This window comes from Mangrovibacter yixingensis, assembly GCF_020523985.1.
In the GTDB taxonomy this organism is placed as follows: Bacteria; Pseudomonadota; Gammaproteobacteria; order Enterobacterales; family Enterobacteriaceae; genus Mangrovibacter; species Mangrovibacter yixingensis.
Genome location: NZ_JAIVKM010000009.1, coordinates 1 through 115,343, shown reverse-complemented (window position 1 = coordinate 115,343; position 115,343 = coordinate 1). Strand labels below are relative to the sequence as shown.

107 protein-coding genes and 1 riboswitch (1 of these 108 running past the window's edge) are annotated in these 115,343 nt (G+C 48.9%); of the genes, 47 read left to right on the top strand and 60 right to left on the bottom strand.

Features of this window, described 5'->3' with window-relative positions; all coding sequences use genetic code 11:
• Nucleotides 1-466: the 5' end (the start) of a glutamate--ammonia ligase gene (gene glnA / locus LC084_RS20905; protein ID WP_226573691.1), read on the bottom strand. It extends 944 nt beyond the left edge of the window; the window shows 466 of its 1,410 coding nt (coding positions 1-466); the start codon lies at nucleotides 464-466; its stop codon lies beyond the left edge, outside the window.
• Between the two features lie 377 nt (nucleotides 467-843).
• Here glnA and typA point away from each other — a divergent pair, with 377 nt between their 5' ends.
• The 4 genes from typA to fabY all read left to right on the top strand — a co-directional run bounded on the left by typA (nucleotide 844) and on the right by fabY (nucleotide 4,878).
• On the top strand, nucleotides 844-2,664 hold the full coding sequence (gene typA, locus LC084_RS20900) for a ribosome-dependent GTPase TypA (protein WP_226573689.1): 1,821 nt from the start codon (nucleotides 844-846) through the stop codon (nucleotides 2,662-2,664).
• A 146-nt stretch (nucleotides 2,665-2,810) separates the two neighbouring features.
• Complete coding sequence (gene yihX, locus LC084_RS20895; RefSeq protein WP_226573687.1) at nucleotides 2,811-3,416, top strand: glucose-1-phosphatase; 606 nt, start codon at nucleotides 2,811-2,813, stop codon at nucleotides 3,414-3,416.
• Between the two features lie 35 nt (nucleotides 3,417-3,451).
• Nucleotides 3,452-3,889 carry a D-aminoacyl-tRNA deacylase gene (gene dtd / locus LC084_RS20890; RefSeq protein ID WP_226573684.1) on the top strand — a complete coding sequence of 146 codons (438 nt, stop codon included), beginning with the start codon at nucleotides 3,452-3,454 and terminating at the stop codon, nucleotides 3,887-3,889.
• A 47-nt stretch (nucleotides 3,890-3,936) separates the two neighbouring features.
• Entirely contained in the window at nucleotides 3,937-4,878 is a 942-nt protein-coding gene (gene fabY / locus LC084_RS20885; protein ID WP_226573681.1) for a fatty acid biosynthesis protein FabY, read from the top strand.
• 2 nt (nucleotides 4,879-4,880) lie between these two features.
• Here fabY and LC084_RS20880 read toward each other — a convergent pair whose 3' ends face one another.
• Nucleotides 4,881-6,563, bottom strand: a complete 1,683-nt coding sequence (locus LC084_RS20880; RefSeq protein WP_226573679.1) for an AsmA family protein — start codon at nucleotides 6,561-6,563, stop codon at nucleotides 4,881-4,883.
• A 202-nt stretch (nucleotides 6,564-6,765) separates the two neighbouring features.
• Nucleotides 6,766-8,166, bottom strand: a complete 1,401-nt coding sequence (locus tag LC084_RS20875; protein ID WP_226573677.1) for a nucleobase:cation symporter-2 family protein — start codon at nucleotides 8,164-8,166, stop codon at nucleotides 6,766-6,768.
• 224 nt (nucleotides 8,167-8,390) lie between these two features.
• On the opposite strand from LC084_RS20875, the gene gltS reads away from it, so the two are divergent.
• A complete protein-coding gene (gene gltS, locus LC084_RS20870; protein WP_226573676.1) occupies nucleotides 8,391-9,596 on the top strand; it encodes a sodium/glutamate symporter in 1,206 nt (401 codons plus the stop codon).
• A 49-nt stretch (nucleotides 9,597-9,645) separates the two neighbouring features.
• On the opposite strand, the gene recG is transcribed toward gltS, so the two are convergent.
• Genes recG through gmk form a run of 5 tightly spaced genes read right to left on the bottom strand, consistent with a single transcriptional unit; the run spans nucleotide 9,646 to nucleotide 15,517 of the window.
• Nucleotides 9,646-11,727, bottom strand: a complete 2,082-nt coding sequence (gene recG / locus LC084_RS20865; RefSeq protein WP_226573674.1) for an ATP-dependent DNA helicase RecG — start codon at nucleotides 11,725-11,727, stop codon at nucleotides 9,646-9,648.
• A 4-nt stretch (nucleotides 11,728-11,731) separates the two neighbouring features.
• Nucleotides 11,732-12,421, bottom strand: a complete 690-nt coding sequence (gene trmH / locus LC084_RS20860) for a tRNA (guanosine(18)-2'-O)-methyltransferase TrmH (protein WP_226573672.1) — start codon at nucleotides 12,419-12,421, stop codon at nucleotides 11,732-11,734.
• Nucleotides 12,422-12,427: 6 nt separating this feature from the next.
• Nucleotides 12,428-14,545, bottom strand: coding sequence for a bifunctional GTP diphosphokinase/guanosine-3',5'-bis pyrophosphate 3'-pyrophosphohydrolase (spoT, locus tag LC084_RS20855; RefSeq protein ID WP_226573670.1), 2,118 nt, complete (start codon nucleotides 14,543-14,545; stop codon nucleotides 12,428-12,430).
• An 18-nt stretch (nucleotides 14,546-14,563) separates the two neighbouring features.
• The gene (rpoZ, locus tag LC084_RS20850) at nucleotides 14,564-14,839 is read right to left on the bottom strand and encodes a DNA-directed RNA polymerase subunit omega (RefSeq protein ID WP_036115651.1); all 276 of its coding nucleotides are present in this window, start codon (nucleotides 14,837-14,839) and stop codon (nucleotides 14,564-14,566) included.
• 54 nt (nucleotides 14,840-14,893) lie between these two features.
• Complete coding sequence (gene gmk / locus LC084_RS20845) at nucleotides 14,894-15,517, bottom strand: guanylate kinase (protein ID WP_226573668.1); 624 nt, start codon at nucleotides 15,515-15,517, stop codon at nucleotides 14,894-14,896.
• A gap of 241 nt (nucleotides 15,518-15,758) precedes the next feature.
• Here gmk and ligB point away from each other — a divergent pair, with 241 nt between their 5' ends.
• The 4 genes from ligB (at nucleotide 15,759) to LC084_RS20825 (ending at nucleotide 20,572) form a co-directional block, all read left to right on the top strand.
• Nucleotides 15,759-17,372, top strand: coding sequence for an ATP-dependent DNA ligase (gene ligB / locus LC084_RS20840; protein ID WP_226573664.1), 1,614 nt, complete (start codon nucleotides 15,759-15,761; stop codon nucleotides 17,370-17,372).
• Nucleotides 17,373-17,503: 131 nt separating this feature from the next.
• Nucleotides 17,504-17,944 carry a GlcG/HbpS family heme-binding protein gene (locus LC084_RS20835; RefSeq protein ID WP_226573661.1) on the top strand — a complete coding sequence of 147 codons (441 nt, stop codon included), beginning with the start codon at nucleotides 17,504-17,506 and terminating at the stop codon, nucleotides 17,942-17,944.
• Complete coding sequence (locus LC084_RS20830; RefSeq protein WP_226573658.1) at nucleotides 17,941-18,663, top strand: SDR family NAD(P)-dependent oxidoreductase; 723 nt, start codon at nucleotides 17,941-17,943, stop codon at nucleotides 18,661-18,663. Before LC084_RS20835 ends, LC084_RS20830 begins: the two co-directional genes overlap by 4 nt.
• A 163-nt stretch (nucleotides 18,664-18,826) precedes the next feature.
• Nucleotides 18,827-20,572, top strand: a complete 1,746-nt coding sequence (locus LC084_RS20825) for a tannase/feruloyl esterase family alpha/beta hydrolase (protein WP_226573656.1) — start codon at nucleotides 18,827-18,829, stop codon at nucleotides 20,570-20,572.
• 85 nt (nucleotides 20,573-20,657) lie between these two features.
• On the opposite strand, the gene idi is transcribed toward LC084_RS20825, so the two are convergent.
• From idi to LC084_RS20805, 4 genes are all read right to left on the bottom strand, one after another.
• Nucleotides 20,658-21,221 carry an isopentenyl-diphosphate Delta-isomerase gene (gene idi, locus LC084_RS20820; protein WP_226573723.1) on the bottom strand — a complete coding sequence of 188 codons (564 nt, stop codon included), beginning with the start codon at nucleotides 21,219-21,221 and terminating at the stop codon, nucleotides 20,658-20,660.
• Between the two features lie 130 nt (nucleotides 21,222-21,351).
• Entirely contained in the window at nucleotides 21,352-22,068 is a 717-nt protein-coding gene (locus LC084_RS20815) for a DUF554 domain-containing protein (protein WP_226573654.1), read from the bottom strand.
• 49 nt (nucleotides 22,069-22,117) lie between these two features.
• Nucleotides 22,118-22,702 carry a UbiX family flavin prenyltransferase gene (locus LC084_RS20810; RefSeq protein ID WP_036115663.1) on the bottom strand — a complete coding sequence of 195 codons (585 nt, stop codon included), beginning with the start codon at nucleotides 22,700-22,702 and terminating at the stop codon, nucleotides 22,118-22,120.
• An 11-nt stretch (nucleotides 22,703-22,713) separates the two neighbouring features.
• On the bottom strand, nucleotides 22,714-24,210 hold the full coding sequence (locus LC084_RS20805) for a UbiD family decarboxylase (RefSeq protein ID WP_036115665.1): 1,497 nt from the start codon (nucleotides 24,208-24,210) through the stop codon (nucleotides 22,714-22,716).
• Nucleotides 24,211-24,493: 283 nt separating this feature from the next.
• On the opposite strand from LC084_RS20805, the gene LC084_RS20800 reads away from it, so the two are divergent.
• Entirely contained in the window at nucleotides 24,494-25,393 is a 900-nt protein-coding gene (locus LC084_RS20800) for a LysR family transcriptional regulator (RefSeq protein WP_226573651.1), read from the top strand.
• On the opposite strand, the gene LC084_RS20795 is transcribed toward LC084_RS20800, so the two are convergent.
• From LC084_RS20795 to LC084_RS20780, 4 genes are all read right to left on the bottom strand, one after another.
• Nucleotides 25,386-26,222, bottom strand: coding sequence for a helix-turn-helix transcriptional regulator (locus LC084_RS20795; RefSeq protein ID WP_226573649.1), 837 nt, complete (start codon nucleotides 26,220-26,222; stop codon nucleotides 25,386-25,388). The genes LC084_RS20800 and LC084_RS20795 overlap by 8 nt on opposite strands.
• A gap of 109 nt (nucleotides 26,223-26,331) precedes the next feature.
• Nucleotides 26,332-27,288: an AEC family transporter gene (locus LC084_RS20790; RefSeq protein WP_226573645.1), complete on the bottom strand. Its 957-nt coding sequence runs from the start codon at nucleotides 27,286-27,288 to the stop codon at nucleotides 26,332-26,334.
• Between the two features lie 277 nt (nucleotides 27,289-27,565).
• Nucleotides 27,566-28,498: a LysR family transcriptional regulator gene (locus tag LC084_RS20785; RefSeq protein ID WP_226573642.1), complete on the bottom strand. Its 933-nt coding sequence runs from the start codon at nucleotides 28,496-28,498 to the stop codon at nucleotides 27,566-27,568.
• A gap of 581 nt (nucleotides 28,499-29,079) precedes the next feature.
• On the bottom strand, nucleotides 29,080-29,739 hold the full coding sequence (locus tag LC084_RS20780; protein ID WP_226573639.1) for an NAD(P)H-dependent oxidoreductase: 660 nt from the start codon (nucleotides 29,737-29,739) through the stop codon (nucleotides 29,080-29,082).
• A 572-nt stretch (nucleotides 29,740-30,311) separates the two neighbouring features.
• Here LC084_RS20780 and dmsA point away from each other — a divergent pair.
• From dmsA to LC084_RS20765, 3 genes are read left to right on the top strand one after another with little or no spacing between them, the layout of a single operon-like run.
• Nucleotides 30,312-32,756, top strand: coding sequence for a dimethylsulfoxide reductase subunit A (gene dmsA, locus LC084_RS20775; RefSeq protein ID WP_226573636.1), 2,445 nt, complete (start codon nucleotides 30,312-30,314; stop codon nucleotides 32,754-32,756).
• Nucleotides 32,757-32,766: 10 nt separating this feature from the next.
• Nucleotides 32,767-33,384 (top strand): DMSO/selenate family reductase complex B subunit, encoded by a 618-nt coding sequence (locus LC084_RS20770; RefSeq protein ID WP_226573634.1) that lies wholly within the window; start codon nucleotides 32,767-32,769, stop codon nucleotides 33,382-33,384.
• Nucleotide 33,385: 1 nt separating this feature from the next.
• Complete coding sequence (locus LC084_RS20765) at nucleotides 33,386-34,249, top strand: dimethyl sulfoxide reductase anchor subunit family protein (RefSeq protein WP_226573631.1); 864 nt, start codon at nucleotides 33,386-33,388, stop codon at nucleotides 34,247-34,249.
• A 68-nt stretch (nucleotides 34,250-34,317) separates the two neighbouring features.
• On the opposite strand, the gene LC084_RS20760 is transcribed toward LC084_RS20765, so the two are convergent.
• Nucleotides 34,318-35,181, bottom strand: a complete 864-nt coding sequence (locus LC084_RS20760) for a YicC/YloC family endoribonuclease (RefSeq protein ID WP_226573628.1) — start codon at nucleotides 35,179-35,181, stop codon at nucleotides 34,318-34,320.
• 123 nt (nucleotides 35,182-35,304) lie between these two features.
• On the opposite strand from LC084_RS20760, the gene rph reads away from it, so the two are divergent.
• Both rph and pyrE read left to right on the top strand, forming a co-directional pair.
• Nucleotides 35,305-36,021, top strand: coding sequence for a ribonuclease PH (gene rph, locus LC084_RS20755; protein WP_226573626.1), 717 nt, complete (start codon nucleotides 35,305-35,307; stop codon nucleotides 36,019-36,021).
• A 113-nt stretch (nucleotides 36,022-36,134) separates the two neighbouring features.
• Complete coding sequence (gene pyrE, locus LC084_RS20750) at nucleotides 36,135-36,776, top strand: orotate phosphoribosyltransferase (protein ID WP_226573624.1); 642 nt, start codon at nucleotides 36,135-36,137, stop codon at nucleotides 36,774-36,776.
• A gap of 196 nt (nucleotides 36,777-36,972) precedes the next feature.
• Here pyrE and slmA read toward each other — a convergent pair whose 3' ends face one another.
• The 3 genes from slmA to coaBC all read right to left on the bottom strand — a co-directional run bounded on the left by slmA (nucleotide 36,973) and on the right by coaBC (nucleotide 39,350).
• Nucleotides 36,973-37,569, bottom strand: a complete 597-nt coding sequence (gene slmA / locus LC084_RS20745) for a nucleoid occlusion factor SlmA (protein ID WP_036115693.1) — start codon at nucleotides 37,567-37,569, stop codon at nucleotides 36,973-36,975.
• Nucleotides 37,570-37,696: 127 nt separating this feature from the next.
• Nucleotides 37,697-38,155 carry a dUTP diphosphatase gene (gene dut / locus LC084_RS20740; protein ID WP_226573622.1) on the bottom strand — a complete coding sequence of 153 codons (459 nt, stop codon included), beginning with the start codon at nucleotides 38,153-38,155 and terminating at the stop codon, nucleotides 37,697-37,699.
• Nucleotides 38,133-39,350, bottom strand: a complete 1,218-nt coding sequence (gene coaBC / locus LC084_RS20735) for a bifunctional phosphopantothenoylcysteine decarboxylase/phosphopantothenate--cysteine ligase CoaBC (protein WP_226573620.1) — start codon at nucleotides 39,348-39,350, stop codon at nucleotides 38,133-38,135. Before coaBC ends, dut begins: the two co-directional genes overlap by 23 nt.
• Before the next feature lie 184 nt (nucleotides 39,351-39,534).
• On the opposite strand from coaBC, the gene radC reads away from it, so the two are divergent.
• From radC to mutM, 4 genes are all read left to right on the top strand, one after another.
• Complete coding sequence (gene radC, locus LC084_RS20730; RefSeq protein WP_226573618.1) at nucleotides 39,535-40,200, top strand: RadC family protein; 666 nt, start codon at nucleotides 39,535-39,537, stop codon at nucleotides 40,198-40,200.
• A gap of 217 nt (nucleotides 40,201-40,417) precedes the next feature.
• Nucleotides 40,418-40,654 carry a 50S ribosomal protein L28 gene (gene rpmB / locus LC084_RS20725; RefSeq protein ID WP_036115703.1) on the top strand — a complete coding sequence of 79 codons (237 nt, stop codon included), beginning with the start codon at nucleotides 40,418-40,420 and terminating at the stop codon, nucleotides 40,652-40,654.
• 13 nt (nucleotides 40,655-40,667) lie between these two features.
• Nucleotides 40,668-40,835 carry a 50S ribosomal protein L33 gene (rpmG, locus tag LC084_RS20720; RefSeq protein ID WP_036115707.1) on the top strand — a complete coding sequence of 56 codons (168 nt, stop codon included), beginning with the start codon at nucleotides 40,668-40,670 and terminating at the stop codon, nucleotides 40,833-40,835.
• 176 nt (nucleotides 40,836-41,011) lie between these two features.
• Complete coding sequence (gene mutM, locus LC084_RS20715) at nucleotides 41,012-41,821, top strand: bifunctional DNA-formamidopyrimidine glycosylase/DNA-(apurinic or apyrimidinic site) lyase (protein ID WP_226573616.1); 810 nt, start codon at nucleotides 41,012-41,014, stop codon at nucleotides 41,819-41,821.
• A 4-nt stretch (nucleotides 41,822-41,825) separates the two neighbouring features.
• Here the strand turns inward: mutM and coaD are convergent, their stop codons facing one another.
• The 7 genes from coaD to rfaQ all read right to left on the bottom strand — a co-directional run bounded on the left by coaD (nucleotide 41,826) and on the right by rfaQ (nucleotide 48,831).
• Nucleotides 41,826-42,323, bottom strand: coding sequence for a pantetheine-phosphate adenylyltransferase (coaD, locus tag LC084_RS20710; protein WP_226573613.1), 498 nt, complete (start codon nucleotides 42,321-42,323; stop codon nucleotides 41,826-41,828).
• Nucleotides 42,320-43,093, bottom strand: a complete 774-nt coding sequence (locus LC084_RS20705; RefSeq protein WP_226573611.1) for a glycosyltransferase family 2 protein — start codon at nucleotides 43,091-43,093, stop codon at nucleotides 42,320-42,322. The genes coaD and LC084_RS20705 overlap by 4 nt, the downstream gene beginning before the upstream one ends.
• Nucleotides 43,093-44,367: a lipid IV(A) 3-deoxy-D-manno-octulosonic acid transferase gene (gene waaA, locus LC084_RS20700; protein WP_226573610.1), complete on the bottom strand. Its 1,275-nt coding sequence runs from the start codon at nucleotides 44,365-44,367 to the stop codon at nucleotides 43,093-43,095. Before waaA ends, LC084_RS20705 begins: the two co-directional genes overlap by 1 nt.
• Nucleotides 44,368-44,516: 149 nt before the next feature.
• The gene (locus tag LC084_RS20695; RefSeq protein ID WP_226573608.1) at nucleotides 44,517-45,518 is read right to left on the bottom strand and encodes a glycosyltransferase; all 1,002 of its coding nucleotides are present in this window, start codon (nucleotides 45,516-45,518) and stop codon (nucleotides 44,517-44,519) included.
• 12 nt (nucleotides 45,519-45,530) lie between these two features.
• Nucleotides 45,531-46,628, bottom strand: a complete 1,098-nt coding sequence (locus LC084_RS20690) for a glycosyltransferase (protein ID WP_226573720.1) — start codon at nucleotides 46,626-46,628, stop codon at nucleotides 45,531-45,533.
• A 2-nt stretch (nucleotides 46,629-46,630) separates the two neighbouring features.
• Nucleotides 46,631-47,758: a glycosyltransferase family 4 protein gene (locus LC084_RS20685; protein ID WP_226573606.1), complete on the bottom strand. Its 1,128-nt coding sequence runs from the start codon at nucleotides 47,756-47,758 to the stop codon at nucleotides 46,631-46,633.
• Nucleotides 47,755-48,831, bottom strand: a complete 1,077-nt coding sequence (gene rfaQ / locus LC084_RS20680; protein WP_226573603.1) for a putative lipopolysaccharide heptosyltransferase III — start codon at nucleotides 48,829-48,831, stop codon at nucleotides 47,755-47,757. Before rfaQ ends, LC084_RS20685 begins: the two co-directional genes overlap by 4 nt.
• 147 nt (nucleotides 48,832-48,978) lie before the next feature.
• On the opposite strand from rfaQ, the gene LC084_RS20675 reads away from it, so the two are divergent.
• Complete coding sequence (locus tag LC084_RS20675; RefSeq protein WP_226573601.1) at nucleotides 48,979-49,941, top strand: polysaccharide deacetylase family protein; 963 nt, start codon at nucleotides 48,979-48,981, stop codon at nucleotides 49,939-49,941.
• Nucleotides 49,942-50,027: 86 nt separating this feature from the next.
• On the opposite strand, the gene LC084_RS20670 is transcribed toward LC084_RS20675, so the two are convergent.
• The 6 genes from LC084_RS20670 to rfaD are packed head-to-tail and all read right to left on the bottom strand — an operon-like array spanning nucleotide 50,028 to nucleotide 56,263.
• A complete protein-coding gene (locus LC084_RS20670; RefSeq protein WP_226573599.1) occupies nucleotides 50,028-51,275 on the bottom strand; it encodes an O-antigen ligase family protein in 1,248 nt (415 codons plus the stop codon).
• The gene (locus tag LC084_RS20665) at nucleotides 51,263-52,186 is read right to left on the bottom strand and encodes a glycosyltransferase family 2 protein (protein ID WP_226573597.1); all 924 of its coding nucleotides are present in this window, start codon (nucleotides 52,184-52,186) and stop codon (nucleotides 51,263-51,265) included. Before LC084_RS20665 ends, LC084_RS20670 begins: the two co-directional genes overlap by 13 nt.
• The gene (locus tag LC084_RS20660) at nucleotides 52,183-53,283 is read right to left on the bottom strand and encodes a glycosyltransferase family 9 protein (RefSeq protein WP_226573595.1); all 1,101 of its coding nucleotides are present in this window, start codon (nucleotides 53,281-53,283) and stop codon (nucleotides 52,183-52,185) included. Before LC084_RS20660 ends, LC084_RS20665 begins: the two co-directional genes overlap by 4 nt.
• A 3-nt stretch (nucleotides 53,284-53,286) precedes the next feature.
• Nucleotides 53,287-54,270, bottom strand: a complete 984-nt coding sequence (gene rfaC / locus LC084_RS20655; RefSeq protein ID WP_226573593.1) for a lipopolysaccharide heptosyltransferase RfaC — start codon at nucleotides 54,268-54,270, stop codon at nucleotides 53,287-53,289.
• Entirely contained in the window at nucleotides 54,271-55,317 is a 1,047-nt protein-coding gene (gene rfaF, locus LC084_RS20650) for an ADP-heptose--LPS heptosyltransferase RfaF (protein ID WP_226573592.1), read from the bottom strand. It lies immediately after the preceding gene.
• Nucleotides 55,318-55,330: 13 nt separating this feature from the next.
• Entirely contained in the window at nucleotides 55,331-56,263 is a 933-nt protein-coding gene (gene rfaD / locus LC084_RS20645; protein WP_226573590.1) for an ADP-glyceromanno-heptose 6-epimerase, read from the bottom strand.
• Between the two features lie 280 nt (nucleotides 56,264-56,543).
• On the opposite strand from rfaD, the gene kbl reads away from it, so the two are divergent.
• The gene (gene kbl / locus LC084_RS20640) at nucleotides 56,544-57,740 is read left to right on the top strand and encodes a glycine C-acetyltransferase (protein ID WP_226573588.1); all 1,197 of its coding nucleotides are present in this window, start codon (nucleotides 56,544-56,546) and stop codon (nucleotides 57,738-57,740) included.
• 10 nt (nucleotides 57,741-57,750) lie between these two features.
• Complete coding sequence (tdh, locus tag LC084_RS20635) at nucleotides 57,751-58,773, top strand: L-threonine 3-dehydrogenase (RefSeq protein ID WP_226573585.1); 1,023 nt, start codon at nucleotides 57,751-57,753, stop codon at nucleotides 58,771-58,773.
• A 91-nt stretch (nucleotides 58,774-58,864) separates the two neighbouring features.
• Here tdh and LC084_RS20630 read toward each other — a convergent pair whose 3' ends face one another.
• The 5 genes from LC084_RS20630 to gpmM form a co-directional block, all read right to left on the bottom strand.
• Complete coding sequence (locus LC084_RS20630; RefSeq protein ID WP_226573582.1) at nucleotides 58,865-59,794, bottom strand: hypothetical protein; 930 nt, start codon at nucleotides 59,792-59,794, stop codon at nucleotides 58,865-58,867.
• Nucleotides 59,787-61,019, bottom strand: coding sequence for a glycosyltransferase (locus LC084_RS20625; RefSeq protein WP_226573580.1), 1,233 nt, complete (start codon nucleotides 61,017-61,019; stop codon nucleotides 59,787-59,789). The genes LC084_RS20630 and LC084_RS20625 overlap by 8 nt, the downstream gene beginning before the upstream one ends.
• Nucleotides 61,020-61,202: 183 nt before the next feature.
• Entirely contained in the window at nucleotides 61,203-62,153 is a 951-nt protein-coding gene (locus tag LC084_RS20620) for a divergent polysaccharide deacetylase family protein (RefSeq protein ID WP_226573578.1), read from the bottom strand.
• A gap of 3 nt (nucleotides 62,154-62,156) precedes the next feature.
• Nucleotides 62,157-63,443, bottom strand: a complete 1,287-nt coding sequence (gene envC / locus LC084_RS20615; RefSeq protein WP_226573575.1) for a murein hydrolase activator EnvC — start codon at nucleotides 63,441-63,443, stop codon at nucleotides 62,157-62,159.
• 9 nt (nucleotides 63,444-63,452) lie between these two features.
• Complete coding sequence (gene gpmM, locus LC084_RS20610) at nucleotides 63,453-65,000, bottom strand: 2,3-bisphosphoglycerate-independent phosphoglycerate mutase (protein WP_226573571.1); 1,548 nt, start codon at nucleotides 64,998-65,000, stop codon at nucleotides 63,453-63,455.
• Nucleotides 65,001-65,246: 246 nt separating this feature from the next.
• Here gpmM and LC084_RS20605 point away from each other — a divergent pair, with 246 nt between their 5' ends.
• The 5 genes from LC084_RS20605 (at nucleotide 65,247) to cysE (ending at nucleotide 68,380) form a co-directional block, all read left to right on the top strand.
• Nucleotides 65,247-65,678, top strand: a complete 432-nt coding sequence (locus tag LC084_RS20605; protein ID WP_226573569.1) for a rhodanese-like domain-containing protein — start codon at nucleotides 65,247-65,249, stop codon at nucleotides 65,676-65,678.
• Between the two features lie 20 nt (nucleotides 65,679-65,698).
• The gene (gene grxC / locus LC084_RS20600) at nucleotides 65,699-65,950 is read left to right on the top strand and encodes a glutaredoxin 3 (protein WP_226573566.1); all 252 of its coding nucleotides are present in this window, start codon (nucleotides 65,699-65,701) and stop codon (nucleotides 65,948-65,950) included.
• A gap of 51 nt (nucleotides 65,951-66,001) precedes the next feature.
• Nucleotides 66,002-66,469 (top strand): protein-export chaperone SecB, encoded by a 468-nt coding sequence (secB, locus tag LC084_RS20595; RefSeq protein WP_226573564.1) that lies wholly within the window; start codon nucleotides 66,002-66,004, stop codon nucleotides 66,467-66,469.
• Nucleotides 66,466-67,482: an NAD(P)H-dependent glycerol-3-phosphate dehydrogenase gene (gene gpsA / locus LC084_RS20590; RefSeq protein ID WP_226573718.1), complete on the top strand. Its 1,017-nt coding sequence runs from the start codon at nucleotides 66,466-66,468 to the stop codon at nucleotides 67,480-67,482. Before secB ends, gpsA begins: the two co-directional genes overlap by 4 nt.
• Nucleotides 67,483-67,558: 76 nt before the next feature.
• Nucleotides 67,559-68,380, top strand: a complete 822-nt coding sequence (cysE, locus tag LC084_RS20585) for a serine O-acetyltransferase (RefSeq protein ID WP_226573562.1) — start codon at nucleotides 67,559-67,561, stop codon at nucleotides 68,378-68,380.
• On the opposite strand, the gene trmL is transcribed toward cysE, so the two are convergent.
• The 3 genes from trmL to cpxR form a co-directional block, all read right to left on the bottom strand.
• Nucleotides 68,377-68,850, bottom strand: coding sequence for a tRNA (uridine(34)/cytosine(34)/5-carboxymethylaminomethyluridine(34)-2'-O)-methyltransferase TrmL (gene trmL, locus LC084_RS20580; RefSeq protein ID WP_226573560.1), 474 nt, complete (start codon nucleotides 68,848-68,850; stop codon nucleotides 68,377-68,379). The genes cysE and trmL overlap by 4 nt on opposite strands.
• A gap of 73 nt (nucleotides 68,851-68,923) precedes the next feature.
• Nucleotides 68,924-70,300: an envelope stress sensor histidine kinase CpxA gene (gene cpxA / locus LC084_RS20575; RefSeq protein WP_226573558.1), complete on the bottom strand. Its 1,377-nt coding sequence runs from the start codon at nucleotides 70,298-70,300 to the stop codon at nucleotides 68,924-68,926.
• A complete protein-coding gene (cpxR, locus tag LC084_RS20570; protein WP_226573556.1) occupies nucleotides 70,297-70,995 on the bottom strand; it encodes an envelope stress response regulator transcription factor CpxR in 699 nt (232 codons plus the stop codon). Before cpxR ends, cpxA begins: the two co-directional genes overlap by 4 nt.
• Before the next feature lie 150 nt (nucleotides 70,996-71,145).
• Between cpxR and cpxP the strand changes: the two genes are divergently transcribed.
• The 5 genes from cpxP to LC084_RS20545 all read left to right on the top strand — a co-directional run bounded on the left by cpxP (nucleotide 71,146) and on the right by LC084_RS20545 (nucleotide 75,821).
• Nucleotides 71,146-71,649, top strand: coding sequence for a cell-envelope stress modulator CpxP (gene cpxP, locus LC084_RS20565; RefSeq protein ID WP_226573554.1), 504 nt, complete (start codon nucleotides 71,146-71,148; stop codon nucleotides 71,647-71,649).
• A gap of 123 nt (nucleotides 71,650-71,772) precedes the next feature.
• Nucleotides 71,773-72,675, top strand: a complete 903-nt coding sequence (gene fieF / locus LC084_RS20560; protein ID WP_226573551.1) for a CDF family cation-efflux transporter FieF — start codon at nucleotides 71,773-71,775, stop codon at nucleotides 72,673-72,675.
• Nucleotides 72,676-72,860: 185 nt separating this feature from the next.
• Nucleotides 72,861-73,823: a 6-phosphofructokinase gene (gene pfkA, locus LC084_RS20555; protein WP_226573548.1), complete on the top strand. Its 963-nt coding sequence runs from the start codon at nucleotides 72,861-72,863 to the stop codon at nucleotides 73,821-73,823.
• Nucleotides 73,824-73,973: 150 nt separating this feature from the next.
• Nucleotides 73,974-74,963 (top strand): sulfate ABC transporter substrate-binding protein, encoded by a 990-nt coding sequence (locus LC084_RS20550; protein ID WP_226573545.1) that lies wholly within the window; start codon nucleotides 73,974-73,976, stop codon nucleotides 74,961-74,963.
• 87 nt (nucleotides 74,964-75,050) lie between these two features.
• The gene (locus LC084_RS20545; RefSeq protein WP_404808847.1) at nucleotides 75,051-75,821 is read left to right on the top strand and encodes a CDP-diacylglycerol diphosphatase; all 771 of its coding nucleotides are present in this window, start codon (nucleotides 75,051-75,053) and stop codon (nucleotides 75,819-75,821) included.
• 76 nt (nucleotides 75,822-75,897) lie between these two features.
• Here the strand turns inward: LC084_RS20545 and tpiA are convergent, their stop codons facing one another.
• Entirely contained in the window at nucleotides 75,898-76,665 is a 768-nt protein-coding gene (gene tpiA, locus LC084_RS20540; protein WP_226573540.1) for a triose-phosphate isomerase, read from the bottom strand.
• A 102-nt stretch (nucleotides 76,666-76,767) separates the two neighbouring features.
• On the bottom strand, nucleotides 76,768-77,367 hold the full coding sequence (locus LC084_RS20535; protein WP_226573537.1) for a DUF1454 family protein: 600 nt from the start codon (nucleotides 77,365-77,367) through the stop codon (nucleotides 76,768-76,770).
• Between the two features lie 113 nt (nucleotides 77,368-77,480).
• Here LC084_RS20535 and LC084_RS20530 point away from each other — a divergent pair, with 113 nt between their 5' ends.
• Nucleotides 77,481-77,900, top strand: a complete 420-nt coding sequence (locus tag LC084_RS20530) for a DUF805 domain-containing protein (protein ID WP_226573534.1) — start codon at nucleotides 77,481-77,483, stop codon at nucleotides 77,898-77,900.
• Here LC084_RS20530 and fpr read toward each other — a convergent pair whose 3' ends face one another.
• The 4 genes from fpr to LC084_RS20510 form a co-directional block, all read right to left on the bottom strand.
• Nucleotides 77,901-78,647: a ferredoxin--NADP(+) reductase gene (fpr, locus tag LC084_RS20525; RefSeq protein WP_226573532.1), complete on the bottom strand. Its 747-nt coding sequence runs from the start codon at nucleotides 78,645-78,647 to the stop codon at nucleotides 77,901-77,903.
• A gap of 93 nt (nucleotides 78,648-78,740) precedes the next feature.
• Nucleotides 78,741-79,751: a class II fructose-bisphosphatase gene (gene glpX, locus LC084_RS20520; RefSeq protein ID WP_226573530.1), complete on the bottom strand. Its 1,011-nt coding sequence runs from the start codon at nucleotides 79,749-79,751 to the stop codon at nucleotides 78,741-78,743.
• Between the two features lie 126 nt (nucleotides 79,752-79,877).
• Complete coding sequence (gene glpK, locus LC084_RS20515) at nucleotides 79,878-81,392, bottom strand: glycerol kinase GlpK (protein ID WP_226573527.1); 1,515 nt, start codon at nucleotides 81,390-81,392, stop codon at nucleotides 79,878-79,880.
• 22 nt (nucleotides 81,393-81,414) lie between these two features.
• Nucleotides 81,415-82,266, bottom strand: coding sequence for an MIP/aquaporin family protein (locus LC084_RS20510; RefSeq protein WP_226573525.1), 852 nt, complete (start codon nucleotides 82,264-82,266; stop codon nucleotides 81,415-81,417).
• 440 nt (nucleotides 82,267-82,706) lie between these two features.
• Between LC084_RS20510 and zapB the strand changes: the two genes are divergently transcribed.
• Nucleotides 82,707-82,952 carry a septal ring assembly protein ZapB gene (gene zapB / locus LC084_RS20505; RefSeq protein ID WP_110027361.1) on the top strand — a complete coding sequence of 82 codons (246 nt, stop codon included), beginning with the start codon at nucleotides 82,707-82,709 and terminating at the stop codon, nucleotides 82,950-82,952.
• A 52-nt stretch (nucleotides 82,953-83,004) separates the two neighbouring features.
• On the opposite strand, the gene rraA is transcribed toward zapB, so the two are convergent.
• The 7 genes from rraA to priA form a co-directional block, all read right to left on the bottom strand.
• Nucleotides 83,005-83,490: a ribonuclease E activity regulator RraA gene (gene rraA, locus LC084_RS20500; RefSeq protein WP_226573523.1), complete on the bottom strand. Its 486-nt coding sequence runs from the start codon at nucleotides 83,488-83,490 to the stop codon at nucleotides 83,005-83,007.
• Between the two features lie 136 nt (nucleotides 83,491-83,626).
• On the bottom strand, nucleotides 83,627-84,556 hold the full coding sequence (gene menA / locus LC084_RS20495) for a 1,4-dihydroxy-2-naphthoate polyprenyltransferase (protein ID WP_226573521.1): 930 nt from the start codon (nucleotides 84,554-84,556) through the stop codon (nucleotides 83,627-83,629).
• A gap of 146 nt (nucleotides 84,557-84,702) precedes the next feature.
• Nucleotides 84,703-86,034 (bottom strand): HslU--HslV peptidase ATPase subunit, encoded by a 1,332-nt coding sequence (gene hslU, locus LC084_RS20490; protein ID WP_226573520.1) that lies wholly within the window; start codon nucleotides 86,032-86,034, stop codon nucleotides 84,703-84,705.
• Between the two features lie 9 nt (nucleotides 86,035-86,043).
• Nucleotides 86,044-86,574, bottom strand: a complete 531-nt coding sequence (hslV, locus tag LC084_RS20485; RefSeq protein ID WP_036115842.1) for an ATP-dependent protease subunit HslV — start codon at nucleotides 86,572-86,574, stop codon at nucleotides 86,044-86,046.
• 137 nt (nucleotides 86,575-86,711) lie between these two features.
• The gene (ftsN, locus tag LC084_RS20480; RefSeq protein ID WP_226573518.1) at nucleotides 86,712-87,686 is read right to left on the bottom strand and encodes a cell division protein FtsN; all 975 of its coding nucleotides are present in this window, start codon (nucleotides 87,684-87,686) and stop codon (nucleotides 86,712-86,714) included.
• Between the two features lie 87 nt (nucleotides 87,687-87,773).
• Nucleotides 87,774-88,808 carry a DNA-binding transcriptional regulator CytR gene (gene cytR, locus LC084_RS20475; RefSeq protein WP_226573516.1) on the bottom strand — a complete coding sequence of 345 codons (1,035 nt, stop codon included), beginning with the start codon at nucleotides 88,806-88,808 and terminating at the stop codon, nucleotides 87,774-87,776.
• Nucleotides 88,809-88,958: 150 nt separating this feature from the next.
• Nucleotides 88,959-91,154 carry a primosomal protein N' gene (gene priA / locus LC084_RS20470; protein ID WP_226573514.1) on the bottom strand — a complete coding sequence of 732 codons (2,196 nt, stop codon included), beginning with the start codon at nucleotides 91,152-91,154 and terminating at the stop codon, nucleotides 88,959-88,961.
• Nucleotides 91,155-91,358: 204 nt separating this feature from the next.
• Here priA and rpmE point away from each other — a divergent pair, with 204 nt between their 5' ends.
• Nucleotides 91,359-91,571 (top strand): 50S ribosomal protein L31, encoded by a 213-nt coding sequence (gene rpmE / locus LC084_RS20465; protein ID WP_226573510.1) that lies wholly within the window; start codon nucleotides 91,359-91,361, stop codon nucleotides 91,569-91,571.
• A 76-nt stretch (nucleotides 91,572-91,647) separates the two neighbouring features.
• Here rpmE and metJ read toward each other — a convergent pair whose 3' ends face one another.
• Nucleotides 91,648-91,965: a met regulon transcriptional regulator MetJ gene (gene metJ / locus LC084_RS20460; protein ID WP_226573507.1), complete on the bottom strand. Its 318-nt coding sequence runs from the start codon at nucleotides 91,963-91,965 to the stop codon at nucleotides 91,648-91,650.
• A 294-nt stretch (nucleotides 91,966-92,259) separates the two neighbouring features.
• Here metJ and metB point away from each other — a divergent pair, with 294 nt between their 5' ends.
• The 3 genes from metB to metF all read left to right on the top strand — a co-directional run bounded on the left by metB (nucleotide 92,260) and on the right by metF (nucleotide 96,986).
• Nucleotides 92,260-93,420 carry a cystathionine gamma-synthase gene (gene metB, locus LC084_RS20455; protein WP_226573505.1) on the top strand — a complete coding sequence of 387 codons (1,161 nt, stop codon included), beginning with the start codon at nucleotides 92,260-92,262 and terminating at the stop codon, nucleotides 93,418-93,420.
• A gap of 2 nt (nucleotides 93,421-93,422) precedes the next feature.
• Nucleotides 93,423-95,855 (top strand): bifunctional aspartate kinase/homoserine dehydrogenase II, encoded by a 2,433-nt coding sequence (locus LC084_RS20450; RefSeq protein ID WP_226573503.1) that lies wholly within the window; start codon nucleotides 93,423-93,425, stop codon nucleotides 95,853-95,855.
• Between the two features lie 240 nt (nucleotides 95,856-96,095).
• Nucleotides 96,096-96,986 (top strand): methylenetetrahydrofolate reductase, encoded by an 891-nt coding sequence (gene metF, locus LC084_RS20445; RefSeq protein ID WP_226573500.1) that lies wholly within the window; start codon nucleotides 96,096-96,098, stop codon nucleotides 96,984-96,986.
• Between the two features lie 60 nt (nucleotides 96,987-97,046).
• On the opposite strand, the gene LC084_RS20440 is transcribed toward metF, so the two are convergent.
• The 3 genes from LC084_RS20440 to argE form a co-directional block, all read right to left on the bottom strand.
• On the bottom strand, nucleotides 97,047-98,147 hold the full coding sequence (locus LC084_RS20440) for a glycerol dehydrogenase (protein WP_226573497.1): 1,101 nt from the start codon (nucleotides 98,145-98,147) through the stop codon (nucleotides 97,047-97,049).
• 176 nt (nucleotides 98,148-98,323) lie between these two features.
• On the bottom strand, nucleotides 98,324-100,975 hold the full coding sequence (gene ppc / locus LC084_RS20435; RefSeq protein WP_226573495.1) for a phosphoenolpyruvate carboxylase: 2,652 nt from the start codon (nucleotides 100,973-100,975) through the stop codon (nucleotides 98,324-98,326).
• A gap of 302 nt (nucleotides 100,976-101,277) precedes the next feature.
• Complete coding sequence (argE, locus tag LC084_RS20430; RefSeq protein ID WP_226573493.1) at nucleotides 101,278-102,429, bottom strand: acetylornithine deacetylase; 1,152 nt, start codon at nucleotides 102,427-102,429, stop codon at nucleotides 101,278-101,280.
• 191 nt (nucleotides 102,430-102,620) lie between these two features.
• On the opposite strand from argE, the gene argC reads away from it, so the two are divergent.
• The 5 genes from argC to oxyR all read left to right on the top strand — a co-directional run bounded on the left by argC (nucleotide 102,621) and on the right by oxyR (nucleotide 108,372).
• Nucleotides 102,621-103,625 (top strand): N-acetyl-gamma-glutamyl-phosphate reductase, encoded by a 1,005-nt coding sequence (gene argC / locus LC084_RS20425; protein WP_226573491.1) that lies wholly within the window; start codon nucleotides 102,621-102,623, stop codon nucleotides 103,623-103,625.
• A gap of 14 nt (nucleotides 103,626-103,639) precedes the next feature.
• The gene (gene argB, locus LC084_RS20420; RefSeq protein ID WP_226573488.1) at nucleotides 103,640-104,416 is read left to right on the top strand and encodes an acetylglutamate kinase; all 777 of its coding nucleotides are present in this window, start codon (nucleotides 103,640-103,642) and stop codon (nucleotides 104,414-104,416) included.
• A 70-nt stretch (nucleotides 104,417-104,486) separates the two neighbouring features.
• Complete coding sequence (locus LC084_RS20415; protein WP_226573485.1) at nucleotides 104,487-105,704, top strand: argininosuccinate synthase; 1,218 nt, start codon at nucleotides 104,487-104,489, stop codon at nucleotides 105,702-105,704.
• Between the two features lie 86 nt (nucleotides 105,705-105,790).
• A complete protein-coding gene (argH, locus tag LC084_RS20410; RefSeq protein ID WP_226573483.1) occupies nucleotides 105,791-107,164 on the top strand; it encodes an argininosuccinate lyase in 1,374 nt (457 codons plus the stop codon).
• A gap of 290 nt (nucleotides 107,165-107,454) precedes the next feature.
• Nucleotides 107,455-108,372: a DNA-binding transcriptional regulator OxyR gene (gene oxyR / locus LC084_RS20405; RefSeq protein ID WP_036115876.1), complete on the top strand. Its 918-nt coding sequence runs from the start codon at nucleotides 107,455-107,457 to the stop codon at nucleotides 108,370-108,372.
• Here oxyR and sthA read toward each other — a convergent pair.
• A complete protein-coding gene (gene sthA, locus LC084_RS20400; RefSeq protein ID WP_226573481.1) occupies nucleotides 108,355-109,755 on the bottom strand; it encodes a Si-specific NAD(P)(+) transhydrogenase in 1,401 nt (466 codons plus the stop codon). The genes oxyR and sthA overlap by 18 nt on opposite strands.
• A 194-nt stretch (nucleotides 109,756-109,949) precedes the next feature.
• On the opposite strand from sthA, the gene fabR reads away from it, so the two are divergent.
• Complete coding sequence (gene fabR / locus LC084_RS20395) at nucleotides 109,950-110,588, top strand: HTH-type transcriptional repressor FabR (RefSeq protein WP_064596107.1); 639 nt, start codon at nucleotides 109,950-109,952, stop codon at nucleotides 110,586-110,588.
• A 10-nt stretch (nucleotides 110,589-110,598) separates the two neighbouring features.
• Nucleotides 110,599-110,952 (top strand): YijD family membrane protein, encoded by a 354-nt coding sequence (locus LC084_RS20390; RefSeq protein ID WP_226573479.1) that lies wholly within the window; start codon nucleotides 110,599-110,601, stop codon nucleotides 110,950-110,952.
• Between the two features lie 62 nt (nucleotides 110,953-111,014).
• Here LC084_RS20390 and trmA read toward each other — a convergent pair whose 3' ends face one another.
• Nucleotides 111,015-112,115 carry a tRNA (uridine(54)-C5)-methyltransferase TrmA gene (trmA, locus tag LC084_RS20385; RefSeq protein ID WP_226573478.1) on the bottom strand — a complete coding sequence of 367 codons (1,101 nt, stop codon included), beginning with the start codon at nucleotides 112,113-112,115 and terminating at the stop codon, nucleotides 111,015-111,017.
• Nucleotides 112,116-112,230: 115 nt separating this feature from the next.
• A riboswitch (cobalamin riboswitch) is annotated at nucleotides 112,231-112,434 on the top strand.
• A 69-nt stretch (nucleotides 112,435-112,503) separates the two neighbouring features.
• Here trmA and btuB point away from each other — a divergent pair.
• Both btuB and murI read left to right on the top strand, forming a co-directional pair.
• Nucleotides 112,504-114,342: a TonB-dependent vitamin B12 receptor BtuB gene (btuB, locus tag LC084_RS20380; RefSeq protein ID WP_226573717.1), complete on the top strand. Its 1,839-nt coding sequence runs from the start codon at nucleotides 112,504-112,506 to the stop codon at nucleotides 114,340-114,342.
• Nucleotides 114,287-115,153 carry a glutamate racemase gene (gene murI / locus LC084_RS20375; RefSeq protein WP_226573476.1) on the top strand — a complete coding sequence of 289 codons (867 nt, stop codon included), beginning with the start codon at nucleotides 114,287-114,289 and terminating at the stop codon, nucleotides 115,151-115,153. Before btuB ends, murI begins: the two co-directional genes overlap by 56 nt.
• Nucleotides 115,154-115,343: the final 190 nt, after the last annotated feature.

Here is a 115,343-nt window from a genome sequence, read left to right as displayed (position 1 = left end):
CGAGATCGTCGATAGCAACGTGTGAACCAGAGATGTCACTTTTGAAGCGAACATCATCGAACAGGAAGAATTCAGGCTCTGGCCCAAACAGAACGGTATCAGCAATACCGGTAGAACGCAGGTATTCTTCAGCGCGTTTTGCAATAGAGCGCGGGTCGCGGTCATAGCCCTGCATGGTAGCAGGTTCCAGAATGTCGCAACGGATGATCAGAGTTGGTTCTTCATAGAACGGATCCAGAACGGCTGTAGAGGCATCTGGCATCAGTACCATGTCGGATTCGTTGATACCTTTCCAGCCGCCGATGGAAGAACCATCAAACATTTTGCCTTCTTCGAAGAAGTCAGCGTTTACCTGGTGGGCTGGGATAGTGACGTGCTGTTCTTTGCCTTTAGTATCGGTGAAGCGTAAATCTACAAACTTCACATCATGTTCATTCAGCATCGTCAAAACATGTTCTGCGGACATACTTAAATCTCCTGGAATTGTCATTGTCGTCGTGGTAACGAGTACTTCAAACACTTCAAAAAAATGCGTTTGCCGTAATTTTGATTAAGCGAAAACTGTGCCAACTTTTAAAAATAGCGTAAAAGGCGTTATGATGCGCACCACCGTGAAAACACGCTGCACCACAATGGGAAGTATGCACTATTATGGTGCATTATGGCTAATCTAGTGCGCTGTTGTGGTGCGAAAAGTGTGCAGCGGTGCAAATCTGTGCTTCGTGAAAATGATCACAAACCCTGAAATGTAAGCTTGTTAGCAATAGATGTTTGTGATCCTGTTCAGTCCTTCGATTAATACGTGTACAATAGCGCGCTATTCCTAATGCCTGAGGCAAAGTTGTGATCGAAAATCTGCGTAACATCGCCATTATTGCGCACGTTGACCATGGTAAAACCACCCTGGTCGACAAGCTGCTGCAACAATCTGGCACGTTTGGTGAGCGTAATGAGCTGACCGAGCGCGTCATGGACTCCAACGACCTGGAGAAAGAGCGTGGGATTACCATCCTCGCGAAAAATACCGCCATTAACTGGCGCGACTACCGCATCAACATCGTGGACACCCCAGGGCACGCCGACTTTGGTGGTGAAGTAGAACGTGTTATGTCCATGGTTGACTCTGTGCTGCTGCTGGTAGACGCAATGGATGGCCCGATGCCGCAGACTCGTTTTGTAACGCAAAAAGCGTTTGCCTACGGTCTGAAACCTATTGTGGTTATCAACAAAGTTGACCGTCCTGGCGCACGCCCTGACTGGGTTGTAGATCAGGTGTTCGACCTGTTCGTTAACCTGGGTGCAACTGACGAACAGCTGGACTTCCCTATTGTTTACGCTTCTGCGTTAAACGGTATTGCGGGTCTGGATCACGAAGACATGGCTGAAGACATGACTCCGCTGTTCGAAGCCATTGTGAAACATGTGGCACCGCCAAGTGTTGACCTGAATGGCCCGTTCCAGATGCAAATCTCCCAGCTGGATTACAACAACTATGTTGGCGTTATCGGCATTGGCCGTATCAAACGCGGTGTAGTTAAACCAAACCAGCAAGTGACCATCATTGACAGCGAAGGCAAACGCCGTAACGGTAAAGTTGGCCAGGTTCTGGGTCACATGGGCCTGCAACGTATCGAATCTGCTTCTGCTGAAGCAGGTGACATCATTGCAATCACTGGTCTGGGTGATCTGAATATCTCCGATACCATCTGTGAGCCGAACAATGTAGAAGCACTGCCAGCGCTGACTGTCGATGAACCGACCGTTACCATGTTCTTCTGTGTAAACACCTCTCCATTCTGCGGTAAAGAAGGTAAGTTCGTTACTTCTCGTCAGATTCTTGACCGCCTGAAAAAAGAACTGGTGCACAACGTTGCTCTGCGTGTAGAAGAAACGCCAGACCCGGATGCTTTCCGTGTTTCTGGTCGTGGTGAACTGCACCTGTCTGTTCTGATTGAAAACATGCGTCGTGAAGGTTTCGAACTGGCTGTATCTCGTCCGAAAGTTATCTTCCGTGAAATTGATGGCCGTACTCAGGAACCGTTTGAGCAGGTTACGCTGGATATCGAAGAACAGCATCAGGGTTCCGTTATGGAAGCACTGGGTCTGCGTAAAGGTGAAATGCGTGACATGATGCCAGATGGCAAAGGCCGCGTTCGTCTTGATTACATCATTCCAAGCCGTGGCTTGATTGGCTTCCGTACTGAATTCATGACCATGACTTCCGGTACCGGTCTGCTTTATGCATCATTCAGCCACTACGATGACCTGCGTCCGGGTGAAATCGGCCAGCGTCAGAACGGTGTGTTGATTTCTAACGGCCAGGGTAAAGCAGTTGCTTATGCGCTGTACAGCCTGCAGGACCGCGGTAAGTTGTTCCTCGGCCATGGTGCTGAAGTGTATGAAGGCCAGATCATCGGTATTCACAGCCGTTCTAATGACCTGACTGTGAACTGCCTGACAGGTAAAAAACTGACCAACATGCGTGCATCAGGTACTGATGAAGCTACCACACTGTCTCCGCCGGTTAAAATGACCCTGGAACAGGCTCTGGAGTTTATCGATGATGACGAACTGGTAGAAGTAACGCCGACTTCTGTACGTCTGCGTAAACGTCACCTGACAGAAAACGATCGCCGTCGCGCCAGCCGCGGTCCGAAAGAGTAATCATATTTGTTCTTTCGTTGGTACTGATACAAAACCCCGCCTTCTTATGGTGGGGTTTTTTTATGCCTTCTTGTCATCTGCCGGATAGTCAAATCAAGCGATTACCGCTACAGTTAATTCTCCATGGCCTCACTGGAGAAGATGCAATGCTTTATATCTTTGACCTTGGGAATGTGATTATCGATATCGATTTTAACCGTGTGCTTGGTACCTGGAGCCACTATACCCATGTTCCACTGGCAAGAGTGCAAGAGCGTTTTCACATGGGTGAGATTTTTCAGTGCCATGAGCGGGGGGAAATCAGTGATGATGCCTTTATTCAGGATATGTCGCATGAACTGTGCTTGCCCTTGAGCCCGGCTCAATTCACTGAAGGTTGGCAGGCTATCTTTGTAGGGCTTCGTAGTGAAGTCATTGATGTCATGCGTTCATTACGTGCGCAACAACAGCGTGTCGTCGTGTTGTCTAACACCAACCTGTTACATACATTATTCTGGCGTGAGCGCTGGCCAGAGGTGGATGATGCCGCTTCGCATGTCTACCTTTCTCATGAAATAGGAATGCGTAAACCTGAACCTGAGATTTACCAATATGTCCTGAATCAGGAAGGTGTGGCAGCCAGTGATGCCATATTTTTTGATGATAACAATGATAATATCAATGCAGCTCAGCAATTGGGAATAACCAGCATTTTAGTTGATGGCCGTAAACGTATTCCCGCCTGGTTTGCTGAACATATCCCGGCTACCTAATTTAATGGCCTCCATTCATCCAATAAGAATTCATCATGATTGCTTTAATACAACGCGTGTCTGAAGCCTGCGTAAAGGTGGATGGCATGATTACTGGCCAGATTGGTTCAGGACTTTTAGTGTTATTAGGTGTCGAAAAAGAAGACACCCACCAGAAAGCGGATCGTCTGTGTGAGCGAGTGCTTGGTTACCGTATCTTTCAGGATGAAAATGACAAAATGAACCTGAACGTTCAACAGGCTGGTGGTAGCGTTTTGGTGGTTTCTCAGTTCACATTACCTGCAGACACCAGCCGTGGCATGCGTCCGGGTTTTTCTCGCGGTGCTCCACCAGAAATGGCGAATGCATTTTATGAATATTTTGTTGAACGTTGCCGTATGCAGGGAGTTGCAACGGAGACTGGGCGCTTTGCTGCAGACATGAAGGTGTCTTTAGTGAATGACGGCCCGGTAACGTTCTGGTTGCAAACATGAACCATTTGGCCCAGCAATGCACTCGGTCAACAAGAGAGAATACTCATATGTATCACCTGCGCGTACCACAAACAGAAGAAGAGCTTGAGCGCTATTACCAATTTCGTTGGGAGATGCTGCGTAAGCCTTTGCACCAGCCAAAAGGTTCTGAACGTGATGCATGGGATGCAATGGCACATCACCAAATGGTTGTCGACGAAGAAGGGAACCCTGTGGCGGTGGGCCGCCTGTATGTGAATGCCGATAATGAAGCTGCTATTCGCTTCATGGCCGTGCATCCTTCTGTTCAGGATAAAGGCCTGGGTACGCTGGTGGCGATGACGTTAGAGTCTGTAGCCCGGCAGGAAGGTGTGAAGCGTGTGGTCTGTAGTGCCCGCGAAGATGCTGTTGAGTTCTTTGCCAAACTGGGCTTCGTGAACCAGGGGGAAATAACTACGCCCCAAACCACACCGGTACGCCACTTTTTGATGATAAAACCTATCCAGACACTGGATGATATTTTGCACCGCGCCGACTGGTGTGGCCAGCTCCAGCAGGCATGGTATCAGCATATTCCATTGAGTGAGAAAATGGGTGTGCGTATCTTGCAGTATACCGGGCAGAAATTTATCACCACGATGCCTGAAACGGGCAACCAAAACCCGCACCATACCTTATTTGCCGGGAGTTTATTCTCTCTGGCTACCCTTACCGGCTGGGGGCTTATTTGGTTGATGTTGCGTGAACGCCATCTGGGTGGAACCATTATTTTGGCTGATGCGCACATTCGCTATAGCAAGCCGATTGCGGGTAAACCGGGGGCTGAGGCTAGCCTGGAAACACTCAGTGGCGATCTGGATCGCCTGGCCCGTGGGAGAAAATCGCGCGTACAGTTACAGGTCAAATTATTTGGCGATGAACACCTGGGCGCCGTATTCGAAGGGGTGTATATGGTGCTTCCAGCGCAACCTTTCGGCGCGCTGGAAGCGGGTGGTAATGAAGAAGAATAGCGTTAATTCCCTGTCACTGTTCCCTGATGCATAGTTTGCTGAGCCTGGTTACCTTTGCTGTCTGTCAGATGCAACGTGCCATTCATGCCAGGGGCCAGAGGTAAACCAGCCTGTAAGCGGCCTTGCAGTGATAACTGCAAGTTGCCATTGCCAGAAAGAGGAACGGCTGGCCAACCCCAGTTATGCAGGATATCAAGGGGTACGCCCTTTCCTGTAAGCTGTAACGAGAGCGCCCGCTCTGCGGTCTGGCTAACCTGTGCTTTTGCATCAAGCAGCCCTTTCTCGGTAAAAGCGCTAAGCTCTGTCAGTGCAATACTGCCTGGAGTGGCATTCAAGCTGACAGAAGGCCTGCGGACATCCACTTTATTGAACGTTGCCCCTGCTGCGGCAAAGCTCAACTTACCTTGCCAGATTCCCCACTGGTTATCTTTTACCAGGGTCAGACCAGAGCCGTCACCGTCCAGCGAAGTAAACTGAAATGGAAAATCAGGATTAATATCAATCAGTAAATTACGGCTGGCGGAAAAACGCCCAACAGTCACTGTTTTGAGCCAGTCTGGTAAAGCGGTTTGCCACCAGGTTTTCCATTGTGCGGGTAATGTGTATTCCAGCCCGGCGACGGCAACCTCATTCAGTGCCAGAGTATGAGATTGCCGCAACCACTCTCCATCTGCACGAATCATTCCACGTTCCCAGCGTGACGAAAACTGGCGTATCTTGATGCCATCTGCAGATAAATCGGCATTAAAAATCGGGTCGGTGAACTGGAACGGGCCGTAAATAATATCGCTGGCGTTCAGGGATATTTGACCATCATTACTGCTCCATTCACCGTTCGCCAGCGCCAGGTTACGCAAGCTGAAGTTCAAATCGGTAACCGCCCATTGCGGACCTTCCATGCGCGCCCCGGTCACCTCCAGGCGGTCAATCATTAATGAAGGCGGGGTGGCTAGCGGAGCCAGAAAATCCGCCAATGATTTAGCGGTTTGCAGGCGGATATCATTAAGCCGTAGCATTTCAATTTCCCAACTACCGTCAGAATTGCGACGGGCGCTGGCAGTTAATGCACCGCGTGCAATATCTGCTCCCACGGTTTGCAAAATAACTTCTTGCTGCGCAATTTTACCTTGTATCAGTACATTTGTAGCCGGGATACCATTCAGCAATAACGACCCGGCACTGAGTTGTATTTGGGTATCTTTACCCAGAATATTGCCGGGTTCGGGTTTCCACGGAACCAGCCCGCCACTTACCCGTTGGGCCGTGAGATTCCAACCTGTTTCCGGGCTGTTAATGGCCATATTGGTGAGTTGTAACCGTTCTGCCTGGAAAGGTAATGGTGCGGCAGAAGGTAGTAAATTCAGGGTGCCACCGTCTAACAGGATGGTATCCACATGCATGGGTTCTGAAAACTGCCTGGCACTCAGGCCTATATCTACCTGTTTTGCGACCAGGGTGGGCGAATGCCCTTTCCTGCCAAATGTAACACCGGACAACATGATATGGCCTGGGGCTTGCCAGGAGTGCGAAACGGCCCGAATCTGTAAATTATATCCCGTGTTGCCATTCACCCAGCGAACAATTTTCCCGGTTCCCCACGGAGTTTGTGCCAGAAAATACCCGGCAACCAGCACTGCAAAAATGGCGATCAGCAGTGCGAAAAAAAACTTTCCTGCGAATTTCATAGCCTTCCATCCTGCGCAGATACCATTCGGGTGTTATGCCTTAAAAATATACATACCTCAAGGGTGGATATGTGAAGAGTTGCATCAGTAAGGTGGATCAACGCAGGCAAACAGGCAATATTTTCGAGAGGAATTTTAAAAGGAAACCAGACTGTATTCGCCAATATTTTGCAAATATGGCGAATACAAAAACAGTTAGCCTTTATTGTTTCTCTTTTTCCTGAGGGAAAATCAGGTTAAGCAGGATAGCGGTGATCCCACCGGCAGCAATCCCGGAAGAGAGCATATTTTTCAGCCAGTCAGGAGCAAACTGCAGAATCAAGGGCTGCTGAGAAACGCCCAAACCTACCGCCAGCGATAATGCAATTATCAGAATGGCGCGGCGGTTTAACGGTTCCCGAGACACAATACGGACACCAGATGCGGCGATGGTACCGAACATCACAATGGTAGCCCCACCCAACACGGGTTCAGGAATATGTTGAACAAAACCACTCACAGCCGGGAACAGACCAAGAACAATCAGCATCAGTGCAACTACAAACCCGACATAGCGGCTTGCCACACCAGTTAACTGAATCACCCCGTTATTTTGCCCAAAGCAGGAGTTGGGGAAGGTGTTGAAAATCGCTGAAACCATTGAGTTCAGGCCATTTGCCAGCACGCCTCCTTTCAGACGTTTCATGTATAACGGCCCGGAAACCGGTTGTTCTGAGACATCCGACGTGGCGGTGATATCACCAATCGTTTCCAGCGAGGTCACCATAAATACCAGCATCAGTGGTACCAACAGATTCCAGTCAAAGCCCAGGCCGTAATAAAGCGGTGTTGGAACCATAATCAGCGCCTGGTTAGCAGCCGTTGTATTGTCTGGCAGCATGCCCATAAACCAGGCGGCAAGATAGCCAATTGCCATTGCAATCACCAGTGATGCAACACGTAGATACGGGTTACGTTGGCGGTTAAGCAGAATAATGACAGCCAGAACAATCCCTGCCAGTAACAGGTTTTTGGGGGCGCCAAAACTGTGGTCGTTCATGGCAGCGTAACCACCACCGATAGACGTCAGGCCAACCTGAATCAGAGATAACCCGATAATCATGACCACTACGCCCGAAACCAGAGGTGTGATGATGCGTCGGGCAAGGTGCAGCACGCGCGACAGTACCATTTCGGTGCAGCTTGCCAGCATCAATGTGCCAAACAGCGCAGCCATCATGGTTGGGATATCAGCTCCGCCATTTTTCAGTGCCAGGCCGCCCATAATTAATGGGGATACGAAGTTAAAGCTGGTGCCCTGAATGGACAATAAACCTGAGCCTACAGGCCCCCAGGCCTTAATTTGAATGATGGATGCCACGCCAGAAGCAAATAACGACATGCTGATGATGTGCTGAGTATCCGCGGCTGGTAAACCCAAAGCCTGGCAAATTAATAGTGCAGGGGTAATCACCGCGACAAACATAGCTAACAAATGCTGGCAGGCTGCAAACAATGTTTGTGGCAAAGGAGGCCGGTCCTCCAGGTGATAGATGAGTTCACTATTACGCGGCGGGTGAGCAACCGTTTGCGCACTTTCTGCTTCTGAATGGCTCGCGGACATTATTGGGATATCTCGTGGTGGAAAAGCGGTGATTTTATCGGACTAAATGGTAAAAGCAAACGGTTGCTTTTTGTAACAACGATGTTAATAACTGGAAACCTGTTTTTTATGCTAATCTCTGGCTGTTTTTTAGTTAAAATGATGCGTCTATCCACTTTTTGGTGATATTTCTTATTACGGGACGATAGCGTGCAGCAACTGATGCGCACATGGAGTATTTCAATATGTTTCACCTCGATACCTTATCTACGCTGGTCGCCGCGACCCTTGTCCTCTTGTTGGGGCGCAAACTGGTTCAAACTGTTCCAATCCTGAAAAAATACACAATTCCTGAACCGGTTGCTGGTGGCTTACTGGTTGCGTTGGCTTTGCTACTGCTCAAACTGACAACTAACTGGGAAGTTGAGTTTGATATGTCGCTAAAAGACCCGCTAATGTTGGCTTTTTTTGCCACAATCGGGCTGAATGCCAATATCGCCAGCCTGCGCTCTGGCGGTAAAGTCCTTAGTACATTTTTGATTGTTGTCGTTGGCCTGTTACTGATGCAGAACGCCATTGGCATTGGTATGGCAAAGGTGCTGGGGCTTGACCCGTTAATGGGGTTGTTGGCCGGGTCTATTACGCTGTCTGGGGGTCATGGTACAGGCGCTGCGTGGAGTAAACTGTTTACTGAGCGGTATGGGTTTGAAAATGCCACAGAAGTGGCGATGGCCTGTGCGACATTTGGTTTGGTGCTGGGTGGGCTGATTGGCGGGCCTGTTGCTCGTTATTTGGTGAAACACTCATCCAATCCAGAGGGTACACCGGATGACAATGCGGTTCCCACAGCATTTGAGAAGCCTGATATTGGCCGCATGATTACCTCATTGGTAATGGTGGAAACCATTGCCATGATTGCCATCTGTTTAACACTGGGGCGTGTTGTCGCTCAACTCCTGCAAGGGACTGTGCTCGAGCTACCCACCTTTGTTTGTGTGTTGTTCGTTGGTGTTATTCTCAGTAATACCCTGGCGGCTATTGGTTTCTATCAGGTATTTGATCGGGCAGTATCAGTTCTTGGTAACGTCAGCCTTTCTTTGTTCCTTGCCATGGCGTTGATGAGCCTTAAATTATGGGAGCTGGCTTCTCTGGCATTACCGATGCTGGCGATTCTTGCAGTGCAGGCACTGTCCATGGCGCTGTATGCCATCTTTGTGACATGGCGGTTGATGGGCAAGAATTATGATGCAGCAGTGCTGGCTGCTGGGCATTGTGGATTTGGCCTGGGGGCAACGCCAACGGCAATTGCAAATATGCAGGCAATAACTGACCGTTTTGGCCCATCACATATGGCGTTTTTGGTGGTTCCAATGGTGGGTGCATTCTTTATTGATATTGTGAATGCGCTGGTCATTAAGCTCTATTTATTACTGCCAATTTTTGGTGCATGACACCTTGCGCACTTAAACAATACCCTGCGGTTTGCATAACCGTGGGGTATCAGGCATTAGAATAACGCTCAGTTTCTGGCATCCAGCGTTCAATGAGTGCAAGCGCTTGTTGGGGGTATTTTTCATGAATGTGGCGCGCAAGGCGCTGTACTTCCGGAATCATTCTTTGGTCGCGTAACAGGTCTGCGACTTTAAACTCTGCATTCCCCGTCTGACGAGTACCAAGCAATTCACCCGGCCCACGAATTTCAAGGTCTTTCTGAGCAATCACAAACCCGTCGTTACTGTCGCGCAGTACCTGCAAACGCATTTGTGCCGTTTTGGATAATGGTGATTTGTAGAGCAATACACAATGCGAGGCAACCGCACCACGGCCAACACGCCCTCGTAACTGGTGTAACTGGGCCAGCCCAAGGCGCTCAGGGTTTTCAATGATCATCAGGCTGGCATTGGGAACATCAACACCCACTTCAATCACCGTAGTGGCAACTAACAGATGGAGTTTCCCTGATTTAAAATCCTGCATGACCGCTTGCTTTTCTTGTGGCTTCATTCGCCCATGGACCAAACCAACAGATAAACCCGGTAAAGTGACTTTTAACTCTTCCCACGTTGCTTCTGCAGCCTGAGCTTCCAGTAACTCAGATTCCTCAATCAGCGTACACACCCAGTAAGCCTGGCGCCCTTCTTCTGCACAGGCATGGCGAACTCGCTCAATAATATCCTGGCGGCGGGTATCAGGAATGGCGACAGTGGTTACCGGTGTTCTGCCTGGCGGTAATTCATCAATTACCGAAGTATCCAGGTCTGCGTAGGCCGTCATCGCGAGTGTGCGAGGGATCGGGGTCGCGGTCATGATTAACTGGTGTGGGTGGAAGCCTTGCTTTTCACCTTTTTCCCACAAAGCCAGGCGCTGGTGGACACCAAAACGGTGTTGTTCATCAATAATAACCAGTGCCAGGTTATTAAACTCAACCTGTTCCTGGAAAATAGCATGAGTGCCAACAATCATTTTCACCTGGCCGCTGGCGATGGCTTCTTGTTGGGCCAGGCGTGCTTTACCCTTTTGTTTTCCCGCCAGCCAACCTACCTGAATACCGAGTGGTTCAAACCAGGCTGCAAAGTTAGTGGCATGTTGTTCCGCCAGTAATTCTGTTGGCGCCATTAAGGCAACCTGGCAGCCATCGGCAATAGCACGTAACGCTGCAAGGGCGGAAACCAATGTTTTCCCTGACCCAACATCGCCCTGAACCAAACGCATCATTGGCGTATCTTGCGCCATATCCTGCTCAATTTCCGCTACAACGCGTTGCTGTGCGCCCGTGGGTGAAAAGGGGAGTTGGGTGAGAAAAGTACGCTTCAGCGTATCATCTTCAGGCAAAGAACGGGCATGATAACGGCGGGCACCAGCCCTTAACGCCAGCATACTCAGGTTATGTGCCAGTAATTCTTCCATAATCAGGCGGCGTTGTGCTGGGTGTTGCCCGGCTTCCAGATCAGCCAGTTGCAATGATGGTGGGGGCCGGTGGAGCGTGTGCAATGCCTGCTTAAGGCTCATCATTCCTTGCGCCAACTCTTGTGGTAACAGCTCTGCGATTGCACAACTGTCCAGCAGTTCCAGTGCCTGGTCGGTGAGTTTACGTAGTGTTGCCTGGCGTACCCCTTCCGTTGTGGGGTAAACCGGGGTTAGTGTTTCCTGCAACGCAGGTGCACTGGCATCGTCCTGTAAACGGTATTCCGGGTGAATCATCTCTGCACCGTGGTTGCCGCGCTTCGCTTCCCCATAAGCCAGCACTCGCCTTCCTGTAGACAGGCTGTTCTTCATCGCTGCATTAAAATTGAAAAACCGCATAGTCAAAATGCCGCTGCCATCGCTTATTTGGCATACCATCATGCGGCGTCGGCCAAACTGCACGGTACAATTCAGCACTTCGCCTTCAACAGTGGCATAGACTCCAGGCAGCAAATCTCCGATTGCAAAGAGTTGCGTGCGGTCTTCGTAGCGTAGTGGGAGGTGTAACAGGAGATCCTGAATCGTGTGTAAGCCGATTTTTGCCAGTTTGTCACTCTGGCTGGCACCTACGCCGGTCAGTGTGTTGAGGGGGATGGCATCCAGCAGGCGGCCTTTCATGGCATCACTCCGCCGACTGCATTCTGGCCCACCAACTTGCCTCTGCTTCTATTTCTCCAGCCAGGTTAATTTGTGGGTAGGGCAGGCCTTTGCGCTTTGCGACTTTAGCCAGTACCGGGTAACCACCTTCAAACAAAAGTCGCTGCTGAACGCTGTCTGGTAACATACTGTTTTCCCGTGCATACATACCCGCGTTTTGGCGCTGGCGCTGTGCTTCATACAGAATGAGGGCAGATGCTACAGAAACATTTAACGACTGCACCATTCCTGTCATCGGAATAATGATGTCTTGATCTGCCAGAGCCAGCGCTTCCTGAGTAATGCCTGTTTTCTCCTGACCCAGAAGAATGCAGGTTGGGAGGGTGTAGTCGATTTCCCGGAAATCAACGGCTTTATCGGAAAGGTGAGTGGCGAGAACTTGCATGCCACGCGCTTTGAGCGTGGTAACCGCATTTTGAATCGTGCGGTGTGTTTTGACGTCAACCCAGCTATTACTCCCGGCCGCCGTTGACACCGTTGTACGTAACTTGTGCCCGGGCCATACAGCATGAACTTCCTGGACACCCACGGCATCCGCTGTGCGGATAATAGCAGAAACGTTATGTGGTTTATGAACCTGCTCCATGCACACTGTCAGGTCTGGCTGGCGGCGGGCGAGCATTTCGCAAATACGCGCATAACGTTGTGGATTCATAAACGCTTAATTTCTGTTGCGGTTAACTTTTATGACATCTGGCATAACGCGGATTTTACGCATAATGTTGGCCAAATGTACGCGATCCCGGGCAGTGAGACGAATAAATGCGCTGTATACCCGCCCATCTTTCTCTTCTGTATTCAGGCTTTGTATGTTGGAACCAGAAGCATTAATCGCAGCGGTCAGGTTAGCCAGAGCCCCCTGGTGGTTGAACATATCCACCTTGATTTCGGTGATAAACTCTTGCTCGGTTTCCTTATCCCACTCAACAGCCATGAATTTTTCTGGCTCTTTCTGGTAGCCCTTAATATTTCGGCAAGATTCATGGTGAATGACCAGACCTTTTCCCGGACTGACATGGGCAATAATCGGGTCGCCAGGAATTGGGCGGCAGCATTTTGCAAACGTCACCATCACACCGTCAGCGCCTTTTATTGGCAAGTGAGTACGGTTTTCCGCAGGTGCTGTTTGCTGCTGTACGCTGTTTTCACCATGAGTCAGGTTTTTTGCTACCACAACACTCATGGCATTACCGAGGCCAATCTCTGCCAACAGGTCATCCAGAGACCCAAGCTTCATGCGCTCCAGTTCCCGTTGCAGATTCTCTGCCGGGATCTCAGCAAGCTTACGGCTCCCACCTAATGCATGGCTTAACAGGCGGCGGCCCAGGCTAACTGAGTCATCACGCTTGAGGTTCTTGAGCGCCTGGCGGATTTTAGCCCGCGCCCGCGAACTGACCACAAAGTTCAGCCATGCAGCATTAGGGCGAGCGCCTGGAGCGGTGATGATTTCCACGGTTTGCCCGCTGGAAAGCGGTTGGGAAAGCGGGTAAGGCTGGCGGTCTACGCGGGCACCGACACAGGCATGGCCAATATCTGTGTGTACCGCATAGGCAAAATCGACGGGTGTGGCTCCGGCAGGGAGTTCAACAATACGCCCTTCCGGAGTGAAAACGTAAATCTCATCCGGGAACAGATCAGATTTCACGCTTTCAATAAATTCAAACGAGTTACCAGCGCTTTGTTGTAACTCGAGCAGGCTTTGCATCCAGCGTTGAGCCCGAATTTGCGCAGTGGTACTGCTTTCACCATGGCCTTTATAGGCCCAGTGCGCAGCTACCCCCATTTCTGCCATTTGGTCCATATCTTCTGTACGAATCTGGACTTCAACGGGCACGCCGTGGGGGCCAATCATTGAAGTATGCAATGATTGGTAACCGTTCGCTTTTGGTATAGCAATGTAGTCTTTGACCCGGCCTGGGCGTGGTTTATACAGGCTGTGCATCTGCCCCAAAACACGGTAACAGGTGTCCACATCTTTAACGATTACACGAAAAGCATAGATATCCATGATGGAGTGAAAGCGTTGTTCTTTCAGCACCATTTTGCAGTAAATCGAATAAAGGTGTTTTTCCCTGCCACTGACACGACAGGCTATGCCCGCTTCTTGCAACCGCCCTTCAATTTCAGAAAGGATTTTCTGGATCATCTCTTTGCGGTTACCGCGAGCGGATTTTACCACTTCTTTGATGACCCGATAACGGTTAGGGTAGAGTGCTTCAAAACCTAACTCTTCCAACTCAGTTTTCAAGTGATGAATACCTAAGCGGTGAGCCAGTGGGCTGTATATTTCCAGCGTTTCCCGTGCAATACGGCGGCGTTTATCCGGGCGCAAAGAGCCCAGCGTGCGCATATTGTGGGTACGGTCTGCGAGCTTGATCAGAATGACGCGGATGTCCTGCACCATCGCCATTATCATCTTGCGAAAGTTTTCAGCTTGCGCTTCTTTCTTATCGCGGAATTTCAGTTTATCGAGTTTTGATACCCCTTCGACCAATTCGGCTACGGTTTTACCGAACAACTGTTCCATATCCTGGTAGGTTGCTGGAGTATCTTCGATAACATCGTGCAACAGTGCCGCCATGAGTGTTTCGTGGTCGAGCTTCATTTCGGCCAGAATACAAGCTACAGCGACAGGGTGCGTTATATAGGGTTCACCACTTGAACGTGTTTGCCCCTCGTGAGCATCACGCGCAACAAGGTACGCCTGCCTGAGGCGCTTAATTTGGTCCTCAGGCAAGTAATGTTGAATCAGTTGATTAAGGCTTTCAAACAGGTACAAGGGGTGCCTACAGAGTTATTAACGACGACCTTCAGCAATCGCGGTAACAGCCTGCAATTCAGCGGCTTCCTGCTCTTGCTGTTCCTGGCGTTCACGCACATCGAGGATCTGATTGTTAATCAAACCTTCTTCGATTTCACGCAGCGCGATTACGGTGGGCTTATCGTTTTCTTCCGGTACCAGCGGATCTTTGCCGCCTGCCTGCATTTGGCGGGCGCGACGCGCAGCGACCAGTACCAGGTCAAAACGGTTACCAATTTTCTCTACAGCGTCCTGAACAGTTACGCGTGCCATATTTAAAGTGCTCCACAGGTGAAGAAATGACTGGGCATGATACTGAATCCGGGTTCAGTCTGCCAATAGTTTGCTGATTAAAGCATCATGACGTTGCTTTTGTCGCCCCATACGCAGGCGTTCAGCTCGAATGATAGTCTTTAAATCGCCTAAGGCGGTATCAAAGTCATCATTCACAATAAGGTAATCATACTCGGCATAGTGGCTCATTTCCGCAACAGCCTGAGCCATGCGACGGGTAATGACGTCTTCACTATCCTGACCACGGCCTCGTAAGCGCCGATCCAGTTCCACTTTTGAAGGTGGAAGAATAAATATACTGCGAGCTTCCGGCATTTTGTTGCGGATTTGCTGGGCACCTTGCCAATCAATATCCAGAAAAACATCCACACCCGTCGACAATACTTGCTCAATAGTGTGGCGTGAAGTGCCGTAGTAATTCCCAAAGACTTCCGCATGTTCCAGAAAAGCGTCTTCAGCAATCATTTGTCGAAACTCATCATGGTTAACAAAATAGTAGTGTTCACCATGAATTTCGCCCGGGCGCGCGGAACGTGTGGTATGAGAAATGGAAACCTGTGTGTCATACAGTGGCTGAGTTTTCAGTAACGCCTGAATGAGACTGGATTTCCCCGCACCACTTGGCGCGGAAACAATATAAAGCGTGCCTTGAGCCATGAGTATTCGATTCGAAATAAAGAAGTGAGTAATACGCGCTTATTATACACAACCTCCTGCCATTACGTAGCCTTTGTCTGGTTTATGGCCGTAATTTCTTTATTTTCCGTTCAGTATTCCTGATTTTTGCTGTGCAAACTGCAACAAACCATTTTGTTTTCAAGCGGGTTCGCAAACGAAAATGTTTACCATTTTAGTATCACTTCCCGTTTCGTACAGTGCGTGGACTCAGGAGGTAGGTATGAAAATAGGGTTATTACTTATTCAATTACTGTGTATTTCTCTCGCGCAAGCGCAATGCCCTGATTGGGCACCCACACGCGCCAATCACGAAATATCCGTGTTGTCTGCCCGAATATCAGAGTGGGATAACGCGTATTGGCAAAAGGGTGTCAGTGAAATAGATGACGATCTTTATGACCAGATTCGTAGCCGCCTGGCATTTTGGCAGCATTGCTTTCAGTACCCTGTTGCGGGTAGTGATGCCATACAAGCCAGTCCCGGTAAGCACTGGCATCCTGTTGCACATACCGGGGTTAAAAAGTTATCTGACATTGAATCCGTAGCGCGTTGGATGTCAGGTAAGACGGCTCTGTGGGTTCAGCCCAAAGTGGATGGTGTTGCCATTACATTAGTTTATCAGGATGGAAAACCCGTCCGGTTACTTAGCCGTGGCGATGGCCTGCAGGGGGAAGACTGGAGTGACAGGATCCCATTCCTTCCAGGGGTGCCTCAAAAAACTGAAGGCCTGTTAGCCAATGCAGTGCTGCAAGGCGAGCTATTCTTACAGGCCGAAGTTCCGGGGCATGTGCAGCAGCGCGATGGCAGTTTGAATGCTCGGGCTTATGTGGCGGGAGCAATGATGCGTAAGACGCCGGGCTTACATCTTGGCCGTATAGGCCTTTTTATTTGGGCCTGGCCGGATGGCCCGCAGGCGTTGTCCCGGCAGTTTTCCTTGTTATCTGACGCCGGGTTCACTTTAACGTCTGGCTGGTCACAACCTGTGGTGTCTGCAACTGATGTTGCGCACTGGCGTCCTGGTGAGAATGGCTGGCTGGTTGCCTGGAAATACCCACCCGAGCAACAAGTTGCTGAGGTGAAAAAGATTAATTTCACCATTGGGCGTACAGGGAAAGTGACGGTTGTGGCAACACTTCACCCAGTTCAAATAGATGATAAGTGGATTAAGAGGGTTAACCTTGGATCTGTATCACGCTGGCAGAAATGGGATATTGCGCCAGGAGACCAGCTCGTTGTGAGCCTGGCGGGCCAGGAAATTCCACGTGTGGACGATGTGCTGTGGCGTGTGGCTGAGCGTATTAAGCCTGTTCCCCCAAATTCAGCATTATTCCATGCGTTGAGTTGTTTCGCTCCTCAGGAAGAACATTGCCAGCAGCAATTCCTCGCCCGCCTGAGTGGGTTATCACAACCTCAGGTGCTTGGCCTGAAAGGGGTTGGGCCTGGCCGTTGGCGAGCGCTTACTGAATACCACCAGTTTGAGCATATTTTTTCCTGGTTGCAATTAACCGAAGAGGCTTTGGCAAGCACGCCAGGTATTTCTGCATCCCATGCAACGGCTATGTGGAACCTATTTTCACAGGCTCGCCAGCAACCTTTTGCCCGTTGGGTTAGAGCCCTGGGGGTTCCCCTCCCGGAGCGACATTTCCGGGCTTTTGCGGATACACACTGGGCACAGGTTGCACAACGTACTCAGGACGACTGGCAACGCCTTGCCGGGATTGGGCCGGGGCGGGCCAAAGAGATTCTGCGCGTGGTAAATTCACCAGAAGTGAACCACCTTGTGGGTTGGCTGGGGGAGGAAGGTATAACAGGGTTCACACAGAGTGATTTTTAGATATATCTATTATAATAAGTAAAATTATGATGACTAATTATTATGATGTTTTTATATTGATATCCTGTAATTTAGATATATCTAATGTATAGCAAGCACTATTCTGCTTGTGAAAAACACAGGTAACGATTATGTCTGAACCAACTGAATCTGCTCTGTTCCATCGTATTCCTTCACTTACACTTGCTGGCGCCAGAAAGGCAATTATCGCAGCACAGCAATCTGCCCAGGCGCATGGCTGGAAAATCAGCGTTGCGGTGGTGGATCCGGCAGGCCAATTACTGGCTTTTGAAAAGCAGGATGGTGCCAGTGGTGTAACCATACAAGTGGCATGTGAGAAAGCAAAAACCGCCGCACTATTAGGGGAACCTTCTAAGGCATTTGAAGATTTCATTAATAACGGGCACCCCAGTTTTTTGAGTACGCCGGGTGTTACGCCTTTAGAAGGTGGTATTCCTGTTATCGTAGATGGTGCTGTGATTGGTGCCGTGGGGGTCAGTGGCGCGCATGGTGAAAACGACAGCTATGTTGCCAATGCTGCTGCTCAGGCGGTAGAGGAGGCGGTAAAATGAGTCTTGAAGGAAAAACAGTCGCAATTATTGGTGGTGCTTCTGGTATTGGCCTGCATGTAGCGTTAATGGCTGCAAAAAAAGGGGCTAATTTAATGCTAATTGGCCGTAATTCTGGGCGCCTTGCCGATGCGAAAAAAACGCTTTCTCTGTTGCATTCAGGCGTTTCATTACACCAGGTTGATGCCCATGATCACCAGGCTCTGACTGCGTTTTTTAGTCAACAAGGCAAGTTTGACCACCTGGTGTCTATGGTGGGAGATGTTATGGGCGGCGGTTTTATGGAGGCTGAAATGGAAACCATAGAACACGTTATACATTCTAAATTTATGACGAATGTGCTCATCGGTAAACTGGCAGCGCCACACCTCAATACCGGTGGCAGTATGGTATTTACATCAGGCACCGGGGGGCGTGCACAACATGCCTGTGCCAGTTACGTTGGCAACCTGGGTATTAACGCTTTAGTTGAAGGGTTAGCCGCGGAACTGGCACCTGCTGTTCGGGTAAATGCCGTTGCACCGACATGGACACTCACACCATTCTGGCGCGATGTACCTGCAGATGATTTGGCCCGGACACAAGCTCATTTTGAAGAAAATATCCCACTGAAACGCCTGGCAACAATGGATGAACTGGCTGCTGCTTATATTTTCCTGATGGAAAACGGTTTTGTGACAGGCCAGCGTCTGGCGGTTGATGGCGGCATTATGCTTGGCTGATAACTGATTAAATTACTGCGCGTGTTAAGTGCGCAGTAATTTTGCCTGCATTACCCATTGTTGCATTTATTCAATTTTGGTCCTTTATTCCCTGACAGTGCGCTCGTAATCTGCCAAGTTTTATTTCATTACCTCTTTTAAAACACATAAAAGGTTAACCGCTATGAGGATGTTAATAGCACTGGCATGGGCAGGCATGATGGCATTGTTCATCTCTCCTGTATTTGCCCAGCCAGTATCTGTGCATTCAGGTATCACTACAGTACCTTCCGCACAGGCGTGTGAAGCACTTATGCAGGTTGATTTGACCGGTATTGGTGGCAAAGGCAGTGTGGTCAGCTCGGCAAAAGAAGAAACGATTAACGCCATTAATTACTGTGTGGTCAGTAGTAAATTGATGCCATCCATAACCATCAAAACACTTCTGCCGGTGACCATCTGGAACGGGCGCTACATGCAATTAGGCTGTGGTGGTTTGTGCGGCAACATCATGATGGATGTTGGTGCTGCTGCAGGGTGTGCCCCATTAGCGCAAGGCGGGTTCGCTCTCGCTGCAACGGATATGGGCCACTCAATGGAAGAAGTGGATTTTGGTAACTCGCAGCAAAAACGTGAGGATTTTGCCTGGCGCGCTCAGCATCTGGCTGCGGTGACATCTAAAAGCCTGATCCAGCATTATTATGCACAAGCTGCAAAATGGTCCTACTTTAATGGCTGTTCGGATGGTGGGCGTGAGGCCTTAATGGAGGCGCAGCGGTTCCCGCGAGATTTTAATGGCATCATCGCCGGGGCGGCTGCAATGAACTTCCAGGTGCAGAATGCCCTGTACCATTCCTGGATGGCAGTTTCCAATACGGATAAAGAAGGTAAAGCGATTATTACCGCAGACAGATTGCCCTTGATTCATAATGCGGTTCTGAATGCCTGTGATGCGCTGGATGGCCAAAAAGACGGGCTGCTCTCAGACCCGATGACCTGCCATTTCAACCCCGCAGTATTGCAATGCCCGCCTGGCAGCGATACTCATCAGGCAAACTGCCTGTCATCCAAAGAAGTTGAGGCTGTTAAACGATTCTATTCGGGCCCGGTTGACCCAAAAACCGGGCAAAAACTGGTTGTTGGCAGTGTTCTGCCTGGGTCTGAGCTGGCTTGGGCCGGTGTCTTTGTGCCACAGACGGCAGATGGGTCGATAATGAGTCGTAGTATTGCCCTGGCTTCACTGCGTTATATGAATTTTGTGAAAAATCCCGGAGCCAGTTTCACGCTTAAAGATATGACGTTTGATGCAAACATGTTTGATAAGCTGCGCGCGTTACACAGCTTATACGATGCGACAAACCCGAACCTTGCCGCGTTTAAACAGGCTGGTGGCAAACTGATTATTTGGCATGGGTTGGCTGACCCTCATATTTCGCCCATCAATTCTATTGCCTTTCACCAGGCTGTTGGTCGGGCAATGGGAGTGACACAGCGTGATGCATTCGAGCGTTTGTATTTACTCCCTGGCGTGTATCACTGTTCTGGTGGTGAAGGCCCGTCACTGGTGGATTTCTTAACACCGATGATGAACTGGGTTGAACATGGTGTGGCTCCTGAGGCTGTAATGGCATGGCAGGCACCGGCAAAAACAGAGAACAGCTTTGGCCAGCCGCAAGGTGCCGGGGCAGGGAAAACGAAACCTGCAGCAATGATGCCACCAGTTCAGGATGGAAAAACGCGTTTTCGTCTGCAAGCCATTCCGGCAGGTGCAGCATCACGCCCTGTGTACCCGTTTCCGTTCATGGCGGTATACAGCGGAGAGGGTGAACGCTCCAAAGGGAGCAGCTATAAGCCGGTGAAACGCCAGGTGCTGCCATTCTATACAGACTGGCGAGGCGCTGATTTTTACCAGCCGCATCAGGAGAAGTAATACGATGTATTAAGGATTAACAACAGGTAAAACATGCTTGTGTTATTATCTGTTGTTGGACAGCCGGGTGATTTACCCGGCTTTTTTACGCCTGTGAACTGATAATATTTTGTACGAAACTGTTCAAGGCACTGACGGCGCTGGAATCGGACACAAGTTGTACCATCCAGGGGGAAAATACCCACGGTGTATGGCGCACAGACGCAATGACATCATCAAGCCGGACCCAGTGGTAATCCATCACTTCTTCAGGATGAGGTTGTACCTCATTAATAGCCAGTGCCGCATATACCGGGCAAATCTCATTTTCCATAATCCCGTTGGCATCGGTTTCGCAATAGCGAAAGTGTGGGCTGACGGGTGTTATGTTTTCAATATTCACCCCTGTTTCGTACAGGCAACGGCGGCGAATCGCCTCTTCCTGTGTTTCTTCCCATTGAGGGTGACCGCAAACAGAATTAGTCCACACGCCAGGCCAGGCCTTCTTGGTTAATGCCCTGCGGGTCAGTAAATATTGCCCTTGTGCATTAAATACCCAGCAAGAAAAAGCCAGGTGAAGCGGGGTGTTCTCATGATGCGCGGTGTACTTCTCCAGGATTCCTTCTGGTTTGCCTTGTGCATTGAGTAGCACCACATGTTCTTGTTGCATCATAAAACTCTCGTATCAGGCCAAGGGTATCTGGAAATGTGAAGTATAACGGATGGGCAATAATCGGGGTTGTCTGCCGCATTCTGACGGAAATAGCATGGCCCGGAAACCCCGAACCATGCTTAACGTTTTATGCGACTAAGGATGCCCAAAGGTGGGAGAACGGCATCACCAGGAAGAGACCCGGTAGCATGTTTGCCACAGGAAACAGTTTGATATTGCAGATACGAAAACCTGTTGCAATCATGATAAGGCCGCCAGCGCAGGAGAAATCAGCCATCATGTCTGGTGTAGTCATTGGTAAAATAACGACTGCCAGCATTGCCAGCAGAACCTGAATAATCACCTGTGGAATAGCGATGGTCATTACCGCGTAGCCCAGCATGGTGGCGAAAATTGCTGAGGTGAACAGATCCAGTACCGTTTTGATATACAGGATAGACGGGTCACCTGTCATCCCTTCGTGCATGGCACCAAAGATACCTGTGCCACTGGCACAAAACAGCACCAGAATCGCAACAAATTTTTCAGTAAATTCTTCGTGGGTTAGTCCTTTAACCGGGGGTAAAAAGCGGTTGACGATACCGCGGGTCAGGCCAGCTGCCTTACCAATGCCTTTTTCGACATAGAACAGTTCACCAAGTACTGCACCAATGACCATAGCCAGAACTACGGCGGGCATATATTTCACTTCAATAACCAGCTTAATACCGAGCCCAACAGAGCAGAGGCCGAAGGTTAAAGGAAGAGCAGTCCGGACACGTTCCGGAAGCATACGGCCAGCAAGCGCACCCAACAGACCGCCGACAACGACAGCGGTGCCGTTGACATAAGGACCGATTAACATTTTTTTGTTCCTGTAGTGTGTTATACCCGAGAGGGAGTTTTAAAAAGGGTTAATTCGCATGATGCATATCACCTTCACCCCAGCGCGGAATATTTTTCACATCCAGATCAAATAGATCCAGAGCTCGAGCCACACTGTGAGTGATAATTTCATCGGTTGTTTGCGGGCGCTGGTAGAGCGCCGGAACAGGCGGGAAAATAATCCCGCCCATTTCCGTTACTGCCTGCATATTACGCAGGTGCCCAAGGTTGAGCGGCGTTTCCCTGGCCAGCAGGACAAGGCGACGGCGCTCTTTTAACACCACATCGGCTGCCCGAGTGAGTAGATTGTCGGTCAGGCAGTGAGCAATAGCCCCAAGGGAACGCATAGAACAGGGAGCAACCAGCATACCCAGGGTTTTGAATGAACCACTGGATATTGACGCCCCAAGGTTGCCGATGGGATGCACAACATCCGCCAGCGCCATCACCTTGTCCAGTTCGTAATCCGTTTCCAGTTCGCAGGTCCTTTCTGCACCTTTGGAGACAACCAGGTGCACTTCAAGACCTTTCCCTTGCAGTAACTCAAGGGCTTTTACGCCATACTGGAAACCGGATGCGCCACTGATCCCGATGATGATACGTTGTGTGGTCATTCAATAACTCCTTATTCGAAATCTGGCAGGAAGCGTTTCACATCCACTTCTTTAAATTTCGAGCGTTCAAAATGCGATTTCAGATGGAACGGCACCGTGCAGTCATAGATAGTCTTGCAGGACATCCCCGTTTGCAGAATGCTCGGGCTGTATTCCGGTGTTTGTGACGGATCCAGAGGATGGCAGCGTACACCAGGAATAAAGACGGTATCTACATCACCCTGATAACGAGTCTGCATAGCCCACAGCACGTCGTCACTGTCAAAGATATCAACATCTTCATCTACCAGAATAACGTGTTTCAGTTCTGGGAATGCAGAGAATGCGAGCAGCGCAGCCTGACGCTGGCGGCCTTCATCAACCGGCGCGAATTTTTTAAACTGCATAACTGCCAGTAATTTGCCACCACCTGCAGAGTGTGCAAATACATTCAACAGTTTACCAGGCATCGCGCGGTTTACCATATCCAGAATACTGGCTTCAGTTGGAATACCTGCCATGTTCACATGTTCTTCGCCTGGCCCTACAGTAGTGCGCCAGATAGGGTTGTGACGATGGGTGACGGCTTTCACCTTGATAACCGGCAGTGCCTCTTTCGCTTCACCGGTATAACCCGGGAATTCAGGCATCGCTTTGCCAGAGTCGGTGTTCTGGTCTTCACGAACACGTACATTTGGCAGCAGCTCACCTTCAATAACGATTTCTGCGTGGGCAATTGCACGTTCATTGATGGTTTTACATTTCACCATTTCAACAGCGTGGCCGCGCAATGCACCGGCAACACTCAGTTCGTCAAAGCCAAGTGGGGTTGTCGGTGGTTCGAAGCAGGCGGCAATTTCAATTGCCGGATCAACACCAATGCTGATGGAGATAGGAAGTGGTTTGCCCGCTTCTTCAGCTTTCATGCGGAATGCATCAATATGGCGGCCTGGAGTGAGCCACATTGAAAGCTCATCGCGGCTTTGAACACACAGGCGGTGAATCGTGATATCAGACTCATGGGTTTCAGGGTCGGATGCGTAGCACAGACCCATCGTGATGTAAGGGCCTGCATCTTCTTCGGTATTGGTTGGGGCTGGCAGCAGTTTACGCAAATCGAAATTTGCATCTGTCGCCAGGTGTACAACTTCCTGGCACACTGCTTTGTCAGCACTGACTTCAACTGGAGCGATAGGGTTCTGCACGGAATCTTTCAGCAGATGGCCCAGTCTTTCAGGTTCGCAGTTAAGGAACTGCCCAACGCGTTTACGGGAACCATTCAGGCCAATAATGACACTGATATCATCGAACCCTTTAATTTTGTTGAACATCATTACCGGGCCGTTTTTACGAGTAGGACGTTCGCACGTACCACCTGCACCAACGTAGCGGTAAACACCAGATAATTCGGCGCGAGGGTCGACTTCTACATTCGTTTCGACATATTCGCCGGGGGTAGATTTGAGTAATTCAATTGCGGAGCGAAGATCATGCGTCTGGCTCTGATCTTTATTTAGCTCATTTGCCATAATAGTGGTCCGTATTTTTCAGGTAAGTTGTCTTTGCACCTGAAAATATATGCCTGCTAATAGAACCAGACAAATACCGTTTAGATTATACAAACCATATCAAAAAGGTGTGAGTGACAGCGATTACAATCACATTATATTTACTTCAGGTTAAATTGCTACATTTAATGCAAGAAATGTTACCACAATGTTTTTATTTTGTTGGGTTGTTAAGTTGTTTATGCACGAAAAACAGAAATATGCGATAATACGACCTCATAATCTGGCGGAGGGCATTATCTCTATGGATCTGAAAAGATTGAAGTATTTCTGTAAGGTCGTTGAGCATGGTTCTATCAGCCAGGCCGCCAGAGCGCTAAACATGGCACAACCCCCGCTTAGCCGGAGGATTCAGGAGCTTGAAGAAGAACTCAATGCTTCCCTTTTTGTCCGTAATGGAAATAGAATCGAACCTACCGATGCGGGTAATTTTCTCTATCGCCGCGCCAGTGATATCTTTCGTCAAATAGAAAATACAACGCGTGAAACCATTCAAATAGCCAACAGAGAAAAGCGACTATTGCGTATAGGTTTGACACACTTATACCAATCTTATTTCAAACCACTATTTCTTGAATTATACCGGAAACATCCAGAAATAGAATTACGAATCTCGGTTTCTGATTCCAGTAATTTAGAAGAGCAACTGAATGATGGTTTATTAGATTTAGCGTTAATTCAGAAACCTTATCAACCTGAATGCTTTGATTATATCGCTTTTGAGCCAGTAAAACTGGTAGCGGTAATTAATAAGGAGCTGGCAGGTTGTGTGAGTAGCGATATAAATAGTGGGACAATACCTTACCTGGCGATTGGTGAGCTTCCCCTTGTTTTGCTGCAACGTTCCCGGGATTCGGGCATTTATGAGATGTTGTTTGATAATTTTAGTAAGGGCGGAGTAAATCCGAATGTGATTATGCACATTGCTCAGCCCGGTGTAATTATTGACTGGCTGGAGTCTGGCCTGAAAGCGGCAACATTGCTACCTGAGTCTGAAGTTGATGCCAGCCGGTTAGAAAATTGCTTCGTACTGGATGTTTTCCCTTCACCGCAAGTTTTTTTCCCGGCGATGGTGAAAACCATTGATATGCCCTGGCTGCAAGAGTTTTTGGGTTTACTTGAGCAAGGGTATCCATTCAAATAGTTTTGTGAGCAACAGAGAAGATTGTTGCTATTTTACTGGCATCTTCATCCGTTGCCGGGCTGTATACCAGCAGGCTTAAATCTGGCCGCGCGTGAATGCCAAAAGATGAATAATTCAGCGCAAGCGCCCCGCAGTCTGAGCGATGCAGGTATTTAATCCCTTCACTTAAATCCTGTACGCTGTGTGTTTCCCAAAGCGTTGCAAAAAATGCACTTTTAGCGGAAAGTTCCTGAACCAGGTGTTGTACGCGTGGGCTTTCGCCAACGCGGGCAATATCAGCCCGAAACGCACCAACCACCATACGAGCCACAGCCTCCCAGTCCGCCTGATGCTGGCGTACTGGTTCATGCGAAAAGATAAGCCGCAAAATATTCCGTTGCTCAGGCTCAAGACGTGTGTAATCAGTCAACACCAGGCGGGCAGCGTCATTCCATGCCAGAATGTCCCAGGTAAGATTTTTTATCAGCGCGGGGCATGGGTTAAGCGTATTCAGTACATGCTGAAGATGGGCGGGTATTGCCTGATTTTCTTGGTGTTTTGTTTGAGGTGGATGGCCAACACCCAATAAAAACAGATGCTCACGTTCGGTGTCTGTCAGCAACAGCGCCTGGCTCAGGCGTTCGAGCACGGGAACTGAAGGGGCTCCCCCCCGGCCCTGCTCAAGCCAGGTATACCAGGTTACGCTAATACTGGCGCGCTGAGCGACTTCTTCGCGGCGCAGGCCCAGAGTGCGGCGACGTTGAGAATCATACCCTAATGCGCGCGCATCCAGGTTTTGACGCCGTTCCTTTAAAAAAGCACCTAGCTGTTGCGAAAGGGGAAATGCCATCTTTATTCTCGACTCTGAGTGAGCACACCTGGACGCTTATACCATGATAAGTGTGTGTGGCTAACGGGATAACATGACAGATACCACACTTTTGGTTGAAAGAACCCGGTTAACTCAGGTTCAGGCTTCTTAAAATAAACAGTCCCAGCGATGTTGTGACAATGGAACCAACCATTGTCAGCCCAATAATATTGGCGGCAAGTACGGCATTCCCACCCATTGCTCGTGTCATAACGTAACTGGCGGCAGCGGCAGGTGTAGCAGAAAACAGAAAGATAACGCCCAGTGTTGTTCCTTCAAAGCCACACAGCCACCCACCGAAAGTTAACCCTGCAGGAACTACCGCGACACGCGCAAGGGTGGCATATAAAGCTGTATTGGATGATCTAAACATACTACGCAGGTCCAGTGAGGCACCGGCGCACATCATTGCCAGCGGCAATGCTGTTGCCGAAATTAGCTCACCGGTTTGGGTAATCGGATGAGGGATAGTGAACCCTGTCGCGTTCCAGGCTAAACCTGCCACCAGGCTGATAATCAGCGGGTTTTTAATAACACCCTGCAGAATAGAAACGGGTGAAGGGGCTTTTTTACCATTACCTTGCAGGCTGCGGGTCAATGAAATCACAGATAAAAGGTTAAACAGAATAACTGTTGTCGCCATGTACAATGAGCCAATAGCTATACCTGCTTTCCCATAGGCCATTGACGCATAAGCCAGGCCGACAATCGCTGTATTGGCACGAAACCCCCCTTGAACGAAGATGCCTCTCTCCTTGCGTTCTTTGACTAATAAAGGCGCAACAAGCTCCAGTAGCAGCCAGGATAATGTCGTCCCCATCAGGCCGTACAGTGCCAGGGGCAAATTTTGAGCCAGCGAAATTTTCTGTGTAGCAATACTGAAAAACAGTAAGCAAGGTAGTGCAACAACAAAGACAATTTTTGAGGCACCATCAATAAATGTATCGTTCATCAACCCAGAACGGCGCAAGATGACGCCCGCGAGCAGTAGAAGCAGGTTTGGCAGCGTGACACCGATAACAAAGCGCCAAGTTTCCCAGTCCATATTTTTCCTTTTATATCAACAAATAATAAACTTTTATTGTCATGTGAGGTGATAGACATGATAGCTGCGTTTATCAAAACGAGCCGTCAATATGGCAAGGGACAGGGTAGACTGTGCGGGTATTTTTTTATTTATCGCAACCAGCAAGAGAGGGATGATAACAAAAGCACGGATAAAAAGGCGATGTTAGTGCATGGGTTTTTATGACAAAAATGTAACTATTATTATGGGGTGAAGCCTGATGTATGACTGGGAAAACCCAACAAAAAACTCAGGGTTAATTGATATCCAGATAGTCTAACCAGAATGGTCTGCCGCCTAAATGGTTCATAAGCAGTGCAATAAAGTCATCGACTAAGATATTGTGATTTCTGTTTGGGTAAATAGCATAGATTCCTGTGTCCATAGTAGAGACTTTATACTCTGGCAGTAATTGAATCAGCCCGGATGCTTCCAGAGAATCTTCCAGCCCAAATAAATCAATCAGACCGTAACCAACCCCCCGACTGACTGAATTGACCAGGATTTTTATATCGTTAACTTTGAAGTGCCCTTTCATTGTCAGGTTAAGTAACTCTTTCCCGCCCGGTGTACTACCGATCATCAATTTATCCAGTGTAATATTACCATTTGAATAAATTACTGCAGGCAGTGAAACCAGCTCTGATGGTGTTGTGGGATTACCATATTTTTCCAGGAATGATTTTGAGGCAATAAGTATAAACTGTGTTTTTGCAATTTTTTTAGCGATTAAATTAGAATCTATAAGTTTACCAATGCGAATGGCTAAATCATATTTATCAGCAATAATATCAGCGCGCCTGTCATCAAGAAAAAGAGTGATATTAACATTGGGATATTTGTTAATAAACCCATCAATGACTGGCTGAAGATATTTTTGCCCAAAAAAACTGGGTGCAGTGATTTTAATATTTCCGCTGGGATTGGTTTGGTGTGTTTTGGCAATATATTGAATATTGTGAAGGGTTTCTTCCAATATAATGGCTTGCTTGAATATTTCATCCCCGACAGCAGTAAGTGCTATAGCTCGAGTAGAACGGTTAATCAACTGTACGCCTAAACTCTCTTCTAGTTTCTTTATTTGTTTTGATAATGCAGAGTTATCCATATTGTGTAATGAAGCAGCTTTGCTGAATGAACCCTGGCGTACTATATCCAGAAAAAGGGAGAGTTGTTGGCTAATTGACATGGCATTCTCAGGCGGCGAATAGTACCTTGATTGTAGCACAATTATCCGGAAATGTGTTATTTCATTATCAATGATAACGCCAGGAAATGGAATTGCTTAATGTGATGATGTGGCAATTCCATTTCCCAGTATTTATAAATATTGGTAGTGCTTACTTTTTATATCTATTGAAGTAATCTTCCCATGAAATATGATCTCTTCCTGATGCGTTACGAAAGTGGTTGGTTTTTTCCAGTGCACCATATTTAATGTTTTTGTATATACCGCCATACCGCCATACCGCCAACGACATTGCCAGCGCTATTTTTTACTGCGCCGATCTCCTGGTAGCTGGCAATGTATTCAATATCGGGTTCTATATATATATACCATTACGGCCAATAACCCATTCAAGGCCTGATTCCTGAATATATTTTTCTGCTACTCAGCACAACAGGGAGGAAACTGTACCTTTTCCGCCCCTGAATACTGGAGCAGACAATTTTTCGTACCCCAGCTCGTTTTGCTGCCGTGACAATATTTGTATGTTGTACCATTCGTTCATCAGGAGTACTCATACTGGTTACCATCAGCCTGTGCTTTTAGATAACCGTCAGAATATCTGACATTGGCAGGCGTGCTTTGGGCAAACCATAATTGTAATCATCACTGTCTAAATGATAGCCCATTGCTACGGCAACTTCGCACACATAACCCTCTAATTCATTTTTGAAAACGTCTCCAATACGTTCTTTGTCAACACCTTCCATTGGCGTTGAGTCAATCCCCATTCGTGCTAAAACATGCAGAAGATTCCCCAGCGCGATATAAGTTTGTGCTTTAGTCCAGTTACCATTAAAACCTTTTTCGTCAGTATTCGCTTCGGCGAAAGTGAAGGCACCGTGCAGGAAACTTTCATAGCGGTCTGCAGGTAAATGACCCGATGATACTTCTACATCAGTGACTTTACGGTAATCATCTAACGTAAATTCCGGGTTGTAAGCCAATAAAATTGTGTGGGAAGCCGTTTTCGCATGGGGTTGATTGAATTGATATTTTTTATCGAAAGTATCATGCAACCGCTGTTTGGCCGCATCACTCTCTATCACAATGAATTTCCAGGGCTGTGAGTTTATCGATGAAGCAGAAAGGCGCAGGGCTTCTTTGATAATTTCCATATCCGCGGTGGAAATTTTTTTCTGCGCATCATAGCGTTTTGCGGTGTAGCGTTTGGTTAAGTCGGCAATGATCGGATGAGACATGAAGGATTCCTTTTTGGAAATATAAAGATAGCTGACGTTCACACCTGTCAGAAAACGAGGGAGATTTTACGAATCCCACCCACACAGGGCGATGTCATATTTGACCAAATATTTTGGTGATTTTTTTCCATAAATTGGCAGACATTATGAATGCATGCCTGATAACAGGGCTCTGGTTGAATGAGTTACAGGAAATTTACAGGTTTGACTTACAGATTGACTGATAAAGGAGATGTGTTTTCAGATTGCTCCATCCCCCAGAATCAGTCTTTGGCAACATTGCCAGCCAGACTTTGAATAGCTTTAAAAATAATTGCGAATGATATTCATTATTAATTTTGTGATTTTTTTTTCATCTTTTTCACAACAGACTTTTTGTCCTGGATCTCAGAAATATACCCTATCTGCAAGTTTTAGCTTTTTGATTGATACGAAGCAAACTCTTGATTCTCTGGGCAGCGTAATACTCACCTTGATAAGAATGAAAATAAACTGACAATTCAAAACGTTATATACATAATTATATAGCGCTTGGGTTGAATCGATGACGAAAATAAGCAAGGTGAGTATTTATGAGCCATAAAACACCCGATGCTTTGCTGGAAGCAGAAGTCAGCCGACGAGGCTTAATGAAGGGAACCGCGATTGGTGGCCTGGCACTGGCTGGCAGCGCGTTTTCTTTGCCATTTTCCCGGCTGGTTTGTGCCGCAGATGCGATTGCCCCGGCAGGCTCTCAGGAAAAGGTAATCTGGAGTGCCTGTACCGTTAACTGTGGTAGCCGTTGCCCGCTACGCATGCATGTTGTTAACGGTGAAATCCGTTATGTGGAAACAGATAACACCGGCAATGATGATTATGATGGTTTACACCAGGTGCGGGCCTGCCTGCGTGGCCGCTCTATGCGCCGTCGGGTTTATAATCCTGACCGGCTGAAATACCCCATGAAGCGTGTGGGAAAACGGGGCGAAGGGAAGTTTGAGCGCATTAGCTGGGATGAAGCTTATGACATTATCGCCAGCAACACGCAGCGCCTGATTAAAGACTACGGTAACGAATCTATCTACCTTAATTATGGTACCGGGACGTTGGGCGGCACGATGACCCGCTCCTGGCCACCAGGAAAAACCCTGATTGCCCGCCTGATGAATTGTGTGGGTGGCTACCTGAATCATTATGGAGACTACTCAACAGCCCAAATCGCTGCCGGGTTGAATTACACCTACGGTGGCTGGGCAGATGGTAACAGCCCGTCTGACATCGAAAACAGCAAACTGGTCGTGTTGTTTGGTAATAATCCAGGCGAAACGCGGATGAGCGGCGGCGGGGTTACCTACTACATTGAACAGGCCCGCCAGAAATCCAATGCGCGCATGATTATTATCGACCCGCGTTATAACGACACCGGTGCCGGGCGCGAAGATGAATGGATCCCTATCCGGCCTGGTACTGATGGTGCGCTGGCCGCAGCAATTGCCTGGGTTTTGATTACTGAGAACCTCGTCGATCAGGCATTCCTCGATAAATATTGTGTTGGCTATGATGAAACAACACTGCCAGCCGGTGCGCCAGCGAATAGCCATTACAAAGCTTATATTCTGGGGCAGGGTAAAGACGGTGTGGCGAAAACACCTGACTGGGCTGCGCCCATCACTGGTATTCCTGCTTCCCGAATCATTCAACTGGCCCGTGAGATCGGTTCAGTAAAACCAGCATTTATTTCTCAAGGGTGGGGGCCGCAGCGCCACTCCAATGGGGAACTGGCTTCCCGGGCTATTGCCATGCTGCCGATTTTGACCGGGAACGTGGGTATTTCCGGGGGTAACAGTGGTGCACGCGAAGGGTCTTATGAAGTGCCGTTCGAACGGATGCCAACACTGGATAACCCGGTACAAACCAGCATTTCAATGTTTATGTGGACTGATGCCATTGAGCGCGGCCCTGAAATGACAGCGACACGCGATGGGGTTCGTGGGAAAGACAAACTGGATGTTCCCATCAAAATGATTTGGAACTATGCCGGTAACTGCCTGGTGAACCAGCACTCGCAAATTAACCGCACTCACGAAATTCTTCAGGATGACAAAAAGTGTGAAATGATTGTGGTCATTGATTGCCATATGACCGCTTCGGCAAAATATGCCGATATTTTATTGCCTGATTGCACAGCCTCAGAACAGATGGACTTCGCGCTGGATGCCTCTTGCGGGAATATGTCCTATGTGATTTTTAATGACCAGGTCATTAAGCCGCGTTTTGAATGCAAAACCATTTATGAGATGACCAGCGCACTGGCAAAACGCCTGGGTGTGGAAGAGAAATTCACCGAAGGGCGTACTCAGGAAGGGTGGATGCGCCATCTTCATGAGTTATCTCGTAAAGCGATTCCTGATTTGCCGTCTTTCGAAGCCTTTCGTGAACAGGGTATTTTTAAACAGCGCGATCCTGAAGGGCACCACGTTGCATACAAAGCTTTCCGTGATGACCCTGCAGCCAACCCGCTCACCACACCTTCCGGGAAAATTGAAATTTACTCCGCGCAACTGGCTGAGATTGCCGCGACCTGGCAACTGGATAAAGACGATGTGGTCGACCCGCTACCTGTTTACAGTGCCGGGTTTGAAAACTATGACGACCCATTAGCAAAACAGTGGCCATTGCAATTAACCGGTTTTCATTACAAAGCCCGCACACACTCAACTTACGGCAATGTGGACGTTTTAAAAGCCGCCTGCCGCCAGGAGATGTGGATTAACCCCATGGATGCTAAGGCTCGCGGCATTGCCAACGGTGATCGCGTGCGGATTTTTAATGGCCGGGGAGAGGTTCACATTGAGGCAAAAGTGACACCACGTATTTTACCGGGTGTTGTCGCCCTGGGTGAGGGAGCCTGGTATTCCCCGGATACCCAACGGGTCGATCAGGCTGGCAGCATCAACGTACTGACAACCCAACGCCCGTCACCACTGGCAAAAGGCAACCCGTCACACACCAACCTCGTTCAGGTTGAAAAGTTGTAAGGAGTAACCGATGACAACCCAGTATGGATTTTTTATTGATTCCAGCCGGTGCACCGGTTGCAAAACCTGTGAACTGGCCTGTAAAGATTACAAAGACTTAACGCCGGATGTGAGTTTCCGTCGCATTTATGAATACGCGGGAGGTGACTGGCAAGAAGATAATGGTGTGTGGCACCAAAATGTGTTCGCTTACTATTTATCCATCGCCTGTAACCATTGCGAGGATCCGGCCTGTACGAAGGTGTGCCCCAGTGGCGCAATGCACAAGCGGGAAGATGGCTTTGTCGTGGTCAATGAAGATGTATGTATTGGCTGCCGTTACTGCCATATGGCATGTCCTTATGGTGCGCCGCAATATAACGCGGCTAAAGGGCACATGACCAAGTGTGATGGTTGCTACTCTCGTGTTGCAGAAGGCAAAAAGCCGATTTGTGTTGAATCCTGCCCACTCAGGGCGCTGGACTTTGGGCCAATCGAAGAACTGCGCAAAAAACATGGTGAGCTGGCGGCAGTTGCACCGTTGCCGTCTGCACATTTCACAAAACCGAGTATTGTCATAAAACCCAACGCCAACAGCCGCCCAGAAGGTGATACCAGCGGTTATCTGGCAAACCCGAAGGAGGTGTGAAATGGGTAACGGATGGAGTGAATGGCCACTGATGCTGTTTACCGTGCTGGGGCAGTGTGTGGTGGGTGGATTTATTGTTATGGCTCTGATGTTGTTGTGGGCCAAACCCAGTGCAGAGCAGCAAAAGAGGGTCACCCTCGTGATGCTGGGGTTGTGGATCTTTATGGGAATAGGTTTTATTGCCTCCATGATGCACCTGGGTTCGCCTATGCGGGCGTTTAACTCATTAAACCGGGTTGGATCTTCGGCCCTGAGTAACGAAATAGCCAGCGGCTCACTCTTTTTTGCCGTTGGTGGTATTGGCTGGTTACTGGCGGTCGTGAATAAGCTTTCCCAGCCGCTGCGCGCATTATGGCTGGTGGTAACCATGGTGCTGGGCGTGATTTTCGTCTGGATGATGGCAAGGGTTTACAACACGATAGACACAGTGCCAACCTGGTACACGATATGGACTGGGTTGCGCTTTTTCCTGACTATGTTGATGGGTGGACCGTTACTTGGCTACCTGCTGCTGCGTGTGGCAGGTGTTGAAGGTTGGGGAATGCGTGTGTTACCTGCTGTTTCCCTGGTCGCTTTGCTGGGTAGTGCTGTGGTGGCGGTAATGCAGGGGAGCGAACTGGCAACGATTCACAGTTCCGTGCAACAAGCTCAGGCGTTAGTTCCGCAATATGGAGCACTGATGGCATGGAGCCTGGTGCTGCTGGCCGCCGCGCTGGTGTGTTGGGTGGTACCACAGCTAAAAGGGTATTACCCCGCAGTGCCTGTATTGTCACTGGCGTTTGTACTGGTGCTGGCAGGTGAACTGATTAGCCGTGGTGTGTTTTATGGCCTGCATATGACAGTTGGCATGGCAATCGCCGGGTAGCCCTGCGTTTGCCATTAGCTTAAATAAAGAAGCCCATAGCGATATGGGCTTCTTTTTTAGCTGGGGTGTTACTCGATGTTCTGGATCTGCTCGCGCATCTGCTCGATTAACACTTTCAACTCAATGGCTGAGTTGGTCACTTCGGCATTGATAGATTTTGATGCCAGCGTATTCGACTCACGGTTGAATTCCTGCATCATAAAGTCCAGTCGGCGGCCAACCGCTTCTTTCTTCTTCAGGATGTTGTAGGTTTCTTTAACGTGGGCATCCAGGCGATCCAGCTCTTCCGCCACATCAATCCGCTGTGCCATCAGAACCAGTTCCTGCTCAAGACGGTTGTTTTCTAACTGAACAGACGCTTCGTCCAGTTTGCTCACCAGGCGTTCACGCTGCCATTTCAGAATATCCGGCATTTGCGCACGTACTTTGCTGACTTCCGTGCTGACACCTTCCAGGCGTTGCTCAATTAAGGCTTTAAGCGCCTGGCCTTCGGTTTCACGGGCAACGATAAAGTCATCCAGTGCGGATTCCAGCCCACCCATGATTTCACTGGTAATGGCATCAAGATCCTGTTCTTTGGCAGACATCACGCCTGGCCAGCGCAGAATATCCAGTGGGTTGATTTCACCTTCATCACTCTGCATTTTTACCCAGTTACCGGCCTGCACCAGTTGTTTAGCCAGTTCCTCATTGAGAATCAGCTCACTTTGGGCGTGGCTATCTGGCTCAAAACGCAAGGTACATTCGATTTTGCCACGGGTCAGGCGTGCACGAATACGTTCGCGCACCACGGGTTCAAGACTGCGAAATTGTTCCGGAAGACGCAGGTATGTTTCGAGGTAGCGCTGGTTGACCGAACGCAGTTCCCAGGAGGCTGAGCCCCATTCGCCTTTAATTTCACGCCGGGCGTAGGCGGTCATGCTACGGATCATATCAGTAACCAATTTTATAAATGGATGAAGGGATTATAGCCAGCCTGCCTCCATCAGGATAGGAATAAGGTCGCGAAGACCGTATAATGCGCAGCCACATTCGTTTCTGACCGGAGAAGACTCATGCGTCCAGCAGGCCGTAGTAACACACAAGTACGCCCCGTCACTCTTACTCGCCATTACACCAAACATGCCGAAGGCGCTGTTCTGGTGGCATTCGGCGATACCAAAGTACTGTGTACCGCCACGGTAGAGGAAGGTGTTCCCCGCTTTCTGAAAGGCCAGGGCCAGGGTTGGGTAACCGCAGAATACGGTATGTTGCCGCGCGCAACCCACACTCGCAATGCGCGTGAAGCAGCCAAAGGCAAGCAGGGTGGGCGCACTATGGAAATCCAGCGCCTTATCGCCCGCGCATTGCGTGCAGCAGTAGACCTGAAAGCCTTGGGTGAATACACCATTACGCTGGACTGCGATGTCCTGCAGGCGGATGGCGGAACACGTACTGCCTCTATTTCTGGCGCCTGTGTAGCGCTGGCCGATGCCCTCAACGCGATGGTGGCAAATGGCAAACTGAAAGCTAACCCAATGAAAGGGATGGTTGCTGCGGTATCGGTGGGTATCGTGAACGGTGAAGCGGTTTGTGACCTGGAGTATGTGGAAGATTCTGCTGCTGAAACTGACATGAACGTGGTCATGATGGAAGACGGGCGCATGATTGAAGTGCAGGGCACAGCCGAAGGCGAGCCGTTCAGCCATGAAGAACTCCTCACGTTGCTGGCTTTGGCTCGCGGTGGAATCGAATCTATCATCGCGTCGCAGAAGGCGGCGTTAGAAAATTAATTTTTAGGCGGCCTGTGAGTCGCCTTTTTTTTGCTGGCGGGTTGGCGCATTGTTGTAACAGCCATGTCCTCGCCACGCGTATGAACAGAATTGCCACAGTAAGGAGCGAATCCATGAAACCGTATCAGCGCCAGTTTATTGAATTTGCGCTTAACAAGCAGGTATTGAAATTTGGTGAGTTTACCCTGAAATCCGGGCGCATTAGCCCCTATTTTTTCAATGCCGGGCTGTTTAATACCGGGCGTGATCTGGCGCTTTTGGGGCGCTTCTATGCCGAAGCACTGGTGGATTCCGGCATTGATTTTGACCTGCTGTTTGGGCCAGCTTATAAAGGGATCCCAATTGCGACAACAACGGCCGTGGCACTCGCGGAACACCACGAGCAGGATGTGCCTTACTGCTTTAACCGCAAAGAAGCAAAAGACCATGGTGAAGGCGGGAACCTGGTTGGTAGCCCGCTGCAAGGCCGGGTGATGCTGGTGGACGATGTGATAACTGCGGGAACGGCTATTCGTGAGTCTATGGAAATTATTCAGGCGAATGGGGCTTCTCTTGCCGGGGTACTGATATCACTGGACCGCCAGGAACGTGGGCGCAGTGATATTTCCGCTATTCAGGAAGTGGAACGTGATTACCACTGTAAAGTGATTTCTATTATTACCTTGAAAGACGTCATCAGTTGGTTGGAAGAAAAACCAGAAATGGCTCAGCACCTGGCGTCGGTTCGTGAATATCGCGAACAATACGGGGTGTAAACCGCATTAGCAAAAAAGGGCCTTCAGGGCCCTCAGATTGATGAAAAAGAAGGAAAAAACGTGGTTTTTCCTTCTTTTTAGTTAGCAGCCGAAAATCAATGAATTGATTTTCCTGGTTTTTATAGGGTGACATTCTCTCGTTCTGTGCGGACATGAGGTTTGTCATCAGGCTCAAAGGGCCTTCAGGGCCCTTTTTTTAGTTCAGCTGTGCGGCCAGCAACGGCCAGCGTGCTTCGAAATCGTCTGTTGGGTGGTAACGAAATTCGCTGCGCACAAAGCGTGACAGCATACCTTCGCAAAATGCCAGTAACTGGCTGGCTAACAGCGTTTCATCCACGGTGTAGCTTTCGCCTTCACGCATTTTCCGTTCACGCATCACTTGGCGCAGTTGGGCTTCAATACGTTCAAACAGTTGATTAATCCGCCCCTGTAGCCGGTCTTGTTCAAACATTAATGCATGGCCAGTAAGAATACGGGTTAACCCTGGATTACGTTCACCAAACCCCAAAATAAGCAGCACAATCAGCCTTAAACGCGCAGTGGTATCCTTTTCATCTTTCAATATCAGGTTGATACGCGTGATAAGGCTGTCTTCAATAAATTCGATAAGGCTATCGAACATGCGCGTTTTGCTGGGAAAATGGCGGTAAAGTGCGGCTTCAGAGACACCCACCGTGGCAGCCAGTTTTGCTGTGGTAATTCGTTGGCTGCCATCACTTGATTCAAGCATTTGAGCCAGCGCCTGCAGTATTTCGTCGCGACGATTCCTTTTCGCCGTTTGTTTTTCTGCCATGATCTAAAATACCCCTGAAATAAGCAATGACCAGGTAATGCCCACACATCAACCCTGACCCGCAGGCTCATTTACCTGCGGGGCCATCATCGAATAACTGATGTCTGGCGGGGCTGTCCCTGGATTATTATTGGCGGCCAGAATGGCCAAAACCACCTTCGCCACGATCCGTAGCGGCAAAGTCATCAACGATATTAAATTCAGCCTGTACGACCGGTACAAAGACCATCTGCGCCAGGCGTTCACCAGGTTCAACAGTAAAAGTAGTTTGCCCACGGTTCCATACCGATACCATTAACTGCCCCTGATAATCTGAATCAATCAGACCAACCAGGTTACCCAGCACGACACCGTGTTTATGGCCAAGCCCTGAGCGCGGTAAAATTACCGCTGCCAGCGAAGGGTCTGCAATATGGATAGCCAGCCCTGTCGGCACCAGTGTGGTTTGGCCGGGGGCGAGGTCGAAAGCCTCATCAAGACAGGCGCGCAGATCGAGCCCGGCGGAGCCAGAGGTGGCGTAAGTTGGCAAAGGGAACTGCTGGCCAACACGCGGGTCCAGAATCTTAACGTCGATTTTTTTCATCATAACGGGTAATGATCTCGTCCAGTAACAATTGACCAAGCTGGGTTTTGCTGGTTAAAGCCAGCGCTTTATCCCCATCTTGCCAGAAGAGGTGCAATGCATTCATATCACTATTAAACCCCTGGCCTGCTACAGAAACGTCATTTGCGCAGATTAAATCCAGGTGTTTGCGGGTTTGTTTTTGCCGGGCGTATTCTTCCACATTACTTGTTTCAGCCGCAAATCCGACAACATAAGGGCGGTTTTCCGTTAACCCGGCTACACCGGCAATGATATCCGGATTTTTTACCATTTTTATGATCAACCCGTCTTCATCGCTTTGTTTTTTTATTTTTTCTGGTGCGATTTGTTCGGCGCGGAAATCGGCAACGGCGGCACAGCCAATGAAAATCGCTTGTTTTTGAACTGATTGCTGCACAATCGCGTTCATTTCCAGGGCTGTTGTGACATCAACACGCAGCACGCCTTGTGGAGTAGGGAGCGATACCGGGCCGCAGACCAGAGTAACGTTGGCACCTCTTTTCGCAGCGGCATCAGCCAGAGCGAAGCCCATTTTCCCGGAACTGTGATTGGTAATATACCTTACGGGATCCAGCGGTTCACGTGTCGGGCCTGCCGTTATCATAATATTCAGATCTTTCAGGTCCTGGCTGTGGCCGAAATGTTGCTCTGCCATTTCAACAATCACCAGTGGGTCAAGCATTCTGCCGGGCCCAACGTCGCCACAGGCCTGGCTACCGCTGTCCGGGCCCCAAATAAGTAACCCACGTTCGGCCAGGCGTTCAATATTTTGCTGGGTAGCCGTGGCTCTGAACATTTGTTGGTTCATGGCTGGAACGACCGCAACAGGTGCGGGTGTTGCCAGGCACATCGTGCTGACCAGGTCATTTGCCATGCCAGCCGCCACCCGGGCAATTAAATCCGCCGTGGCTGGAGCCAGAATCACCAGGTCTGCCCATTTGCCCAGCTCAATATGCCCCATTGCAGCTTCTGCCGCGGTATCGAGCAAGCTTTCGGATACCGGGTGCCCGGAAACGGCCTGCAGAGTCAGTGGAGTGATGAACGCTTTTGCTGCTTCTGTCATAACAACGCGCACTTCAGCGCCATGATCGCGCAACCTGCGTACCAGTTCAGGTGTTTTATAGGCAGCGATACCGCCACTAATACCCAGGACAATTTTTTTACCGGACAAGCCCATGGTGATGTTCCCGTCTGTATGAAAACAAGATGCGGCATGTTACCACAAATCATGCAAACGAGGTTTTGATGCCTTTGATTCTCTGCGTACTGGCTCGCAGCCTGCATGTTAGGTACTCGCAGGGGAAAAATGTGGGTGGCATTGTGACACCCGAATAACGTGCTGGTATGGAAGAGGAGGCGTGATGGAGTATGTGGTAAGGCTCCCCCCACGGGAAAAACTCATGAAATATGGTGCGAAAGCGCTGACGGATGTTGAGCTTTTGGCGCTATTTTTACGTACCGGGAAGCGCGGAGTACCTGTGTTGATGCTGTCACACCAGTTGCTGGTTCATTTCGGTTCTCTCAGAGCGTTATTAAGTGCTGAGTTGGTTCAGATTCGCAAAATTGGCGGTATCGGAGTAGCAAAATATGCCGAACTGAGCGCGATTACCGAACTGGCCTGTCGTTTTCATTCATCAGAACTGGCGGAAATGGATACGCTTAATAATCCGCATGTTGTCAGGCAGTTTTTGCAAAATGAACTGGCTTCAGAGGAGCGGGAAATTTTTATGGTGTTGTTTTTAGATAACCATAACAGGGTGATTGAACACCAGAGAATGTTTTCCGGTACGTTGACTCATGTTGAGGTTTATCCACGCGAAGTAGTGCGCCAGGCCATTAAACTTAATGCAGCGAGTGTCATTTTCGCTCATAATCATCCATCGGGCCGGGCCGAACCCAGCCGCGCTGACCAGTTAATCACCCAAAGGTTGGTAGAAAGCTGCCAATTTATGGATATTCGTGTGCTTGACCATCTGGTTATTGGGCGTGGAGAGACCGTTTCTTTCGCAGAAAGAGGGTGGATTTAGGGCAATTTACGCGATCCTCCGGGATCTTTATTTGTTCGGGACTTGAGCACATCCCTGAGTCAGCGTATACTACGCCACCTTTGAGAATCTCGGGTTTGGCAATTGGGCCTGGCATCACGAGTTCACATTGAACCGGAAGACCAGGCCAGCACAGGCCTGACGAGGCTGCCGATACCCTTTACGAAGCTCGAGCTAATTTGATTTTTGGAGAATAGACATGTCCCGAGTCTGCCAAGTTACTGGCAAGCGTCCGGTGACCGGTAACAACCGTTCACACGCACTGAACGCGACTAAACGCCGTTTTCTGCCGAACCTGCACTCTCACCGCTTTTGGGTAGAGAGCGAGAAGCGTTTTGTAACCCTGCGTGTATCTGCTAAAGGTATGCGTGTAATTGATAAAAAAGGCATCGAATCAGTTCTGTCTGATCTGCGTGCCCGTGGCGAGAAGTACTAAGAGGAATTAAATCATGGCTAAAGGTGTTCGCGAGAAGATCAAGCTGGTTTCTTCTGCTGGTACTGGTCATTTCTATACCACCACGAAGAACAAACGTACTAAACCCGAAAAACTGGAACTGAACAAATACGATCCGGTTGTTCGTAAGCACGTTGTATACAAAGAAGCTAAAATTAAATAATTTTAGTGGCTTTGTGAGAAACGGTCCTTCGGGGCCGTTTTTTTATGCCTGGAATTTCCCCCTTCAATCCCCATATCATCATGGTACTGGCCGACACGTTGATGTCTGTTTGCCAGCTGCGTCTGTGATCCGGTCTTGCCCCCACAAGGTAAGGCTGAAAGAGCAAAGAGGAAGCCATGCCCGAATTACCAGAGGTTGAAACTAGCCGTCGTGGAATTGAGCCCCATTTGGTGGGCGCGACGATTCAATTTGTTGAAGTGCGTAATGGGCGGCTGCGCTGGCCTGTTTCCGATGAAATCTATCGCCTGAGTGATGTGCCTGTACTCAGTGTGCAGCGCAGGGCGAAGTACCTGCTGTTGGAACTCCCCACGGGTTGGATAATCATTCATCTTGGTATGTCTGGCAGCTTGCGTGTTTTACCACAGGATGTACCACCGGAAAAACATGACCACGTTGATGTCATTTTATCTAACGGGAAGTGCCTGCGTTATACAGACCCCCGCCGGTTTGGTGCGTGGTTATGGGCTACTGAGCTGGAAGGGCACCCTGTGTTAGCGCATTTAGGGCCTGAGCCGCTCACAGAGGACTTTAATGCCGAATACCTGTACCAGAAGAGCCGGAGTAAAAAAATCGCGGTAAAGCCGTGGTTGATGGACAATAAGCTCGTGGTGGGGGTAGGGAATATTTATGCCAGTGAATCACTCTTTGCGGCGGGGATACACCCGGACAGGGTGGCACACTCGTTATCGCCAGATGAGGCGAAACGCCTTACTCAGTCAATTAAAGCGGTACTGGCTCACTCAATTGAGCAAGGTGGAACCACTCTGCGCGATTTTTTGCAGACAGACGGTAAGCCTGGGTATTTTGCTCAGGAACTGCAAGTTTATGGCCGTGCAGGAGAATTATGTCGCCAGTGTGGGACAGCTATTAAAAGCGGTAAACACGGGCAGCGTACCACATTTTGGTGCCCGCGCTGCCAGCATTAAACACTTATGGGGCTGTGATGTTAGCGTTTATCTTCGCTAACAATGCTTGATGCACATTGGGAGGCAGAAAAGCACTGACATCGCCATGATGTAGCGCCACTTCTTTGACCAGCGATGATGAGATAAAAGACCAGTCGCGTGAGGGCATCAGGAAAATGCTTTCAAGCCCTGGCATCAGGTGGCTGTTCATATGAGCGAGTTGCATTTCATATTCGAAATCAGCCACGGCGCGAACTCCCCTCACCAGTACCTGAGCATTTTGCTGGCGGGCGAACTCCGCCATTAACTCACTGAACCCCATTACCTGGATATTGGGCAGATGAGCGGTAGCGTCTTTTGCCAGTGCTTCACGTTCAGCCAGTGTAAATAGTGGTTTTTTACTGGGGCTTGCGGCAATAGCCAGGATCAGTGTATCGAACATCCTCGATGCACGGGTAATAATGTCGATATGACCATTGGTTATTGGGTCAAATGTACCGGGGTATATCGCGCGTACACTCATGGCTGTTTTTCCGTGTAACCGTGGTTAAGGGCCCATAATTCAGCATACTTGTTAAAGGTATACTGTGCGTTAACAACCGCAAGTATCCAACCCTGTTTCCCATCCAGAACGCCTCCCCGTAACAGTAACGTCTTTGCAAACGCCCCAATTGTATGGGTAAAAATACTGATGACAGAGGTTTGCTTACCTTGCTGATGCCGTTCATGGGCCCAGGTTGTGGCGTACTGTAATTGTTTGGCCTGAAATGCACTCAGGTCGCGGCAAGTGAGGTGAATAAAATCCCCTTGTAACCGGGTTTGCGGCGCACCGGGGGCATCCAGAGATTCATGCACCTGGTTGCCGTTGTACTGGTACCTTTCCCGGGCATACAGGCGGGTTACCCGGTCAGGATACCAACCGCTGTGGCGCATAAAACGCCCCAAAAACAAGTTACGCCGGTTGATGGCATAAACCGTGTCGCCGGGTGGGGTGCTCAGTACCGACTGAATAGCAGATTTTAATTCTGGGGTAACACGCTCATCGGTATCGATCATCAAAATATAGTCGCCCGTGGCGTAACGTTGAGCGCGCTGGCGCTGGATGCCAAAGCCTTGCCAATCCGGGGATGAGTACACACCAGCACCATGAGCGGTTGCTATTGCCATCGTGCCGTCCGTGCTGCCTGAATCCAGTAAAATCACTTCATCAGCCCAGTCTACTGATTTCAGGCACTCTTCCAGTGTATCGGCCGCATTACGGGCAATCATAACAACGGATAACCGGTATGCCATTAGTGGCTCCGCTGAGGCAGGTAGGGTTGAAGAAGTTGCAACAGACGTTGTAATGCGCCCTGGTTTTGATACAACACTTCCACTGCATGGCGGCCATACCACAGGCGGTAATCTTCGTCGTTCAGCAACCCGGAGACAGTTTTGACCAGTGATGCAGCATCGGTGACCGTTATCAGGCCATCAGCTTGCTGTAATCTGGAGCAAATATCTTTAAAGTTAAAAGTATGTGGGCCCATCAGCACCGGAATTGCATGTGCTGCAGGCTCCAGTGGGTTATGACCACCGCGCTCCACCAGGCTGCCGCCAACGAAGGCAAGGTCCGCAATACCATAAAGCAGCATCAGTTCCCCCATGGTGTCACCAATCACAACTTGAGTACTGCCCGATGGGATCTCGCCGCTACTGCGCAACGTGTAACTGAACCCGGCTTTTTGTGTCATTTCTTCGGCATCGCGGAAACGTTCCGGATGGCGGGGAACCAGGATTAGCAGTAAGTCCGGAAAACTAGCCAGTAATTGACGATGTGCTTCCAGAATAATTTGCTCTTCGCCATCATGGGTACTGGTTGCAATCCATACCTGGCGGCGTGGTGCCCACTGGCGGCGCAGTGTGACTGCTCTGGCAGCAAGTTCTGGTGTGACGGAAATATCGAATTTCAGGCTGCCGGTAATGGCCAGATGGCTGCGTTTAAGGCCAAGCTCCAAAAAACGGTTACCGTCTTCGTCGTTCTGTGCCGCTATCAAAGTAATTTTACCGAGCACTCTGCGAATAAAGCCACCAAGTTTGCCATAGCCTTTTGCTGAGCGTTCCGACATACGGGCATTCGCCACAACCAGCGGAATTTTGCGTGCGTGCAGGGCCGAAATCATGTTCGGCCATAGCTCTGTTTCCATCACGATGACCAATTTGGGGCGGACTGTATCCAGAAAACGGCTCATTGAACCCGGCAGGTCATAGGGCAGGTACACATGGTGGACATCTTTGCCAAATGCAGACATAACCCGTTCAGAACCGGTTGGCGTCATGGTGGTAACGGTAATGGGTAAGGCTGGGTAGCGGTGGCGCAGGGCACGCACCAGCGGGATGGCTGCCAGTGTCTCACCCACGGAAACTGAATGCAGCAGGATACCTTCAGGGGCGACTTTCCCACTGCAAAAACCATAACGTTCGGCCCAGCGTGTTCGGTAGGCCGGGGCTTTACGACTTCGCAGCAGAAGCCTTAGCCAAACAAATGGCTGAATAAGGTAGAGTAGAAAGGTATATAGTAATTCCAAACTAATATCCGGTTTTCATTTATTGCCGGGGCAAATTCTAAGCATTTACCCTGGTTAAAGCTATTTTTATTGATGTCATTGCAAATAACACCAAGGCTGCCTGCTATGGCAAACAGCCCTGGTAACGTTCAGTTACTGCGCACATCAAATCAGACTGGCGACTGCAAAATCTTCCGTAGCCGGAAATAGCGCCGCCCCAACCGCCAGCGCAGCCGTAAGCTGTGTGCGTTGCGCCACACCAATTTCCATACGCCTGTATCAAAAAACTCTTGCACTATCATGCGTTGTTTTTCTGGGTCTTTCATATTGAAGAAGGTATGCAGAATACCCAGCCCTTCTTTGGCTATTTGCCATCGGCAGGCGGGAATCTGTTGTACTTTTTCTGGATAGCGCCGGTTAATTTCGTCCAGCATCTGCAAAATTTTCATGTAATGGCGGGCGGAACGGATCAGTGTGTCATCGTTGTCCGGCATATGGGAGACCGACGCTGAGTGAATGTAATAATCATAGAATTGCTCATCGGTATACTGTACACGCTCCGCTGCCAGCAACACCTCAGTTGTCCAGGGAATGTCCTGATGGCGCAAACCGGGTTCAAAAGAGAAATTATGCGAGCGAATGAAATCATGGCGATAGAGATTAAGCCAGGTAACGTGCAGGAACTTACGAGAATCCAGCGCTTGTTTTAGCCATTGCGCACCAGTGAGTACACCCGTTGACTGTAATTTGTCTTTGGGGAAAATTGGCCGGCTCGGTTTTTTGTCGTTTTCCCAGATGTAGTTGCCATTACAAGTGACTACATCCAGGTTTTCTGTTTGCGCCATATCCAGCATGCGGCGGTACATACCCGGGCGAAAGTAATCGTCAATATCCGGGAACGACAAGTAAAGCCCAGTCGCTTCTGCCAGGCCGGTATTACGTGCTACAGATACCCCCTGATTTGCCTGATTAATCATTCTCATGTTGGCAAATTGCGGCTGCCACTGGTGAATAATCTCTACTGAGTTATCAGTTGAACCATCATTCACCATGATGATTTCCATATCATCAATAGCTTGTGCCGAAAGGCACTTGAAAAACTGCTCCAAAAAAGCTGCGCCATTGTAGACGGCGACCACAACACTGAGTTGGGGGCATGTAGCGTGGTGCATAAAATACCTGATTTAACGTTGTGCCAGAGTAAGGTAGTGCTGGCAAATGGTTCGAATACTGTAATTCTCAATCGTATCTGTATTGATTCTGGGGGGCGTTTCCCAGATTTCCCGCATAGTTCTGGCAAGCGCTGCGTCACTCATTTGCGCCAGCCCCCGGGATAATTCACCGGTCAAAATCTCGGATGGCCCGCCGGGGCAATTGGTACTGACTGGTGGGGTCTGGCAGATAATCGCTTCAACCAGTACATTGCCAAACCCTTCGCAGTCTGAGCTTAACACGAGCTCTTTGGCATGTTTAATCCAGGGATAAGGGTTGCTTTCAAAAGATTTGAACAGAACCCTGTCGCCCACACCTGCATTTACCGCCAGTGTTTTAAGGTATTCAATTTTGTCTGGTGAGCCTTTCCCCATTAATACCAATGGTGCCTGAATACCGCTTTTAGCATAGGCACGTATCAGCCTGTCATGGCGTTTAAGTTCATGAAAACGCCCAACATGAATCAAATATTCTTTACCGGAAAGCTCACAAGGTTGCTGGGCCAGCGTCTGTATATGTGCGATATCAAATGGGTTATAAATTACGCACTGCCGTTGAGGTTTTATAGCAAGGTTTTCTGTCAAATCATCCAGTACGGCCTGAGAAACAGCTACAATTTGTGCCCCTTGGTAAACCCGGCGAATTTTTGCCATTTTCAGCCAGCGCGAAAACCCACGCTTGTTAACCAAATAGGAAAACGAAAACATGCCATGGATACAGAACCAAAGTTTGTGGCGTGGAATCACTTTCGTATAGGAAACAATACGGTCTGTTTTATGCAAATGGGAGCAGATAAGGTCAAATTCACCGCCATCGCGCTCTGCTTCCTGGTAAGCGTTATCCAGTAACAGCGCGCGCCGCCTTAATTCAGTTAGTTTGCGCCATGGTGTGTGGCATGTATCCTGGACAATATGAAAATCAACACCTTCAGGAATGGTGTAATCACAAACTTTACGTAGTGAAAAAACGGAGACGCGGTGCCCCATTTCCAGTAATCCCCGGGCCAGGGTCAGTACTGTCTTTTCGGCTCCGCCGCCAGGTAGCCCATCAATAATCATCAGGATACGCATCATCATTCCAGTAAGTTTCTATACAGCTTAATTAATTGCTGCGAAAGCCTTGCCGGTGTCTCATCTTTTACCCGGACACGTGCAAGTTCCCCCATTTTGTTGTCGTTATTCAATGATGGTATCGCACTTACAGCTTGTGTTAGCTGGTTGATATCCAGTGCACCACAAATAAACCCACTTTCCTGCTCTACGATAAACTCAGAACCACCACATGTAGGTGTGGTTATTACAGGTAAGCCACACGCCATTGCTTCGAGAATGACATTGGGGAATGGGTCATATTTTGTTGGTAATAATAATCCGTCCGCTGCTTGGTAAAACGGTAATGTTTGTTTTTGTACGCCCATAAACCGAATGCGTTCCAGACATCCCAATGATTGAGCCAGTTTTCGGTACTGTTTCTCATTTTTATCTTGCCCAACAACGAGCAAATAGCGGTTGGTTGGTGCTATTGCGCTGATAGCACTTGCTAATCCTTTACGATCAAATCCAGACCCGACAAAAACCAACACGACCGCCTGAGGAGGAATCGCTAAACTGTCTCGCAATGCCTGGCGTTTAGCTGGGGTTGCAGGTAAAAACCGGGAGGAATCAATAGCATTATAGATTACGTGTATTTTTTCTTCCGGAAATTCAAAATTTTCTATGATCTCCCGTTTCACCATTTCAGCATTACAAATGACGGCACGTAATTGTGGTGCCTGGTACATGGCTCTCTCGGCTTCAATTACATAACGGTGATACCGATCGTTCATCAATAATGTGCGCCGCCAGGCCGGTAATGTTTGTGCGCGAAGAGTTAACCAGCGTTGATGCACTCCATCGCCAGCCCGGTAAATATCGCAGCCGGCAATGCGCTCATGGCTTTGTACCAGATCGAATTTTTCCCTCTGCCATAATTCCCTTGCCGCACTTGCGAAGCCACGTTCACGGCTGATTCGGCCCAGTTTGGCTGGGTTGCAAATGTGAATATGCCAGTTTTCATTGCGTTCACCCTGCCATTCGCGGGTGATAACGTTCAGCTCAAGATTTTCGCTTTCCAGTGCTTCAAGCGCCCTGGATACGAAGCGTTCAGCACCACCATCCGGGCGGTATTTTTGCCTGACTATAGCTAAACGGTATGGTTTCATTTGAGGTATTTCCTTGCGGCGCTGATAACCGCCTCAACAGGGATGGCATCCAGGTAGCGTTCGTTAGTGTGTGTATCTATGGCATCAGGGTCCGGCAATGAGCCGTAATCTCCGGCCCAAATAATTTCTCCTGTTACCTGCCAGGGGCGCCAAAATTGAAGTTTGGAAGGGCCAAATAGGGCAACACACGGGGTGTGTAACGCTGCAGCCATGTGCATGGGAACAGAATCGACACCAATAAATAATTTTGCATGGTCAATCAATGCGGCCAATTGTTGCAGGGTTAATTCACCAGCCAGGGAGTAAATACCTTCAGCAGGGCAGTTAGCCAGGATTTCGGCGATCATCTGCCGTTCTTTTTTATCAGGGCCGGAGGTGAGAATAATGGGAAAGCCTTGTTTTTGTAGCTCACTAATAGCCTGTGCCATTTTTTTCTCATTCCAGCACTTAAAAAACCAACGTGAGGTCGGCTGGATAATGATATACGGTGCTAACACACCCAATGCCTTGAGTTTTTCCTCTGCTGCCTGCCAGGCGGTTGGTGAATAAGCCATTTTGACATCACTAACAGTGGGAATAGCAAGAGGCGTAAAAATGGACAGGTTTTGTTCTACCGTGTGCATTTTCTGGTGTTCAGCAACAGACGCTAACTGAGTATGGCAGCAAGACCATACATGCCCTTTGCGTTTGTTGAAGCCGAAGCCAATGCGTACTGGAGCGCCAGTGAAACGGGTAACTACCGCACTGCGCCATTGGTCTGCCAGGTTCAGTACTAAATCATAGTGCTGATTACGCAGTTGCTTCAGTAGTTGCCATTCTTTGGCAAGGTGTTGGCGGGTTCCCAACTTTTTCCATTTTCGATCAATGCCATAGATGTGATTAATTGATGGCAATGCCGAGAGCATATCCCGTGTTTCTTCATATAGCAGAACATCAATAGTTGCTTGAGGCCACTGGACCCGGAGGGTTTCCAGCACAGGTGACATCAGTAACATATCGCCATGGTGGCGAAGTTTAATGACCAGGATGCGTTTATTTGGCTTGCCCACAATTGAAGAAATCGATGTGCTCATAATGTCTTTCTGTAGTTTCCCTGTGCCAATTCTAATAGAGGTGGCCTGGTGTGGCTATCATTCACATCTATCAATCGAGTATTGTTGGCGTGAACACCACTTGTGCGTAACATTAGCAACATACTTTCAATGGATCCCTGCACTGTTATGAAAAAACCGGCTTTTATCATTACCATTGATACTGAAGGGGATAACCTTTGGCAAAATCATCGTCAAATTACAACGGAGAATGCCAAATTTCTTCCGCGCTTTCAGTCCCTTTGCGAAAAATTTGGTTTTAAACCCGTCTGGCTGACTAACTATGAAATGGCAGTTGATCCCGCTTACATAGAATTTGCTTCAGACGTTATTGCTCGCGGGCAAGGTGAAGTGGGGATGCACCTGCACGCCTGGAATAGCCCGCCGGATTATGATCTCACTGGTGATGATTGGCGCTATCAACCCTATCTTATTGAATTTCCCGATTCAGTTTTACGGGAAAAAGTCTTGTTTATGACCCGGTTGCTGGAAGATACATTCCAAACAAAAATGCTCAGCCATCGTGCTGGACGATGGGCTTTTGATTCACGGTATGCGCGCCTTTTGATTGAGTTAGGTTACCAGGTGGATTGTTCGGTTACACCACGGGTTGACTGGCGTTTTACGCCCGGTGCACCAAATGGGCAGGGGGGAACTAATTACCGAAACTTCCCGACCAGCGCTTATTTTATTGATCCCCAACAGATACATCAGGCTGGTGGGTCTACGTTGCTGGAAGTGCCAATGAGTATTCAGTATAAGCATTCCGCCTGGCTGAATATTCTGAAACAAGGGTATGACACCTTGCGTGGCAAGCAGCGTAGTCCTTCGGTTTATTGGTTACGTCCTGATGGGAAAAACCTTGAAACGATGAAAATGGTTGCAGGTAACGCCCTTGCACAAGGGAATGATTATGTTGAATTTATGCTGCATTCATCTGAGTTTATGCCAGGGGGAAGCCCAACATTTAAAGATGAAGCATCTATTAATAAGCTGTATCACGACCTGGAAGAATTGTTTGGCTGGCTTTCTGAGCGCACGCAAGGTATGACACTGGCGGAGTTTTATTCTAGCCGGAAAGTGGAAATGTGATCCTGCATGTATCACCGCTGCGGGAAATATTCCTGTAGTGTGATAATCCGCACTGCCAGTGTGCGGATTATCAGTAGAGCGGAGAGCTATTTTATCCTGAAAGGAGAACTCACTGCTGGCTGAACGGGCTTGACTGTTCCTCGAGGGAAACACAGCCCTAACGCAATAATAACAATATAGAATTGAATAGCTTCCGAACTGATTAACAGCACATCAGTAATGCCATACAAGATCATAAAGCCAGCACTGAATAATAAAACAGGCAACTGTTTCTTTATACCGGTGTAAATTAGCATCACGTAGAAGAACAGCAATGATAACCCGCCCATTAATCCCTGTAATGACAGGCTGTCAATAAACTCATTATGCAGGTGAATATTCAGGTAATGGAGTGAAGACCGGTAGTGTGGGTATTGTTTTACGTAGGATTTGGTGGTATCTGCACGCGTGTCCATGGACTGACCAACAGGATGTTCTACAAATGCATGTACACCTACCACCCACATAGAGAACCGTGCACCGAGGGATGTATTATCGTTACCTTCTTGGTAGTTGCTGACCTCACTCAGAGTCTGGTCTATTTTGGGTTTAATATAGGGTTTGTATAATGCGACAAAACAGATAGCAACAAGAATACTGACGGCAACAAGTGATTTAATATGAATTTTTCTGAAATGATAGAGTGTAAGGCACGCCACCATGAATAAATAACAAATCATGGCAGCCCGGGTGCCAGTAAGTATTATGAGGCAATAAGAAACAATAATAGTGGCACCTGCAATAACGTACCCAATTTTGCTTCGTAGTGTATATAATGCAAAAATAATAAAAACTGAAAAGGTAGAATAGACATAAGCGGCAATAGTCGGGCGATTAATACCCATTTCTACCCGGTTAATATGGTTGAGTGCCTGAAAGAAACCATAAGCAGTTGCAGATACGAAACCACAAAAGAGAATCGCTAACCCCAGATTTTTATACTGTTTGTTTTTAAAATCTCTGATAAATTGCTCAGCGTAAAATACTAAAAAACCGCCCAGTAACAGCTTTTTGCCACCATCAAGATAGTCATTGTAGAAGTTTAAATCTCCATGTTTTTGTTGGAAAATAAGATACCAACAAATTTTCACCAGACCCAATATAATTATTGGGAAAGAGAGGCTGGAAAAGGAAAGTTTTACTCTTTTAAAGTTGAGTATCAACCCTAACAGGCTGCAATAAATAGCAATATAGAACAGATTTCGCTGGTACCCAGAGCTGATAAGTGCAACCGATACTGAAGCTACACTAAGAAAATAAATCAAAAACAATAGGGATTTGTTCAGTTTTTCCATAAATATTTTAGCGCCTTTTTCTTGTAGCTGAACCTGACATTGGGTGACAGAAAAAAACTGAAAGAAAAGAGAGAGTGTACCTGACGTGAGACAACTTTAGTTTGCTCTTCTGTTAGCCATCGCTTCTGTTTAACCAGAATATCCAGCCAGTGGCAAAGAACTAAACAATGAAATTTTCCAGGGAAGACATCTTGCATCTTTTCTGTACAGGTAATCAAGTTTTGGATTTTAACATTATCGAGATCATTGGACAGGCTATTTTCCCGCTTAATATAGTAATAATGTCCGTGCTTTTGAAACCAGATATTTTGGGAGCGCATGACTATAGCAGGGAACACGAAGAAATCTTCATAGCACGTCATGGGAGCGATTGGTTCAGCAAGATAATGAGAACGAAGAATAAACTGCCCAATAAGGTGCGCCTGGAAGTCCTTATGAATCAGAAAGCGCCGTACCGTATCATCTTGAGACAGTGCAACAGGAGACACCCCTGGCCAGAAATGTGTTATTTTCGCCGGATCACGGATTTCTTCCAGATGGGTTAACAACATATCGGGAGAGTGTGTTCTGAGGAAAGGAACAATATCATCCAGACTACTTTTGATTAACAAGTCATCACTGTCAAGCATTGTAATATACTTGCCAGAAGCCTTTTCAATAGCGGCCTGGCGAGTCCTCCCGACATTGCAGAACTCCACATGTAGAGATAACACCGATATACCAAGGGGCGAGAAATTATCAATAATTTCCTGTGTTCCGTCAGATGAAGCATCATTTACAAGAATAACTTCCACTTCATGGGCAACCGCACGGCTGGCATCAAGTAAACTTTGCAGTGTTTCTGGCAATGTTTTCTCACAATTATGTGCGGCAATAATGATGCTCAAAAAGGGCGCCATATCTTTACTCATGAGTGTGAGTAACGTGAGTGATGTTCATCTGAAGTACAACCTGCAACAAAATTCTCAATGGCATCCAAATCACCTTCACTCAGTGCAAACAACTCTTCACGTGGCTTGTCAAAGTAGTAACGTGTCTCAAACACAAAAGATTTGATATTGGAATCATCGCCAATAAGCAGCACATTACCCAATGGGCGTTGTTCATGAGGGCAGCAAGGTCCATATAACAATACAACGGGTGTGCCTACTGCATCTGCGATATAAACATTGCCGGAATCAGAGGCAATGTAACAGTCCATTTGTGAGATTGCCCATGGCACATCTTCGAGAGCAATTTGACCAATCATGTTAATGAGGTTGGGTTTGTTCTCACAATACCGCATCAGGTCATCAAGCCAGGGCTGTTCATTACTGGCTCCAAATATGTAATAAACGCACGGCATCGCTGCCAGTTTATCGAAAATGAGCGCCCAGGTAGCCGGCGGAATAGTTTTTGCTTTGTTACCAGCAGAAATGCTCAGGCCAATTTTAACTGCCCCTTTGACGTCGAATTCCGGTGCATGAATTGCGGGCTGGTAAAGAGGCCTGGTGGCATGCTTCGGCGCGTCTTGCCAGGTTAGCGACCTGTCTGCCAGCTTGAGGTAGTTTGTCACTGTCAGGGACATTTTGGTGTGTTCAACCACGCCTTTTGCTGTGGCATAGAAAATCCCGTGATACCAACGCCGTGTATAAATAGATAAAAATTGTTTGTCAGGGGCATTACAGGCAGCTGCAAAGAATAAATTTACGCTGTTTGGTTGCAGTAAATATACATGTTCATAGCGGTTCATAAGATAAACCGCAAAGCGTAACTTAGCGGCCAGCGACTGTTTTTTCTGTTCAATAAAATAGAGTGTATCGATTGTGTTGTCGCGTTGAGCCAGTGGTGCGATAACAGAACTAACCAGTACATCACTTTTACCACACCATGCCAATAACGGTGTCATATTGACGAAATCGCCAATCTTCGCGGTTTGAATGACCAGTGTTTTGCCCGTAGGTTTATAAAACAGTTTCTTAAACAGTTTTACAGGCATAAGCAGAATAAAAAGGAATACGTAGCTCATCTATTATGGTTTCGCGAAAAAAGGTAGATGAAGTTCCCACAGGGTACTGAGTACCTGTGATGCAGAAATATCAGCCATCTCTCTGGTTTTACTTATTATTTGATGCTGGTTTTTTCCGTATCCCCCGATCAATGCAGGGTCTGTTGGGCCAAAAAGTGTGACATTGGGGCGATCGAGTGCAGCAGTAAGATGGCTAAGCCCGGTATCAACGGACACGACGGCGCAAGCACCAGCCAAAACGTTAGCTACATCCTCCAGGGTTAATTTAGGGAGGACTTCAACATGCGGATTACCCAAGGCGAGCCTTTCAGCCCGTTGGCGCTCATGTTCTGCGCCCCATGGTAGCTTAATTTTGCACCCTGTGTCGCTTACCAACTGGATAAATTCAAGCCAGCGTGACTCAGGCCAGTGTTTATCATCACGCGTTGTGGCGTGCAGGCAAACAATATACGGCTCCGTGCCCCCTTGTTTTTGCCCTTGGAAGTGCCGGGCAATTGCGTAATCACCCTGGTGATGTGGTTTTTCATAGCTGAGGCTTTTAGCAAACAATTCCCTGGTTCTTTCCACGGCGTGTTGCTGACGGGCAATGGCATGGCGATATTGGTAAAACAGGCAGGCCAGAGGCTCACGAGCGCTTCGCCAGTCCATTCCATGCTTTGGCCCTTGGGCTAGTCGGGTAACTAGTGCTGCGCTCTTTAGAAGCCCCTGGGCATCAATAACTGCATCATATTGAACCGACTGGATTTGTTTACGGAACACTTGGCGTTCTTTGGTTACACCAGATGAAAACCAGGCTTTTCGCCAGCGGCGAATAGCGACAGGAATAACCTGATTCACACTCGCATGCCAACTAGGAATTTGGGCAAAACCCTCTTCCACAACCCAATCGAAACGAATACCCGGTATTGCGTCACAGGCATCTGTCAGTGCAGGTAATGTATGGAGCACATCGCCCATTGAGGATGTCTTGACAATCAATACCCGCATTTAGTCTTCCTGTTCCTTGAGTAAATCGTTTAATTCAGCCAGCACACGTTCAGGCGTAATGTCTATCAGGCTTTGGTGGTAACCCTGCTCACCTTCCCCTTTACGCACTTTGTGGTAACCGGAAATCAACCGGATTACATGTGCCTTGTGAGACAGAGGTGGTGTGAAATCTGGGCTGCTGGGGCCATACAATGCGACCAGGGGGCGATTAAGGGCTGCGGCGACATGCATCAGGCCGGAATCGTTAGTGACAACAGACTCGCAGCTCGCTAATAAAACGACCGCTTGTTCCAAAGCTGTTTCACCCGCCAGATTACGGCAATATTGGCGCTGTGAATCGCTCAGGGCTGCCCGAATTTGTTGCCCGGACTCGTTGTCTTTAACGGAACCGAACAAAACAACCTGTTTGCCTTCGTCGATGAGTTTAGCGGCCAGGGTTGCATAGTGATAATGCGGCCAACGTTTCGCCGGGCCAAATTCTGCACCGGGGCAAAAACCAACAACAGGGCGATCATCTTCCAGATTAAATTGGGCTCGTGCCTGTGTTTTTTCCCCGTCATTGACTTGAAGCTGTGGCCACAACAGAGGTTGGGGCAGGTCCTGTGCTGAATGCATGGCATTTTTTTCATAAGCCAGAGCAACATAGCGTTGCACCATGAGCGGCCATGCCTGTTTATCCAGGGTGCGGATATCATTCAGTAACCCGTAGCGCATTTCTCCACGCCAACCCGTCCGCTGAGGAATGTTGGCAAAGAATGGCACTAAAGCTGATTTGAACGAATTGGGCAACACATAAGCGCGGTCATAGCGTTTATTTCGCAAGCTTAAACCTAATTTTCGGCGTTCGCCAATCTCTAGTGCGCCATGACCAAGAGGCATAGGGATTGCTTCATTTACCTCAGGCATACGTGATAAAAGCGGACGGCACCATGCTGGTGCCATCACATCAATTACGGCCTGTGGATAACGTGCCTTCAGCGTGCGATAAAGGCTTTGCGACATCATCATATCGCCGACCCAGGATGGGCCTGTTACCAGAATTTTCATGCCTTGATAACCATTATGCCTGGCGGTTTAACCAGGCCATATACTCGGTTACCCCTTCCGCGACAGTCTTAAAGGGTTTGTCATAACCCGCAGCGCGCAGATTAGTTAGATCAGCCTGGGTAAATGCCTGGTAACGCCCTTTAAGTTTGTCCGGGAACGGAATGTATTCAATGCTGCCTTGTTTGTGCCATGCGAGAGTTGCGTCGGCAACCGCCTGGAATGATTCTGCACGGCCTGTGCCACAGTTGAAAATGCCAGAAACGCCATTTTCCCAGAACCACAAGTTAACAGCGGCAACATCGCCAACATAGATAAAGTCACGACGGAAGTTGTCGCTGCCTTCAAACAGTTTCGGGTTTTCACCCTTATTCAGTTGTGTGTTCAGGTGGAATGCTACGCTTGCCATGCTACCTTTGTGGCTTTCACGCGGGCCGTAGACATTGAAATAGCGGAATCCCACGATTTGAGAATCTGCTTCAGGCAGAATTTGGCGGACATACTCATCAAACAGAAATTTAGAGTAGCCATAAACATTCAGTGGCTGCTCATATTCACGTGACTCAATGAAATCAGATGTGCGGCCACCATAGGTTGCTGCAGATGAGGCGTAAAGGAAGGGAATTTCACGTTCCAGGCAGTAGTGCAGCAGTTCTTTGGAATACTGATAGTTGTTGTCCATCATGTACTTGCCATCCCACTCGGTAGTGGATGAACAGGCACCTTCATGGAATACGGCTTCTACTTCGCCAAATTCTTCCCCGGCCATAATTTGGATAAGGAAGTCTTCTTTGTCCATATAATCGGCAATATCCAAATCCACCAGATTGGCGAATTTCGTACCATCTTTCAGGTTATCTACCACTAAGATGTCGCGATATCCCTTATCGTTCAGGGCCTTAACAATATTGCTGCCGATAAAACCGGCGCCACCAGTGACAATAATCATATGCGTAACCTTTACCTGTTTTGAAGTGGGGCTGTGCCGCACGCCCACGCAAATTGCGCTAATCATATCATTACATCAGTCTGTGTCCTTCTATTATGCGCATATATTGCGTTTAGTATGCTGTTTGCGCGTTGGTTTCCATTTTTCAACTGGCAGTAATTTCGGTTTTCATTAAGACGTGATTTATGCTGCAAAGTGTGTAAACACTGTTGTGTCATCTCGTTTAAAGCGCCAGGTTTCGGTAATATGTGCCAAATTTTTTCATCTCTGGAGAATGGTGATGCGAGGGGATTTTTATCAACAGTTAGCGGCAAATCTGGAAACAGCGCGTACAGAAGGCTTATTTAAAGAAGAGCGTATTATCACTTCTGCGCAGCAGGCTGATATCACCCTGGCGGGTGGTAGCCAGGTTATTAACTTTTGTGCGAACAATTATCTTGGATTAGCGAATCACCCGGCATTGGTGGAATCCGCAAAAAGTGGGATGGATACCCATGGTTTTGGCATGGCGTCTGTGCGTTTTATTTGTGGTACACAAGATAGCCACAAACAGTTGGAGCAAAAGCTGGCGTCGTTCCTGGGAATGGAAGATGCCATTCTTTATTCCTCCTGCTTTGATGCGAATGGTGGGTTGTTCGAAACCTTGTTAGGGCCGGAAGATGCCATTATTTCTGATGCTCTGAATCATGCTTCTATCATTGATGGTGTTCGCCTGTGTAAAGCGCAACGCTTTCGTTATGCCAATAACAACCTTGCCGAGCTGGAAAACTGCCTGAAACAGGCTCGCGATGGCGGAGCCCGTCATGTACTGATTGCCACCGATGGCGTGTTCTCAATGGATGGGGTTATTGCCAACTTAAAAGGCATTTGTGACCTGGCAGATCAGTATGATGCTCTGGTAATGGTTGATGACTCTCACGCAGTTGGCTTTGTTGGCGCCAATGGGCGTGGAACCCACGAATATTGTGACGTAATGGGGCGGGTAGATATCATTACCGGTACGCTGGGTAAAGCCCTTGGTGGTGCTTCTGGTGGTTACACCGCAGCGCGTAAAGAAGTGGTTGAGTGGTTACGTCAGCGTTCTCGCCCTTATCTGTTCTCTAACTCCCTGGCTCCGGCCATTGTTGCTGCTTCCATCAAAGTGCTGGAAATGCTGGAGGAAGGGGAGCACTTGCGCGCGCAGTTGTGGGCGAATGCCCGTTTATTCCGCGAAAAAATGACTGCAGCAGGGTTTACTCTGGCTGGTGCCGACCATGCCATTATTCCCGTTATGTTAGGTGATGCAGTTATTGCCCAGAATTTTGCCCGCGAACTCCAGAAAGAGGGCATTTACGTAACCGGTTTCTTCTATCCGGTGGTACCAAAGGGCCAGGCTCGTATTCGTACTCAAATGTCTGCGGCACATACAACAGCACAAATTGAGCGTGCGGTTGATGCCTTTATTCGAATTGGCAAGCAACTGGGCGTTATAGCCTGAGGGTTTTGTAATGAAAGCATTATCAAAATTGAAGGCAGAAGAAGGGATCTGGATGACCGATGTGCCTGAACCTGAAATGGGGCACAACGATCTCCTGATTAAAATCCGGAAAACAGCTATTTGTGGTACCGATGTACACATTTATAACTGGGATGACTGGTCACAAAAGACTATCCCGGTGCCGATGGTGGTTGGGCACGAATATGTTGGTGAGGTTGTTAAAGTTGGGCAAGAGGTTAAGGGTTTTAAACCGGGTGACAGAGTTTCCGGTGAAGGGCACATAACTTGTGGCTATTGCCGTAACTGCCGTGCCGGGCGCACACATTTGTGCCGTAATACCATCGGTGTGGGAGTAAACCGCCCGGGGTGTTTCGCTGAATACCTGGTTATTCCGGCATTCAATGCGTTCAAGATTCCGGACAATATTCCTGATGAGCTGGCAGCAATTTTTGACCCCTTTGGTAATGCTGTGCACACTGCTCTGTCTTTCGACCTGGTGGGTGAAGATGTACTGGTTTCCGGTGCTGGCCCAATAGGCATTATGGCTGCAGCTGTGGCGAAACATGTTGGTGCCCGTAATGTGGTTATCACTGATGTGAACGAATACCGCCTTGATTTAGCTCGTAAGATGGGGGTCACACGTGCAGTAAATGTTGCCAGTGAAAGCCTTGCTGATGTAATGGCGGAGTTAGGCATGACTGAAGGCTTTGATGTGGGGCTGGAGATGTCTGGTGCACCACCTGCATTTCGCTCCATGCTGGAAACTATGAATCATGGTGGGCGGGTTGCCATGTTAGGTATTCCCCCTGCGGAGATGGCGATAGACTGGAGTAAGGTAATCTTTAAGGGGTTGTTTATTAAAGGTATCTATGGCCGTGAGATGTTTGAAACATGGTATAAAATGGCAGCGCTGATTCAATCGGGGCTGGATTTGTCCCCCATTATTACCCACCAGTTTAGTATTGATGATTTCCAGAAAGGGTTTGACGCTATGCGCTCTGGCCAGTCTGGTAAAGTCGTGCTGAACTGGTAGTGATTGCTCCAGGCCGGTAGCTGGGGTAGCTGGCTACCGGCCTAGAACGCTTCTTGTCTTGCGAATCACAGCGCTGAATTATTGCCCTGCATTAATTTTCGCTGGTTGTGCCTGATTTTTTCTCATCATCAGTCAGGTAGCGCACTTTTCGGGTGTAATCCTGGCCTCTGAACAAAAGTTCGTTGTCTGGGGATTTCAGGTATTTTCTCCATTCAGATAACGGAAACCCTCCGTGTGCGCCAACGACTTGTTTGGGAATAACAGATGGTGTACCGCCAATCTTTTTTGATACCGGCCAGTTCATCCAGTCACCAAGATTAACCGTTCTTATATCCAGCATATCTAAAAGCGCTGCCAGCGGGAGTTGATCTGTTGGGGGCTGTGAATCATCCATCAATTCCCATGTATCCTGGAATAATGTCAGCCATAATGGGCAAATGCGGCGCCATGTTTTTCGGGTGGCAGCCAGGAACGCACCATTTACATGATCAACCAGATAAGGGCGAACGGTATCTTTATAATAAGCCGGGACATTTTGCTCTGGTGCATCAGCTAATTTGGCAATCATCTTTCCCTGACGGAAGCTGGAATACAGATGCTGCTCCTCAATATTGATAACCGGCATTTGCAGCAGGTTCAGGTCTGAATCAATCATCAGAACACCCTCTGTCTTCGCCTGCAACGGTGCATTCAGTTTAATCAACCGGCTTAAGTAAATTTGTTTGTACCGATAATTCTCTTCCCTAACCGGGAGGGCCAGCGTGACGACGCGTGTTTTGTCTGGCAGTGGTCCAAAGGATTCCGCTGCGTTATCAGTGACAATGACAATTTCTGCTAAGTCACCAGCAAAGCGGTTTGAAAACTCAGCACTGAGCAGTGCTTCTTCGATGTAGTCTGCACCGGCACAAGGAATCACTACCGATGTGACAGGAACACCTGCCTGCCCTGTTGCTGACTGAGAGTAAGCAATATTATGGCGTGAAGTAATATGGCGGTATTTTGCGCTGAATTTTTTAAGCATGGTGATTCCGATATGGTTTGGCGTTTTCCAAAATTTGTTCAACACCTGCGACATATTTTTCTATCGCATAGTGCTCTTCGACTTGTTGGCGAGCCTGGCTGGCAAGTGTTTTGCGTAACGCTGTGTGTTCCCAGACCTGGCTCAGGTGGTCTGCCAGTTGGTTAACATCACCATAATCAAACAGCAGCCCGGTGCGGTTGTGTTCAATCAGCTCAGCTGTACCTGTTACAGCAGAACCGGACACAACCGTTCCCAGTAACATTGACTCAAGTACAACCCGTGGTAATCCCTCGCTCTTTGAGGCGAGAATAAACACGTCGCTGGCTGCCAGATAATCCAGTGGATTATTTTTAAAGCCAGTAAAAATAACCTTTTCTGCAATACCATATTGCTGTGCCAGTTGCTCAAGGTGCGATCGTTCTGGCCCCTCACCAACGAGAAGAAATAGCCAGTCTGCGGCAGGATGCTTTTGGTTGAACTGAGCCAGTGCTTCCAGTGTATGGTGGCTGGATTTTCTTGGAATCAGTGAGCCTATGCTACAAAAAACAAAAGTGCCTTGCCCTATCTTTAAGGTTTTACGTACTGACTGGCGGTCAGGTAACTGCTGGTTGATATCAATAGCATTAGAGACAGTCGAGGTTCGGTGGGCATCAATACCGTTTGTTGTCAGTACATGCTCAACCCCTTTTGACACAGCGATGGTATGGCTCGCTATTCTGTTCACGAGTTGCACTACATCTGGTGTTAAAACCGGTTCGATGCGGCAATGTTGAACGACTGCGACAGGTAACCCTTCCGCGGCCAGGTATCCCTCAATATTCGACTGGGGCTGATTGTTCATATAGAGAACATCAACGCTATTTTGTTGCAGAATTTGGCGAATACGGCGTGCGTTCGGTTTTATCCGCCACAAATTATCAACTAAATAAGTGATTTTTTTGCGGCCGCTGCGGCTAAAGAAACACAGGCTACGCAAAACCTCTTTAGCGATTCGGGCCCACAACGGTTGTCTGGATTGAGGTAAGAAAATCACTGGGATCTGAATACCCTGTAATACTTGCCCGATACTTTCTTGTTCACCCCGTGAATAATTGTAGTAGAAGCAACAGGTTATATGGAATTTTTGGCGGTCAATACGCTTGAGTAATTCAAGCATACTGTTTGTTCCTCCACCCCATTCCTTCCCATTGTCCAATAGCAAAATATTACGTTGCCCTGAAACCATTCCGTCTGTATTCCGAATGCTTATAAAGCACGGATTATAGCATCAAGATTATCCTTAACTGAATTTCACTAATTATACCAGGAATAACATTGTATTACGGTATGTTTTGGCTGGGCTCCAACTGAGCTTTCACCCGGGAGAATTAAAAGAAAACCCCGGTTAATTGACCAGGGTTGCGTGAAGTTATTTATGCGAGGAATGCACAATGGCTGATGTGGGTGACCACCCTTGCCACTGGTGACGGAAATAATTGAACAGGGTGCTTTGCCTGATGCTGTCTTGCAGCACTTCGAAAAAAAGCACCGGGGTGACAGGGGCTAATGGTTTTTTAGCCTTACATAACCGTACTCCACGGAACGGGTTACGTGGTACCTGTTTTTCCGGCCCTGGCGGTGTGGAATGATCAACCTGTGGCTCATTCAGCAGGCTACTTGGCCTGACTAATGTAATATCTGGCGGCAGGTTATAGACCATCTGCTGCAGTACTTTCACGGTCGTTGGATGTGGGTGACCAATCGCAATCGCATAACCATTATGGCGCGCAAGCTTAATTGCCCGGTTAAACTGGTAACGAATGTCCGCTTCATTCTGCGTATCATCAAGAAATACATTGCGTTTAATGACACTGACATGCGTGCCTGTTGCTGCACGCATTGACTGACTGTTGCCAATGGTCATGCTATCCAAAAAATAGAGCTTATAACTGTTTAGCGCCTGCATTACTTTTTGCATACCAAACAGGCTCGATGTCATGGCACTGCCCATATGGTTATTCAGCCCGACAGCATAAGGTACCTTGTTGACAGCATCGCGTATGATGCGATCGATTTCCGCGCTGCTCATTTCCGGGCGCAGTGTATCTACCTCTAAAGGTTGTTTGCTGACAGGCAACATGGGCAAATGTATCAGAACCTCATGCCCGGCATTGTGTGCTTTAGTGGCCATCTCCCTGGCATGAGGCGCATTGGGTAACACAGCGACAGATATGGGGGCGGGTAAGGCAATAACCTGGTTTTCTGTATGTGGGCGGTAGCCAAAGTCATCGATAACGATAGCCAGGCGACCTGCCAGAGCGGAGGTACTGCAAAGCAGCAGTGTAGATGCGGCGAGCGCGAGTTGACGAAACTGAAGCAAAACTTATCTTCCCAACCACGGTTGTGGATTGACCGCCTGACCCTGGCGGCGAATTTCGAAATAGAGGGAAGGGCGACCCTGGCCCCCACTGCTGCCCACCAATGCGATTGGTTGCCCTGCCCGGACTTGTGCACCAACACTGACCAGCGCACTTTGGTTGTATCCGTACAGGCTCATATCACCTTTCCCATGGTCGACAACAACAACAAGGCCATAGCCCTGAAGCCAGTCGGCAAGAATTACCCGTCCATCCGCGATAGCTTTGACTTCGGTACCTTCACTGGCACCAATGACAATGCCCTTCCACCGTAACTCACCTTGCAGTTGTTCGCCATACCGGTGAAGTATTGGCCCGCGCACCGGCCAGTATGCCTGACCACGCGGAGCCCCTAAACCACCCGTTCTGGCCATCAATTCCCGTTCGCTGGGAGTTGGCTTGTAAGTTGTGCCTTTTTTGGCGGCGTTTTGTTCACGATCGCGAATGTTCTGGGCTTCTCGGGCTTCTTTCTCCGCCCGTGCTTTCGCCGCCGCTGCCGCACGCGCTATGCTGTTGCGCAGGCGGGCTTCATTCTGGCGCATTTCGTTAAGTTGTTGCTGCCCTGCCTGGATAGACCCTTCCAGACTCCGCAGGGTTTTTTGCCGCTCGTCTCGTGCCGCTTCCAACTTTTCTTGCTGTGCTTTCTGCTCATAAAGCAGGGTTTGTTGTTCAGTTTGTTTATCTTCTAATTGACTACGTTGCACGGCAACTTCGGCACGGGTTTGTTTTAATTGCTCAATAGTTTCCTGACGTGCCTGATTCAGATAGCCAAAATAGGCCTGCAGACGCTCATTTCGCTGACCTTGTTCTCCATCAAGCAACATTTCCAGACCTGAATGTTTCCCCTGGCGAAAAGCCGCATCCAGTTGAGCCGCCAGGTTACGTTCTTGCATCGTTTTTTGTTTTTCGAGGCGAGCGATTGATTCGCTCATTTCTGTGATTTGTTTATCCAGTGTTGCGAGAGTCGACTGTGTTTCATGAAGTTTTTTACTGGCAGCCGCAATGGCCTGCTCTTGTTTTTTGAGCTGAGCCATAAGCTCTGTACGCTGCTGCATTTGCTGGCGCACAGCACGCTCTTTCGCGGCAATATCCTGCTGGATAGACTGGAGCTGTTGCTTGTCATCTGCCAGTGCAGATAACGGGCGCAACAATACGCCAGCGCTTATCACGCTGGCGTAAAAAATGTGTTTCAAAGCTGAGCGGTGAGGCTTCAATGAGACACAGGTTATTGAAAAAATCGCTTTTCCCCTCATGGGGAGCGATTATTCCACGATGAACAGCGGCTTGCCAGTCATCTCTTGTGGGATTTCCATGCCCATCAGGTTCAGCATGGTGGGCGCTATATCAGACAGTTTTCCGCCATTCAGCGCTTTTGTTGCTTTATTGCCAACATAAATCAGTGGAACAGGCAGGTTGGTATGAGCAGTATGTGCCTGGCCTGTAGACGGGTCACGCATTTGTTCTGCATTACCATGGTCTGCGGTGATAAGTAATTGACCACCAACAGATTCTACGGCTTTAACTACCTGGTCAACACACTTATCCAGTGTTTCAACTGCCGTCACAGCGGCTTCAAACACACCGGTGTGGCCTACCATGTCGCCATTAGGGTAGTTACAGATAATGGTGTCGTATTTCCCGCTGGTGATTGCAGCGACCAGCTTGCTGGTAAGTTCTGCTGAACTCATTTCTGGCTGCAAGTCATAGGTAGCAACTTTCGGAGAATTCACCAGTACGCGATCTTCCCCTGGGAATGGCTCTTCTACACCACCGTTAAAGAAGAAAGTGACGTGAGCATATTTTTCAGTTTCAGAAATACGCAACTGAGTTTTGTCGTTTTTTGCCATCCACTCGCCAAGGGTATTGACCAGTGAAGCTGGTGGGTATGCGCAGGCGGTTTTAATGTCGGCGGCATATTCTGTCAGCATCACGAATTCGCTGAAGTTCACCACTTTTTTACGGGTGAAACCATCAAAGTCAGAATTAACGAATGCGCGAGTAATTTGGCGAGCACGGTCTGCACGGAAGTTCATGAAAACTAAGGTATCGCCATCCTGCATAGCTGCATCAGCTTCGCCTGCTGCGCGAATAACTGTCGGTTTAACAAATTCATCGTTTTCGTCACGTGCATAAGCGGCCTGCAAGCCAGCAACAGCGCTGTCTGCCTGGAATTCGCCCTGAGCCTGTGTCATCAGGTCATAAGCCAGTTCAACACGGTCCCAGCGGTTATCACGATCCATGGCGTAATAGCGACCAACCAAAGATGCGATACGGCCTTTACCCAGAGTAGCAAACTTGTCTTCGAAACGTTTCAGTGTTGCTTCAGCGCTACGAGGCGGGGTGTCGCGGCCATCAAGGAATGCATGCAGATAAATGGCCGTTGCACCACGCTCAGCTGCCATTTCCACCATTGCCATGATGTGATCTTCGTGGCTGTGAACACCGCCAGGAGACATCAGGCCCATGATGTGAACGGCTTTATTTGCTGCAACAGCTTTGTCTACAGCGGCGGTTAACACTGGATTTGCAAAGAAAGTACGTTCTTTGATTTCAACATCAAGACGGGTTAAATCCTGGTAAACGATACGACCAGCGCCGAGATTAACGTGACCGACTTCGGAGTTACCCATTTGGCGGTCAGGTAAACCAACTTCAAGGCCTGAAGCGTCAATCAAAGTATGGGGGCGTTGTACCCACAAACTATCCATTACCGGGGTTTTAGCATTCTGAATGGCATTATCCTGTTTATCTTCACGGTAGCCATAACCATCAAGGATAACCAGAACCATAGGCTTTTTAGAAACCGACATTGCAACAACCTCTTACGTAAAAGACACAATTCTTTTGCGTAATTTTACTACAGTCGGCCCGGGTAAATAGCCCCAGAAGATCAAAGAAAGCGTAGAGCCAGCTCACATATATCATATGGGTTGATGTTTTTTTTCACCACTCGCAGCAGAAAATGCATAACCTGACGCTCTTTGGCTGTATTTAGAACAACGCGCAGGTATACTCCTTTCCTGGTTTTTTCACTGATTCGGGAGTTACAACCCCCCATGCAAGAGATTATGCAATTTGTTAGCCGTCATCCGGTGCTGAGTATCGCCTGGGTTGGTTTATTACTGGCTGTGCTGGTTACTACTTTCAAAGGCCTTGCTTCCAAAGTGAAAGTGATTTCACGTGGTCAGGCAACGCAGTTGATTAATAAAGAAGATGCGTTGGTTGTGGATGTTCGCCAGCGTGATGATTTCCGAAAAGGGCATATTGCCAATGCAATCAATGTCCTGCCTAACGAAATCAAAGCTGGCAATGTGGGTGAGCTTGAAAAACATAAAAACAAACCCATTATTGTGGTTGATGCAAATGGTATGTCGTCACAGGAACTGGCTGGCGCACTAAGTAAAGCGGGTTTCGAACACGTGACCGTATTGAAAGAAGGTATTGCGGGCTGGAGTGGTGAGAATTTACCTCTGGTACGCGGTAAATAACCGGTAAATGAGGAGTTGTGATGGCCAATATTGATATCTATACCACAACAACCTGTCCTTATTGCTCACGTGCCAAAGCATTGTTGAGCAGTAAAGGAGTCTCTTTCAACGAAATTGTTATTGATAGAGATTCTGGGCTGCGTAGCCAAATGATGGAGCGTAGTGGGCGCCGTACAGTTCCGCAGATTTTTATTGATGAGCAGCACATCGGCGGCTGTGATGACTTGTATGCGCTGGACGCACGTGGTGGACTTGATCCCCTATTAAACTAATTTTTTAGCTGTCCATAATGAGATTAAGGACAAAACGTTAAGGGTTGACACATGTCAGAACAAAATAACACTGAAATGTCTTTTCAGATTCAGCGTGTTTACACCAAAGATATTTCTTTCGAAGCACCTCATGCGCCGCACATTTTTCAGAAAGACTGGCAGCCAGAAGTAAAACTCGACCTGGATACCGCATCCAGCCAGTTAGCTGATGATGTTTATGAAGTGGTTTTGCGTGTTACCGTTACGGCTACAGTAGAAGAAGAAACTGCTTTCCTGTGTGAAGTTCAGCAGGGTGGTATTTTTACTGTTGGTGGCATTGAAGGTACGCAACTGGCGCATTGCCTGGGTGCTTATTGCCCTAACATCCTGTTCCCGTATGCTCGCGAATGCATTACCAGCCTGGTTTCCCGTGGTACGTTCCCTCAGTTGAACCTGGCACCGGTAAACTTTGACGCGCTGTTTATGAATTACCTGCAGCAGCAGTCAGGTGAAGGTACGGAAGAACATCAGGAAGCCTGATGACAATGAATGCCTCCATGACAGTGATTGGCGCCGGTTCTTATGGCACAGCACTTGCCATTACCGTCGCACGTAATGGCCACCATGTGGTTTTATGGGGGCATGATCCCGCCCATATCGCCACACTTGCGGCAGAGCGATGCAATGCCGCATTCCTTCCTGATGTCACTTTCCCTGAAACACTTCATCCAGAAAGTTCTCTGGAGGTAGCCCTGGCTGCCAGCCGTGACGTTCTGGTTGTGGTGCCAAGCCATGTTTTTGGTGACGTTCTGCGTCAGCTCAAACCATTGCTACGGCCTGATGCCCGGGTTGTTTGGGCTACAAAAGGTCTTGAAGCTGAAACCGGGCGTTTGCTGCAAGATGTTGCAAGGGATGAGCTGGGCGATACTATCCCCCTCGCGGTATTGTCAGGGCCTACATTTGCTAAAGAGCTGGCTGCTGGATTGCCAACAGCCATTGCGCTGGCGGCTACGGATGACAAGTTCGCGGCTGACTTGCAACATTTACTGCATTGCGGAAAAAGCTTCCGTGTATACAGCAACCCTGATTTTATTGGGGTGCAGTTGGGTGGAGCGGTGAAGAATGTCATTGCTATTGGTGCCGGGATGTCAGATGGGATTGGTTTTGGCGCTAATGCAAGAACTGCGTTGATTACCCGTGGGTTGGCAGAAATGTCGCGTTTGGGTTCCGCGCTGGGGGCAGACCCAACAACGTTTATGGGGATGGCAGGGCTAGGGGATTTAGTACTGACTTGTACTGACAACCAGTCCCGTAACCGGCGTTTTGGCATGATGCTTGGCCAGGGGGCAGATGTACAGTCAGCCCAGGATAAAATCGGCCAGGTAGTGGAAGGTTACCGTAACACTAAAGAAGTTCGGGCCCTGGCACAACGTTGTGGTGTAGAAATGCCAATAACTGAGCAAATTTATCAGGTATTATACTGTAATAAAGATGCCCGGGATGCTGCGCTGACATTACTTGGTCGGGCGCGCAAGGATGAAAGCAGTCACTGACGGAACGCGTGTTTATGATTAAAACCGGTGGCATATACATATGTCGCCGGTTTCTTATTTCTGTCTGGAGAAAGCAATGCCGTGTGAAGAACTTGACCTGGTGTGGAATAACATTAAAGCCGAAGCCCGTGCATTGGCCGACTGTGAGCCGATGCTGGCGAGTTTCTATCATGCGACATTACTTAAACATGAAAATTTGGGTAGTGCGCTCAGTTATATGCTGGCGAACAAACTTTCCTCAGCCATCATGCCTGCGATTGCCATTCGTGAAGTCGTAGAAGAAGCCTATTCAGCTGATCCTGAAATGATAGCCTCTGCTGCCTGCGATATTCAGGCCGTGCGAACACGTGATCCGGCGGTAGATAAATATTCAACACCATTGTTATACCTGAAGGGTTTTCACGCATTACAGGCTTATCGTATTGGGCACTGGCTGTGGGGGCAGGGGCGCCAGGCACTGGCGATTTTTCTGCAAAATCAGGTTTCAGTGACCTTTCAGGTAGATATTCACCCTGCCGCCCGTATAGGCCGCGGGATCATGCTGGATCATGCAACCGGTATCGTGATCGGTGAAACGGCAGTGGTAGAAGATGATGTATCTATCCTCCAGTCGGTGACTCTGGGTGGGACAGGTAAAACCAGCGGTGATCGCCATCCTAAGATTCGTGAAGGCGTTATGATTGGCGCGGGTGCGAAAATTCTCGGTAACATTGAAGTGGGGCGGGGCGCTAAAATTGGAGCCGGTTCCGTTGTGTTACAGTCCGTTGCCGCACATACCACAGCAGCGGGGGTACCGGCTCGTGTAGTCGGTAAGCCCGGAAGTGAGAAGCCATCAATGGATATGGACCAGCTCTTCAATGCCCTTAATCATGGTTTCGAAGATGGTGATGGTATTTAACGTCGTGGTGCTGCGCCATCGTAACCCAGTTGGCGCCACGCTTCATAAACTACTACAGCAACTGAATTAGACAGGTTCATACTCCGGCTGTCTGCAACCATGGGAATACGGATTTTCTGTTCGGCAGGGAAAGTATCCAGGATTGATGCTGGTAAGCCGCGTGTTTCCGGGCCAAACATCAAATAATCACCTTGTTGGTAGGCCACTGCACTGTGTGCAGGGGTACCTTTCGTGGTAAGCGCAAAAAGCCGTCCGGGTTGTTCTTTTTCCAGGAAAGCAGCGTAGTCGTGATGGCGTATCACCGCCGCAAATTCATGGTAGTCCAGCCCGGCTCTGCGCAGGCGTTTGTCATCCCATGTAAACCCCATTGGTTCAATGATATGCAGGCGGAAACCTGTATTGGCGCATAAACGAATAATATTCCCGGTATTGGGTGGAATTTCTGGTTCAAACAAAACAATGTTCAACATACAACAACCCCCTGGTTAGGGGGCAAGAATAGCAAATTTACCTTTGCAGAGAAATGAGAGGCCTGCGAAGGCCTCAGGCACTACGATGATAGAGAGGCAACCATAACACCAGCCGCAACCCACCTAATGGGCTGTCATCAGCTTTTACCCAGCCTCTGTGCTGCTGAATTGCACTATCGACAATGGCAAGCCCCAAACCGGTACCACCAGATTCCCGGTCCCGGGCTTCATCAGTACGATAAAATGGTCTGAAAATATGTTCCCTGTCTTCAGGGCTGACGCCTGGGCCATCGTCATCCACTGTGACAGTAATCCCCTGGTTATCAACCGAGAAATTTACGGCGATATGGGTATGCGAATAACGTAGCGCATTGCGAACAATATTTTCCAGCGCACTTTCCAGTGCATTGGGGTTGCCATAAAGCAACCATGGGCCCGGCGGATAGGTGACTTCCAGTGATTTGCCCATCTGTTCTGCTTCAAATGCCGCGTTATCCAGCACTTCACTCCAGATTTGGTTCGCCTTCATTGTTTCACTGACCAGGGCATTTTTTTGCTGATTACGCGACATTACTAGCAGGTCGTTAATCATGCTGTCCAGGCGCTGTGCTTCCATTTCAATACGTTCCAGTTCCTTGCTTTCACCTGCACGACGCCGCAATAGCGCAGTGCCCAATTGAAGGCGAGTTAACGGTGTACGTAATTCATGGGAAATATCAGAAAGCAGCCTCTGCTGTGAGGTCATAACTCTTTCCAGAGCGGTGACCATTTTGTTGAAGCTTGAACCAGCAGCCAGGAACTCCTGTGGGCCAGACTCCAGTTCTGGATGTTGGCGAAGATCGCCATGAGCTACTTCATCTGCTGCCAATTTTAGCCGGCGAGCTGGCCGTGCCAGGCTCCATGCCAGCCAAAGCAATAGTGGTGAACTGACCAACATTGTGACAATCAGCAGTAATAATGGCCTGTCGAACAGTAAATTAATAAAGTCGGATTGAGAGCTACTGGCCGGTCGAATCAGGTAAAGCTGATACATATCTTCACCGTCACGAACGGCAAAAGGGCCGACCAGTTCAACCCGACCATATTTTTTCTTCTGAGGGTGTGCGGCGTTATCCGATTGACCGATAAAGTTACGGATAATTTGCATCTCATTGCGCTGTGCGCCAATAACCCGGCCTTCACTGGTAACCAGCAATAAACGTTGGCCAGGTGGTGCCCATTTATCAATTGCACGAAAAAGCCGCCGCCACCACATCAAATCGTTCGGCGGGTCATTAGCCAGTTCCGCTTCAACATGCTGTTCAATCATCATGCCCTGGCGTTGCTCACTTTGGAGTAGTTCCGTCATTTGCCTGGAGTCAAGTTTGGGTAACATCAACACCAGCATTAGCACCAAAGCGAGCGTAAGCCAGAAAATAGCAAAGATACGGGCGGTAAGGCTGCCTATCATGAAGCGGACACCATCAGATACCCACGGCCACGCAACGTTTTGAACCAAGGATGCCCATCTTTGCGTTCCGGCAGTTTGCGGCGCAAGTTGGAGATGTGCATGTCAATTGCCCGATCGAAAGGTGTCAGCCGCTTACCTAATACTTCCTGGCTTAAATGTTCACGAGAGACAACCTGCCCCAGGTGTTGAGCCAATAAATAGAGCAGAGTAAATTCTGTTCCGGTGAGTTCCAGAGTTTGCCCATCAAAACTGGCTTCCTGACGCCCTGGGTTCAGGCTAAGAGAGTCAACTTCCAACGTTGGGGTACCGTTGTCACTGGTTTGTTGCTGCTCACTCCAGTGAGAACGGCGAAGAATAGCGCGAATACGGGCGACCAGTTCCCGGTCATTAAACGGTTTAGGCAAATAGTCATCTGCCCCCAGCTCCAGCCCCAGAACACGGTCCAGCTCGCTACCGCGCGCTGTCAGCATAATGACTGGAGTTTGGTAGGTTTGCCGGAGTTCCTTAAGTGTATCAATGCCATTTTTCTTGGGCATCATGATATCAAGCAACAAAAGATCGATGCTGTCATCAAGGAGGCTGAGAGCCTGATCCCCATCATGAGCTACCAATACATTGAAACCTTCCATGTCGAGCAATTCCTTTAACAGGGATGTAAGCTCTCGGTCATCGTCAACTAACAGTATCTTATTCATTGTTTAAATACCTCCGAGGCAGAAATTACGTCATCCAGCACGGCTAATCCATGACTTTACGTTGTTTTACACCCCCTGACGCATGTTTGCAGCGTTAATCGTAGACTGCATAGCGTTGACTCACGGAGCATAAGGATTCAGGAGCATGTAATGTGCAAAGTTATCGCGGTTTCTCTGGCATCAGTGCTCGTTTTTACCAGCTATATCAGCCACGCCGATGAAACATTTTTTGCCGATAACTGGCACCAGCAAACGAATAGCGCATCACGCTTTAATATTGAGAGTCACATGTTCGATGGTATTAGTTTAACCGAACAACAGCGACAGCAGATGCGAGATTTAATGCAAAGGGCGAGACACAGTTTACCGCCTGTAAACCTGAATGAAATTGAGGCCATGCATAAGCTGGTCACGGAAAATCAGTTTGATGAAAGCGCTGTTCGTGCTCAGGCAGAAAAGATGGCACAAGAACAGGTGGAACGCCAGGTCGAGATGGCCAGGGTACGACACCAAATGTACAGCTTGTTAACGCCTGAACAGAAAGCGGTTTTACATGAGAAGCACGACAAACGAATGAACGCTTTGCGTGAAATTGCAGAGTTACAGAATGTGTCTTCTGAAGAGTTTTATAGCAGTAACCGTAGTAACCAGTGATGAACCCTGTTTTCCTTGCCATAGACACCATCCCTGTCTTACCCCGCCAATAGGCGGGGCTTTTTTTTGCCTTTAAAAACACTCAGATTGATTATACTGGCATCCAGGCTTCCTGGAGGTGTTATGAATCAAAATTATGGCCGTCTTGTTAGCGGTGCGGCTTTAGCTGCAACGACAACTGCTTGCATACTGTTGTGTATCAAGATAGTTGCCTGGTGGTTAACAGGATCAATGAGTATTTTGGCATCGTTAGTGGATTCACTAGTCGATATTGCCGCATCCTTAACGAATTTACTGGTAGTTCGCTACTCTCTTCAGCCAGCTGATGATGAACATACTTTTGGGCACGGTAAAGCCGAGTCTCTGGCCGCCCTCGCACAAAGCATGTTTATTTCAGGTTCCGCATTATTTTTATTTCTATCGGCAATTCAACATATTGCGCAGCCAGAACCCATGCGTGATGCGGGTGTCGGTGTGGTTGTCACTGTACTGGCATTAATAAGTACTATCATTTTGGTGACCTTTCAGCGTTGGGTGGTCCGCAGAACGGGTAGCCAGGCAGTCAGGGCAGACATGCTTCATTATCAGTCTGATGTTATGATGAATGGAGCCATCCTGGTTGCGTTGGGCCTGTCATGGTATGGGTGGCACCGTGCAGATTCGCTCTTCGCATTAGGTATTGGCATTTATATTTTATATAACGCCTTACGTATGGGGTATGAAGCTGTTCAGTCATTGCTGGACAGGGCCCTCCCGGAAAGTGACCATCAGGAAATTATTCGCATCGCTGGTCAATGGCCTGAAGTTAAAGGGACCCATGATCTGCGGACAAGGCAGTCAGGGCCGACTCGTTTTATTCAATTGCATCTGGAAATGGACGATGATTTGCCATTAGTGGAATCACATCGAATTGCTGAAGCAGTGGAACAGGCGATTCGTGACCATTTTCCTGGCGCAGATGTCATTATTCATCAGGATCCTTGTTCGGTAGTGCCACTGGAATTACAGGGACATTTCGAGCGTTGATGGAAAGGTGTAAAAAAGTGAGCCAGGTCGCCATTTTCAGTATAAATAACCATCATTTGGTCTGACCTGAATCAATTCAGCAAGAGCCGGTTGATATACTATTGCGGTAAACGTTGTAACCCCAGTTTACCTGTAGGCGGTTCCGGCAACAGTATTCATTTTGCATTCAAAGTTCAGAGGTAGTCATGATTAAAAAAATCGGTGTTTTGACAAGCGGTGGTGACGCACCAGGCATGAACGCAGCGATTCGTGGAGTTGTGCGAGCCGCATTGACAGAAGGTCTGGAAGTTTGTGGGATTTACGATGGCTATCTGGGGTTGTATGAAGACCGTATGATTAATCTGGACCGTTATAGTGTGTCCGATATGATTAACCGTGGTGGGACATTCCTTGGTTCTGCTCGCTTCCCTGAATTCCGTGAAGAGCATGTTCGCAGTGTCGCAATTGATAACATGAAAAAACGTGGCATTGATGCACTGGTCGTCATCGGTGGGGATGGTTCCTACATGGGGGCAAAACGCCTGACTGAAATGGGCTTCCCATGTATTGGTCTGCCGGGCACGATTGATAACGATGTTGCCGGTACCGACTACACCATTGGTTACTTCACGGCGCTGAGTACCGTTGTTGAAGCAATTGACCGTCTGCGCGATACCTCTTCTTCTCACCAACGTATTTCAATTGTTGAAGTGATGGGCCGTTATTGCGGTGATCTGACTTTGGCTGCAGCTATTGCTGGTGGGTGTGAATTTATCGTTTTGCCGGAAGTCGAATTTAACCGTGAAGACCTTGTTTCTGAAATTAAAGCCGGTATTGCCAAGGGCAAAAAACATGCAATTGTAGCGATTACTGAACATATCTGCGATGTGGATGAGTTATCCAAATACATTGAAACTGAAACAGGCCGAGAAACACGTTCTACTGTCTTGGGGCATATTCAACGTGGTGGTTCTCCGGTACCTTACGACCGTATTCTGGCTTCCCGTATGGGGGCTTATGCCATTGAACTGTTGTTGCAGGGATACGGTGGCCGTTGCGTGGGTACACAGAATGAAAAATTGGTGCACCACGATATTATCGACGCCATTGAAAATATGAAACGCCCATTCAAAGGCGACTGGCTGAACTGCGCGAAGAAATTGTACTGACAGCCCGCCCGCTACAAGCCGGAGACCTTTCTCCGGCTTTTTTCTCCTTTCAATTATTCCTTATAGTTATAGCCAATTTTTTTTAATTCTTTAATCCGCAGGAGATTTTCTGGCAGGCTGACACCATTCGACCTGATAAGAGAACCCGTGATGAAAAAGTGGCTTCCTGGTGTGGTCTTGCTACTGGCTTCTGCCAGTGTAATGGCTAAAGACATCCAATTATTAAACGTGTCTTACGACCCAACGCGCGAACTCTATGAGCAATATAACAAAGCGTTCAGCACCTGGTGGAAAGCGAAGACGGGCGACAATGTGGTTATTCGCCAGTCTCACGGCGGCTCAGGCAAGCAGGCCACATCAATTATTAATGGGATTGATGCTGATGTAGCGACACTGGCACTTGCCGGTGATATTGATGCGATTGCTGCACGTGGGCGTATTGCTAAAGACTGGAAAAAAAGGTTACCAGATAATTCAGCGCCTTATACATCAACCATTGTTTTCCTGGTACGAAAGGGGAATCCGAAAAACATTCATGACTGGAATGATCTGGTTAAACCTGGCATCTCGGTGATTACCCCAAACCCTAAAAGCTCTGGCGGTGCCCGCTGGAATTATCTCGCTGCCTGGGGTTATGCCCTGGATAAAAATAATGGTTCTCAGGAGAAAGCTCAGGCATTTGTTAAAGCGCTATATCATAATGTAGAAGTGCTTGATTCCGGTGCGCGTGGCGCAACGAATACCTTTGTTGAGCGGGGAATTGGCGATGTGCTAATTGCCTGGGAGAACGAAGCACTGCTGGCAGAGAAGACGCTGGGGCACGGGCAATTTGAAATAGTGACGCCGAGTGAATCGATTCTGGCAGAACCAACTGTTTCGGTTGTCGATAAAGTAGTGGATAAAAAAGGAACCCGGGATATTGCTCAGGCATATTTGCAGCATCTTTACTCTCATGAAGGTCAGGAAATTGTCGCACGTAACTATTACCGCCCGCGTGACCCGGAAGTTGCCAAACAATTCAGTGCGCAGTTCCCTGCATTGAAGCTCTTCACCATAGATGAAAAATTTGGTGGCTGGGCGCAGGTACAAAAAATTCATTTTGCCAGTGGCGGTATTTTTGACCAAATCAGCCAGCGCTGATTGTTAACAAAACTGTCATTGTGATTTGGGATAAAAAACAGGACGATGGCTGCCAGGTCATCGTCTTTTTACGTTCAGGAGCACATGATGGTCCGTCATCGCAAAAAGTATTTAGGGTTATTTTTCGCAGTGTTAGTTGTAGCTGGTGCGGCAGGGGGTTGGTACTGGCATGAAAGAGAGTGGAAGGCTGGGGCCCTGTGGCGCATTGTCAGTGAAAAATGTGTGCCGGGTGAGCTAAAGAGCCACAATCCCGCACCTTGTAAGGAAGTAAATCTGCAACAAGGGTATGTGCTATTGAAGGATCTCAATGGCCCTCTGCAATTCTTGCTAATGCCAGTTAAACGTATAACGGGTATTGAAAGCCCTGAACTACTTTCCCCTACAACACCTAATTTCTTCTGGGATGCCTGGCATGAACGCGGTGTAATGGCGGAAAAGCGCGGGGCTCCCATACCTGACACTGCTATTTCGCTGGCTATCAACTCGCCTTCAGGCAGAACACAAAACCAGCTACATATTCATATATCCTGCTTGCGAAATGATATTCGTAAAACCATTGATAAGTTCCAGTATGCCGTTGGGGCACAATGGCAACCTTTCCCGGATAACCTGGCTGGTGAAGAGTGGCTGGCACGGACATTAACCCCGGAAGAACTGCAAAACCAAAGTCTGTTTATTAACTTTGCACAACAGGTTGGTGGGGCAGAAAAAAAGATGGGGCACTTCAGCCTGGCGCTGGTAGCATTGAAGAGTGGGAAATTGTTGGCACTTGCAACAGAACGTGATTTGTTGCACGGCAACCCGGCATCGGCAGAAGTTTTACAAGACCATACCTGTGCAATTTTAACAACGCCATAAACACAAAAGCCCTGAAGCAACACAACGTAAGTGTATCTGCTACAGGGCTTGCTGACCGCAGAGCGGTTAATGCTTATCAGGCATTTTTCGCTTCTGCTGCGGCTTTAACGATAGTGGCGAAGGCATCTGCTTTCAGGGAAGCACCGCCAACCAACGCACCGTCGATATCCGGCTGACCAAACAGTTCAGCTGCGTTGCCCGCGTTCACAGAGCCACCGTACTGGATGATAACTTGTTCAGCGATAGCGGCATCAGCTTTTGCGATGTGGTCACGAATGAATTTGTGAACAGCCTGTGCTTGTGCTGGGGTGGCAGACTTGCCAGTACCAATCGCCCATACTGGTTCGTAAGCGATAACTGCACCTTCAAACGCTTGTGCGCCCAGAGTGTTCAGTACGGCATCAATCTGGCGTGCACAAACTTCTTCTGTTTTACCGGCTTCGTTTTCTGCTTCGGTTTCACCGATACACAGAACCGGGATCAGGCCTTGTTCTTTCAGTACAGCGAATTTTTTAGCGATGAGCTCATCGGATTCAGCATGGTAGGTGCGGCGCTCAGAGTGACCAATAATGATATATTTTGCACCTACATCTTTCAGCATTGCAGCGGAAGTTTCGCCCGTGAATGCACCAGACAGGTTCAGGTCAACGTTTTGCGCGCCCAAGTGAATGTGGCTGCCAGCCGCAGTCTGTTTTGCCAGATCGAGGTACATCATTGGAGGGGCAATCGCAACACCACAACCCACAACACTGGATAATTCCTTACGCAGGTTAGTCACCAGTTCGTGAACCATATGAGTGTTGCCATTGAGTTTCCAGTTACCCATCACTAATGGATGTCGCATCTTATTCTCCAGGTGGTAAGAAGTAAAAATAATGCTGCCGTGACTGGCAGCGGGTCTGTAACACAGTATAGAGATTCACAGCTCGAAAGGCTTTGCTTTTTATCATTGATTGCTGTTTTCAAGCGTTTCAGATAGCACCAGCTTAACCGGTTCAACAGCGAAAGTTAGCCCTTTTTCCCCGTCATCTGCCACAACATAGCGTAATGCTCCCTCTGTTTGTGCGTAATAGCTTTTGTTTTTCCCTGCAGCCAGCAGTTTTGTGAATAGATCCGCACTTTGTTGTGATGAATAGTTGGGGTTGAAATAATTAATTAGCGCTTTCATCCAGGCCATCGCTTTTGCCCGTGCGTTTGCCTGTTCCGGCCCTTGAATCGGTAACCATGTTATCTGGATGCTTTTGATTTTGAGTGTTGCCCGCTCAAGTGCTGCCGATGCATAGAGATTCTCATTAATTTTTGTTGCGGCACGCAGTAATAACACTTTCGGATCGTTGACCTCAATAGCGCGAAATTCATTGAGTTGTAATGAAGGGTTCTCATGATTGAAGCGTTCACGGAAATCGGAAATAGAAATGTCGAATGCTGGCGCGCCGGGTAGCAGGTACGCAGCGACAGGTGCTCTGGGTTCTCCTTGTTCCGCTTTACCATAGGCTGCACAGGTAACTAACGTGAGCGCCGCCAGCGCGGTTAACAAGTATTTCATTCACTCTCACTCCCCTGAGATTGGTGAAACGATTAAAACGGGATCCGCCGCGCTTGTCAAAAACAGCGCCACCCAGGGTAAACTATCTGTATTACGATAAACAGGGTACGTTTATGACCATACAGCTTTGGTTGTTTTCTTTTCGGGGTCGTATTGGCCGCCGTGATTTCTGGGTCTGGATTGTCGCATGGGCAGTGTCTATGTCACTCCTTTTTACGCTTGCCGGTAATCAAATGCTCTCTACGCAAACGGCTGCATTTATCTTGGTTTGCCTGTTTTGGCCAACTGCAGCTGTTGTGGTGAAACGGTTGCACGACCGTGGGAAGTCAGGTGCATGGGCACTGTTAATTATTCTTGCCTGGATGTTGCTCGCAGGTAACTGGGGGATGTTAGGTGGCGTTTGGGTGTGGGCTGTAGGGCGTTTTATTCCAACATTGATTATGGTGATGATGTTGCTTGACCTGGGTGCATTCTTGGGCACCCAGGGTGAAAATAAATACGGTAAAGCAACACAGGAAGTCAAATACCGCTAATTACCAATAATGCTCCGCCGTCATATGCCCCGGGCGGCGGCGCAAATGTTTTGTCATTCCCCGGCTCTCTTTAAGCAAAGCCTGTGTATCTCTTACCATCTCAGGGTTACCACATAACATCACGTGGCTGGTTGCGGGAGATAGGGTTAACCCTGTCGCTGCCTCTAATGCTCCGCTCTCTATCAATGCGGGTATCCGCCCGGTCAGTGCTCCTGGAGTAGTTTCCCGGCTGACTACAGTTTGAATACGCAACTTATCACCCAGTTGTTGCTGAAGTGACAGCATTAATGGTAGATAACTTAAGTCCGCTGCGTGGCGTACGGCATGAACCAGAACGATATGTTCGAAACGCTCGAGACCATCACCTTGTTGCAGTATGGATAAATAAGGTCCGACAGCTGTCCCCGTAGCAAGCATCCATAATGTTTGGCAATCTGGGACCTCGTCCAGCACAAAAAAACCTGCAGCGGATGCGGTAACTTGTACCGGGTCACCAGGTTTCAGTGCACTCAGGTGTGGGCTTAGTTTTCCGTCAGGAACCGTCACCAGATAAAATTCAAGATTTGGGTTGTCTGGTGCGTTGACATAAGAATAAGCGCGCTGGACGCGTTCACCATCAATTTCCAGGCTTAGTTTGGCAAATTGCCCGGCAGTGAAGGGCGTAACAGGGGCTTTTAAGGTCAGGCTGAACAGTGTTTCTGTCCAGTGATTGATTTGGATAACGTTGCCGGTAACCCAGTCAGCCATAATGCACTCCTGTGATGATGTTTAATTAATCTTCGCCAGGTATACGCAATATTTCCAGCCCAAAAGGGCTGGAAAGCTCAAGAAGACAAACGGTTACACAATATACACTTGTACGCCTGAGTCTTTGCGGTCCAGGTAGTGAATGGACTGGATACGGCGAATTGTGCGTGATTTACCCCGAATTAGCAGGGTTTCTGTTGTGGCCATATTCCCTTTGCGGGAAATACCCTCGAGCAAATCACCTTTAGTAATGCCGGTGGCCGAGAAAATCACATTGTCGCTTTTTGCCATCTCACTGAGTGCCAGAACTTTCCCCGCTTCAATACCCATTTCCTGGCAGCGCTGAAGCTCTTTTTCACCCAGTGAGCGATTTTCTGGCGTATCACCTTTTACATGATGACGAGCGACTAACCGACCTTGCATATCACCATCCAAAGCCCGAATAACAGCGGCAGACACAACACCCTCTGGCGCACCACCCACTCCGTACAGAACATCCACTTCGCTATCAGGCATGCAAGTCAGGATAGAGGCGGCGACATCACCATCAGGAATGGCGAAAACACGCACACCCAGCTTTTGCATTTCCTCAATGGCTTTTTCATGACGGGGTTTTGCCAGAATTGTTACGGTGAGTTCGCTCAACGGTTTTGCCATTGCATAAGCGATATTGCGCAAGTTTTCGCTGAGTGACAGGTTGAGATCGATAGCACCTTTGGCGTCCGGGCCAACTATCAGTTTTTCCATATACATGTCGGGCGCATTCAAAAAACAGTCTTTATCGCCCACAGCCAGCACAGCCAGTGCATTGGCCTGGCCCATTGCGGTCATTCTGGTTCCTTCGATAGGGTCAACGGCAATATCAACCGCATCACCTTTACCGGTTCCCACTTTTTCACCGATATACAGCATAGGGGCTTCATCAATTTCCCCTTCGCCAATAACAATTTGCCCGTCAATATCGACCTGGTTGAGCATGATGCGCATGGCATTCACTGCTGCACCATCTGCGGCATTTTTATCTCCCCGGCCCAGCCACTTGTAACCTGCAAGTGCAGCAGCTTCAGTCACACGGGAAAATTCGATAGCAAGTTCTCGTTTCATAGCAAATCCACAACGGAAGAATTGCGACGGAGTGTAGCACAGTGGGGAAACAGGGGGTAAATCCCTTTATTTTGTATGGGGATTGCTTTATAAAAAAGCCACATTTTCATGTGGCTTTTCCGTTAGTTACATCTCTTCATGCTCTTCCCAGGCGAGTGCGCGTTTAACCGCTTTTTTCCAGCCTGCATAGCGGTAATTCCGTTCGGTAGTTTCAATTCCTGGACGGAACTCTTTCTCAATAACCGCTTTTTCTTTCAGCTCGTCCAGATTTTGCCAGTAACCCACCGCCAGGCCCGCCAGGTATGCGGAACCCAGAGCGGTGACTTCCCGGACCTCTGGGCGTTCAACCAGTGTCCCCAGAATATCCGACTGAAATTGCATCAAGAAGTTGTTAGCAACCGCACCGCCATCGACTCGCAGAGCGTGGAGCCTTACACCGGCATCGGCTTGCATGGCTTCCAGTACGTCGCGTGTTTGGTACGCGATGGATTCCAGTGTGGCACGAATAATGTGGTTGGCATTGACACCGCGAGTCAAACCGAAAATAGCACCACGTGCATAAGGGTCCCAGTATGGCGCCCCCAGCCCGGTAAATGCCGGTACGACATAGACACCATTGGTGTCTTTGACTTTAGTGGCAAAGTATTCAGAGTCTGTGGCATCACTGATGAGTTTCATTTCATCTCTCAACCACTGAATGGACGCCCCGCCCATAAATACTGCGCCCTCTAATGCGTAATTCACTTCACCTGTTGGGCCGCAGGCTATAGTGGTCAGCAACCCATGGCTGGATGTTACAGCCTGCGTGCCCGTGTTCATCAGCATAAAACAGCCAGTGCCGTAGGTATTTTTTGCCATCCCTTCTTTTACACACAACTGCCCAAACAGTGCAGCTTGCTGGTCACCGGCAATCCCGGCAATAGGAATACGTGTCCCACCTTTCCCACCAATGTTGGTTTTACCGTACACTTCAGATGATTTACGTACTTGTGGCAACATTTCTCGTGGTATATCCAGCGCTTCCAGCATACGGTCATCCCATTCCAGCTTGTGGATGTTGAACAGCATGGTACGGGAGGCGTTGGTATAATCGGTGACATGCACCCGGCCCTGAGTCATTTTCCAGATAAGCCAGGTATCGACAGTACCGAATAACAACTCCCCACGGCGTGCACGTTCCCGCGAACCTTCAACATGGTCGAGAATCCACTTCACTTTGGTGCCAGAGAAATAAGGATCGATGACCAGACCTGTAGTGTGGCGTACGTATTCTTCCATACCATCGCGCTTAAGTTGTTCGCAAATCTCAGCGGTGCGGCGGCATTGCCAGACAATGGCGTTGTAAATAGGTTTACCGGTTTCGCGTTCCCAGACAATAGCTGTTTCACGCTGGTTGGTAATCCCAATGCCTGCTACCTGGTCTGAACGAATGTCTGCTTTGGCAAGCACTTCCACCAACGTGGAGCTTTGTGATGCCCAGATCTCCATAGGATCGTGTTCAACCCAACCCGGTTTGGGGTAGATTTGCTGAAATTCGCGTTGGGAGACACTGACGATGTTAGCATCGTGATCCAGTACCACGGCCCGGGAACTGGTGGTGCCCTGGTCCAGTGCGACGATGTATTTTTTCTCTGTAGTCATATATGTGCGTCCTTAAGTCGAATTACAGCGAGGCTTTTTGTTGTGCCACCGCAGGCGATGATGAATTTGATGTTTCTACAACAGGTTTATTGCCAGGTAAATGGTGGGCGATTAACTTCTGGTAGCCAAATGCACCCAGAATGGCACCAGTAACAGGGCCGAAAGTAGGAACAAGGAAGTAAGGAATGTTACGCCCGCCAGTGAAAGCGATTTCTCCCCAGCCTGCCAGCCAGGCGAATGTTTTCGGGCCCAGATCGCGAGCTGGGTTCATCGCAAAGCCAGTTAATGGCCCCATGGAAGCACCAATAACGGCAATCAGCAGGCCAATTAACAGTGGCGCGAGCGGGCCACGCGGGATCCCATTACCATCATCGGTTAGTGCCATAATCACGCCCATAAGAATGGCGGTAATTACCATCTCAACAGCAAAAGCCTGGTAGAAGTTGATATGGGGATTTGGGTAAGTAGAGAAAATACCTGCCAGTTGCAGGCTTTCTGGTGTTCCCCGAACAATATGGTGAGTAAGTTCGTAATCAATAAACAGGTTGTAATAAAGCCCGTAAACCAGTGCTGCAGCGCAGAAGGCACCGAGAAACTGTGAGCAGATAAAGGGCACAACTTTTCGCCCTTCGAAGTTCGCAAACAGCCACAATGCGAGAGTGACTGCCGGGTTGAGGTGCGCGCCGGATACGCCTGCGGTCAGATAGATGGCCATAGCCACTCCCAAACCCCAGATGATACTGATTTCCCACTGGCCAAATGTTGCGCCTGCGACAACTAAAGCGGCAACACAGCCAACACCGAAGAAAATCAACAACCCGGTACCAATAAATTCGGCGATGCACTGACCTTTTAAGGTTGAAGTTTGACTCATAATCGGGTCCTAAAGGTAAATTAATGATTATTGTTTGTACGGGTAAGCCAATAACCCGCCATGTCGTGTAGACATACTGTTAATTTATCGTTAACGAGCAAAAACGAGAAATATCGAAAGTTATTTTTGTGTGCGTCGTCAAGAAAATGAGCGTTTTCGCGCTACCGAGGCCAAAATGTCGGGTCAGCTGAGTAATGGGCGCGATAAGAAATACCTCAATTTTTTAACGGATATATTAACAATTTGGCTGAATGGGTGCGTGTGAGGTTCAGCAAATGCTGAAAAGTGTTGCAATCCGCAAACAGCCCGGTATCTCGCTGGACAGGGGCTGTCAGGCTTCTTACAATCGAAGTCTTGCGTGATGTAACGTATATCATTAAGGCGTCGCCGAAGCGGGACAGGATAGTCATCCATCAGCGCCTTTGTAATTCAGGAGAGGTATGACAATGTCATTTGAAGTGTTTGAAAAACTGGAAGCCAAAGTACAACAGGCTATTGATACCATCACGCTGTTGCAGATGGAAATCGAAGAGCTGAAAGAGAAGAACAACAACCTGGCGCAGGAAGTACAACTTGCACAGGAAAATCGCGGAGCGCTGGAGCAGGAAAATAACCAGCTGAAAGAACAGCAGGGCGTCTGGCAAGAGCGTTTACAGGCACTGCTGGGAAAAATGGAAGAGGTTTAATCTTTCCAGGCGAGGCCTTTGGGCGCAGCAACATCTGCGCCCAATAGCGCGTTTATTCGATATCCAAGGGTTCTTCAGAAAGAATAATGCCTGTGTTGTCTGCGTATAAATGGTCGCCTGAAAAAAACGTCACACCACCAAAATTGACCCGGATGTCACTCTCGCCTATACCTTCCCCTGCCGCACCTACAGGAATGGCAGCGATAGCCTGGATGCCAATATCCATTTCTTCCAGGTCATCCACCTGGCGCACTGCGCCATAGATAACAATGCCTTCCCATTCATTTTGCATAGCCAGGCGAGCCAGGTCAGCATCAAGCAGTGCACGTCGTACCGAGCCACCACCATCGACGACCAAAATGCGCCCACGGCCATTTTCTTCGAGAAGCTCATACAGCAACCCGTTGTCCTCGAAACATTTAACTGTGATTACCTGACCACCAAATGAGCTGCGCCCACCGAAGTTAGAAAACAACGGTTCGACGACATTAACATCCTCGTGGTAGATATCGCACAACTCTGAAGTATCGTATTTCATAGGATTAACACTTAGTTGCTGCTGGTAGTTTTCAGTATATCGCTTAATGTCTGGCCGTGTCCTGCTGTAATGCGTAATTTTCGGCCGCCTGAATATTGCCATTAAAAAAACCGCAGGATGCGTTGATGTGAATCAGTTATCCGCCCCATTGGCTGATGATGATACCCGCAATAAACAAAACATTAGTCAGTAAGGCGGCTTTCACTGTTTTCTCAAGCATCGGGCGTATGGCTACCGGGTTGGTTTCGCGCAGGATATAACAGCACTGGCGCACCAGTAGCGGAGCAGAAAGAACAAACAACCATCCCCATATCTGCTTCAGCCAGAGTAAGTTGAACAGGGCAAAACATAACAGTGCGCCAGCCAGCAATATGACGTGGTAACGACGGGCGTTATGCGGCCCAAGGCGCACAGCAAACGTGTTTTTACCATTTTCCCTGTCGCTGTCTAAATCGCGCAGGTTATTGATATTCAGAACCGCTGTTGCTAACAGCCCGGTTGCAGTAGCGGGAACAAAGATAGAGACCGCCAGTTGATGAGTTTGCAAATACCAGGCACCTACCACACTGAGCCAGCCAAAGAAAATCAGTACTGAGATATCACCCAGCCCCATATAGCCATAAGGTTTATTGCCAACGGTATACGTAATCGCTGCGATAATAGCCAGTACACCCAACAAGAGAAAACCAAACAAATCAGACAGGGTATGGCAGGCGACCAGCACCAGTGCCAGGCCAGACAGGCAGGTTAGTGTAACGGTAATAATCAGGGCGACTTTCATTTGTGACACACTGATCAGGCCTTTTTGCATCCCCCTCAACGGCCCAATACGGTCTGGTTTATCACTCCCTTTGAGTGCATCACCATAATCATTGGCCAAATTTGAAAGAATTTGTAATAGCCCTGCTGTTAACAAAGCCAGTGCGGCAATAAGCGGGTTAAAAGTGTGTTGCCACCAGGCCAAAACGCTACCAACAACAATAGAAATAAACGCCAGGGGTAGTGTACGAGGGCGCAGGCTTTCAAACCACGCGCGGGCAACACTCACAGGTTGGGCATCAGTCATGTTTTATCGCCAACAATAAAAATGGGGGCGCGATGCCCCCATTGAAATGAACAGGATTAGGCTCGGAACCGAATTGTACACGGTACATGGCCTAACCTGAAACTGTGTTACCCATTGGTGTCGTGATACCCGCGGGTGCCTGGCGATTACAAAATAAACCGGCTCAGGTCTTCGTCTGCCACCAGTTCATCAAGGTGTTTGCTGACATAGGCGGCATCAATAGTAATTGTCTCACCGCCAATTTCACTGGCATCAAACGAAATATCTTCCATCAGACGTTCCAGTACGGTGTGTAAACGACGGGCACCAATGTTTTCGGTAGTTTCATTGACCTGCCATGCAGCCTGAGCAATACGGCGAATGCCGTCGTCAGTGAAGGTGATATTAACCCCTTCAGTTGCCATCAGTGCTTTGTACTGCACAGTGACAGAGGCGTTCGGTTCGGTCAGGATCCGTTCAAAATCCTCAGTGGTCAGCGCCTGTAGTTCTACGCGGATAGGCAAACGGCCTTGTAGTTCAGGGATAAGATCTGATGGGCTGGCAACCTGGAATGCACCAGAAGCAATAAACAGGATATGGTCTGTTTTCACCATCCCATGTTTCGTGGATACCGTACAGCCTTCAACCAGAGGCAGCAAATCGCGTTGTACGCCTTCACGAGAGACATCCGGACCAGAAGCATTACCACGCTTACAAATTTTATCGATCTCATCGATAAACACGATGCCATGTTGTTCTACTGCATCAATTGCATCTTGCTTCAGCTCTTCCGGGTTAACCAGTTTTGCAGCTTCTTCTTCCACCAAAAGCTTCATCGCGTCTTTGATTTTCAGCTTACGCGGCTTTTGTTTCTGCCCACCCAGGTTCTGGAACATAGACTGAAGCTGGCTGGTCATTTCTTCCATACCTGGCGGTGCCATGATTTCCACACCCATTGGTGCAGCCGCGAGGTTGATTTCGATTTCTTTATCGTCCAACTGGCCTTCACGCAGTTTTTTGCGAAATGCCTGACGTGCAGCAGAGGGTTCCTGGGCAGACTCTGACTGGCCCCAGTTATTTTTGGCTGGTGGGATCAGTGCATCCAGAATCCGTTCTTCGGCCATTTCTTCTGCGCGATAACGGTTTTTTTCAATGGACTGCATGCGCACCATTTTAATGGCAGAATCGGTTAAGTCGCGAATAATAGAATCCACTTCTTTACCCACATAACCCACTTCGGTGAATTTGGTTGCTTCTACTTTGATGAACGGTGCATTAGCCAGCTTCGCCAGGCGACGGGCTATTTCAGTTTTACCAACACCAGTTGGCCCGATCATCAGGATATTTTTGGGTGTTACTTCATGGCGCAGCTCTTCATCAAGCTGCATACGGCGCCAGCGATTACGCAGCGCAATAGCGACAGAACGCTTCGCTGCGTCCTGGCCAATAATGTGTTTGTCGAGTTCACTGACAATTTCGCGTGGGGTCATTTCAGACATGGGCAGTCCTTAAACTTTTGACGGTAATTCTTCGATGGTCTGGAAACTGTTGGTATAAATACAGATATCACCTGCAATACCCAACGCTTTTTCGACAATATCGCGTGCACCTAACTCGGTGTTTTCCAGTAATGCACGAGCAGCTGCCTGAGCATAAGGGCCACCAGAGCCAATCGCAATCAGGTCATTTTCGGGCTGGATAACGTCGCCATTACCACTAATGATAAGTGATGCATTTTCATCGGCGACAGCCAGCAATGCTTCCAGCCGGCGCAACATGCGGTCAGTACGCCAGTCTTTAGCCAGCTCAACTGCGGCTTTAACCAGGTGCCCCTGGTGCATTTCCAGTTTACGTTCGAACAGTTCAAACAAGGTAAACGCATCTGCTGTTCCGCCTGCAAAACCGGCAATGACTTTATCATTGTAGAGGCGACGCACTTTTTTGACGTTACCTTTCATTACGGTATTGCCCAACGTGGCCTGGCCATCGCCACCGATTACTACATGGCCGTTGCGGCGTACACTTACTATTGTTGTCACGAGCAGACCCCTTGTGGATAGCTGAATGAGGGTACTCCGGGCATGATTTGTCTGTGCTATTTGCTGCCTGTACTACAGCTCACCAAAATCGCGCCCGGAAGAGAATGAAATTATAGATGGGGGGAAAATTGGGGGTTTCAACCCCCTGATGCGATACGGATACAGTTTGCGTGACCTGAAACCTTCAACCGGCTGATCGTTGAGTCGGCATTCTCTTTCCCTTTTAACGGGCCAATGACCACCCGGTTCCAGCCATTATTCACGGTAATATGTGAAGAAAAACCCTCAAATGCTAACTGCGCACGTACAGTTTCAGCCTGATCTGCCCCGCGGAATGAGCCACATTGGATAATCCAGCGCCGTTCATCTTTTTTCTCGGCAGTTTTGGCCGGTTCCTGTACTTGTGTGACAGGTGCAGGCTGTTCGGCACGGCTCGCAGTGGTACTCCGCGTCTGTTCCCGTTGGGATGTATGCGCAGGTGTTTGCATCAGGTCTTCATAAGGTGAAGCTGATGTGGGCGCACGAACAGGGGAAGAGTGTGTGTAAGTTTGCGTATTACGCGTTGCTTGCTGTTGAGACTGCGTATTCGATGAGCGTGATGATGTACCCGAAGGCTGAGACTGCTGTTGCGCTGCTGCCTGGCGTTGGCGTTGCAATGTTTGCTGGCGTTGCTCTGGCGTTTGCTCATTCCAGGGAACTTCGCTCAGCGGTGTGGGTTGCTGGCGCATATCTGCCTGCATTTGTTCCAGTAACTGGCGTTGTTCATTGGTTAGCTGATCGGCATTTTTGATTTCCCCACCTGAAGAAGGTTCTGTGGGCGTGCGAATGCCGGGCTGGCGATTTTCCAACTCTTTAATGTAGCGCCACCGCTCTTCAGGCTTTGGCGGCAGACCATTGCCAGGAATGCTTTGCCCGCTTCGAGCCTCACTTTCTTCTTTTTTATGATGGGTAATAAAGTAAAGCCCGCCAACAAAAGCCACCAGAACAGCGGCCGCAACGGCAACCATCACTGGAGAGAGCGCAGACCCCTGAGTCTGTTTTTTGCGGGAATTCCCTTTTTTCCGCCGTGCTGGTGTCGATTGCCCACGACGTACGTAATCTCGTTGTGCCACTATCGTTTCGCTGTGAATATCGTATTTATCAGCCCGCCATGTTACTTAAGGGGCGGGTGTTTGACCAGATTAAGGATTCCGAAAGCGTTAAATCCCTTTTTTTACTGGGCCAGCCGATTCCCGGATAACCAGGTCGCAATCAAGCAAACGGGAGCCGGGGCTGATGGTATTCCCATTCAGTTGTTCCAAAAGTAGCAACATGGCTTCCTCGCCAATTTTGAAGCGAGGCTGGGCCATGGTGGTGAGCGGCGGGTCGCAAAAGCGAGACAATGCAATATCATCGAACCCCATAATCGAAAGGTCTTGTGGTACCCGCAGACCGTGGCGTTTTGCCCATGACAGCGCACCTAACGCCATAACATCGCTGTGGCAAAACACGGCCGTAGGCGGTACAGGCAAACGATGTAATTGTTGCAGGGCATTTGCGCCCGCTTCGTAGCTAAAATCGCCGCGCACAATATAGTTTGAGTCTACAGTAATGCCATTGCGCCTCAAGGCCTGAATATAACCTTGTAAGCGATAGTGCGAGAGCGGCATTTCTTCGGGGCCTGCAATACAGGCAATATGCGTATGGCCTTGCTGCAGTAACCATGCGACGGCATTAAAGGCCGCGGTCAGGTTATCGATATGCACCGTTGGTAATTCAAGCTCTGGAGCGAATTCGTTCGCCATCACCATTGGCGGCAGGTTGCGTTGTTCTTCGCGGCTGGCATCAAAAGGAAGTTGAGAGCCAAGAAGTAGCATGCCGTCGATTTGTTTACTGATGATGAGATCAATAAAGTTCTTTTCTTGCTGGTTTTGGTGAGCACAGTCACCAATCAACACCAGATAGCCATGTTTGGCTGCTGTGGTTTCAATACCGCGCAGAATTTCACTGAAAAAGGGGTCGCAAATATCGGGAACGATGACCAGAAGGGTGCAAGAGTCGTTGCGTTTGGCATTGCGGTTCAGAGTATGTGGCAGATAACCCAGCTCAACAGCGGCCTGCTCAACCCGGTGGCGTGTTGCCTGCGAAACTTTCTCCGGGTTCATTAATGCGCGAGAGACTGTTGCTGTGGACACTTCTGCCTTTTCTGCCACATCTTTCATCGTGGGCGCCACGACCTTTTTGTTCGCCTTCAACGTGCTCTCCTCGTCCGAAACCGCAAATGATGCCTTTTGTCTGATGCTGTTCACATTTTTATCAGATAATCGCAGCAAGTTGTTACAACTCTTTCATCCGAAGTGTGATCTGTATTGTTTTTCCGAGTTTCCTCGCATTCTTCTGGCTAATTAGCCTTCAATTGGGTCTACATCCAGCATCCATTTAACTTTTTTCGCTCCGGGCAGGGTGTTAACCAGAACCAATGCAGTAGCTAATACTTGCTGAAGGCGGGTGCGAGAAGGGTGTTGTAGCAATAGCTGCCAGCGGAATCGCCCACCACGTTTGGGTTGCAGGGCAGGAACCGGGCCGAGCAACCAAAGCTGTTGGTCTGCGGCCGGGCTTGCCTGAATCAGATTCCGCAACTGTTGCAAAAAGACAGCGGCTTGTTGGTTGTCGTGATCTTCTGCGCGAATAAGCACGTGGCTACTCCATGGAGGCAGCATGACTTTTTGCCGTTCAGCCAATGCCTGGCTGGCAAAAGCGTCATAGCCTTTTGCGAGCAAAATTTGCAGTAAAGGGTGATCGGGATGGTGAGTTTGTAAAATAACTTCGCCCTGTTTCCCCGCTCGCCCGGCGCGCCCGGATACCTGAGTGTATAGCTGTGCGAAGCGTTCTGCGGCACGGAAATCAGCAGAGAATAACGCGCCATCGACATCCAATAATGCGACCAGGGTGACATCGGGAAAATGATGCCCTTTAGCCAGCATTTGTGTACCAATCAGGATTCTTTTCCCTCCCCGATGAACCGCTTCAAGGTGTTTCTCCAGCGCACCTTTACGGCTGGTGGTATCGCGGTCAATACGGGAAATGGGCACTGAAGGAAAAAAAGGAGCAAGGCTTTCTTCCAGTTGTTCTGTGCCCGTGCCGACGGGTACCAGGTGGGTTGAACCACATGACGGGCATTGATGGGGAATGGGCCGTTGGCTGTCGCAATGGTGGCAGCGCAAGTGTCGTTGACGTTGATGAACTGTGTAGTAGTGATCACATCTCTGGCACTCGGCAATCCAGCCACAATCGTGGCACAGTAACGCGGGTGCATACCCACGGCGGTTCAGGAATAAAATCACTTGATTATCTGCGTCCAGATGCTGACGCATACGGTTAATTAGCGCAGGAGATAACCCAGCCTGAAGCGACTGCCCTTTCAAGTCCAGAACATGCTGCGTTGCGGGCCGCGCATTGCCAGCTCGCCGGGTAAGCTTCAGTTGGCGATATTTGCGTTGTTGAACGTTGTACAACGTTTCCAGCGAAGGCGTGGCAGACCCAAGAACAATGGGAATATCTTCACTGTGAGCACGCCATACTGCAAGGTCGCGTGCATGGTAGCGCCAACCTTCCTGTTGCTTATAAGAGCTGTCGTGTTCTTCATCGATGACAATAACGCCCAGGTTGCGAAACGGGGTAAACAATGCGGAGCGTGTACCAATCACAATAGCTGAGTCGCCCCGGCTGGCTTTGATCCAGGTGGCTAATCGTTCACTGTCATTCAGCCCTGAATGTAGAACATCCACTGGTGCATTAAAGCGTTCACGAAAGCGTGCGATAGTCTGTGGTGTTAGCCCTATTTCCGGTACCAGTACCAGCGCTTGCTTACCTCGTGCCAACACATTTTCCAGCACACTCAGGTAGACTTCCGTTTTCCCTGATCCAGTAATACCCGCCAGCAACCAGGCGGTAAAATGGTCATCCTCACTGTGAATCGCACCAACAGCCATCGCCTGCTCAGTATTCAACCGCAGGCGCTCCTGAGCAAGCGTGAATGTATTTTGCCAGGGAGAACTCTCAGGCTCTTCCTGGCGAATATCACACAGACCTTTACGGCGCAATGACTGGAGGGCTGAATCGTTCAGGTCGAGTTCAGTAGCCTGCTGGCGCAGCACCGGGCCCTGGCGAAGAGCCGCCAGCGCTTGCTGTTGCTTTGGCGCACGTTTTAACCCATTCAGGTCAGTTGCCATACCTTGCTCGGTCGCAAACCAGTAACTTTGAGGTGACAGCAACGCGGGTTTACCCTGACGTAACGGAATGGGCAGGGCATGAAACAGCACTTCACCAATCGGGTGGTGATAGTAGTTAGCGGCCCACTGGAGTAAACGCCATAAAGATGCTGAGTAAAGCGGTGTGCTATCCAGTGCTTCCAGCACGGTTTTCAGGTCTGCCAGAGGAAGTTCGCTGTTGTCATCAACGCTGACCACAATACCTGTACGTTTCTGCGTTCCGAAAGGCACGGTGACGCGGCAACCTGCAGCCAGCACCATATTTTCGGGTACGGCATAGTCAAAAGTGCGGTTCAACGGAACGGGCAAAGCAACGTGGGCAACGGGCATCAGCGCTTCCAAAGCAAAAAAAGGCAGTCTAGTGTACACTGTGACTGCGATTGTGTGCGGATCAGTTTGCATACGCTGGTTAATTTCTGTATGATTCGCCGCCTTTGATGTGCAATTTCGCACTCAAAACCATTATTATCAACTTCGCGTGGTGTCTGGCGTTAGGGCTGGAAGAGCGACGCGGCCTTAGACCTGAGGTTTTCCATGAAAAAAGATATTCACCCGAATTATGTAGAAATTACTGCAACTTGTTCTTGCGGTAATGTTATCAAAACCCATTCTACCGTGGGTCACGACCTGAGCCTGGACGTATGTGGTAAATGCCACCCGTTCTTCACTGGTAAACAACGTGTTGTTGATACCGGTGGTCGTGTTGAACGTTTCAACAAACGTTTCAGCATTCCGGGCAGCAAGTAAGATTCTGCTTGCCACAAAAAAGGCGCCTTTCGGCGCCTTTTTTGCATCTGTTATCTACTGATAACGCTGCACCGGATTAATATTCCCATGTATCCGGATCTATGCCCAGCTCACGCATAATCACTTTTGCATGTTCCGGAATTTCATCACTTCGCTCTTTACGCAGGTCATCGTCGTTTGGTAACGGCTGCCCGGTAAATGCGTGGAGAAATGCTTCACACAGCAATTCACTGTTCGTTGCGTGGCGCAGGTTATTTACCTGGCGACGAGTACGTTCGTCAGTGAGGATCTTCAACACTTTCAGAGGAATGGAAACCGTAATTTTCTTTACTTGTTCACTCTTCTTACCGTGCTCAGCGTATGGGCTGATATATTCGCCGCTCCATTCAGCCATGAGATACCTTTAGTCCTCTCAGTCATTAAAAAAGGCCAAACCCTTTGCGGGAACTGACCATTAAAGTAAATTTTTACCGTACACAGATTCGCACATTTTTAGACAGCGTTGCTGTGTTGCGGATCTTAAGCGTATAAGTTTAACGGTTATTGGCGCTCTGCTCAATCTATACGCAAAGAAGTTTAGATGTCCAGATGTATTGACGTCTATGTTAACTCTGTTTACTCTGTTGGCTGTCTTCTGATTACTGTATTACGCGCCTGCCGGTTCAGGTGTCAGCCAGGGATACTCACCATGACACGCAAACAAGCCACAATTGCTGTACGTAGCGGATTAAACAATGATGAACAATACGGCTGTGTTGTGCCGCCGATTCATCTCTCTACAACTTATAACTTCACTGATTTCAATTCACCACGCGAGCATGACTATTCCCGCCGTGGCAACCCAACGCGTGATGTTGTCCAGCGTACGCTGGCTGAACTGGAAGGCGGTGCGGGTGCAGTGATGACGAATACTGGCATGTCGGCCATTCATTTGCTGACGGCTATTTTCCTGAATCCCGGTGATTTGTTAGTTGCGCCTCACGATTGTTATGGCGGCAGCTACCGGTTATTTGACAGCATGGCGAAACGCGGTTGCTACCGTGTACAGTTTGTTGACCAGAATGATGATTCGGCACTGGAATCGGCTCTGGCACAGAAACCCAAACTGGTGCTGATAGAAAGCCCGAGCAACCCTTTATTGCGTGTCGTGGATATCGCGAAAATTTGCCAGGCGGCAAAAGCTGCTGGTGCAATCACTGTTGTTGATAACACGTTCCTGAGCCCGGCACTGCAAAACCCACTGGCTTTGGGCGCGGACCTGGTGGTTCATTCCTGCACCAAATATCTCAACGGGCATTCCGATGTTGTGGCGGGCGCAGTGATTGCCAAAGATGCCGATATGGCGACAGAGCTTGCCTGGTGGGCAAACAATATTGGGGTAACGGGAAGCGCTTTTGACAGCTACCTGCTGCTACGTGGGATTCGAACTCTGGCTCCGCGGGTTGAACTTGCCCAACGCAATGCACTTGCCATTGTGGACTATCTGAAAAAACAGCCCCTGGTTAAGCGCCTTTACCACCCATCACTTCCTGAAAATCCAGGGCATGATATTGCAGTACGCCAGCAAAAAGGGTTTGGGGCGATGCTCAGTTTTGAACTGGATGGTGACGAACAAACATTACGCCGCTTCCTCAAAGGGCTCTCTCTCTTTACACTGGCGGAATCTTTAGGTGGGGTTGAAAGCTTAATTTCCCATGCCGCGACGATGACCCACGCCGGAATGTCAGCAGAAGCGCGTGCGGCTGCCGGTATTTCTGAGACGTTGCTACGTATCTCAACCGGAATAGAAGATGGTGACGATCTAATTGCTGACCTGGAAAATGGATTCCGGGCTGCATCTGAGGGGTAAGTATGAGTGTTACTGCACCAGCAGGGGGCGCAGGCCGCCAGTTACATAAGTTTGGCGGGAGCAGTCTTGCCAATGTTAAGTGCTACCTGCGGGTGGCCACAATTTTGGAAGAGTATTCCTGCCCTGGCGATCTCGTGGTGGTGTCTGCAGCTGGCAGCACAACCAACCAACTGATTAGCTGGTTGAAACTGAGCCAGACTGATCGGCTCTCTGCTCACCAGGTACAACAAGCGCTGCGCCGCTATCAGACCGAACTGATTAGTGGGTTATTGCCTGCTGAGATTGCTGATGGGCTGATTGCCGATTTTATTCATGACCTGGAGCGCCTGGCGGTATTGCTGGACAGCACAATCACCGATGCAATTTATGCTGAGGTAGTCGGGCATGGTGAAGTATGGTCAGCCCGGTTGATGTCTGAAGTCCTCAGGCTGCAAGGGATGGAAGCCGCCTGGCTGGACGCCCGCGATTTTATGCGGGCAGAACGTGCTGCACAGCCTCAGGTGAATGAAGGCCTGTCTTATCCGTTGTTACAACAACTTCTGGTCCAGCATCCTGGCAAGCGTATTGTGGTAACTGGCTTTATTTGCCGCAACAACGCAGGCGAAACTGTGTTGTTGGGCCGCAATGGCTCTGACTATTCTGCAACGCAGATTGGTGCGTTGGCTGGGGTTTCCCGCGTAACTATCTGGAGTGATGTGGCAGGTGTTTATAGCGCAGATCCGCGTAAAGTGAGTGACGCCTGCCTGCTACCGTTATTGCGCCTGGATGAAGCCAGTGAACTGGCCCGCCTTGCCGCACCAGTGCTGCATACCCGTACACTTCAGCCTGTATCCGGCAGTGATATCGACCTGCAGTTACGTTGTAGTTATAACCCAGAGCAAGGCTCAACGCGTATTGAACGCGTATTAGCCTCGGGGACTGGGGCACGTATTGTGACCAGTCATGACGACGTGTGTTTGATTGAGCTGCAGTTGGCACCAGAACAAGATTTCCGCCAGGCACAAAAAGAGGTGGATACGGTGCTCAAACGCGCTCAACTTCGCCCTCTTGCTATTGGTGTGCATCCTGACCGCCATCTGTTGCAGATGTGCTATACCTCGGAAGTGGTGAACAGTGCCTGGCAGCAATTACAGGATATTGCACCACAAGGTGAATTGGTGCTGCGTGAAGGTCTGGCTTTGGTTGCGATGGTGGGTGCGGGTGTGTGCCGTAATCCTCTGCACAGCCACCGCTTCTGGCAGCAGCTAAAAGACCAGCCGGTAGAGTTTATTTGGCAATCCGATGAAGGTATCAGCCTGGTTGCTGTACTTCGTAGTGGGCCAACTGAACACCTGATTCAGGGGCTGCATCAGTCTTTGTTCCGCGCCGAGAAGCGTATTGGTTTGGTACTGTTTGGCAAAGGCAATATTGGTTCTCGTTGGCTGGAGTTATTTGCCCGGGAGCAGGAGTCGTTATCTGCCAGAACAGGGTTTGAATTTATTCTGGCTGGGGTGGTGGACAGCCGCCGTAGCTTGTTGAGCTATGATGGGCTTGATGCCAGCCGGGCACTGGCTTTCTTTAACGATGAAGCCGTAGAACTGGATGAAGAAGCACTTTTCTTGTGGATGCGGGCACACCCGTATGATGACCTGGTGGTGCTGGATGTCACTGCCAGTGAACAACTGGCTGACCAGTATCTGGATTTTGCCAGCCATGGTTTCCACGTTATCAGTGCAAATAAACTTGCGGGTGCCAGTACGAGCGATAAATTCCGCCTGATCCGCGATGCATTTGCGAAAACGGGGCGTCACTGGTTATACAATGCAACTGTGGGTGCAGGCTTGCCTGTGAACCATACGGTTCGAGACTTGCGAGACAGCGGTGATTCGATCCTTGCGATCAGCGGTATTTTTTCCGGAACGCTCTCTTGGTTGTTTTTGCAATTTGACGGCACAGTGCCTTTCACCGATCTGGTCGATCAGGCCTGGCAGCAGGGGCTAACTGAGCCTGATCCACGGGTAGACCTCTCGGGGCAGGATGTCATGCGCAAATTGGTTATTTTGGCGCGTGAAGCCGGGTATGACATCGAGCCTGAACAGGTGCGGGTTGAATCACTGGTTCCGGTTGGTTGTGAATCTGGTTCTGTTGACTATTTCTTCGAAAACGGCGACGCACTGAATGAGCAAATGTTGCAACGCCTGGAAGCCGCGCAGGAGATGGGGTTGGTATTGCGCTACGTAGCCCGTTTTGATGCCAACGGTAAAGCTCGGGTTGGGGTGGAAGCGGTACGCCAGGAACATCCGTTAGCTTCTCTGCTGCCCTGTGACAATGTGTTTGCTATTGAAAGCCGCTGGTATCGGGATAATCCCTTGGTAATTCGTGGGCCAGGAGCTGGCCGGGATGTTACCGCCGGAGCTATTCAGTCCGATATTAATCGCTTGGCAAAACTGCTTTAAACCTTGCTATTTCATACCGCCATTCAGGTCCGCTGGCCTGAAGGTGGTATTCCATCACTTTCTGCGTATAAAAATCATCACTTATCCATGAAATTTTTTCACGTTGGCTGATAATTATTCCTGCCACACAACAATTTTTCAGTTGACGAGGCGAGTCTTTTCCTTCATTTTTACATCTGGACGTCTAAACGTATAGATGTAAAAAATAACAGAACAGCGATAAGAGTGATGAGGTAAGGTATGAGTTTCTTTCACGCCAACCAGCGAGATGCTTTGAATCAGAGCCTGGCTGAGGTTCAAGGGCATATTAATGTCTCGTTTGAGTTTTTCCCGCCACGAACCAGTGAAATGGAGCAGACGCTCTGGAACTCTATCGACCGGCTCAGTAGCCTGCGCCCTAAATTTGTCTCTGTCACTTACGGTGCAAACTCTGGTGAGCGTGACCGTACTCACAGTATCATTAAAGATATTAAAGAGCGTACAGGGCTGGTGGCAGCACCTCATTTGACATGTATTGATGCTACCCGCGACGAACTCAAATCTATTGCTCAGGATTACTGGGATAACGGGATTCGCCAGATTGTCGCGCTGCGTGGTGATCTACCACCTGGCAGCGGTAAACCCGAAATTTATGCTGCTGACTTGGTGGCGTTACTGAAAGAAGTTGCAGATTTTGATATCTCTGTTGCTGCTTATCCGGAAGTTCACCCGGAAGCAAAAAGCGCCCAGGCAGACTTAATTAACCTGAAACGGAAAATTGATGCTGGTGCGAACCGGGCAATTACCCAGTTTTTCTTCGATGTGGAAAACTACCTGCGTTTTCGTGACCGCTGTGCGGCTGCAGGGATTGATGTTGAAATTGTGCCCGGCATTTTGCCTGTCAGTAACTATAAACAACTACAGAAATTTGCTGCGATGACCAATGTCCGTGTCCCACAATGGATGGCGACGATGTTTGATGGGCTGGATGATGATCCTGAAACCCGTAAACTGGTAGGTGCCAGCATTGCGATGGATATGGTGAAGATTTTAAGCAAGGAAGGTGTGAAAGATTTCCATTTCTATACGCTGAACCGGGCTGAAATGAGTTACGCTATTTGCCACACACTGGGTGTACGCCCGGCCATTTAACCTTTCTCCTTCTCGCATTGTGCCAGGTGGCGAGTTAGCCCCCTGGCTGAATACCCACGGCTATGATGAAGCGAGTGCTTTGCGGCCGAATTCATCTGCCAGTAAGATAGCATCGTAAACCTGCTGTGCTGTTATCTTGCACGGCATATTGTGCATTGGGTTGTCTGGTTGGCAACTGGCCTGGGCAACCTGAAGAACTTTTTCCTCCACTCCCTGAGTAATACCTAATTCATCTAAGGTGACAGGCAAGCCAGCCTGGCGGCATAGATTAAGTACCCTATCCTGTTCCTCTTGCGACGCATCTTCAAGTATCAACTGAACCCGTGTACCAAAAGCGACTTTTTCACCATGCAGCGTTTTTTGCGTGTCTGGCAAGGTTGTTAACCCATTATGGATGGCATGTGCCGCTGCCAACCCTCCACTTTCAAACCCAATGCCACTCAGATAAATATTGGCCTCAATAACATGCTCCAGTGCAGTATTAACGCTACGCTGTTGCACGGCAGCTATTGCACTGGAACCATATTCAAGGAGCGTGTGGTAACACAGTTCAGCAAGCGCCAGAGCTGCTCTGCCAGGCAAACCGCCGGCACTGGTCTTTGCCCCACTTTTTGCACATGCACGGGCTTCAAACCAGGTGGATAAGGCATCGCCAATGCCTGCAGCCAGTAACCGTGGTGGCGCTCCGGCAATAATTGCACTGTCAACCAGCACCAGGTCTGGGTTATGGGGTAATGGTAGGTAGCGGTCGAGAGAACCATCTTCGCAGTAGATAACAGACAGCGCACTACAAGGGGCATCACTGGATGCCACCGTTGGTGCGATGACCATAGGGATTTTCATCAGGCAGGCTACAGCTTTTGCCGTGTCTAGCGTCTTTCCACCACCAATCCCCAGGATTGCATCGCAATCTGCTCTTTGTGCCAGTATGCACAACTGGTCAATTTCAGCTTGTGAGCACTGACCACCAAAGAGTGCAAATTCCACATCAATTTGATGCTCTTCACAGGTTTGGCGCAGTTTCTCTTCCACCAAATCAGCAACAAAGCTGTCTGCAAGCACCAAAAAGTGTTGCCCAAGTGGTTTGAGGTAGTGCCCTGCACGGCTCAGAACGTGCTGGCCCTGAATATATTTACCGGGTGATGCCGTAATACTGTCCATGAGAAACCTCCAGCGGTAAGTGCGATGGGAGTGTGTTGATGGGAGTTTACTGCGACAAAAACACGAAAATATTGCGCTGAAGATGGTAAAACGCAGGAATAAAAAACCCGGAAGTATGCTTCCGGGTTTCAGTTTTACTTGCCAGCGCAAAGCTGAATGGTTATGTATTTAACCCGTTAGCCAGTGTTACGCATACCGGCGGCAACCCCGGCTATTGTTACCATTAGTGCCTGCTCAATACGCGGGTCTGGCTCACTGCCTTCGGCATCGGCCTGGCGTGAGCGGTGCAGCAACTCAGCCTGCAGAACATTCAGTGGGTCGGTGTAGATATTACGCAGAGTGATAGATTCCGCAATCCACGGCAGGTCAGCCATCAGATGTGAATCGTTGGCAATCGCCAGCACGAGTTTGATATCAGCTTCCAACTGTTTGCGCAGCTCCTGGCCCAGAGGCCAGAGTTCTGGTTTTACCAAACGCTGATCGTAATATTCTGCCAGCCACAGGTCAGCTTTCGCAAAGACCATTTCCAGCATACCAAGGCGTGTGGAGAAGAACGGCCAGTCACGGCACATGCTTTCTAACTGGTCTTGCTTACCATCATCGACAATTTTCTGCAGCGCAGCGCCTGCGCCTAACCATGCTGGTAGCATTAGCCGGTTTTGCGTCCAGGCGAAAATCCACGGAATGGCGCGCAGGGATTCCACACCACCATTCGGGCGGCGTTTGGCCGGGCGTGAACCCAGTGGCAATTTCCCCAGTTCCAGCTCAGGTGTTGCAGAACGGAAATACGGAACAAAATCTTTGTTCTCACGCACATATCCCCGATACATATTGCAGGAAAGCACAGACAGTTCGTCCATAATGCTGCGCCAGCTCGCTTTCGGTTCGGGTGGTGGCAACAGGTTAGCTTCAAGAATCGCCCCAGTGTAGAGCGACAGGCTGCTGATAGTGACTTCAGGCACGCCATATTTGAAGCGAATCATTTCGCCCTGTTCGGTAACGCGCAGGCCGCCTTTCAGGCTACCTGGTGGTTGAGACAGCAAAGCTGCATGAGCTGGTGCGCCACCACGGCCAATTGAACCACCACGGCCATGGAACAGTGTTAATGCAATACCTGCTTTTTCACAGGTTTTAATCAGGGCATCTTGTGCCTGATACTGTGCCCATGAAGCAGCCATTACACCGGCATCTTTGGCGGAGTCGGAATAACCAATCATCACCATTTGTTTGCCCTGAATAAACCCGCGATACCAGTCAATATTCAGTAACTGAGTCATCACGTCGTTGGCGTTATTCAGGTCATCGAGCGTTTCAAACAGTGGGGCAACGGGCAGAGCGAATTCGATACCGGCTTCTTTCAACAGCAAATGCACAGCCAGTACGTCAGACGGGGTTTTCGCCATAGAAATAACATAAGCGGCGATAGAACCGCGCGGTGCTTCGGCAATGACTTTGCAGGTTTCCAGCACTTCGCGCGTGTCTTCACTTGGTTGCCACTGGCGAGGCAGCAACGGGCGTTTGGAATTCAGTTCGCGAATTAAGAATGCCTGTTTGTCTGCTTCTGACCAGCTTTCATAGTCACCAAGGCCCAGATAACGAGTGATTTCACCCATTGCATCGGAATGGCGTGTACTTTCCTGACGAATATCGATACGAACCAGCGGTACACCGAAGCATTTGATGCGGCGCAGCGTGTCCAGCAACTCACCATTAGCAATAATACCCATGCCACAAGCGTGCAGTGACTGGTAGCAGGCATACAACGGATCCCACAATTGTTCGTTTTGCGTCAGCAAGCCTTGTGGGCGCGGCAATTTCTGGCCTTTCAGCCGGGCTTCAAGCCAGGTCTGGGTTGCCATTAACTGGCTGCGTAACCCTTTAAGGATATGGCGATAAGGTTCTTCGCTATGTTCATCACCGGCCAGTTTAAGCAGTTCAGGTGTGGCATCTGCCATTGAAAGCTCAGAGATAAGCACTTGTACATCTTTCAGGAACAGATCAGTAGCCTTCCAGCGGCTGAGCAATAAAACATGGCGAGTAATGTCGGCGGTAACGTTTGGGTTGCCATCGCGGTCGCCACCCATCCACGAAGTGAAGCGTACCGGAACGAAATCAACAGGTAACTTGTAGTTAAGATGCTCTTCCAACTGTTCATTCAGTTCACGCAAATAGCCAGGCACGCCATCCCACAAGCTGTTTTCAACAACAGCAAAGCCCCATTTAGCTTCATCAACCGGGGACGGGCGGTGTTTACGAATTTCATCGGTATGCCATGACTGGGCAATCAGCTGGCGCAGACGGCGCATTATCTGATTACGTTCATATTCCGGAATATCACTGTGATCCAGTTGTTTAAGACAATTATTCACTTCCACCATTTTATGAATAAGTGTCCGGCGAGTAATTTCTGTCGGGTGCGCGGTTAATACTAATTCCAGTGACAGAGATTCTAATGATTCTTTTATCGCAGCTTCAGTTAAATTGGGTTGTGCTTTTAGCTTTTTAATTGTTTTTGCAATAATTTCAGGGCTATTCGCTGATTCACCATTGGCTGAAATGCTGTGAAATTGCTCTGCTGTGTTGGCAAGGTTCAGAAACTGACTAAAGGCGCGTGCTACTGGAAGTAGTTCATCTTTAGACAGGTTCTGTAAAGTATTCAGTAACTCCTGCCGATTTGCGTCGTTGCCAGCGCGGGAAGACTTCGACAATTTACGGATTGTTTCTACACGATCAAGAATGTGTTCTCCCAAAACATCCTTGATGGTATCCCCGAGCAATTTGCCGAGCATACTGACATTACTTCGCAAAGCGGAATATTGTTCGTTCATATGACCCCAGACACCCCATCTAAATGCAATTGATTTTCACCCTGGCGGGTTAAACACCGCCTTTTATAAAGCCACGTTAGTTCCCATTCGTCAATTGCTGCGAAATCGCTTCAGCAAACACGTAAAATTCGTGAATTTATGAAATTTAATATTGCTAGCCCTCAATAAGTAATTCTTATGGGATTGCACCGATTTCCAGCATATTTGCGCGGAAATACCGATTAATTACGCTTGAAAATGTTAAATGTTACTTATTCACTCTTTTGCCTGGTACAAAAGAGTGAATTGGTCTTACCACTTATTTAATGCCAACAAAAGTGATGGATAACCTGGGTTATCAGCTTCTGAGTTGGTTTGATAAATCGGGTTTCCAGATATTCGTCTGGCTGATGTGCCTGATTAATGGAACCAGGGCCGAGTACCAGAGTAGGGCACAATGTTTGGATAAACGGTGCCTCGGTACAGTAGTTAACGACTTCTGTTGGTGTGTTAAGCAGTTTTTCCACTACTTCGACCAGTTCATGGTTCACCGGGCATTCGTAACCGGGAATCGGTGGATGTAGTTCGGAAATATCCAGACGGCCAGGCCACAGGTTGCTGACTGGTGATAATGCTTCTTGCAGCAGACCATTTAAATCATCCAGCGTCATGCCGGGTAATGGGCGTATATCCATATGTAATTCACAGCAGGCACAAATACGGTTGGATGCATCACCACCGTGAATATGCCCCAGGTTGAGTGTTGGATAAGGAATGGTGAATGCGTCATGGTGAAAACGGGATTTCAAGTCATCTCGCAAGGCCATGATATGGCCAATTGCATCGTGCATCAGCTCTATAGCGTTAATGCCTCTTGCGGGATCACTGGAGTGCCCTGACTGCCCGGTGATGCGGATGGCACTGGACATATGCCCTTTGTGTGCACGAACGGGTTGTAACGAAGTCGGTTCGCCAATAATCGCGCAGTCCGGGCGGATTTGTGCAGTTTCTGCAAAATAGCGTGCGCCAGCCATGGATGTTTCTTCATCGGCGGTCGCCAAAATGTAGAGCGGTTTGGTCAGGCGGGCAACATCGATATCGCGCAATGCGTCGAGAATAAAGGCGAAAAAGCCTTTCATATCTGCAGTACCCAGCCCGTAAAGTTTATTATCGTGTTCAGTTAATGAAAACGGGTCACGAGTCCAGCGGCCATTATCAAATGGCACGGTGTCAGTATGCCCTGCCAGCAACAGCCCTCCAGCTCCCTGGCCGATCCGAGCAAGCATATTAAACTTATTGCGAGTGCCTGGTACGGGCTGCACTTCAACCTGAAATCCGAGGTCGCCAAACCAGCCAGCGAGCAAATTGATTAAAGAAGCATTACTTTGATCCAGTGAACTTTCGGTTGCACTGATGGACGGCGTTGCTATCAACGCTCGATATATCTCGATAAAAGGCGGTAATTTCATCTTCACTGTTGACATGTCCTGGGTCACAATAGTATAGATAATCATGCAAAATTAATGAATAAAAATACATTAACATTGCTCAAAAATGAATCTTTTCTTGCTCTGCTGTTGCAGCGCACAGAGTAAACCAGTAATACGCGGTTCCGGCAGAGTCCGAAGCCAGGTTAAAAATGACGGAAAGAAGGTATACAACCCCAATGTTGAATACGCTGATTGTAGGTGCCAGCGGTTATACCGGCGCAGAGCTTGCTTCCTATGTGAATCGCCATCCTCATATGAACATAACCGCATTGACAGTCTCTGCGCAAAGTTCAGATGCAGGAAAATTACTTTCAAGTCTCCACCCTCAACTGAAAGGGATTGTGGATTTGCCGCTTCAACCTATGTCTGATATTAGCGAATTTACGCAGGGTGTTGATGTCGTTTTCCTCGCAACGGCTCATGAAGTAAGCCATGACCTGGCTCCGCAGTTTCTTGCTGCTGGTTGTGTCGTGTTTGATTTATCCGGTGCATACCGGGTTAATAATGCTGAGTTTTATACTCAGTATTACGGTTTTACTCATCAGCACCCAGATTTGCTCGACAGCGCCGTTTATGGCCTGGCCGAGTGGCAGGCAGACAAAATCAAGCAAGCTGATTTAATTGCTGTTCCGGGCTGTTACCCAACAGCTGCACAACTGGCATTGAAACCGTTGATTGACAATGGTCTGCTGGATCTTACTCAGTGGCCGGTTATCAATGCTACCAGTGGTGTGAGTGGTGCAGGGCGTAAAGCGTCACTCTCTAACAGTTTCTGCGAAGTCAGCCTGCAGCCTTATGGCGTTTTCACTCACCGCCATCAGCCTGAAATCGCATCACATCTTGGCGCTGACGTTATTTTCACCCCGCATCTGGGGAACTTCCCGCGCGGTATTTTGGAAACTATCACGTGCCGTTTGCATGATGGTGTTACTCAGCAACAAATAGCGGCAGTGTACCAACAGGCTTATGGTGATAAACCTTTGGTTCGTCTGTATGAGAAAGGTATGCCCGCACTGAAAAATGTTGTTGGGTCACCATTCTGCGATATCGGTTTTGCCGTGCAGGGGCAGCATCTTATTGTTGTCTCTACGGAAGATAACCTGCTTAAAGGTGCTGCTGCACAGGCGATGCAGTGTGCAAATATTCGGTTCGGTTTTACAGAGACTCAGGCTCTTATTTAAAGCAATCAGGTGAGATGATGAATCCATTAATTATTAAGTTAGGCGGTGTTCTGCTGGATAGTGAAGAAGCTCTGGAACGCTTGTTTGCTGCACTGGTTACTTACCGTGAGTCTCACCAGCGCCCTCTGGTTATCGTCCATGGTGGCGGGTGTCTGGTTGATGAATTAATGAAGAAACTAGCCCTGCCCGTACAGAAAAGAAATGGTCTGCGGGTTACGCCGGCGGACCAGATTGACATTATCACCGGGGCACTGGCTGGTACGGCAAATAAAACATTGCTGGCCTGGGCTCAAAAACACCATATTGATGCTGTAGGGCTGTGCCTTGCAGATGGCGGCAGCGTGATAGTTACTCAGCTGGATGAATCCCTGGGCCATGTTGGTCTGGCAAAATCGGGCTCTGATCGTTTGCTGAAATCACTGTTAGCGGGCGGATTCCTCCCAGTGGTCAGTTCTATTGGCATAACTGAAGATGGTTTGCTGATGAATGTGAATGCAGACCAGGCTGCCACAGCTCTGGCAGAAACTCTTGGTGCCGATTTAATCTTGTTGTCAGATGTGAGTGGTATCCTGGATGGTAAAGGCCAGCGTATTGCCGAAATGACAGCGGACAAAGCCGAGCAATTGATTGCTCAGGGCATCATTACCGATGGGATGATTGTGAAAGTTAATGCCGCACTGGATGCTGCGCGTACGCTTGGGCGCCCGGTAGATATCGCCTCATGGCGCCATGCGGAGCAATTGCCCTCGCTATTCAACGGTGTTGCGATTGGTACCCGTATCATTGCGTAACGCACTACACGTTTAACGACTCCATATGGTCTGCAGGGTCAGGCCTAATGCGCTCTTGAAGGAAAAGAAAATGCAAAATCACGGCATCAAAAAAGTTGTTCTCGCCTATTCCGGTGGTCTGGATACCTCCGCCATCATTCCCTGGCTGAAAGAAAACTATCAGGGCTGCGAAGTTGTCGCCTGCGTAGTGGATATTGGGCAGGATCGTGATGATCTGAAAGGGGTGGAACAAAAAGCGCTGCGTTCCGGAGCGATTGAATGCCACGTTGTGGATCTGCGTGAAGAATTTATTCGTGATTATGTTTATCCGGTACTGCAAACCGGTGCACTGTACGAAGGCAGCTACCTGCTGGGTACCTCCATGGCTCGTCCGCTGATTGCTAAAGCGCTGGTGGATGTGGCGAAAAAAGTGGGTGCGGATGCCCTGGCTCACGGCGCAACGGGTAAAGGTAATGACCAGGTTCGTTTCGAATCTGCCTGGGCTGCTCTGGCACCTGGACTCAAAGTAATTGCTCCATGGCGTGAATGGGACCTGCGTTCCCGTGAAGCATTGCTGGCATACCTGAAAGAACGCGATATTCCAACTACCGCTTCTCTGGAAAAAATTTACAGCCGTGACGAAAACGCATGGCATATTTCTACTGAAGGTGGCGTGCTGGAAAGCCCGTGGAATGCCCCGAACAAAGATTGCTGGGTATGGACCGTTGACCCGAAAGAAGCGCCAGATGCTGCTGAACAAGTCACTATTACTGTTGAGCACGGTAAAGTGGTTGCCGTGAACGGTGAAGCGATGAGCCCGTTCAAATGCCTGGAAGCACTGAATGTACTGGGTTCCAAACATGGTGTTGGCCGTGTTGATATCGTAGAAAACCGCCTGGTGGGTATTAAATCCCGTGGTTGCTACGAAACCCCAGGGGGCACCATTATGATGGCTGCATTACGTGCTGTTGAGCAGCTGGTTCTGGACCGTGACAGCTTCAAATGGCGTGAGCAGGTTGGTCTGGAAATGTCCTACGTAGTTTACGATGGCCGTTGGTTTGCACCGCTGCGCCAGTCTTTGCAGGCTGCTGCGGAATCTCTGGCCGGTGAAGTGAATGGCGAAGTAGTACTGGAGCTGTATAAAGGCCGGGTAACCGCTATTCAGAAAAAATCACCAAACAGCCTGTACAACGAAGAGTTCGCGACTTTTGGTGAAGATGAAGTTTACGACCACAGCCATGCGGGCGGCTTCATTCGTTTGTTCTCCCTGTCTTCACGTATTCGTGCGCTGAACGAACAGAAGAAATAAGTTTTTAGTTTTATCCCCCATGTTGCGCAGACACGGGCAATATGGGGGCCTTTTTTAAACAGGATTCATGTATTACGGAGCGGATTATGGCACTTTGGGGCGGGCGTTTTACTCAGGCAGCGGATCAACGGTTTAAGCAGTTTAACGACTCATTACGCTTTGATTATCGACTGGCTGAGCAGGATATTGTGGGTTCTGTCGCCTGGTCTAAAGCATTGGTTACTGTTGGTGTATTGACTGCTGATGAACAACAACAACTGGAGGCCGCACTCAACGTTCTGCTGGAAGAAGTCCAGGCTTCTCCGGAAGCGATCCTGACCAGTGATGCTGAAGATATTCACAGCTGGGTGGAAAGTAAGCTTATCGAGAAAGTGGGCCAGCTAGGTAAAAAGCTTCACACCGGGCGGAGCCGTAATGACCAGGTCGCAACCGATTTAAAACTTTGGTGTAAATCTCAGATTACTTATCTGCTCAGTGCCAGCCGTGAGCTGCAAAAAGCGTTGGTAGAAACGGCCGAAGCTAATCAGGATGCCGTTATGCCGGGCTATACCCATTTGCAACGCGCACAGCCTGTTACGTTTGCCCACTGGTGCCTGGCTTATGTTGAAATGCTGGCGCGTGATGAAAGCCGCCTGCAGGATGCATTGAAGCGCCTTGACGTTAGCCCGCTGGGATGTGGTGCACTGGCCGGTACTGCTTATGAGATTGATCGCGAGCAACTGGCCGGGTGGCTTGGCTTTGCCAGTGCGACACGCAACAGTCTCGACAGCGTGTCCGACCGTGATCATGTGCTGGAGCTGCTATCTGGCGCATCTATTGGCATGGTGCATTTGTCGCGCTTCGCTGAAGACCTTATCTTCTTTAATACTGGCGAAGCGGGTTTTGTTGAGCTTTCTGACCGTGTTACTTCCGGTTCATCATTGATGCCTCAGAAAAAGAACCCGGATGCATTGGAACTGATTCGTGGTAAGTGCGGTCGTGTTCAGGGTGCATTAACCGGTATGATGATGACCCTGAAGGGGTTACCGCTGGCCTACAACAAAGACATGCAGGAAGATAAAGAAGGCCTGTTTGATGCACTGGATACCTGGCTGGATTGCCTGCATATGGCGGCGCTGGTACTGGATGGCATTCAGGTGAAACGCCCGCGTTGCCAGGAAGCAGCAGAGCAGGGTTATGCGAATGCGACAGAGTTGGCTGATTACCTGGTTGCGAAAGGTGTGCCATTCCGTGAAGCTCACCACATTGTAGGTGAAGCGGTGGTTGAAGCCATTCGCCAGGGCAAAGCGCTGGAAGCCTTACCACTGGTGGAGTTGCAAAAATTTAGTGCCAGTATTGGTGAGGATGTCTACCCCATTTTATCTCTGCAATCTTGCCTGGATAAACGTGCAGCCAAAGGCGGTGTTTCTCCCGTACAGGTTACACAGGCCATCGCAGAAGCGAAGCAGCGCTTAGTTTAATCTTTGTTTGCTCCTTTTAGTGCCCGGCTTCGGTCGGGCTTTTTTGTGCCCCGAACCAGACCAGGAACCAGTGTGTTAAACAAGCAAAAAAAGCGGACATTACTGTCCGCTAAACGTTCACGTTGGCTTTTTCATGTCAGAGAGAATCTCTGGTCGCAGCAATAAGTGAGGGTCATTTCACATGCTTTGCTGCTGTGAGAGGCATTATGGCAAAAGATGCTTGATAGGGATAATCGCTGATTGCTATTCTATCTATCGCCAAGGGCTATCGTGGCCCCGGAGGGAGATGAATGAACATTCGTGATCTGGAATATCTAGTCGCGTTAGCCGAACACCGCCATTTTCGTCGTGCTGCCGATGCCTGTCATGTCAGCCAGCCTACGTTAAGTGGACAAATTCGTAAGCTGGAAGATGAACTGGGCGTTATGTTGCTGGAGCGTACCAGCCGTAAGGTTCTGTTCACTCAGGCTGGTCTGTTGCTGGTGGACCAGGCGCGTACGGTATTGCGTGAAGTAAAAGTACTCAAGGAAATGGCAAGTCAGCAAGGAGAGACAATGTCAGGGCCACTGCATATTGGCCTGATACCCACAGTTGGGCCATATCTCCTGCCCCACATCATTCCTGCACTGCACCAGGCTTTTCCAAAGCTGGAAATGTACCTGCATGAAGCCCAAACCCATCAGTTGCTTGCGCAACTTGATAGTGGAAAGCTGGACTGCGCTATCCTTGCTTTAGTGAAGGAAAGTGAAGCCTTTATTGAAGTTCCGTTGTTTGATGAACCTATGTTGCTGGCCATTTATGAAGGGCATCCATGGGCTGATCGTGACCGTGTGCCGATGTCTGATTTGTCTGGCGAGAAGTTGCTGATGCTGGAAGATGGGCATTGCCTGCGTGACCAGGCGATGGGCTTCTGTTTTGAAGCGGGCGCCGATGAAGATACCCATTTTCGGGCAACCAGCCTTGAAACCCTGCGTAATATGGTTGCGGCTGGCAGTGGGATTACATTGCTGCCCGCCCTTGCGGTTCCTCATGAAAAACGCCGTGATGGTGTGGTTTATTTGCCGTGTTATAAACCAGAACCCCGCAGAACCATTGGTCTGGTTTATCGCCCTGGCTCACCACTTCGCAGCCGCTATGAACAGCTGGCGGAAGCCATCCGTAAACAGATGGCAGGCCATTTCGACAGTGCGTTAAAACAGGCGGTTTAGGCCGTTCAGCGCAGCTACCCGGTAAGCTTCTGCCATTGTCGGGTAGTTAAAGGTGGTGTTAACGAAATATTCAATCGTATTACCACCACCTTTCTGTTCCATGATTGCCTGGCCGATATGAATAATCTCCGCCGCGCGCTCCCCAAAACAGTGGATCCCCAGGATTTCTTTCGTTTCACGGTGGAAGAGAATTTTCAGGGTGCCAACATTCATGCCGACAATTTGCGCACGAGCCAGGTGTTTAAACTGTGCCCGTCCCACTTCGTACGGCACTTTCATTGCAGTCAGTTGTTGCTCTGTTTTGCCCACAGAACTAATTTCTGGAATGGTATAAATACCTGTTGGAATATCTTCAACCAGATGTGCGGAGGCTTCGCCTTTTATAATGGCCTGGGCCGCGATACGCCCTTGGTCATAGGCCGCCGAAGCAAGGCTTGGGTAACCAATCACATCGCCCACTGCGTAAATATGGGGCTGTGCGGTTTGGTACATACTGTTTACCTTTAGCAATCCTCTACTGTCCGCTTCTAACCCAACATTTTCGATAGCCAGTGAATCTGTGTTGCCTGTACGACCATTGGCATACAGAAGACAATCGGCTTTGACTTTTTTACCTGATTTAAGGTGGACAATCACACCATCATCAACACCTTCAATTCGCTCGTACTCTTCGTTGTGGCGAATAACAACGCCGCTATTCCAGAAGTGGTAAGAAAGCGAATCTGACATCTCCTGATCCAGAAATGCCAGCAACCTGTCACGGGTGTTGATCAGGTCAACTTTGACATTCATTCCCCGGAAGATTGAGGCATATTCACAACCAATCACGCCCGCGCCATAAATAATGACGTGCTTTGGCTCATGGTGCAGATTGAGGATGGAGTCACTGTCGTAGATGCGTGGATGGGAGAAATCGACATCTTGTGGGCGATAAGGCCGGGAACCACAGGCAATAACAAATTTTTCCGTTGTTATCTGCTCGATTGTACCGTCATGATATTCAAGCTCAAGTGTATGCTCATCGACAAACGACGCATTGCCCTGGTGAATTTCACAGTGGTTACGTTCGTAGAACCCCTGGCGCATGCTGGTTTGTTGGCTAATAACATTCTCGGTGTGGTTCAGAATATCGGCGAAGGAGGAACGCAGGAGTCGGGAGTGGTCGCTATAAAGTGGGTTTTGGTTGAATTCAATAATACGGCTGACTGCATGACGGAGCGCTTTCGACGGGATGGTTCCCCAGTGGGTACATCCACCGCCGACGTTATGATATCGCTCAACGACGGCGACTCTGGCCCCTTGTTTCACCAGACCCATTGCAGCACCTTCGCCGCCAGGACCGGACCCAATTACTATTACGTCATAATCGTAGGAATTTGGCATGGTAAGGCTTACCTGTTTTTATACATTAGAGCAACATGATAGTAACATTGGTGGGGCAATAACCCAATATAGATTGGGTGAATTTTATTCTGACGTAATATTGCCCACATAAACAATCAGTCACAATCCTGGACAAGTCAGTTGGTTCGATTCTCTGGTATAGTGCCAAAAGGAGTGGAAGGATTCAGGCGACCATGATGGGTGTAAGAGCGCAACAAAAAGAACGTACTCGCCGTTCGTTAATCGAAGCTGCATTCAGCCAGTTGAGTGCTGAGCGTAGTTTTGCAAGCCTGAGCTTACGTGAAGTTGCACGTGAAGCTGGTATTGCGCCCACGTCTTTTTATCGGCATTTTCGTGATGTTGATGAACTGGGGCTGACGATGGTTGACGAGAGTGGCCTTATGCTGCGTCAGTTGATGCGGCAGGCAAGGCAACGTATTGCCCGTGGTGGGAGTGTTATTCGGACATCGGTATCCACCTTTATGGAGTTTATCGGTAATAACCCTAATGCATTTCGCCTTCTGCTTCGCGAACGTTCGGGGACTTCGGCTGCATTCAGGGCAGCAGTTGCCCGCGAGATTCAACATTTTATTGCGGAACTTGCGGATTATTTAGAACTCGAAAATCGTATGCCGCGGTCATTTACAGAGGCACAGGCAGAAGCAATGGTCACGATTGTGTTCAGTGCGGGTGCGGAAGCTCTGGATGTCGATATAGAACAACGGCGGCAGCTTGAAGAACGTCTGGTGTTACAACTGCGTATGATTTCTAAAGGGGCCTACTACTGGTATCGCCGCGAACAAGAAAAGATGGCACAACATTCCGAAGAGTGAAGGACGAGCAATGAAACAATCTGGTCAAGAAAAAGCGACTCTGCTACTGGCGCTCATCGCCGGTTTGTCCATTAATGGCGCGTGTTCGGCGCTGTTTAGTTCAATTGTACCATTTTCCCTGTTTCCCATAATATCTCTGGTGCTGGCTGTGTATTGCCTGAATCAGCGTTACCAAAACCGGACCATGCCTGAAGGGTTGCCGGGTATTGCAGCCGCCTGCTTTATCTTGGGTGTGCTGGTGTACAGCGCTGTAGTGCGTGCTGAATACCCGTCTATTGGTTCCAATTTCCTGCCATCAGTGCTGTCTGTTGTGTTGCTGTTTTGGATTTTTTACAAACTGCGCGCACGTCGCGAAAACAGCTAATAGCCTGTTGCAGATAATAAAAAAGGCGCTGATGCGCCTTTTTTATTGGTGCGTTGATACGCTTATTTTTTGCTGAGCAATACGCCACATTCCATGTGATGGGTATAAGGGAACTGATCAAACAGTGCCAGGCGTGAAATGTGGTGTGTTTTGGAAAGGGTTTGCAGGTTATTACATAAGGTTTCCGGGTTGCAGGAAATATATAAAATTTGCGGGTAAGACTGCACCATATTCAGTGTTTCATCATCTAATCCGCTACGCGGCGGATCGACAAAAATGGTATTGCACTGGTAACTGTGCAAATCAACGCCTTTCAGGCGGTTAAATTCCCGGGCCCCTTGCATTGCCTGGGTAAATTCCTCGGCGGACATGCGGATAATTTGCACATTGTCGATATGGTTAGCTGCAATGTTGTATTGTGCAGCCGCAACCGACGGCTTGGCGATTTCAGTTGCGAGTACGCGGTTGAAGTTACGTGCCAGTGCCAGTGAAAAATTCCCATTACCGCAATAAAGCTCCAGTAAATCCCCGGTTGCACCCTCAGTGACATTCAGTGCCCATTCCAGCATTTGAATGTTCATGGCTGCATTTGGCTGGGTGAAGCTATTTTCCACCTGACGGTAAACCATTGCTTTTCCTGCCACGGGCAAGGTCTCATCAACAAAGTCCTGGTCGAGCATAATTTTCGTTTTTGTTGCCCGGCCAATCAAATGCACATTGAACCCCTGTGCTCGCAAAGTATCTCGCAGTTGCGTTGCTGCTGAACGCCATTCGTCATCCAATGCACGGTGATACAGGAGAGATACAACGGCCTGACCGCTCAGTGTGGATAAGTAGTCCAATTGAAATAACTTTTTGCGCAGCACAGGGTTGGCTCGCACGTTTTCCAGCACGGCAGCCATCAGTGCATTAATCAGCTCGCTGGCTGCTGGAAAACTGTCTACCCGAATGCGCTGGCGAGTCTGTTGGTCGAAAATAATATGGTAAAGATCGTCACCATCGTGCCAGACACGGAATTCGGCCCGCATGCGGTAGTGGCTGACCGGTGAACGAAACACCTCCACATTTGGCGCAGCAAAAGCGGACATCATCGCTTCAAGGCGAGACACTTTTTCAGCCAGTTGAGCGTCATACTGTTCTGTCGGGAGATGTTCGGGTGTCATACTTGCTGTCCTGAATGAGAAATTACGCGGGGGATTGTAGGGAATGGTGGCGTATTGTCCAGCCCCGTTATTATCAAATTCCATTTTCGGAAGTCTGGACATCTATTTAGTACGAATGTAGCATGCATTTTCCGGCCTCCGTGAGTTAAAAGGGAATCCAGTGTAAATCTGGAGCTGACGCGCAGCGGTAATATTTGGTTGGGTGATAGCGTTTATCGCAAACACTGCTTATTTTCTGAATTAAACAGAATTCAGGTGGGAAGTTTTCATCCTGGTAAAACCATTAAGCCCGAAGACCTGCCGGATATACGTCGCAATTGATCACTCATCGCGTGCTATGGAGTGAGCCTGCGGCATCCTTAAGAATCTCCGGATGCTTATTTTAATGATGATAAAAAAACTCTCGCTGCTGACAGCTGCTTCTGTCACGGCTTTTTCTGCCTGGTCGCAAGACAATCAATCCAATACCATGGTCATAACGGCCAGCCGTTTTGAACAGCCAAAGTCAACAGTATTGGCACCCGTTACCGTTGTGACGCACGATGAAATAGAGCACTGGCAAGCAAAATCACTGGTTGATGTTATCCGACGATTGCCGGGCGTTGATGCCACGCAATATGGGGGAATGGGGCAATCATCCTCGCTATTTATTCGTGGTACTAATTCGAGCCATGTATTAATTCTGGTGGACGGTATTCGTCTGAACCAGGCAGGTGTTAGCGGTTCTTCTGATTTAAGCCAGTTTCCTGTTTCGATGGTGCAGCGTATTGAATATATTCGTGGGCCTCGTTCCGCTGTATATGGTTCAGATGCAATTGGTGGTGTGATTAATATCATTACCTCATCGGATAAAGTTGGTACAACGCTATCCGCGGGTATGGGGTCGAATGGTTACCAGAATTACGATATCTCTACTCAACAAAATATTAGTGATAAAACCCGGGTTACATTATTGGGTGATTACACTTATACCAAAGGTTTCGATGTCGTAGCCGCTGGTAATACGGGTGCAGCCGCGCAACCCGACCGCGATGGTTTTATGAGTAAAACCATCTATGGCGCGGTACAACACCAATTTTCTGATGCATGGAGTGGCTTTGTTCGTGGATATGGGTTTAGTAACCGTACCAGCTACGATGGTTATTATACGCCGGGCTATGCACTGGTTGATACTCGTCAGCTTTATAGCCAAACCTGGGATGCCGGTTTGCGCTACAACCAGGATATCTATTCATCACAACTAACCTCCAGTTATAGCCATACAAAGGACTATAACTACGACCCGGCGTATGGTCGTTATGACTCATCGGCCACATTAGATGATGTCCAGCAATATAATATCCAGTGGGCAAACACAGTCGTGGCAGGTAAAGGTAATGTTGGTTTTGGCCTGGACTGGCAGAAGCAAACGACAGAACCTGGGACAGATTACGTAACGGAAGGCTATGAACAACGTAATACAGGTGTTTATGCAACTGCGTTGCAAGCTTTAGGCCCTGTTACGCTCGAAGGTGCAGTGCGTAGTGATGACAGCTCTCAATTTGGTCGCCATGGTACCTGGCAAAGTAGCGCCGCATGGGAATTTATCAGCGGGTATCGGTTTATTGCTTCTTATGGTACGGCATATAAGGCACCAAATCTTGGGCAATTATATGGATACTATGGGAATAGTGACCTCGACCCCGAAACCAGCAAACAATGGGAAGGCGCTTTCGAAGGGCTGACCTCTGGTGTCCAGTGGCGTGTATCCGGTTATCGCAATGAGGTGAAGAATCTCATTGATTACGATGATGCTGCGATGCGTTATTTCAATGTGGGTCGTGCAGATATTAAAGGCATTGAAGCAACAGCTTCGTTTGATACAGGGCCTTTAGAACATACTGTTAGCTACGATTACCTTGATGCGCGCAATGCCCAAACAGGTGAGATTCTTGCCCGGCGAGCAAAACACCAGGTGAAATATCAATTAGACTGGAATGTGTATGACCTGGATTGGGGAGTGACATACCATTATCTGGGCCAGCGTTATGACACGGACTACAGCACATACGAGAAAGTAAAAATGGGCGGTGTAAGTATATGGGATATCGCAGTGTCATATCCTGTCACCTCTCATGTGACTGTTCGTGGTAAAATAGCAAACCTGTTCGATAAAAATTACGAGACAGTTTATGGCTATCATACTGCAGGACGAGAGTACTACTTGTCTGGCAGCTACACCTTCTGATGCGAGGCCCTCCGTCCTGGTTTTTGATTCCGGGGTCGGTGGGTTATCGGTTTATGATGAGATCCGGCATCTTCTACCGGATCTCCATTACATCTACGCTTTCGATAACGTCGCTTTCCCTTACGGTGAAAAAAGTGAAGAATTTGTCGTTGAGCGTGTTGTCAGCATCGTTACTGCCGTTCAGAAACGCACCCCGCTTGCCCTGACTGTTATTGCGTGTAATACCGCAAGTACAGTTTCTCTTCCCGCATTACGCGAAAAATTCACTTTCCCTGTTGTTGGGGTGGTTCCCGCTATTAAGCCTGCTGCTCGCCTGACCGCAAACGGCATTGTGGGCTTACTGGCAACCCGTGGTACTGTCCGTCGTGCGTATACGCGGGAACTGATTGAGCGTTTTGCTCATGAATGCCGTATTGAAATGTTGGGATCTGCAGAATTGGTTGAGCTGGCTGAACATAAATTACATGGTCAGCCTGTACCACTCGATGAACTGCGACATATCTTGCGCCCGTGGTTAAAAATGGCGGAGCCGCCAGACACCGTTGTGCTCGGGTGTACGCATTTTCCCTTGCTACAAGAAGAACTGGCCCAGGTATTACCGGAAGGCACGCGTTTAATTGATTCTGGGGCAGCTATCGCAAGAAGAACTGCGTGGTTATTGGAACATGAAGCGCCAGATGCAAAATCAACGGATGAGAATATTGCGTACTGTATGGCACTCACACCTGAAACTGCTTGTTTAATGCCCGTTTTATCGCGTTATGGGTTCCAAAAGCTTGAAGTTCTGCCGCTTTTATCTCCAATTGAGTAAAAAAACAACGGTTGATAAAGTTTTTGCAAAACAGGGCTTGCCAGCTTCAGATTAGGCCCTATAATGCGCCTCCACTGACACGGCACAACGGCAAACAAACCGGCCTGTCAGGCAAAGTTAAGTGAAAATAAATGCTTGACTCTGCAGCGGGAAAGCGTAATATACGCAGCCCGCGCCACCCGGAAATACG

Bases quoted from the DNA above. Each gene is read 5' to 3' on its own strand.
- yihX (WP_226573687.1), top strand. From the start codon at position 2,811: ATGCTTTATATCTTTGACCTTGGGAATGTGATTATCGATATCGATTTT.
- dtd (WP_226573684.1), top strand. From the start codon at position 3,452: ATGATTGCTTTAATACAACGCGTGTCTGAAGCCTGCGTAAAGGTGGAT.
- fabY (WP_226573681.1), top strand. From the start codon at position 3,937: ATGTATCACCTGCGCGTACCACAAACAGAAGAAGAGCTTGAGCGCTAT.
- LC084_RS20880 (WP_226573679.1), bottom strand. From the start codon at position 6,563: ATGAAATTCGCAGGAAAGTTTTTTTTCGCACTGCTGATCGCCATTTTT.
- LC084_RS20875 (WP_226573677.1), bottom strand. From the start codon at position 8,166: ATGTCCGCGAGCCATTCAGAAGCAGAAAGTGCGCAAACGGTTGCTCAC.
- gltS (WP_226573676.1), top strand. From the start codon at position 8,391: ATGTTTCACCTCGATACCTTATCTACGCTGGTCGCCGCGACCCTTGTC.
- recG (WP_226573674.1), bottom strand. From the start codon at position 11,727: ATGAAAGGCCGCCTGCTGGATGCCATCCCCCTCAACACACTGACCGGC.
- trmH (WP_226573672.1), bottom strand. From the start codon at position 12,421: ATGAATCCACAACGTTATGCGCGTATTTGCGAAATGCTCGCCCGCCGC.
- rpoZ (WP_036115651.1), bottom strand. From the start codon at position 14,839: ATGGCACGCGTAACTGTTCAGGACGCTGTAGAGAAAATTGGTAACCGT.
- gmk (WP_226573668.1), bottom strand. From the start codon at position 15,517: ATGGCTCAAGGCACGCTTTATATTGTTTCCGCGCCAAGTGGTGCGGGG.
- ligB (WP_226573664.1), top strand. From the start codon at position 15,759: ATGAAAATAGGGTTATTACTTATTCAATTACTGTGTATTTCTCTCGCG.
- LC084_RS20835 (WP_226573661.1), top strand. From the start codon at position 17,504: ATGTCTGAACCAACTGAATCTGCTCTGTTCCATCGTATTCCTTCACTT.
- LC084_RS20830 (WP_226573658.1), top strand. From the start codon at position 17,941: ATGAGTCTTGAAGGAAAAACAGTCGCAATTATTGGTGGTGCTTCTGGT.
- LC084_RS20825 (WP_226573656.1), top strand. From the start codon at position 18,827: ATGAGGATGTTAATAGCACTGGCATGGGCAGGCATGATGGCATTGTTC.
- idi (WP_226573723.1), bottom strand. From the start codon at position 21,221: ATGCAACAAGAACATGTGGTGCTACTCAATGCACAAGGCAAACCAGAA.
- LC084_RS20815 (WP_226573654.1), bottom strand. From the start codon at position 22,068: ATGTTAATCGGTCCTTATGTCAACGGCACCGCTGTCGTTGTCGGCGGT.
- LC084_RS20810 (WP_036115663.1), bottom strand. From the start codon at position 22,702: ATGACCACACAACGTATCATCATCGGGATCAGTGGCGCATCCGGTTTC.
- LC084_RS20805 (WP_036115665.1), bottom strand. From the start codon at position 24,210: ATGGCAAATGAGCTAAATAAAGATCAGAGCCAGACGCATGATCTTCGC.
- LC084_RS20800 (WP_226573651.1), top strand. From the start codon at position 24,494: ATGGATCTGAAAAGATTGAAGTATTTCTGTAAGGTCGTTGAGCATGGT.
- LC084_RS20795 (WP_226573649.1), bottom strand. From the start codon at position 26,222: ATGGCATTTCCCCTTTCGCAACAGCTAGGTGCTTTTTTAAAGGAACGG.
- LC084_RS20790 (WP_226573645.1), bottom strand. From the start codon at position 27,288: ATGGACTGGGAAACTTGGCGCTTTGTTATCGGTGTCACGCTGCCAAAC.
- LC084_RS20785 (WP_226573642.1), bottom strand. From the start codon at position 28,498: ATGTCAATTAGCCAACAACTCTCCCTTTTTCTGGATATAGTACGCCAG.
- LC084_RS20780 (WP_226573639.1), bottom strand. From the start codon at position 29,739: ATGTCTCATCCGATCATTGCCGACTTAACCAAACGCTACACCGCAAAA.
- dmsA (WP_226573636.1), top strand. From the start codon at position 30,312: ATGAGCCATAAAACACCCGATGCTTTGCTGGAAGCAGAAGTCAGCCGA.
- LC084_RS20770 (WP_226573634.1), top strand. From the start codon at position 32,767: ATGACAACCCAGTATGGATTTTTTATTGATTCCAGCCGGTGCACCGGT.
- LC084_RS20765 (WP_226573631.1), top strand. From the start codon at position 33,386: ATGGGTAACGGATGGAGTGAATGGCCACTGATGCTGTTTACCGTGCTG.
- LC084_RS20760 (WP_226573628.1), bottom strand. From the start codon at position 35,181: ATGATCCGTAGCATGACCGCCTACGCCCGGCGTGAAATTAAAGGCGAA.
- rph (WP_226573626.1), top strand. From the start codon at position 35,305: ATGCGTCCAGCAGGCCGTAGTAACACACAAGTACGCCCCGTCACTCTT.
- pyrE (WP_226573624.1), top strand. From the start codon at position 36,135: ATGAAACCGTATCAGCGCCAGTTTATTGAATTTGCGCTTAACAAGCAG.
- slmA (WP_036115693.1), bottom strand. From the start codon at position 37,569: ATGGCAGAAAAACAAACGGCGAAAAGGAATCGTCGCGACGAAATACTG.
- dut (WP_226573622.1), bottom strand. From the start codon at position 38,155: ATGATGAAAAAAATCGACGTTAAGATTCTGGACCCGCGTGTTGGCCAG.
- coaBC (WP_226573620.1), bottom strand. From the start codon at position 39,350: ATGGGCTTGTCCGGTAAAAAAATTGTCCTGGGTATTAGTGGCGGTATC.
- radC (WP_226573618.1), top strand. From the start codon at position 39,535: ATGGAGTATGTGGTAAGGCTCCCCCCACGGGAAAAACTCATGAAATAT.
- rpmB (WP_036115703.1), top strand. From the start codon at position 40,418: ATGTCCCGAGTCTGCCAAGTTACTGGCAAGCGTCCGGTGACCGGTAAC.
- rpmG (WP_036115707.1), top strand. From the start codon at position 40,668: ATGGCTAAAGGTGTTCGCGAGAAGATCAAGCTGGTTTCTTCTGCTGGT.
- mutM (WP_226573616.1), top strand. From the start codon at position 41,012: ATGCCCGAATTACCAGAGGTTGAAACTAGCCGTCGTGGAATTGAGCCC.
- coaD (WP_226573613.1), bottom strand. From the start codon at position 42,323: ATGAGTGTACGCGCGATATACCCCGGTACATTTGACCCAATAACCAAT.
- LC084_RS20705 (WP_226573611.1), bottom strand. From the start codon at position 43,093: ATGGCATACCGGTTATCCGTTGTTATGATTGCCCGTAATGCGGCCGAT.
- LC084_RS20695 (WP_226573608.1), bottom strand. From the start codon at position 45,518: ATGCACCACGCTACATGCCCCCAACTCAGTGTTGTGGTCGCCGTCTAC.
- LC084_RS20690 (WP_226573720.1), bottom strand. From the start codon at position 46,628: ATGCGTATCCTGATGATTATTGATGGGCTACCTGGCGGCGGAGCCGAA.
- LC084_RS20685 (WP_226573606.1), bottom strand. From the start codon at position 47,758: ATGAAACCATACCGTTTAGCTATAGTCAGGCAAAAATACCGCCCGGAT.
- rfaQ (WP_226573603.1), bottom strand. From the start codon at position 48,831: ATGAGCACATCGATTTCTTCAATTGTGGGCAAGCCAAATAAACGCATC.
- LC084_RS20675 (WP_226573601.1), top strand. From the start codon at position 48,979: ATGAAAAAACCGGCTTTTATCATTACCATTGATACTGAAGGGGATAAC.
- LC084_RS20670 (WP_226573599.1), bottom strand. From the start codon at position 51,275: ATGGAAAAACTGAACAAATCCCTATTGTTTTTGATTTATTTTCTTAGT.
- LC084_RS20665 (WP_226573597.1), bottom strand. From the start codon at position 52,186: ATGAGTAAAGATATGGCGCCCTTTTTGAGCATCATTATTGCCGCACAT.
- LC084_RS20660 (WP_226573595.1), bottom strand. From the start codon at position 53,283: ATGAGCTACGTATTCCTTTTTATTCTGCTTATGCCTGTAAAACTGTTT.
- rfaC (WP_226573593.1), bottom strand. From the start codon at position 54,270: ATGCGGGTATTGATTGTCAAGACATCCTCAATGGGCGATGTGCTCCAT.
- rfaF (WP_226573592.1), bottom strand. From the start codon at position 55,317: ATGAAAATTCTGGTAACAGGCCCATCCTGGGTCGGCGATATGATGATG.
- rfaD (WP_226573590.1), bottom strand. From the start codon at position 56,263: ATGATTATTGTCACTGGTGGCGCCGGTTTTATCGGCAGCAATATTGTT.
- kbl (WP_226573588.1), top strand. From the start codon at position 56,544: ATGCGAGGGGATTTTTATCAACAGTTAGCGGCAAATCTGGAAACAGCG.
- tdh (WP_226573585.1), top strand. From the start codon at position 57,751: ATGAAAGCATTATCAAAATTGAAGGCAGAAGAAGGGATCTGGATGACC.
- LC084_RS20630 (WP_226573582.1), bottom strand. From the start codon at position 59,794: ATGCTTAAAAAATTCAGCGCAAAATACCGCCATATTACTTCACGCCAT.
- LC084_RS20625 (WP_226573580.1), bottom strand. From the start codon at position 61,019: ATGGTTTCAGGGCAACGTAATATTTTGCTATTGGACAATGGGAAGGAA.
- envC (WP_226573575.1), bottom strand. From the start codon at position 63,443: ATGAGGGGAAAAGCGATTTTTTCAATAACCTGTGTCTCATTGAAGCCT.
- gpmM (WP_226573571.1), bottom strand. From the start codon at position 65,000: ATGTCGGTTTCTAAAAAGCCTATGGTTCTGGTTATCCTTGATGGTTAT.
- LC084_RS20605 (WP_226573569.1), top strand. From the start codon at position 65,247: ATGCAAGAGATTATGCAATTTGTTAGCCGTCATCCGGTGCTGAGTATC.
- grxC (WP_226573566.1), top strand. From the start codon at position 65,699: ATGGCCAATATTGATATCTATACCACAACAACCTGTCCTTATTGCTCA.
- secB (WP_226573564.1), top strand. From the start codon at position 66,002: ATGTCAGAACAAAATAACACTGAAATGTCTTTTCAGATTCAGCGTGTT.
- cysE (WP_226573562.1), top strand. From the start codon at position 67,559: ATGCCGTGTGAAGAACTTGACCTGGTGTGGAATAACATTAAAGCCGAA.
- trmL (WP_226573560.1), bottom strand. From the start codon at position 68,850: ATGTTGAACATTGTTTTGTTTGAACCAGAAATTCCACCCAATACCGGG.
- cpxA (WP_226573558.1), bottom strand. From the start codon at position 70,300: ATGATAGGCAGCCTTACCGCCCGTATCTTTGCTATTTTCTGGCTTACG.
- cpxR (WP_226573556.1), bottom strand. From the start codon at position 70,995: ATGAATAAGATACTGTTAGTTGACGATGACCGAGAGCTTACATCCCTG.
- cpxP (WP_226573554.1), top strand. From the start codon at position 71,146: ATGTGCAAAGTTATCGCGGTTTCTCTGGCATCAGTGCTCGTTTTTACC.
- fieF (WP_226573551.1), top strand. From the start codon at position 71,773: ATGAATCAAAATTATGGCCGTCTTGTTAGCGGTGCGGCTTTAGCTGCA.
- pfkA (WP_226573548.1), top strand. From the start codon at position 72,861: ATGATTAAAAAAATCGGTGTTTTGACAAGCGGTGGTGACGCACCAGGC.
- LC084_RS20550 (WP_226573545.1), top strand. From the start codon at position 73,974: ATGAAAAAGTGGCTTCCTGGTGTGGTCTTGCTACTGGCTTCTGCCAGT.
- LC084_RS20545 (WP_404808847.1), top strand. From the start codon at position 75,051: ATGGTCCGTCATCGCAAAAAGTATTTAGGGTTATTTTTCGCAGTGTTA.
- tpiA (WP_226573540.1), bottom strand. From the start codon at position 76,665: ATGCGACATCCATTAGTGATGGGTAACTGGAAACTCAATGGCAACACT.
- LC084_RS20535 (WP_226573537.1), bottom strand. From the start codon at position 77,367: ATGAAATACTTGTTAACCGCGCTGGCGGCGCTCACGTTAGTTACCTGT.
- LC084_RS20530 (WP_226573534.1), top strand. From the start codon at position 77,481: ATGACCATACAGCTTTGGTTGTTTTCTTTTCGGGGTCGTATTGGCCGC.
- fpr (WP_226573532.1), bottom strand. From the start codon at position 78,647: ATGGCTGACTGGGTTACCGGCAACGTTATCCAAATCAATCACTGGACA.
- glpX (WP_226573530.1), bottom strand. From the start codon at position 79,751: ATGAAACGAGAACTTGCTATCGAATTTTCCCGTGTGACTGAAGCTGCT.
- glpK (WP_226573527.1), bottom strand. From the start codon at position 81,392: ATGACTACAGAGAAAAAATACATCGTCGCACTGGACCAGGGCACCACC.
- LC084_RS20510 (WP_226573525.1), bottom strand. From the start codon at position 82,266: ATGAGTCAAACTTCAACCTTAAAAGGTCAGTGCATCGCCGAATTTATT.
- zapB (WP_110027361.1), top strand. From the start codon at position 82,707: ATGACAATGTCATTTGAAGTGTTTGAAAAACTGGAAGCCAAAGTACAA.
- rraA (WP_226573523.1), bottom strand. From the start codon at position 83,490: ATGAAATACGATACTTCAGAGTTGTGCGATATCTACCACGAGGATGTT.
- menA (WP_226573521.1), bottom strand. From the start codon at position 84,556: ATGACTGATGCCCAACCTGTGAGTGTTGCCCGCGCGTGGTTTGAAAGC.
- hslU (WP_226573520.1), bottom strand. From the start codon at position 86,034: ATGTCTGAAATGACCCCACGCGAAATTGTCAGTGAACTCGACAAACAC.
- priA (WP_226573514.1), bottom strand. From the start codon at position 91,154: ATGCCCGTTGCCCACGTTGCTTTGCCCGTTCCGTTGAACCGCACTTTT.
- rpmE (WP_226573510.1), top strand. From the start codon at position 91,359: ATGAAAAAAGATATTCACCCGAATTATGTAGAAATTACTGCAACTTGT.
- metJ (WP_226573507.1), bottom strand. From the start codon at position 91,965: ATGGCTGAATGGAGCGGCGAATATATCAGCCCATACGCTGAGCACGGT.
- metB (WP_226573505.1), top strand. From the start codon at position 92,260: ATGACACGCAAACAAGCCACAATTGCTGTACGTAGCGGATTAAACAAT.
- LC084_RS20450 (WP_226573503.1), top strand. From the start codon at position 93,423: ATGAGTGTTACTGCACCAGCAGGGGGCGCAGGCCGCCAGTTACATAAG.
- metF (WP_226573500.1), top strand. From the start codon at position 96,096: ATGAGTTTCTTTCACGCCAACCAGCGAGATGCTTTGAATCAGAGCCTG.
- LC084_RS20440 (WP_226573497.1), bottom strand. From the start codon at position 98,147: ATGGACAGTATTACGGCATCACCCGGTAAATATATTCAGGGCCAGCAC.
- ppc (WP_226573495.1), bottom strand. From the start codon at position 100,975: ATGAACGAACAATATTCCGCTTTGCGAAGTAATGTCAGTATGCTCGGC.
- argC (WP_226573491.1), top strand. From the start codon at position 102,621: ATGTTGAATACGCTGATTGTAGGTGCCAGCGGTTATACCGGCGCAGAG.
- argB (WP_226573488.1), top strand. From the start codon at position 103,640: ATGATGAATCCATTAATTATTAAGTTAGGCGGTGTTCTGCTGGATAGT.
- LC084_RS20415 (WP_226573485.1), top strand. From the start codon at position 104,487: ATGCAAAATCACGGCATCAAAAAAGTTGTTCTCGCCTATTCCGGTGGT.
- argH (WP_226573483.1), top strand. From the start codon at position 105,791: ATGGCACTTTGGGGCGGGCGTTTTACTCAGGCAGCGGATCAACGGTTT.
- oxyR (WP_036115876.1), top strand. From the start codon at position 107,455: ATGAACATTCGTGATCTGGAATATCTAGTCGCGTTAGCCGAACACCGC.
- sthA (WP_226573481.1), bottom strand. From the start codon at position 109,755: ATGCCAAATTCCTACGATTATGACGTAATAGTAATTGGGTCCGGTCCT.
- fabR (WP_064596107.1), top strand. From the start codon at position 109,950: ATGATGGGTGTAAGAGCGCAACAAAAAGAACGTACTCGCCGTTCGTTA.
- LC084_RS20390 (WP_226573479.1), top strand. From the start codon at position 110,599: ATGAAACAATCTGGTCAAGAAAAAGCGACTCTGCTACTGGCGCTCATC.
- trmA (WP_226573478.1), bottom strand. From the start codon at position 112,115: ATGACACCCGAACATCTCCCGACAGAACAGTATGACGCTCAACTGGCT.
- btuB (WP_226573717.1), top strand. From the start codon at position 112,504: ATGATAAAAAAACTCTCGCTGCTGACAGCTGCTTCTGTCACGGCTTTT.
- murI (WP_226573476.1), top strand. From the start codon at position 114,287: ATGGCTATCATACTGCAGGACGAGAGTACTACTTGTCTGGCAGCTACA.